Genomic DNA, 115,343 nt, shown 5'->3' on the forward strand with positions numbered 1-115,343 from the left:
CACCGTCACCGGCTCCGCCGAAGTCCCGTTCCCCGCCAGGTCCGTGGCCGTGACGATCAGCGACTGCTCCCCGTCCGTCAGGTCCCGGTTGGCGGTGCAGGTCCAGCTGCCGTCGAGCGCCGTCGTCGCCCCGCACAGCACCGTCCGCCGCCCCGAGTCGGAGCCGGATCCCGCGTCCGCCCGTACGGTGACCAGGACGTTCGTGCCCGGCTCCGCCCGGCCGGCGAGCTTGGGCCGGTTGACCCGCAGGGTCTCCCCCGCAGCCGGTGCGGTGAGCACCGGCCGGTCCGGCGGGGTGGTGTCGACCACCAGGGTCACCGTCTGCCCGGCTGTGCGGTTGCCCGCCGCGTCGACGGCGACCGGGGTGAGCAGGTGGTTTCCGTCCGTCAGGTTCTCGACGGGGAGGCAGGACCACCGGCCGTCCGCCCGCACCGCCGTGCTGCACAGTTCGCTCACGACGGCCCGGTCGGTGACCGAGACGGTGCTGCCCGCGTCGCCGGTGCCGGTGAGTTGCAGACCGGGGTCGTTGGTGTACGCGGGCAGAGTGAGCGTGGGGGCGGCCGGGGGTGCGGTCTTCACGGTGACCTTGACCGCCTCGCCGCGCAGCACGACGCCTCCGCTGGTGGTTTCCACGGGGGTGAGGCTGTGCGGGCCGGCCGGGAGCGGGGCGGCGGGTCGGCAGGACCAGGCGCCGCCGCCCGCGACCTTGGCCTTGCAGAGCGCGGTGTCGCCCTCCCGGATCTCCACCGTGGCGCCGGCCACCGCGCCCTCGCCGCTGATCTCGGGGCGGGCGTCGGCGAGGACGGTGCCGTCGACCGGCTCGGCGATCTCCGGCCGGGCGGCGCCGACGGCCAGCTTGATCCGCTGGTCGGAGACCTGCCCGGAGTCGGCGAAGCCGCCGGAGGAGACGAGTTGGCTGGTGTCGCGGCCGATCCGCAGCCGGGCCCAGGTCTCGCCCGAGGCGGCGCCGGAGGGGACGGTCCACTCCAGGGTCGCGGTGTCGGCGCCGGGCTGGACCTCGGTCTGCACGCGTCCCGCGGCGTCGAAGCGGCCGGTGTGGGCGAAGTCGATCCAGCCGGCCAGGGTGGCGGGCTGGTCGCCGACCGCGACCGGGACGGTGAGCCGGTAGTAGCGGCCGATCGCGGCGTCGGTGGGGTAGCTGATCGACGGGTCGGCGCCGTGGTACTCGCTGCGGCCGGGCTGGAGTCTGGGCGGCGGCGGGCCGGCGAAGGGGCTGCGCAGCGAGGCGCCGTGGTCGAGCCGGACCAGCGGCCCGTCGTTCGCGGTCGCGGCGGTGCCGTGGGGGGTCCGCCGCGAGGGGCCGGCGGCGTCGGCACCGAGGAAGAGGTCGGAGACCACGTGGGAGGCGTTGCCGTAGGCCTGCGGCGCGGTGCCGAGGGCCTCGTCGACGCTGACGGTGTAGGCCTGGCGCAGGACGGGCGGGGCGGTGGTGCTGCCGGCCCGGGCGGTGGAGCGCTGTTCGACCCGGAACACCGCGGTGCGGAAGGTTCCGGCGAGTTCCAGGGAGCCCTCGGCGGCGGAGCCCGGCGCGCCGTCGGAGGCGCCGTCCGGGCCCACGGGGGCCAGGGTGTTGCCGTCGACCGTCCAGCCGGGCCAGTCGGTGCGGTTGACGAGGGTGGGGGCGGCGGGCGAGCCGCCGGTGAGGGTGAGCCGGGCCGCGGTGCTGGTGGTGCCGGATTTCCCGGTGGCGACCGCGGCCAGGCCACTGAGGTGCAGCCGGGGATTGCGGACCGGCCGGGAGAAAGTCAGCCGGAGCGTCCCGGCGGTGCGCCACGAACCGTCCGTCTGCGGATGGTCGGGGGTGAGGGCGAAGGTCTGTGCCGGGTCTCCGGGGTGCATTCCGTCCGCATAGAGGGCCGCGGACCGCCCTCCTCCCGATCGGTCGGCCAGTTCGCCCGATTCGGCGGCGACCGCCGTTCCGGGAGAGGCGTCGAAATCGAACCGGACGGAAAGCCCGGAGGGCAGCACCGCCCGGTGCTCCGCCGACCAGGAGTCCGGGGACTGCTGGGCCACCGAGAGCGGGGCGTTCCAACCGGTCAGCAGCCCGGCCGTGAGGACGGCCAGGGCGGCAGCAGTACGGGGAAACTGTCGGCTCATCCGGCGCTCCTTCGCGGTCGGCTGCCGGGGCGGCGGGCAGTCCGGGCACAAGATCCGACAAAAAGGAATCACGATCCCGGGTCGGCCGTACGGCGACACCTGCGGTTTCGACCGCACCCCACCCGTTTGGCAGTCATTCGGGCGGCAGGACGGGAGGTATCCGAATGGACCGCATTCCATCAGTCGGGCGGTGACGGACCCCACCGGATGGACGCGGGAACGGGAATTCCCGGCCGATCCGGAAGACCCCGGCGCCCGGTGCCTGACCATCCATCGGGGCGTCCTGTTCGAACGACCCCGACCACCACGGCCTGCGGCGGCTCCGGAGGTGGTCACGCTCCTGAGGTGGTCACGGAGCCGGGAACGCGAGAAGCCCCCGGCCGGTGGCCGGGGGCTTCTCGATGGTGCGCTCAGCAGGATTCGAACCTGCAACCTCTTGATCCGTAGTCAAGTGCTCTATCCGTTGAGCTATGAGCGCAAGGAACGGGCGGACCCGATCTTGCGGTGGTTGGTGCGCTCAGCAGGATTCGAACCTGCAACCTCTTGATCCGTAGTCAAGTGCTCTATCCGTTGAGCTATGAGCGCTCGCCCTGCCGAACGTGCCAGCGGGGCGTTGCGGGGACAACATTACATGACCTGCGACGTGGGGCGAAATCGGTTTCCCGGGGGCCGTCGCGGGGCCGCCCGGGGCGCCCTCCGGCGGCGCTCCCGAGGGTGCCCCGGCCTGGCCCGTCCGGCCGCCGGGAACTCCGGGGCACGCCCGGGAACGCGAAGAGCCCCCGCCGACGGTCTCGTCGGCGGGGGCTCCCGGTTGGCGGAGGCTGAGGGATTTGAACCCTCGATGGGCTTTAAGACCCAAACCGCATTAGCAGTGCGGCGCCATAGACCGGACTAGGCGAAGCCTCCCCACAAGGACCATGCCCGCGCGAGCGGACCCGTTCCGTGTGTCAGTGATGATGCCACAACCGCGGGGCTCGGCACCAACCACCGCCCACGTTACTAGGCGGGTCGTCCCCGCCGCAAAGAAGAATGAGATACTGCCGTCTCCGGAGGAGCTGCCCCGAGCCGAGGAGACCTGTCGACGTGAGCAGCAGGCCGATCCGAGGCGCTGCTCGCCTCGCCGCCATACTCGACGCCCTGCCCGACGCATTGCTGCTGGTGAACAGCAACGGGACCGTCGTGGACGCCAACAGCGCCGCGGTCCAGGCCCTGCAGGCGCCGGGCACCTCACTGGTCGGCATGGGCGTCCTGGGCCTGCTCCCCGAGTTCGACCCCAGCCGGATCCCCGGCTCGATGCGCCCGGCCACCAGGGACGGGGACGCCCTCGAACGTCCGGTCCGGATGACCGCCCACCGCACCGACGGCACCACCTTCCCGGTCGAGGTCTCCGGCAACGACTTCGCCGACGACGGCGGCGGCGAAGGCCGCGGCTACGCGCTCTCACCGCTCGTCCCGTACGACCCGTACCGCGAGGGCTCCCGCTCGCCGTCCTCCTCCGACCTGCTCCTGCTGCTGGTCCGCGACCTCTCCGGCCGGCTCGGTGTCGAGGCCGAGCTGCGGCGCCAGCACAAGCAGACCGAGATGATCCTGCGGGCCGCCGCCGAGGGCGTGCTCGGGGTCGACCTCGAAGGCCGCTGCGTGCTGGTCAACCCGGCCGCCGCGCACATCCTGGAGTACCGGGCGAGCGAGCTCGGCGGGCGCGAGCTGCACCCGCTGATCCAGCACTCCCGGGCCGACGGCACCCCGCTGGCGCTGGAGGAGTCCGCGCTGCTGGACACCCTGACCTCCGGGCGCAAGCACCGGGTGCGCGGCACCGTGCTGTGGCGCAAGGACGGCCGGCCGGTCACCGTCGACCTCACCACTGCCCCGGTCCGGGACGGCGACCAGCTGGTCGGCGCGGTGATGACCTTCACCGACCGCAGCCGCGAACTCGCCCTGATCGCCCGCAACGAGCACCTCACCGCCGTGCTGGAGAGCGAACTGGGCGGCGCCCTGGACGCGCTGAACCAGCGGCTGGACGCGCTCGCCGCCGACCCTGCCGGGCAGTTGTGGCCGGAGGCCAACTGGACGCTGCGCCGGCTCGCCGCCGAGTGCCGCCGCTTCGGGAAGCTGATCGACGGCGTCCTCGACCATCAGCGCTCTGAGGCCGGCGAGGGCGCCGGGGCCGAGGTCCGGGACGGCAAGGAGGGCGCGGACGCCAAGGACGGCAAGGACGGCACGGACGGCAAGGGCCGCCGGAAGGCCGCACCGCGGGTGCCGGTCGCGCTGGACGACGTGGTCCGCCGGGCCGTCGAGGAGGCCGGCGAGCTGGTCGGCCCGGGCCGGGTGCGGTTCTCGGTGCACGCCGCCGCCGTCGAGGTGATCGCCGACGAACGGCGGCTCGCCCAGGCGCTGGCCCACCTGGTCGCCGACGTCAGCGGCATCGGACTGGCGCTGGACGCCCCCACCGCCCCCTCCCCCGGCCTGGCCGTCCCCGGACTGCCCGTCCCCGGTCTGACCGTCGGCGCCGCGCCCGCGGTGCCGCCCGCCCCCGAGCCGCCGACCGTCGTCCTGGCCGCCGCCCAGCGCGGCGAGGTCGCCCGGGTCGAGATCCGCGGCCCCGGCGTCGGCGGCAGCCCCGTCCACCTGCCGATAGCCCGCGCGGTGGTCGAGCGCCACGGTGGCGTGCTCCAGCCGCACGAGCTGCCCGGCAAGGCCGGCACCACGTACGTCGTCGAGCTGCCGCTGGACCCGGCCGCCGCGAAGGCCGCCGCCGAGCGCGCGTCCGCCGAGGGGCGCTCCGACCGGCCCAAGGAGAGCGACAGCGCCGTCCTGCCCGAGCTGCCGGGCATCCCGCAACTGCCCAGCAGCGGCGAGCCCGCCGAGGCCGCCCCCACCGCCGGGCAGCCGGTCCGGGAGGCCCCGGCCGAGGGCCGGGCGCCCGCCGAGGAGCCGCCCGCCGCCGCTGCCGAGCGGCGCGGCCGCCGAGGCCGGCCGGCCACCGAGACTCCCGCGCCCACCGCGCCCGACGCACCCGACGCCCCGGCCGACCAGTGGCCGAACGCCCCCGCCCGGGTCGAGCGGGCCGTCCCCGAGCAGTGGAACGGCACCGGCCACGACCCCGCGTACGGCCGTCAGGGGCTGGCCGGTCCGGACGGCGTCCAGAGCGACCCGTGGGGGAAGGACGACGGCCGTTCCGGGCCCGCCTACGCCGTGCCCGTCGAGGACGAGCGGGCGCAGCAGAACCGGACCGGCGGGCGCGAACCGCTCGCGCTCGGCCCGGCGCCCTCCGCTCCGGGCGCCCCGGGCGCCGACGGCACCCCGGCGGGCGGCACCCCGACCGCCGGGGCCGCACCGGAGGAGGGCGTGGGCGAGTCCAAGCCGCGTCGGCGTCGCGCCCTGCCCACCGCCGAGGACTCCTACGGCGGCTTCGCGCTGCCCGGAGTGCCCGACGCCCCGGTGTATCCCGGCCTGGAGCACGCCCTGCCGACCGGCCCCGCGCCCGTGCCGCCCGCCGAACCGGCCGCCCCGCCCACCGGGCGCCGCCGGCGGCTGGCCGTCCCGCCGGGCCCCGGACCGGACGCCTCGGCGAGCACCCCCGGTCCGGCCGGCCAGCCCGGACAGCCCGGGCCGGACGCGGGCGAGCCCGGCACCGCGCTGACGCCCGCGCGGGCCGCGCTGCCCGCCGGCGAGGAGCCGTCGGGGCCGCGCCCGGTCGGCACCGGCCTGGGTGAGCTCGCCCCGCCGCGCCCGCTCGGCGCCCCACCGGTGCCCCCCGTCGCGCCGCAGCCGCCCGCCCCGGCCGAGGCCCGGACGGCGCCGCGCCCCAGGGCCGAGCTCCCGGCCGCCGGGGAGCGGCCCGCCGCCGGGCAGCCCTTCGCCGAGCAGCCGTCGGCCACCGGCGGCGAACTGGCCAACACCCGTCGGCTGCTGGTCTGGCCGGAGCCCGACCCGGCCACCAAACAGGCCCTCCTGTCCCGCGGCTACCACCCGGTGATCGTCAGCTCGCGCGAGGAGGTCGACGCGCAGGTCCCCGGCTTCCCCGCCGCCCTCTTCGTCGACCCGCTGACCGGCCCGATCACCCGCACCGCGCTGCAGTCGCTGCGCACCGCGGCGCTCAACCGCCGCATCCCGGTGCTGGTCACCGCCGGCCTGGGCCAGGCCACCCGGGACGCCGCGTACGGCGCCGACCCGGCCGTCCTGCTGCGCGCCCTCGCGCCGCGCGACGGCGAGCACCACGCCCCGCGCGTGCTGCTGGTCGAGAGCGACCCGGACATCGCCGCCGCCATGATCAGCAGCCTGGAGCGGCGCGGCATGCACGTCGAGCACGCCGTGGACGAGAACGACGCCGTGGCCCGGGCCAGCAGCGTGCAGCCCAACCTGGTGGTGATGGACCTGCTGCAGATCCGCCGCCGCCGGGTCGGCCTGCTGGACTGGCTGCGCGCCAACGACCGGCTGCACCGCACCCCGCTGGTGGTCTACACCTCGGTGGACCTCGACCCGCGCGAACTGCCCCGGCTGCGCACCGGCGAGACGGTCCTGTTCCTGGCCGAGCGCTCGACCGGCGAGGACGTCCAGGGCCGGATCGTGGACCTGCTCGGGCGGATCGGCACGATGGGCGAGGCGGGCGTCGTCGCCGCGGGCTGATCCGCTGTGCCGTCTGTTCCGCCCCCGGGTCGCCCGCGCCCCCGGGAGAGCGAGCGGGCCGGCCGTCCCCGTCCGGTACGGGGACGGCCGGCCCGGTGCCGTCCCTGCGGCTACTCCTTGCCGAGCACCGTGACGTCCAGCTCGTCCGCCGCGTAGCTGGCCCGGATCACCTTCTTGTCGAACTTGCCGACCGAGGTCTTCGGCACCGACTCCACAACCGACCAGCGCTCGGGCAGCTGCCAGGAGGCGATCCGCCCGGCCAGGAAGTCCCGCAGCTCCCGCAGCCCGACGGTCGCACCCGGCCGCAGGACCACGGTGGCCAGCGGACGCTCGCCCCACTTCTCGTCCGGGACGGCGACCACGGCGGCCTCGGCCACCTCGGGGTGGGCCATCAGCTCGTTCTCCAGCTCGACCGACGAGATCCACTCGCCGCCGGACTTGATGACGTCCTTGGCCCGGTCGGTGAGGGTGAGGTAGCCGTCGGCGGTGATGGTGCCCACGTCGCCGGTGCGCAGCCAGCCGTCCTCGGAGAACTTGTCGTCCGGGCGGACCGGATCCTGCCCGGCGCCGCCGTAGTACGCCCCGGCGATCCACGGGCCGCGCACCTCCAACTCGCCCGCCGCGACGCCGTCGTGCGGCATCCGCTCGCCGCCCGGGCCGATCAGCCGGGCCTCGACGGAGGCCGGGAAGATGCCCTGGGTGATCCGGTACGGCCACTCCTCCTCGGGGGTGAGACCGCCCGGGGGCTGGGCGAAGGATCCGAGCGGGGAGGTCTCGGTCATGCCCCAGGCGTGGAGGACCCGGATGCCGTGGCGCTCCTCGAAGCCCTTCATCAGCGACGGCGGGCAGGCGCTGCCGCCGATGACCACCATGCGCAGGCTGGAGGTGTCGTAGTCGCCCGCGTCGAGCTCGTCCAGCAGGCCGCTCCAGATCGTGGGGACGGCCGCGCTCACGGTCGGGCGGACGGCGGCGATCATCTCGGCCATCGGCTTCGGCTGGAGGAAACGGTCCGGCATCAGCAGGCCGGCGCCGGACATGAAGGCGGCGTGCGGGATGCCCCAGGCGTTCACGTGGAACATCGGGACCACGGGCAGCGCGGTGTCGCGCGGGGTGAACGCGAAGTTGTCACCCGTATTGACCTGCAGGCAGTGCAGGTAGACCGAGCGGTGGCTGTAGAGCACGCCCTTCGGGTCGCCGGTGGTGCCGGAGGTGTAGCAGAGCACGGCGGCCTGGCGCTCGTCGACGTCGCTGCGCCACGGGTACGCGGTGGGCCGGCCCGCGATCAGCTCCTCGTAGTCGTGCACACCGCCCGCGAAGCCCGCCAGCAGCGAGCGGTCGCCGGGGCCGCTCACCACGATGTGCCTGAGCGTCGGCGCGAGGGCCGGCAGGACGGCGGCGAGGAGCGGGAGGACGGTGCCGTTGACGATGACCACGCGGTCGGCGGCGTGGTTGACGATGAACGACAGCTGTTGACCGGGCAGCCGCAGGTTGAGCGTGTGCAGCACGGCCCCCATCGCGGGGACGGCGAGGTACGCCTCCAGGTGCTCGGCGTTGTTCCACATCAGGGTGGCGACCCGGTCGTCCGCCGTCACCCCGAGCTCGTCGCGCAGGGCCCACGCGAGCTGCGCGGCCCGGGCGCCCACCTCGGCGTAGGTCCGGACGACCGGCCCGGTGCCGTCCCAGGTGGTGACGGTCGAGCGGCCGTGGATCGTGGACCCGTGCTCCAGGATCCGGGCGACGGTGAGCGGGACGTCCTGCATCGTGCTGAACACGGGTCCTCCTTGACCTGGCGGCACTGCCGGTGCGCCTGCGGCACCTACTGGGCGGTAGTGCGCGCGGACCTGCCCGATTTTGCCGCCCGGACCGCCCGCTGTCAGCATCCCGACCCCGTTGCACGGGTCACGGCGTCACCCGGTCCGCCCGGCGGGCGGGCGGGCGGTCAGCTCCGCTCGCGGCGGCAGAGGTGGAGGGAGTTGACGGGATCGGGGGTGTAGGTGGGGTCGAGGGCCCAGCCCTGTTCGGCGGCGATGCGCAGGGCCTGGTGGGCGCCGGCGCCGCGGTAGGTCGCGCGGTTGAGCCGGATGCGGCGCAGGTAGGTGCCGTCGGGGGCGGTGATCCGGCGGTAGCTCTCGGCGGTGCGGGCGAGTTCACGGGTGCCGTCGCGCTTGAGGATGCGGCGGACGTGGCGGTCCCAGGCGGCGGGACTGCCGGTGAACTCGGCCCGGAAGGCGCGCGGACCGACCGTCCAGCGGGCGCCCCAGCGCTCCCAGTGGTCCGGCTCGGGGCGGTTCACCCAGAACGTGAGCAGGAAGATCACCGGGACGTAGACGATCTGCAGCAGGAACACGAACGGGAGCAGCAGCGCGGAGCGGGACGGCTGCGGGCCCCACGGGGTGCCGGGAGCGGCGGGCGGGTCCTGCGGGGACGGGGCGCTCAGGCCGGTCGGGGCGGGGAAGCGGCGGGCGAGCTTGACGTGCTCGGCATCGGTGCCGCTGCCGGTGCCGACGCCGCTGCCGGTGCCCGGCAGCACCCCGTGCCAGCCCTGCCGCTCGGCGAGCCGGACCACGCCGTCCGCGCCGAGGCCCCGGTAGAGGCGCACGGCGAGCCGGACCGACACCTCCCGGCCCAGGTCGGCCTGCACCTCGCCGCCGCCGGCCGCGTGACCGGCCTCGGCCGCGGCGATGCGGCGCCGGAGGATCGGGGTGACGTAGCGCTCCCAGTCCTCCGGGCGGCCGGTCAGCTCGGCGCGCAGGCGGCGCGGCGGCATGAAGCTGCGGTTGACCCGCAGCCAGCCGTCGGAGGAGGGGCCGCTCCCGTTGTACTCGGCGAAGATCAGGACCACGAACAGGAACACCAGGCCGACGACCCAGAGCGGGGCGTAGATCCACTGCAGGAGGAACTGGATCAGCACGCCGACGGGGCTGCGGCGCGGCGCGGGGCCGGGGAAGCCGCCGGGCTGCGGTCGCGAGTCGAGCTGCGGCTGCGGCTGCGGCTGCGGCTGCGGCTGCGGCTGCGGCTGCGGCTGCGGCTGCGGCTGCGAGCCGAACTGCGCGGCAGCGTACGGCGGTTGGGCGGAGGCAGGCGGCTGCGGGGCGAGCGGCTGCGAGGGGTACGGCTGCGGCGGCACCGGCTGTGCGTACGGGTTCTGCCCGGGCGGCACCTGCCCGTACGGGCTCGGCGACGGCACCGCGCCGTAGCCGTCCGCGGCTCCCTGGCCGTACCCGCCGGTTCCGCCGTACTCCTGACCGTTCGGCATTCCGCCCCCTCCGCTGTGACCGGGGGCCACCCTACCGGCGGGCCCCTCGGGGCGGCCCTCCGCCGACGGACCCCGGGCGACGGGCTCCAGCCGACGGGCCTCAGCCGGCGGTGGGGCCGTCCACCTGGTTGCGGTCGATGGTGAGGGCGGCACCGCCGTACGTCTCCTCGACGTTGCCGTGGTACTGGTGGACGCGCTGGTGGAGGCCCCAGAGGTCGGGGGTCAGGGCGCCGGAGCCGGCGGTGTCGGCGTGGTCGTCCCAGCGGGCGTACCAGAGCGCGTCGGGCATCGGGGAGCTGCCGGCCCGGGCGGCGGCGGCGAGGTCGGTGATGCCGGAGTCGAGGCTGGAGTAGAAGCCGGAGCGGTAGCCGGCGGAGTGCAGGGCCTGGGTCCAGCCGAGGGTGAAGTCGACCACGGCCTGGCTGCAGGCCGGGTCGCGCAGTGGATAGGCCTCGATGTCCAGGTAGACCGGGCTGCCGACGCCGAACCCGAGCGGCTGCAGCGCGCGGACGGCCTCGCCGGCCTCGTCCCGGCCCTGCTGGACGGCGTTCGCCGGGTCGATCCGCCGGGGCTTGCTGCTCTGGTCGGCGCACGGCGCCTGCAGTCCCACGTGCACCGGCAGGAAGCGCCAGCCCAGGGCGCGGGCCTGGCGCACCCAGTCGGCGGTGAGCCGGGGCTGGCCGCAGCCGCGCTGGGAGCCGCTGGTGTAGATGCCGACCGCCCCGTACGGGGAGGTGCCGCGCCAGGCCCGCAGGGTGTCGAGCGGGGGTGCGGCGCAAGCGTCGAAGGCGGCGCCGCTCCAGGTCTCGCGGTACCGGGGTGGGGCGCCGCGGTCGGGGAGGGTGACGGCCCGGATGCGGGGGACGGCGGTGGTCCGGGCGGCGGCTCCGGCGCTCACGCCCGTCCCGTCGGTGGCCAGCAGGAGCACGAGGGAGGCGGCGAGGAGGGCCGCTGGGCGGAGATAGCGCATCCAGCCTTGCTACTGACGAACCGTCGGGCGAATCCGGCAACCACGCCGTGGGCCTCGCCGGGGTCCACCCTTTCGGACGCACCCGTCCACTTCCGTCCCGATATTTGTAACGAGCTTGCCGCTTCATCACTCCTTACGGCAAACTCGCCGCTATGCCCACGTCCCACACCAGCGAAACCTCCGCCGCCTCGTCATCGGCCGCCGCCGTCGCCGAGGCCCTTGCCGCGCCGACCGCCCCCACGGGCGGGCCGGCCGGCGAGCGGGGCGGCGGGCACGAGCGGGAGGGCGGGCACGAGCTCGGCGGCGGGCACGGGCGGGGCGGCTGGGAGAGGATTCCGGCGCCGCTTCTCTGCCTGACCGCGATGTTCCTGGTGCAGACCGGCATCGCTCTGTCCAAGCCGCTCTTCGGCCCGCTCGGCGTCAGCGGCACGACCTTCCTGCGGCTCGGCTTCGCCGCCGTCATCCTGCTCGCCGCCACGCGCCCGAAGCTGCGCGACAAGCGCCCCCGAGACCTCGCCGCGGCCGCGCTGCTCGGCGTGGCCTCGGCCGGGATGACCTTCCTGTTCGCCGGGGCGGTCGACCGGCTGCCGATGGGCACCGCCGCGACCATCGAGTTCCTCGGTCCGCTCGCGGTCGCCCTGGTCTTCGCCCGACGCGCCAGCCACCTGCTCTGGGCGCTGCTCGCGGCCGCCGGCGTGGCACTGCTCACCCTGCTCGGCGAGGGCGACGGCGGGGGCTCGCTCGACCCGGTCGGCCTGCTGTACGCCTTCGGGGCGGCCGCCTGCTACGCGCTGTACATCCTGTTCACCGACAAGGTCGGCGCGACCTTCCAGGGGTTCCAGGGCCTGGCCGTGTCGATGACGGTCGGCGCGCTGACGCTGGCCCCGTTCGGGCTCGGCGAGGCCTGGCACGGGCTGACGGCCCCCGACGCCTCACCGCTGGTGCTGCTCGCGGCGGTCGCCGGGGTGTCGCTGCTGCTGCCGGTGATCCCGTACGCGCTGGAGATGACCGCGCTGCGCCGGATGCCGCAGCGGGTGTTCAGCGTGCTGGTCAGCCTGGAGCCGGCGGTCAGCGCGCTGGTCGGACTGGTGGTGCTGGGCCAACTGCTGGGCGTGCCTCAGCTGGCCGGGATCGGTTGCGTGGTGGCGGCCAGCGTCGGCGCCACGCTGGCGGGGCGGCGGTAGGCCCCGCCCCGCGGCCAGCGCCTCACGGCCCGTGCCTCACGGCCAGAGCCCCGCGGCCCGCGCCTTACGGCCAGAGCAGGGTGCGCGACCACTCCGGCGAGCTGACGGGGCCGGTGCGGGTGTAGCGCAGGCGGACGTGCCGGCGCTGGGCGTCGCCCTGCCAGAACTCCACCTCGTGCGCCCACAGGGTGTAGACCGCGTGCCCCGGCGCCACGGCGTCCGGGTGCGTCTCCAGCCGTCGACGGGCGACCGCCACCGCCTCGTCGTAGTCGGCGAGCGAGGCCAGCGGCTCGCTCTGCCGCCCGACCAGCGCACCGACCCGGGCGGCGGGCGTACGGGTGGCGAACTCTGCGGCGGCGACCAGGTCGGCGGCCCGCTCGACGGTGCCGCGCACCCGGACCTGACGGCCCAGCTGCGGCCAGTAGACGGTCAGCGCGGCCGCCGGGTGATCGGCGAGCTGGCGGCCCTTGGGGCTGTCGGCGGCGGCGGAGAAGTTCCAGCCGGTGCCGCCGGCGTCGACGTCGCGCAGCACCAGCACCCGGGCGTCCGGCATGCCGTCCGCATCGACGGTGGAGAGGGTGAACGCCTGCGGATCCAGGACCCCGGCGGCCAGCGCGGTGGCGAGCCAGTCCACGAACAGCGGCCCGGGCTCCGCGGGGGCGCCGTCATGGTCGAAGGACGGCAGCGGGCGGGCCATCGGCGGGCGGCCGAGCAGCAGCTCGGGGACGGACCTTGGCTCGGGCCTGGGCTCGGGGTTCGACTCGGGGTTCGACTCGCCCCTCGACTCGGGCCGGCGCTCGCCGGCCGGCTCGGCTGCCGAGCCCGGGCGGGCGTCCGCCTGCGGCTCCGGTGCGGGACCGGCCTCGCCGGGGCCCGTCAGGCCCTCCTCCTCAGCCGCCATCACGCACCCTTCCTTCCGGTTGCCGCGGTCGCCACCCCGGCCGGGCCGCCCTTCCGGGCCCGGGCACGCGGTGCGCTGTCGGAGCGCAACCGTACCGCCGCGGGCCGACGGACCCGGGCGCGGGCCCTGGCTGGGCGGATCACGCCCGCTCGGCGGGGCGGCCGCGGACACACTCGTGGGCGGTGCCGATGGCGGCACCGCCCACGGGGCCGGTTTCGCGGTGACCCTTTCCGCTGGCCGGTCGATGCGCTGTTCCCTCTGTGATGCGCGGATCCCTCTGGTTGTCCGGTTGTTCCGGCGTTCGGTGCCGTTGCTGCCGTTCCGGTCCGCTGTTTCCAGGCCGGTCCGATCGGACCGGTTGCGAACCCGTCCGCGGTTGCTCAGCCCACCTGCGGCCACCCGTCTCCGGCGCCCCCGCCTTCGATGGTGCCCGGTGTGCTCACGCGGTCAGCCGGGGCAGGTCAGCTGAAGACCGGAGCGAAGATGACGTTGACGTTCTTGTTGCCCTGGCCGGCCAGGACGGCACCCGCGTTGTCCTTCACGGCGAGGGTGTTGTCCTGGTTCGAGGCACCGGAGCCGGTGGCCGTCTGCTGGGTGGACACGTAGTTGCCGTCGACCCCGCCGAAGACGTTGCCCGTGCCCACGTTGGACACCACGCCGGCGTTGGAGCCGGCCGCGGCACCCGCGCCGTTGTCGGCGGCCGCGGCACCGGCACCCGCCAGCAGCAGACCCGCCGCGAGCGGGCCGGCGAGTAGGAGTCCGACCGTTCGGGGTGTGTACCTGCGAGCCATGAAAGCCTCCAAGAAGCTGTTAATCGTCCAATAGTCGAGCACGGTGTGCAAGGTTCGCCGGCCAGACGAACACCTGCGGGCTGCGACGCCGGGAGAAAGACTTCCGCAACAAATCGACAAAGCACTAGTCAGCCCCGCAATTTTCGCCCGTTTGCGTGATATCCACCCAGGTCCCGCATGGCGGCATGAAAATCGGACAAGGCGCGGCAATATGCCTGTTGAGCTGTGGCTTTACTCGAATCGACGCGGAGCGCACGCTCACCGGAGAGGGCGCTCGGCGTCCAGCAAGCCACTGGTCGCACCACCCGGTCGCACACAAGTCGCGAATGCGCCCGGACAGGTCCAATCACTCTTCGATGTCGACTTTTCGGCCATTCACAGACCATCGGAAAGTCGTATCGATACCCGGCCGCACAGGCGGGCATGACGGAGCCGCCCGGGCCGGCTATCGGAAATCAGACCATCTTGCCCGGGTTCAGGATGCCCAACGGATCGAAGACCGCCTTCAACTGCCGCTGCAGGTCCAGCGCCACCGGGCCCAGCTCGCGGGCCAGCCAGTCCCGCTTGAGCAGCCCCACCCCGTGCTCCCCGGTGATCGTGCCGCCCAGCTCCAGTCCGAGCGCCATGATCTCGTCGAACGAACGCTGCGCCCGGACGACCTGCTCACCGTCCGCGGCGTCGAAGATCACGATCGGATGGGTGTTGCCGTCCCCGGCATGGCTGACCACCCCGATGGTCAGGCCGTGCCGCTCCGCGATCACCGCGACACCGTTCAGCATCTCGGCCAGCCGGGAACGCGGCACCGCCACGTCGTCGATCATCGTGGTGCCCAGCCGGTCCATCGCGGGCAGCGCCAGCCGCCGGGCGGCCAGCAGCAGGTCGGACTCCGCCTGGTCCTCGGCCGGCACCACCTCGGTCGCCCCGGCATCCCGGCACAGCTGCGCGGCCCGCGCCAGCTCCCCCTCCCGGTCCGGCCCGTCGAAGGCCACCAGCAGCAGCGCCTGGGTGGACTCCGGCAACCCCATCTGCCCCAGCTCGTTGACGGCCCGCACCGAGACCGTGTCCATCAGCTCCATCAACGACGGGGTCAGGCCGCGCGCCATCACCTCGCAGACCGCCGCGCCCGCCGCGTCCGCGCTCGGGAACTCGGCCGCCAGCGCCAGCTGCGGAGCCGGCGCGGGCCTCAGCGCCAGAACCGCCCGGACCACCACGCCGAGCGTCCCCTCCGAGCCGACGAACAGCCGGGTCAGGTCGTAGCCCGCCACCCCCTTGGCCGTCCGGCGGCCGGTGGACAGCAGCCGCCCGTCCGCCAGCACCACGTCCAGGCCGAGGACGTACTCGCTGGTGACGCCGTACTTCACGCAGCAGAGCCCACCCGCGCCGGTGCCGATGTTGCCGCCGATCGTGCACGACTCCCAACTGGACGGATCCGGCGGGTACGACAGGCCCGACTCCTCCGCCTTGCGCGAGAGTTCGGCGTTCACCACGCCGGGCTCGACGACCGCGATCCGGTTCACCGGATCGATCTCCAGGATCCGGTTCAACTTCACCAGGGACAGCACGATGCAGCCGTCCACCGCGTTCGCGGCCCCCGACAACCCCGTCCGGGCGCCCTGCGGCACCACCGGCACGCTCAGCTCCGTCGCGGTGCGCATCACGTGCTGAACCTGCTCGACCGTCTCCGGGAACACCACCGCGGCGGGCACACCGGCCGCACAGAACCCCGCCATGTCGCGGCTGTACGCGACGGTCACGTCGGGATCCACCACGACGGCCCCGGTCGGGAGGCCCTGCACCAGTCGGTCCGTCAGATCGCCCATCGCCGCCTCCGCTCACCGCCCGACCGCCGCCACCTCCGCACTCTGCCCGGACGGCGGGAGCCGGGCAAGTGGGCCCGGTCCGTCGCGGGCCGGGCCGTTGCCGGGGGCCGTCCAACGCGGGACGTCCGGCGGGGGCCGTCCTGGCCGGGGTGCCGCCGCCCGGCCGGATCAGGCGCGGCGCAGGGCCGGGGTGGCCAGGGCGGCGAGGCCGGCGGCGGCGGTGGCGAGGGCACAGAGGAGGGTGGGCAGGGCGGCGCCGGCGCGGTCGGCGAGCAGGCCCAGCAGGACGTTCGACAGCACCAGCGCCAGGCTCTGCACGAGCGTGAGCAGTGACTGGACACGGGAGAGGTGGGACGGCGGCGCGCCCGTCAGTACCAGCGGACCGAGGTGGCAGGCGAACAGCCCCGAGCCGACCCCCGCCACCGTGCTGCCGACCACCGCCGGCACCGGCCCGGCGGCCGGCGCCAGCAGGGCGATCCCCGCCGACGCCGTGCAGAGCCCGGCCGCCGCCCCCGCACCGGCCCGGGGCAGCCCGCCCCGCCAGGCGACCAGGGCCGCCACCGCGAGCACCCCGGCCGCCTGCCCGCCCGTCACCAGTCCGGCCGTGCCCGCCGTCCAGCCGTGCGCCCGGGCGAGCAGCGGACCGAGGAGCGACACCACCGGCAGCAGGGCGCCGGCGGCCGCCCCCGTGAGCAGCAGCGCGGCCCGCAGCAGCGGGTCGCCCATGGCGAGCCGGACGCCGGACGCGGCCTCGCGCAGCAGGCCGGCCGAGGCGGCACCGGGCACGGCACCGGGCACGGCAGGGGGCGTCTCCGGCGTCGGCCGGACCCGCAGCAGGACCAGCAGGACGACCCCGAAGCTCACCGCGTCCGCCGCCGCGGCACCGGACAGCCCGCCGACGGCGACCAGCAAACCGCCCAGCGGCGCGCCGATCAGGACAGCGCTCTGCCCGCCGGCCTGGCGCAGGGCGAGTGCCCGGGGCAGCCGGTCGGCGGGCACCAGGCGGGCCGGCATCGACCCGGCCGCGGGGAGGAGGAAGGCGTCGACCGTGCCGATCACGGCCGCCGACACCACCAACAGCCACAGCGGCGTCCCCGGTGCGCCCGGGCCGCCGGCACCGTCCGCGCCGCCCGCCACGCACGCCAGGGCGGCGGTCGCGGCGAGCATCACCGCGTCGGCGGCGACCATCACCCGTCGGGCGCCGAACCGGTCCGCGGCCGCGCCGCCCGGCAGGAGCAGCACGGTGCGCGGCACGGTGATCGCCGTCAGGACGAGGCCCGCTGCCCCGCCACCGTGTGCGGAGGCCGCCCAGCCGAGGGCGAAGTACAGCGCGGCGTCGCCGAGCAGCCCGGCCTGGGCCCCGGCCAGCCAGAGCAGGTACGGCCCGGGGAGCGCCGCCGGTGGCGGCTCGGAGGAGGCGGTGGTCATGCCCGGCGACGCTACGACCCTCGACCTGGTCGAGGGCAAGAGCGGGCCGGTCCTACCGGCGGACCACCGGTTCCTGGAGTTCGGTGACCCACTGGGCCTGGTCCTGCGGGCACTCCAGGTACAGCTCCCGGGCGTAGCCGGCCGAACGGTAGCCGTTCTCCTCGATGAAGCGGGCCAGTTCCTGGACGGTGCCCAGCACCCCGTCCATCGCTCCCCGGTGAACGATGGTCGCCGCCCGCTCGATCGGCGGCAGGTCGAGCACCTCGAAGTCGTGCCCGCCCGGCCGCACCGACGCCCCGACCGGTACGGCCGCCAGGACCAGTACCGAACCGTCGCCCTCCGGCGCGTCCTCGTACCGGGCGACGGACGGACCGGTCGCCTCGACCCCGGCCCCGGCCAGCCGCCGGCACAGCTCGGCGAACAGCGGACCGATCACCGGTGTGATGTCCTCGGGCTCGTAACTCCTTGCCACGCCGGACAGTTGGGCCACCCGGACGGACGGCACCGACTTCACCACGACATCGTGCTCGGACATGGTCCCCTCGCTCTCGATCGTCCGGAGCCTCGCCTCCACCCGGGCCAACCGCTGCTCGTCCGCCGCGATCGCCTCGGCGAGCTGGGCCCGCCGCAGCCGCAGCATGCCGCGCAGTTCGGCCGCGTCCACCTCCTCGTCGAGGACGGCCCGCACCTGCTGCAGCGTGAAGCCGAGCTCCTTGAGCGCGATCACGCGGTTGAGCCGGGCGAGTTGGGACGCCTCGTACGAGCGGTACCCGCTGACCGGGTCGACCCGGGCGGGCCGCAACAGGCCGATCGCGTCGTAGTGGCGCAGCATCCGCACCGACACCCGGCCGTGACTGGCGAAGTCTCCGATGTTCAACATGGTGCTTCCACTCCACGGCCTCCCACGGTGTCAGGGTCAACCCCGCCCGCCGACCCGCCGCCGCGAACGCAGAAGGCGGGTGCCGACTCGATGTCGGCACCCGCCTCGAGCAGGTGGTTCTCCTACCGGCGGAGAGCGTGGGATTCGAACCCACGGTGACGGGTCACGCCACGACAGTTTTCAAGACTGTTCCCTTAGGCCGCTCGGGCAGCTCTCCAGGCGGAGGTCAGCCTAACGGGTCCGGCGGGGTTCGGTGCACACCGTTTCGCGGCGGTGCCGGTCGGTGGGCGGAGGGACTACTGGTCGCCTTCCCGCTGGCCGAGCGTGACCTTGGTGGTGGCGGTCTGGCCGTTGCGGGTGTACTCGACGTCGACGGTCTCGCCGGGCTTGTGCGTCCAGATCCGGCTGACCAGGGCGGGGCCGTTCTCGATCGGGACGCCGCCGAGCTTGGTGATGACGTCGCCCGGCTTGAGGCCGGCCTTGTCGGCCGCGCCGCCGGGGGTGACGGCGGGCTGGCCCTGGATGTCCTTGGTCTGGATCTGCGCGCCGTCGCCCTTGTAGTCGTCGTTGCGGAGCACGTCGAGCTTGGCGTAGACCGGCTTGCCGGTCTTGATCAGGGTGTCCGCGACCCACTTGGCCTGGTTGATCGGGATGGCGAAGCCCAGGCCGATGCTGCCGGCCCGGCCGTTGGCGGAGGCGTTGGACTGGATCGCCGAGTTGATGCCGACCACCGCGCCGCCGGAGTCGAGCAGCGGGCCGCCGGAGTTGCCGGGGTTGATGGAGGCGTCGGTCTGCAGGGCGTTCATGTACGAGGCCTGCGAGCCGGTCTCGTCGCCGGAGGCCACCGGGCGGTCCTTGGCGCTGATGATGCCGCTGGTGACGGTGGACTCCAGGCCGTATGGCGCACCGATCGCGACGGTGGCGTCGCCGACGTTGACCTTGTCGGAGTCGGCCAGCGGCAGCGGGGCCAGCTTGCTCTTCGGCGGGTTGTCGATCTTGACCACGGCGACGTCGTAGCCCTCGGCGTGGCCCAGCACCGAGGCGTTGTACGAGGTGCCGTCGGCGAACTTCACGGTCAGCTTGCCGCCGTTGAGGGTCGGCGCGACGACGTGGTTGTTGGTGAGGATGTGGCCCTCGGTGTCGAAGACGAAGCCGGTGCCGGTGCCCGACTCGCCGTTGCCCTGCGCCTTGATGGTGACGACGCTGGGCAGCGCCTTCTGCGCGATGCCGGCGATCGAGCCGGGGGCGGGCTCGTTCTTCTGGGTGTCGCTGGCCTGAACGGTGGTGCTGCGGTGGTCGTCCGCGGAGCTGCTGCTGCCGTTGCGGTCGGCGACGGTCACGCCCAGCGCGCCGCCGGCCACGCCGGCGACCAGCGCGACGGCCGCGATCAGGGCCACCAGGCCGCCGCGCTTCTTGCGCGGGCCGCCGCCGTGGGGGCCGCCGGGGTACTCGGACGGGTAGCCGAGCGGGCCCGCCGGGCCCCCGGGGTAGCCCGCGCCGCCGGAGGCGGAGTCGTGGGTGGGGCCCCAGCCGCCGAGCGGCTGGCCGGCGCCGAACGGGTGGTGGCCGTGCGCGGCGGGTGCTCCGGGGGCGGGCGCGCCCGGGGTGCCGGGGGCGGCGCCGTACGCGTCGTGCGCGCCGGCGGCCGGGACGCCGTGGGTCGGGGTGGCGTACGGGTTGCCGGCCTGCGGCAGCGCCGGGGCGGCGGGCGCGACGGCCGGGGCGGCCGGGGTGTCGGCGGGGGAGGGCGGGGCGGGCGGCAGGAGGGGCGGCGGCGCGTCGATGTAGCCGGTGGCCGGGTCGACGGCGGGCTCCTCGGCGACGGGTGCCGCGGGCGCGACGGCCGGGGCCTCCGGGGCGGGGACCTTGGTGAAGGCGACGGTGGGCTTGTGCCCGCCCTCCGCCGGGGCGGCTGCGGCCTCGGCGGCCTCCGCGGCCTCGGCGCCCGGAGCCTGCGCGGCCGGAGCCTCGGGCTGGGGCACCCGGCTGAACGCCATCGTCGGCTTGTGTCCGCCGTCCGCCGGGGCCGCGTCGGCCGGGGCGGCCTCGACGGGGGCGGTTTCCGCCGGGCCGGCACCCGCGTCAACGGCCTCCGGCTCGGCGACCCGACGGAAGGCCATGGTCGGCTGGTGCCCGCCCTGAGCGGGGCCTTCGGAAGCGGACTCGGCCGCCCTCCGGCCGGCGGGCTGCTCCCCCTGCGGCCCGGTGGGCCCAACCTCGCGCTCGGTGCTCACGGACGACCTCCATAGCTGGCAGAACCAAGGACCATAGTTTTTCGCACTGTCGATTCGATTGCCGTAAGGACCCCTCTGAAGAACTCATAAGAATCCTTAGCCGGCGCCGACGGCTGCGGCTCCCCTCCCCCGCCGGGCGTTCCGCGATGCGGACCGCGCAGGCCGTGGCCTTGGGTGTTCGCCCCCGTGCCGGTTAGCCTGTCGCTCCAAACTGACACGCGGGAGCTTGGACCGACCAGGCTGAGAGTGCGCATGTCGACCGTACGCCACGCGATCGCGGCGGACGTTCGAGGGGCGCTGACCGCCGGAACCTGTCCGGGTAATGCCGGCGTAGGGAGTATCGGCCATGCCGTCTGCTTCGTCATCCTCTTCTTCGGGCGCGCACGCGTCCAAGGATTTCCCCGAGTCCGCCGTCCCCGATTCCACCGCCGCGACCACCGCGACCGCCGTCCTGGATCCCGCCGGCCGGGTCGAGGCCCCGCTGGTGCTGGACACCGAGCCGCCGCGCACGCTGCGCTTCCGGGACCACTTCGCGCTCTGGATGAACCTGGGCGTCAGCCTGATCGGCTTCTCCACCGCCGCCACCGTGCTCGGCGCCCCCGGCAGCGAGCTGTCGCTGGCCGCCTCGGTGACGGCGATCGCGGTCGGCACGGCCGTCGGCACCGCGATGCTCGGGGTGGCCGCGCTGATCGGCGCCCGGACCGGCGCCCCCGCGATGGCCAGCCTGCGCGGGCTGTTCGGCACCCGGCTGTCGTACCTGCCGACGGTGCTGAACATCGTGCAGTGCGTCGGCTGGGGCGTGTTCGAGCTGCTGACGATCTCGGCGGGCGCCCAGACCGTCGCCCACACCACCGGCTACCGCTGGCTGTTCGTGCTGCTCGCGGGCGCGCTGACCACCGCGCTGACCATCTGGCCGCTGGGCTCGATCGCGGTGCTGCGCCGCTTCGTGGCCGGGGCGGTCGCCGTCGCGATGGTGTACTTCACCGTCCAGCTGGGCCGCCAGGGCGTGCCGGACCCGGGCGCCGGCAACTGGCACGGCTTCCTGGGCGCGACCGACGCGATGGTCGCGGTGTCGATCTCCTTCGTTCCGCTGGCCGCCGACTACACCCGGCACTCGCGCACCGCGCGCTCGGCGTTCTGGGGGAGCTTCTCCGGCTACACGATCGCCCAGGTCTGGTGCTACGTGCTCGGCCTGATGGCGCTGCTGCAGTCCGGCGGCGACCCGAACAGGATCTTCGACTCCTTCCTCGGCGTCTGGGCCGGCTGGCTGTTCCTGCTGGTCCTGGTGGTGCGCGAGACGGACCAGTCCTTCGCCAACGTCTACTCGACGGCGATGTCGGTGCAGAACCTGCTGCCGAAGGTGGACCGCCGGCTGCTGACCGGCGGGATCGGCGTGCTGACCACCGTGCTGGCGCTGCGGATCGACAAGTTCACCGACACCTACACCAACTTCCTCGGCCTGATCGGCTCGGTGTTCGTGCCGCTGCTGGCGGTGCTGGCGGTCGACTTCTTCCTCGGCGCCGGCCGGCACGGCTGGAACCTCTCCGAGGACACGCCGTCGCGCTGGACGATGCTGCTGCCGTGGGTGCTGGGCTTCGCGGTCTACCAGTTCATCGCGCCGACGGCGGTGGCCGGCTGGTGGACGGACTTCTGGACGTCCGCCCAGGGCGCCCTGCACTTCACCCCGCAGGAGTGGACCTCCGCCTCCCTGTTCGCCTTCCTGGTGCCGGCCCTGGCCACCTGGGCGCTCACCCCGCTGGCCCGCCGCGCCGCGCGCTGACGCCCGTCCGCCGAAGACGGCCCCGCAGGTTGGGGCCGTCTTCTCCCCCGCGTCACCTCCGCCGCCTATCGTTGGCCCCGTGACCAGCCCAGACCTGTCCTCGGCGGCGGCGCGCACCGCGCCGCCCGTCCAGGTGATCGCCCACCGCGGTTCCTCCCACGCGCTGCCCGAACACACCCTCGCGGCCTACCGCCGCGCGCTCGACGAGGGCGCGGACGCGGTCGAGTGCGACGTCCGGGTGACGGCCGACGGCCGGCTGGTGTGCGTGCACGACCGGCGGATCGGCCGGGTCTCCAACGGCCGGGGCACCGTCTCGGCGATGACGCTCGCCGAGCTGGAGGCGTACGACTTCGGCGCCTGGAAGACCGGGCGCCCCAGCACCGACCCGGAGCTGCGCGGCGTGCTGCGGCTGGAGCGGCTGCTGGAGCTGGTGGTGGACTGCGGCCGCCCGGTGGACCTGGCGATCGAGACCAAGCACCCGGTGCGCTTCCGCGGGCGGGTGGAGGCCGAACTGCTGCGGATGCTGGAGCGGTACAAGATCGGCGCGGCCCAGGAGGGCGACCGGCCGTCCGCCCGGATCATGAGCTTCTCCTCGATCGCGCTGAACCGGGTGGCCACCGCCGCGCCGGACTACCGGCGGGTGTTCCTCTTCGAGCGGATGCTGCCGCTGCTCGGCCGACTGCGCGAGGGTGCGCCGCTGCCGGGCGGGGCGCGGATCGCCGGGCCGGGCATCGAGCTGGTGCGGGCCCGCCCGCAGCTGGTGACCAGGCTGCGCGAACTGGGGCACCAGGTGCACGTGTGGACGGTGGACGAACCGGCCGACGTCGAACTCTGCCTGGAACTCGGGGTGTCCGCGATCATCACCAACCGGCCCGCGGAAGTGCTGGCGCAACTCGGCCGGTGATCCGCCGACGCACCGACGGCCGTGGCCGTCCGGGCTGGTCACTCTGGTCGGCAGCCAAACCTTCAGCGCTCGGTATTGCCGAATTCCCGCCACCGGACGACAGAGGGTGAGCAGGGAATGACCTCGTGTCGACCCTCGGTCGCGATGCTCGAAATGGGCTCGCGGGATCGTCCGGTGCTCGTTTCCGACGCATTACGAAGGGGCATCTCTCCCTCGGCTGACGCTGAAGGAGGTCCGGGGGTGGCGTTGATGGTGGCGCGTGAAGTGCCGACTTCATCGACCATGGCAGTGCCGCACGGCCCAGCGAGTGTCGGGGTCGCGCGGCGCCGACTGCGTCGAGATCTGGGTGACCGGCAGATACCGGAACCGGTCATCGATGATGCCGTACTGATCCTTTCCGAACTGTTGAGCAACGCCTGTCGATACGCCCGCCCGCTCGGTCCGCTGCCCGCGCTCGGCCGCAGCGCCCGGGCCGAGGTGCTCGGGCAGGTACTGGTCGGCGTGCCGTCCGGCGCGCACCCCGCGCCGGACGACCGGGAGCACGGCGAGGGCGCGGTCGAGCCGGACGGCGGCGTGCTGATCCGCTGGCAGATGCACGCCGACGGCGTGCTCACCCTGGAGGTCACCGACGGCGGCGCGGCCACCCGGCCGCTGCCCGCCAGCCCGTCGCTGACCTCCCGCGGCGGCCGCGGCCTGAGCATCGTCGACCAACTGGCCAGCGACTGGGGCGTGCGGGACGCGCCCGGCGAGGTCACGGTCTGGGCGGCGCTGCCCGCCCGCGCCCGGCACGCCCGGCGCGACGGCGGCGCCCGGAGCGCCTGAGGAACGGGTAGCGCACCGGGCACCCGTGGCGCGCGGCGCGGCAGCCCCAGCGCGGGGAACTCCCGTGGCGCGCGGCGCGGCAGCCGCCCGCCCCGGCGTGGATGCGCGCGCCGGGGCACGCACGGGTGCCGCGCGAACGTCAGTAGGCTTCCGGGAACAAGACCACCGTTCCCGGGAGAGCCGCACCATGGGCAAGAAGGCCGCCAAGAAGGCGCCGCAGCGTCAGTCCACCCCCGCCGTCACGGGCGAGGTCCCCGTGGTCGGGGCCCGCGAGGACTGCCCCTGCGGCTCGGGCCGCCGGTACAAGGCCTGCCACGGCCGGGAGGCGTCGCACGCGGTGCAGGAGCTGGTGCACCGCCCGTTCGAGGGCCTGCCGGGCGAGGCCGACTGGGTCGCGCTGCGCGAGCTGGTGCCCGCCGCCACGGTGCCGCTGACGCTGGCCGCCGGCGTGGCCGAGGGCGCCGTCGGCGACGTCCCCTCGGTGACCCTGGCCACCGTGCTGCCGCTGGCCTGGCCGGCCCTGCGCCGCCAGGACGGCTCGATCCTGCTGGGCCTGCAGACCCAGTCCGCCTCCGGCGACCTCAGCCGCGACCTCGCGGACGCCCTGGAGCTGGCCCTGGCCACCGAGCCGGGCAACCCGGTGCCGGCCCGCCGGACCGTCCCGGGCGGCCGCCGCCTGCAGGACCTGCTGGACACCACGGCCGCGTTCACGCCCACCGTGCACACCGGCTTCGAGTTCTGGCTGGAGGACGCCGAGACCGCCACCGGCGAGGTCGCCGCCTCCCTGGAGCGTGCCAACGCCTCGGCCATCCCGACCGAGAAGCTGCCCGGCCTCGACGCCGCCTACTGGTGCGGCACCCCGGACAAGAACCACCTGCGCTGGGTGATGACCGTGCCGGAGGAGAAGCTGCTGGACGCGCTGGCCCGGCTGAACGCCGCCGACGAGGCCTCGCTCGGCCCGGACACCCGCCTGGTCGGCTCGTTCCGTGCGCACGGTCTGACCGTCCCGGTGTGGGACCTGCCGCTGTCGATGACCGCCGCGGACTGCGAGAAGCCGGCCGCCGAGTTCGGCGAGCGGCTCGCCACCGTGCTCGCCGACGCCACCCCGCTGACCGCCGAGGAGCGGCGCGCCCGCGCGAACCTGGTGAACCGTCAGGTCACCTTGAACTAAAGCCCGCAGGATCCGAGTGATACGCGTCACATTGTCGCCGTGAACGCGCAATTTCCGGGCGTGCAGGGCGTCTTGGAAATTGGCGCGAGCGCGGATCCTTGTTACTGTCTAAAGAGTCCGGCCGCTGGTGCATCCCCCGTCGCCAGCGGCCGGATCTTTTGTTTTTCCGGACGGCCCCCGGAACCACCGCGGATCACCGCGTGGATCCCGGCACCGATCGACACCCGGATCCGGCGCCGATCACCGCGCGGATCCCGGCCCGGACGCCCCGCACGGACACCCCACGGATCCGGCGCCGATCACCGCGCGGACCACCGCGGTTCAGTACGCCGAGCGCCCGCTGTCCAGCCGGACCGTCGCCTCCACCAACTCGCCCAGCAGCGGGCCGACCTGCGGCAGCCAGACCCCGCCGCCCTCGCCCGGCCGGGGAGCCAGCACCCAGCGCACCCGGCCGGCCGGCTCGCCGGGCGGCAGGGCCAGGAAGCCGCCCGGCCCGTGGTAGCGCAACGAGCCGGGAACCCAAGGGAGTTGGGCGAGCATCTCGCCCAGCACCTCCAGCGAGTACGGGGCCACCAACAGCGCGTAGCGGCCCGGCATCGCCAGCACCGGGCCGAGCGGCATCCGCAGCGCGCCCAGGTAGGCCAGCGCCCGCGCCCCGGCCGCCGCGGGCAGGCTGACCGCCGAGAGGGCGGTGCCGGTGGCGGCCAGCACCGGCGCGTCCGGGCTCTTCCGCTCCCACCACCAGCGCACCATCCGGGCGTCCGTGGTGGCGGCCAGCAGCGAGGGGTCGTACGGATGGGCGCCCGGGACGCTGCAGTCCTGGTCACCGCAGGAGCAGCGGCCGCCGTTCAGCACGGTTCCCGGCACCACGGGCCAGCGGTGGTCGACGGCGGCCGTCAGGGCCGCGGACAGCCGGGCGGCACGCTCCTCCGACCGGTCCTTCGGGTTCTCACGCATGGCGCTCGTTCCTTTCCCTGACCGCTCGGTTCGCTCCACCTCCGTCGGCGTCGCCGGGACTCCCGCACGGGCCGGCCGCGGCACGCCCCCGGGCGGAGCGGGGCGGGGCGGCAAGGCGGACGGCAAGGCGGACGGCGCGGCTACGACGTGGAGCACGGTGTGGAGCACGACATGAGAAGGGCCGCGCACTGGAACAGCCCTTGGAACGAGAATCCCGTATGCGACCGGATGGACGCCGCCCGGGCGCGCTTGGTTCCACCGTACGAGTGAGAGAGCCCCGGCCGACCCGGCTCGCGGGCGGCGCGGGCATACGATCCGGACGGCCGCCCGGTCCGTCCCCACGGTTCTGCCCGCCCGCGGCTCGCTCCATGCCTCCCGGCCCGACCGGCGCGCGCCCCAGCCGTGCGCGCCCCCGACCGGGTCGCGGTGGCCGTGGAACCGGCCACCGCGTCGTCCTCGATCTGGACATGCCCCGAATGGCCTGTGTAGAAGTGGTGGCATTGCTGTCGATCAATGACGAGTAGTAGCGAATCGAGGCGAAACACGCCCTTTGGCCGTGCTCGCTCCACATCCGCCGTACCTGGGGGTTTCGCATGGCACGTAGCACCGCGTCAGGAGTGGCGGCATGACCGAGTCCCACCAGTCGGCGGCCCACCCGTCGACGACGACCGCCGAACCCGGCCGCCCCGGCTGCTCGGGCGGGCTCACCGTCCTCGACCCGCCGGGCCTGCCCGGCCCCGCCGACGCACCGACCGGGACGGCGGACGGCCCGGCGGACGACCGCACGGCACCGTCCACCGCGGTGCAGGACCGTTTGGCCGGACGCCTGTCCGATATCACCAGCCTGCACGAGCACACCGAACGGCTCGCCCGGGCCCGCGGCCTGGCCGCCACCCTGGACACCGTCCTCGCCTCCGGCGCCGCCCTGCTCGGCGCCCGCCGCGGCGTCCTGGTCACCAGGCTCCCCGGCGGCGGCCCCGGCCAGCCGATCGGCTTCGGCCTCGACCGCTCCAGCCTCGGCGCCCTGGAGACCGTCCCGCCCGAGCAGAGCCTGCTCGGGCGACTGCTGGGCGAACGGGACCGGCCCGAGCAACTGCACTCCCCCGACCTCGCCACCGACCCGGGCGTCGGCGCCCGGCTGCGCGAACTCGCCGTCCACCTCGGCCTCGGCGGCGCCTACGGCCTGCCGCTCGCCACCACCGAGGACGGCCCGCTCGCCGCCGTCCTCTGGTTCTACGACGAGCCCGCCGAACCGACCGCCTGCCAGCGCGAACTGGCCCACCACTACTGCGAGATCGCCGCCCCGCTGCTCGCCAAGCAGCTGGAGGCGGACCGGATCCTGCGCACCACCGAGGCCCTGCGCCGCGGCCTGCTGCCCGACCGCCTCCCCCAGACCGCAGGACTGCGACTGGCCGCCCGGCTCGTGCCGGCCGGACTGGACCGCTCCTGCGGCAGCGACTGGTACGACGCCATCCCGCTGCCGGACGGCACCGTCGGCCTCACCGTCGGCTCGGTCTCCGGCGACGGCCCCGGCGCGGGCCCCGGCTCCGCCCCCGGCGCGGCCGCCGCGATGGGCCGGGTGCGGGCCGCGCTGCGGGCGTACGCGGTACTGGAGGGCGAGGACCCGGTCTCCGTCCTGGGCGACCTGGAGCTGCTGCTCAAGACCACCGAGCCGACCCGCAGCGCCACCGCCGTCTACGCCTGGATCGAGCCCGAAGAACGCCGGATCACCCTCGCCGGCGCCGGGCACTGCCCGCCCGTCCTGGTCGGCCGGCACGGCGCCGAGTTCGTGGAGACCTCGCTCTCCGCCCCGCTCGGCATGCTGGCCTGCTGGGAGGCGCCCGGGGTCGAGCTCACCGCCGAACGCGGCGACACCCTGCTGCTCTACACCGAGGGACTGGCCCGCCGCTGCGGCCCGACCCTGCACGCCGGGCAGGCCAACCTGCGCCGGGCCGCCGCCGACGCCCCGCGCGACGTGCGGATCGACCCGGACCGGCTCTGCGCCCACCTGCTGGCCGTCTGCCCCACCCCCGAGACCTCCTCGACGGACACCGACGACCTGATGCTGCTGGCAGCCCGCTTCGAGTGAGCGCCCGCGCCGGGGGCCGTGGAGGCCCCCGGCCGAAGGCTGGCGGAGGGTGCGCGGCCGTGCGTCCGTACCATGGGAAGCACGGCCGCCCGCGCGTGTCGCGATCCGACACTCCCCCGAGGGGCGGCGGTACCACCCCCAAGGAGGCGTTGCACGTGACCGAGGACCGGACCCCTGCGGTGGCCGAGAACCCCGAGGCCGAGGGCGGCGAGGAGCCGCAGCAGTTCAAGGGCCGCAAGAACGGCCTCTACGGCGAGATCTCCGACGAACTGGCCGCCTCGATGAAGTCCGGCTGGGCCGACACCGAGCTGCACGGCCTCACCCCCCTCGCCCAGGCCCCGTACGCGGCCGCGCGCCGCGCCGCGCTGTCCGCCGCCTACCCCGGCGAGCGCCTGGTGGTTCCGGCCGGCAACCTGCGGGTGCGCTCCAACGACACCGACTACGCCTTCCGCGCCTCCAGCGAGTACGTGCACCTCACCGGTGACCGGACCGAGGACGGGATCCTGGTCGGCGAGCCGACCGGCGAGGCCGGCCACGAGTTCGTCCTCTACCTGCTGCCCCGCTCCGACCGCGAGAACGGCGAGTTCTGGCTGGACGGCTACGGCGAGCTGTGGGTCGGCCGCCGGCACAGCCTGAGCGAGCAGGAGCAACTGCTCGGCCTGCCCGCCCGCGACGTCCGCAAGGCCGCCGAGGAACTGGCCGCGCGGGCCGGCGAGTCCGCCGTGCCGACCCGGATCGTCCGCGGCTACGACGCCGGACTCGAGGCCGCGCTCGCCGACGTCCTGGACGCCGACAAGGACGCCGAGTTCAAGGAGTTCCTGAGCGGCCTGCGGCTGGTCAAGGACGAGTGGGAGATCGGCGAGCTGCGCGCCGCCTGCGACGCCACCGTCAAGGGCTTCACCGACGTGGTCCGCGAGCTCGGCCAGGCCGTCGCCACCTCGGAGCGCTGGATCGAGGGCACCTTCTGGCGCCGCGCCCGGGTCGAGGGCAACGACGTCGGCTACGGCACCATCGCCGCCGCCGGCCCGCACGCCACCACCCTGCACTGGGTCCGCAACGACGGCGACGTCCGCCCCGGCGACCTGCTGCTGCTGGACGCGGGCGTCGAGACCCACACCCTCTACACCGCCGACGTCACCCGCAGCCTGCCGATCAACGGCCGCTTCACCGAACTGCAGCGCAAGATCTACGACGCCGTGTACGACGCCCAGGAGGCCGGCATCGCCGCGGTGAAGCCCGGCGCCCGCTTCCGCGACTTCCACGAGGCCTCGCAGCGGGTCCTCGCCGAGCGGCTGCTCGCCTGGGGCCTGCTGGACGCCTCGGTGTACGACGTCGAGAAGGTCCTGGAACTCGGCCTGCAGCGCCGCTGGACCCTGCACGGCACCGGCCACATGCTCGGCCTGGACGTCCACGACTGCGCGCACTCCCGCCGCGAGGAGCACGTCGACGCGCTGCTGGTGCCCGGCATGGTCCTCACCGTCGAGCCCGGCCTGTACTTCCAGCAGGACGACCTCACCGTGCCGGAGGAGTACCGCGGCATCGGCGTCCGGATCGAGGACGACATCCTCGTCACCGCCGACGGCAACGAGAACCTCTCGGCCGGCCTCCCCCGCCGCGCCGAGGACGTCGAGGCCTGGATGGCCTCGCTGGCCTGAGCCACGCACCACGTCGAAGGGCCCGGCCTCCCCAGCAGGGGGAGCCGGGCCCTTCGGCTTCGACCCGGGCCGGGGCGCCGCTCGCCCTGAACGGGACCGGGCACCTCGCCACGGACCGGAAGTGAGGGGCACCGACCGGTTCGAAGAGAATTCCGACGTGGCCGGGACGGCTACACTCACCGGCATTCCGCCACCCGTGAGCAGGGGGTTCGCATGACCGAGCAGAACGTCGAGGGCCCGGTCGGCACCGGGCAGGCGGCCGCCCCCCGGCCGCAGCCGGTGGACATCGCCGTCGGCCGGCGCCCGGAGCCCGTGCACGACGTCGCGGTGTACGCCTTCGACGGCATGGCGCCGTTCGAACTCGGCGTGGTGGTCGAGGTGTTCGGGCTGGCCCGACCCGAGCTCAGCGGGCTGCTGGCGGCGCCCTGGTACGGGCTGAAGGTGTGCGCCGACCGGCCGGGGACGGCCCTGGACACCGTCGGCGGCTTCGCCCTGACCGCCCGGCACGGGCTGGACGAACTGGCGGCGGCCGACACCGTGGTGGTGCCCGGCGTGCCGAACCCGTTCGGCGGCGAAGTCTCCCCCGCCCTGGTCGCGGCCCTGCGCACGGCGCACGAGCGCGGCGCGCGGATCGTGTCGATCTGCTCCGGCGCGTTCGCGCTCGCCGCCGCCGGACTGCTGGACGGCCGGCAGGCGACCACCCACTGGCGGTACGCCGAACTGCTCCAGCAGCGCCACCCGACGGTGCGGGTCGACCCGGACGTGCTGTACGTGGACAACGGGGACGTGCTCACGAGCGCGGGCAGCGCCGCCGGGATCGACCTGTGCCTGCACCTGGTCCGCCGGGACCACGGCGCCAGGGTGGCCAACAGCGTGGCCCGCCGCTTCGTCGTGTCGCCCCACCGGGACGGCGGGCAGGCCCAGTACATCGAGGCGGCGGTCCGCCCGGTCGAGGGGGAGGACGACGGGATCGCCCGCAGCATGCAGTGGGCGCTGGACCACCTGTCCTCCCCGCTGACCATCTCGGTGCTGGCCCGCGCCGCCCGGATGTCCGACCGCTCGTACCTGCGGCACTTCACCGCCCGCAACGGGACCAGCCCGATGCGCTGGATCGTCACCCAGCGCATCGCGGCCAGCCTGCCGCTGCTGGAGTCACCGGACGGGACGGTGGAGGAGATCGCCGCGGCGGTCGGCTTCGAGAGCTCCGCGACGTTCCGCCACCACTTCGGCCGGGTGATGCGCACCTCCCCGACCGCCTACCGGCGCTCCTTCGGGCGCGGGGTGGCGTGACCCACCGGCCCTACCGGCCCTACCGGCCCTGCTCGCGCCGGTCCGCGTTGGCGACGATGGCGTCGTGCAGCCACTGCGCCAGGCCCGGGGCGACGTCCTCGTACGTGCTCGTCCAGCGCGGGTCGGACACGTAGAGCCCGGCCAGGCCACGATGGATGGGGTACGTGCAGTCGTAGAAGTTCTGGCAGATGTGCTGCCGGTGCGCCTCGGCGAGGTCCGTGGCCACCGTGCCGTCTGCGGGCTCGCCGGCGGCGATCGCCGCGGCCAGGCGGGCGTTCAGCTCGGTCATCTCGGCCTGGATCCGCTGCCAGTCGGCCTTGGTGTAACTGCCGGTGCGGCGCTGGGACTCCGCCCAGGCCGCGGTGTCGCCCCAGCGCTGCTCGGCCTCCTGCTCCCACTCCTCCTGGTAGCCCTCGCCGAAGATCTCGAACTTCTCCTCCGGGGTCAGCTGAATGCCCATTCTCCGTGCCTCCATGGCGTGTTCGACGGCTGCGGCCAGCTCCTGGAGGTGACTGATCCGGTCGGTCAGCAACTGGTGCTGCCGCCGGAGGTGTTCACTCGGACTGACCGAGTCGTCGTCCAGGATCGCCGCGATCTCCTCCAGGGGGAACCCGAGTTCGCGGTAGAAGAGGATCTGCTGCAGCCGGTCGAGGTCGGCGTCCCCGTATCGGCGGTAACCGGACCGGGTACGGCCGACGGGGGACAGCAGGCCGATCTCGTCGTAGTGGTGCAGAGTGCGGACGGTCACCTTGGCGATCTTCGCCACGGCACCGACCGAATAGCCCTCACTGGTCATCGGGGTTCCTCCCTGGTGCTGCCCACCAGCCTCGGCTCTCACGTCGCGTGAGGGTCAAGTCCGAGGCGAGAGCCCGAGGCGAGAGCCCGAGGCGCGGGCTTGGGACGCGGGCTTGGGACGCGGGCTTGGGACGCGGGCTTGAGGCGCGGGCTTGAGGCGCGGGCCCCACGCGCGGTCCCGCCCCGCGGTCCCGCCGGTCGGCGCGCGGCCGTTCACGACCCGGCGCCGACCAGCACCCGCTCACGCCGCCGGGCCGCCCGGCGTCCGCCGTCGCCGTGCGCCCTGGGCCGCGGGCGGCGGGGCTGCTGGGTCGGCCAGAGCAGCACGTACGCGGCGGAGACCACCACGAAGGCCAGCCGGACGAAGCCGCGGGCCGAGTCCGACGGGATGACCAGCGTGCCGCCGTACAGCGCGACCAGCGCGATCCAGCTCCACCACGGGACGAGCCGCTTCTGCCCGACCGCGTCCCAGAGCAGCGTGCCGAGCAGGATCGACGCCGTGTAGTAGGTGTAGACGCTCGGGTCGAGCAGGATCCGGGCGTCCGCGCCGAGCAGCACCACCGCAGGCCAGCGGCCGCGCCACACTGCGATGCTGCCCAGGCCGAGGCCCAGCGCGAACTGGGTCGGGCGGTCCCACCACGGCGTGGCGGGGTCGGTCACCCCGAACCAGCGCAACGCGGAGGCCGGCTGGTTGGGGATGGTGAACTTGGCGGCCGCCATGGTGTCCAGGTTGCCCAGGTAGAACGGCAGCCAGGCGACCGCCACCAGGGCGGCGAACCAGAGCGCGGTGCGCAGCCAGGTGCGCCGGGGCAGCGCCAGGATCAGCGGCGCGAAGGCGATCGCCCAGGGTTTGGAATCCACCGCGAGTGCCAGGAAGAGGGCGACCTGGGTCGGCTTGCCACGGGCCAGGGCGTGCGCGGCGAGGGTGGTGAAGAACAGCGCGAGGACGTCGTCCAGGTGCGCGAAGCGGACCGACACCTCGACCCACATCGGGATGAACGCCAGCCCGGCGATCAGCAGGCGCTGCTGCAGTCGGCGGTGGTTGGTGCCGGTGCCCAGGTAGTAGAGGGCGGCGGTGCGCCCGACCACGACCAGCATCACCAGGCCGAGCGCGGCGCTCGCCGCCTCGGCGATCAGCTCGCCGGTGTGTGCCGAGAACGGGGCGGTGAGCCCGGCCGCGGCCAGGCTGACCGGGCCGATCTGCAGCTCCGGGTGGTGGGCGTAGAGGGACAGGCCACCGTCCGACTGGCCGCTGAAGAGCAGCTGCTCGCCCTGGCGCAGGTAGTGCCAGGAGAAGCCGCCGCTCGGTTCGACCAGGAAGAACCAGAGCACCGTCCAAGCGGCCAGCAGGACGTGGTGTCGGCGGAGCGGCAGCCCCGCGATGCGCCCGGTCGCCGCCTCGTAGTCGGTGCCGGTCCGTGCCGTGCGTGCTTCCCGCACCTGTCCTCTCCCCGCCGGTTCCGCCCCCCTCCGGCCGGACATCCTATGTGACGCGGGAGTACCGTCCGTGCCGCCCGCGGTCCCGTCCGGTGGACGGGCGCGGGCGGCGCGGGGCACTCGGGCGACGCGCCCCCGGACCGTGCTGCTCCGATGCCGCTCGGGTGCAGATCCGGTGGTGCGTCGGTGGTGCTTCAGCGGTGGTCCGGCGCCGGAGCGCCACCGTGCGTCAGCCCTGCGAGCCGGTCTTGCGGCGGCGCAGCACCACCAGGGTGCCGACACCGGCCACCAGGACGGCGGCACCGGCGGCCGCGATCGCGGTGGTGTCGTCGCCGCCACCGGTCTGGGCCAGGGTCTTGTCGCCGTTGTCCGCGGCGGCCTTGGCCTTGCTGACGCCCGCCGGGGTGAGCGGCGGCGGGGTGATGACCGGGGTCTCCACCGGGAAGTCGATCGGGCCCGGGGTGTCGCCGCTGCTCTCGCCCGGGGCCGGGGTGGCGGAGGACGAGCCGGGCGACGGCTCGTTGGTGGGCGGGGTGGTGGGCTTCTCGGTCGTCGGGCCGGTGGGAGACGCGGGGACGGTCGGGGAGGCGGTCGCGGGGACGGTCGGGGAGGCGCTCCCCGACGGCGAACCGCTCCCGCTCGGGCTCGGCGTGCCCGAGTGGCTCGAGGTGGGGCTGGGGCTCGGCTTGCCCGTGTGGGTCGGGGTGGGGGTCGGGCTCGGCTTCCCGCCGTGGGCCTTGATGACGAATCCCACGCCGCCGTCGCAGCTGAGGCGGCCGTTGTCGACCGGCTGGTGGCTGGTGTCGTCGAGCTGGGCGGAGAAGACCACCGGGATGACGCCGGCCCGGCCGAGCGGGGAGTCGTCGGCGAAGGAGGCCCGGACCTTGATCGCGTAGTTGGTGCCGCGGTTCACCACGTGCAGGTCATCGTCGACCGGGTTGCCGGCCGCGTCGAGGGTGCCGAGCATCAGCAGGACCGAGCTGTTCTTCTCACCGCTCTGGTCGGGCGCGACCACTGCGGTCTGCCACTGGCCGCCGGGCAGCTGGAACTGGACCTTGAGGTCCTTCGCCTGCAGCGAGCCCGCCTTGTTCCTGAACTTGAGCAGCGGGATGAAGACGAAGTCGTGCTTGGTGCTGTTGTCGATCCTGAAGGTGAACTCGCGGGCGTCGCCGCCGGCGATGAACGTGCCGGGCACGCCGTTCAGCGAGAGGTCGAGGCTCGCGTGCGACGCCTTGTCGGCCGACGGCGCGACGGCGGACGGGGAGCCGGTGGTGCCGACGGCCATGGCGCCCTGGGCGCCGGCCAGCACGAGCGAGGACGCGAGCGCGGCGGCGCCGGCAAGGGCAAGACTGCGACGTATGGACAAGGAGACCTCACGGAAGTTTCCGGGCGAGGCCCGGGCGCGAGAGGGCGGCCGCAGACGCCGCGAACCCCCCGCGAAGCTGAAAGTCCGACGGAGAGTACCGAACGATCGAGCCGGTCCGGAAGGCGGGTGCCGCACTGGGACGGGGCCTCGGAACCGGACCGTCCGAATAGTCCAACTCTGTGCAGTTGCAAGGCTTTTGTGCTTTGCCAAAAGATGACCCGCAGGTGACGGGTACACGCCCGCCGACGGCCGCGTCGCAGCAGGTGACGGGTACACGCCCGCCGGTGGCCGTGTCGCAGCAGGTGACGGGTACACGACCCCCGGCGGCGGACCCCGGCGACCGCCCCGCGCGGGACTCAGTCGGCGAAGAAGGACTTGGCCGCGATCAGCGCCCGCTCGTCGCGCAGGACGTCCCCCGGGCGGGTGCCGTTGCCCAGCAGCGCACCGCCCCAGCGCATCCCCATGTACTCGGCGGTCAGCCGGAGCGTGCCGATCAGCGGCTCGGCCTTGTCCTCGCCGTCGGCCAGGGCGGTGACACCCCAGAGCGTGCCGCCGCGCATCCCGGCGAGGAAGTCCACCCCGGGCGCCCGGAACCACCCGGACCAGTAGTCGAGGTAGAGCTTGGCGCTGGTCGGCAGCGAGTACCAGTAGAGCGGCGCGACGAACACCAGGTCCGTGGCGGCCAGGGTGGCGTCCAGCAGGGTCCGTTCGTGGCCGACCGGCTCGGGGGAGCGGCCGTCACCGGTGTGCCGCAGGTCCTGGAAGGGCGGCAGCGGGTGATCGTCCAGCCGCAGCCAGCGCTGCTCCGCCCCGGCCGGCAGGCTCGACTCGGCGGCCAGCCGGGCGAGCTGCACGGAGTTGCCGTCGACACGCGCGCTGGAGTCGAGGAACAGGAACCGACGTGGCGCCCCGGCACCGGACGGCTCCTGGGAGGGCCGGGCGGAGGGTCGGACGGAGGGCTCGGCGGACGGCTCAGCAGACGGCTGGTCGGACGGCTGATCGGACATCGGAACTCCCCCGGTCGGATGCTGCACGGTCGGACGTGCGAGCAGCCGCCGCGCGCCGGTTATTCCACGCCCGCGCCCCCGCCCGGGCTCACTCCGGCAGCCCGGCCCGACGACGGGCGACGGCAGCGACCGCCGCCCAGTCCTTGTCCTCGTCGCCGTGGGCCAGCGCGTCCAGGAAGGCGTCCCGCAGGACGCTGCCGAACGGCAGCGGGACGTGGCGCGCGGCCCCCGCCTCCAACGCGAGGCCGACGTCCTTGAGCCCGAGCGGCAGCCGGAACCCGGCCGGCTCGTAGCGGCGCTCGGCCACCATCGCGCCGTAACCCGAATAGACCGGCCCGGGGAAGAGCGTGCCGGTGAGCATCTCGATCAGATCGCTCGGCCGGACCCCGTTGGCATCGGCCAGGCTGCACGCCTCGGCCATCGACTCGATCGCGCACGCCAACAGGAAGTTGGCGCTGATCTTCGCGGTGTTGGCCTGCCGGGGGCTCTCGCCGAAGTGCCAGGTGCGCTCGCCCATCGCGGTGAACAGCGGCTCGGCCCTCACCAGCAGGTCCGCCGGGCCGGCGGCCAGGATGTTCAGCCGGCCCTCCGCCGCGACCGGCGGCCGGCCGAGGACGGGCGCGGCGACGTAGCCGATGCCGTACTCGGCGTGCAGCGCCTCGGCCCGCTCGGCGAGGCCGAGCGAGACGGTGGCCATGTTGACGTGCAGCGTCGCCTTGGCGCCGGCCAGCAGGGCGGGGTCGAGCAGCAGCCGTTCGACCGCCTCGTCGTTGGCGAGCATGGAGACCACCGTGTCGGCGGCGAACACCTCGGCGAGCGAATCGGCCGCCTCCGCGCCCTCGTCCGCCATGGCCGCCACCGGCCCGGACGACCGGTTCCAGACCCGTACGGCGTGACCGGCCCGCAGCAGGCTCCCCGCCATGCCCCGGCCCATCGCACCCAGCCCCACGAAGCCGACCGTCGTCCCGGTCATCCGCACACTCCCGTCGTCGTTGCCGCCCACCTGCGGGCGACTGTACGACAGGAGCCGGGCCGGGCGACGCCTCCTGGGGCTCCCCCTGCCCGGCTACCGTTCGCGCTGGTCGGCCCGGCGCTGGTCGGCCCGGCGCGCTGGTCGGCTCAGGCGCAGGCGCGCGCCGGCATCCGGGTGCGGTGCGCGGCGGCCCCGCGCTCCAGCTCGGCGACCACGCGGCTGCGCAACAGCTCGTACTGCGCCTGCAGCCGGCCGGGGCGGGCCGGGCGGGCGACCGGGCGGGCGGGGCCGATCAGCTCGTCGGGCCCGAACTGCTCACGGGTGAGATCGATCTCGAAGCCGGTGGCGAAGCGGTTCCACCAGTGGAGGTCCGTCCGGACCCCGTCGACGTGCACCTCGCCCATCATCAGGTCGCCGCCGAGCAGGTCGTGCACCACCATCGCGGTCACTCCGCACTGGCCGCGGGCGGGATTGTCGGGACGCCAGTGGGCCAGATCCTCGGGCGCACAGGTGTCGACACCCCAGGAGGAGCGGATCGCACGTTCGATGTCGTTGAGGGTCCACGCCGTCATATCGGGAAGCCTGCCACGCGGCACTGACAGCGGCACCGGCTTTTCGAAGGGTCATCCCGTGTTCTGCGACAGCCCTCCCGGCGTTCACCCGAACGAGTCAATGACCCGGCCGGTCGGCCCTCCCACCGCGGTGCCCCATCGGCGGGGTGGGCCGGCCCGTCCGGGCGACCGGGCAGGGGCGGCCGTCACTTGGACAGCGCGGCGACACCCGCCTGCGCGAACTGCTCGTCCAGGTCGCCGCTCGGCGCGCCCGCGACGCCGACGGCCGCGACCGGAGCGCCCTTGGACTGCACCGGGGCGCCCCCGGCCAGGAACAGCGTGCCCGGGATGTCCTTCAGGTTCGGGGCCTGGGCCAGCCGCTTGGCCAGCTCCGAGGTCGGCGCGTTCCAGGAGACCGCGGTGAACGCCTTGCGCTCGGCCGACTCCGGGGCCTGCGGGCCGGAGCCGTCGCCCTTCAGCAGCACCCGGGTGACGCCGTCGCGGTCGACGACCGCGACCGAGACGTGCTGGCCGGCCTTGTCCGCCGCGTCCAGGGCGGCCTGGGCGGCGCGGGTGGCGGCGTCGATGGTCAGGCCGCTGCTCTGGGCGAGGTTCTTGTTCTGGGTGTCGGCCTTCACCGCGGCCGGGGTGGCCGGGGCCGCGGCCGGGGCTGCGGCCGCGGTGGCCGGGGTCTCGGAGGTCTCGGCGCTCGCCGAGACGGCGCCCACGGTGGCGGCGGCGAGCGCGGCGACGGCGACGGTGCCGGTCAGCACCCGGGTGCGCACGGAGGTCTTCTTCATGGTCCAGCTCCTCAGCGGGTCTGCGGGGTGGTGCGGAGGGATCGGGGTCCGCCGGGTCGGGGACGCCCGGCGGCGTGCTTCGATCCTCCGGCCGGGGACGGGGCCGCCACATCGACGGTCCGGGGCGAGCGTCCGGGCATGATGGAGGACGGCGGCGTCAACCGATCGGCTGATGCGGCACCGGGACGGACGGGTCACCATCGAGGGATCGGTGCAGGCCAGCACGGATCACCGCGCATCCGCGCTGATCGGCCCGCATGGGCCTGCATCGGCGCTGACCAGCGCACATCGGCCCGCATCGACGCTGGTCGACGTGCATCGGGCTGCATCGCTGACCGGCCGCCACGCACCGCCGTTCGACCAGGAGCCACCCGTGCAGCAGTCCAGCCCCGCCGCAGGCCGTCCCGGCACCGCCGGCCGGGACGCCGGGAACCCGGACGCGGGCCGGCTCGCGCTCCTGCTGGACTCCGCCTTCGTGGTGCTGCTCGCCGCCGCGCTCAACCGCTACCTCACCCACCACTCCGGCAGTTCGCAGGCCCCCTGGGTGGTCGGCCTGAGCGCCGCCCTCGCCGTCACCCAGCCGGCCGCCTCCTGGCTCGACCACCGTCGCCCGCCCGCATCGGACCGGCGGCGCCGGTGGCCGTCCGCGCTGGTGGTCACGCTCTGGGTGGTCCTGGTGCTGCTCGCGCCGAGCTTCGCCTGGTGCGCCGTCCCGCTGATCTACACGGTGCTGCGGGCGCTGCCCGCGAGGGCGGCGATCCCGCTGGTGGCCGCCCTGACCCTGCTCGTGGTGATCGCGGAGATCCGGCTGCCCGGCGGGGCGGACGCCACGCTCGTGCTGCTGCCGCCCGCGGTGGCCGCGCTCGCCACCGGGGTCTTCCTCTTCATGACCCGGCAGGCCGCCCGGCAGCGCGAGCTGATCACCGACCTGGTCCGCACCCGCCGGGAACTCGCCGCCACCGAACGGCGGGAAGGCACCCTGGCCGAGCGCGAACGGCTGGCGATGGAGATCCACGACACCCTGGCGCAGGGCCTGTCCAGCCAGCAGATGCTGCTGCAGGCCGCCGAACGCACCTGGGACACCGATCCGGCGACCGCCCGCACCCACGTCCGGACCGCCGCCGGGGTGGCCGCCCGGAACCTGGCCGAGGCCCGCCGCTTCGTCCACGACCTCGCGCCCGCCGAACTCGCCGACGGCCGGGCGCTCGACCAGGCGCTGCGGGCGCTGGCCGGTCGGGAGTCCGCCGAGAGCGGGCTGCCGGTCCGCTTCCACCTCGACGGCACGCCCGTACCGCTGCCCGCCGCCGCACAGTCCGCGCTGCTGCGGATCGCGCAGGGCGCGCTGGCCAACGTCCGCGAGCACGCCGGAGCGACGACCGCGGCGATCACGCTGTCCTACCTCGGCGACCAGGCCGTCCTGGACGTCGCCGATGACGGGCAGGGCTTCGACCCGGGCGCCACGGGCACCGGGAACGGCCGTGGCGGTGACGGCGGGGGCGCCGCGGGCCCCGGAAACGGCGGTGGCGGCGGGGTCAGGGGCGACCGCGGGTACGGACTGCCCGCGATGCGCGCCCGGCTGCGGCAGTTGGGTGGCACGCTGACCGTGGAGAGCACCCCCGGCGAGGGCACCGTCGTCTCCGCCGCGATCCCCCTGGAGCACCGATGAACACGACGCCCGCCCGGACGACTTCCGCCCGGACGGCTCCCGTGCGGCTGCTGGTCTGCGACGACCACGCGGTGGTGCGGGCCGGCCTGCTGGCACTGCTCGCCAGCGCGGGCGACATCGAGGTGGTCGGCGAGGCCAGCACCGGCGACGAGGCCGTCGCCCTGGCCGCCCGGCTGGCGCCGCAGGTCGTCCTGATGGACCTCCAACTCGGCGAGGGCATCGACGGCGTGGAGGCCACCCGGCGGATCACCGCCGCCCCCGGCGGACCGCACGTCCTGGTGCTCACCACGTACGACACCGACGCCGACATCACCCGGGCGATCGCCGCGGGCGCCACCGGCTACCTGCTGAAGGCCGAGCGGCCGGAGGAGCTGTTCTCCGCCGTCCACGCGGCCGCGCAGGGCCGGACGGTGCTCTCGCCGCCGGTCGCCTCAAGGGTGATGGCGCAGATGCGGGCGCCCGCGCCGCAGCTCACCGAGCGCGAGCAGGACATCCTCGAACAACTGGCACAGGGGCTGGGCAACCGCGAGATCGCTCGGGCGCTGTTCATCAGCGAGGCGACGGTGAAGACCCATCTCGGGCGGATCTACGACAAGTTGGGCGTGGACACCCGGTCCGGCGCGGTCGCGGTGGCGAAGGAACGCCGACTGGTGCGCTGACTCCGGTCGGCCCCGGCCTGCCGGACGGCCCCCCCGACCACCCGCCTGCCCGCCTGCCCGCCTGCCCGCCTGCCCGCCTGGCCGACTGGCCGCCTGGCCGCCTGGCCGTCCGTCCGTCCGTCCGCCCACTTCAACTGCGCTGGGCGCTCGCACGGTGTCCCTGCGTGCTGCCATGATGTGGGGAATGTCGGATTCCGGGCGGTGTGGGCGCAGCCCGCACCCCTCCCGGAGCGCACCGTCCGGCCGCCGGACACCCCCAAGGACGCACAAGTGCCTGGTCCAGCGCCTGTCCGCGAGGCAGCGGCCCTCACCACATTGTGGATGTTTCGTGGATTTCACTATTGACAAACCAACCACGCGGTTTGTTAGCGTGAGGTCAACGACGCCCCCGGAGGTGGGGGCTCGCCGGGGCCTGTGCGGACCGCTCTCGCCGGAGGGTGTTGCCAGGGGGGAACGGCGGGATTGCCGGGGGGTCGGGGGGAGCGGCAGCGCCGAAGCCGCGTGACGAGGCGGCGTGGAGCGTGTCCGGGGGGACTCGCTCCACGCCGACCCGCCCCTTCGGCACGTCGCACGCCGCCGGTACGCCGCGTTCCGGCACCCCGCTCGCTACAGCAGCGCACTCCAGTACGGACAACACACGTACGGCAGAGGCGCCGAGCCGAACACGTCGCCCCCGGGCAGCACCGGGAGCCGCTCCGACCGGGCCACCCCGGGCGAGCCCGCGGTCAGCCCAGCCTCGCCCAACTCCCCGAAGCAGAGCTCCAGTCGGTAGCCGTCACGGGTGGTCGCACCGACTCCGGGGCGGTCCCGGCCGGCGTTCAGCGAAGTGATCGTCCAACCGCGCCGCCGCCAGTGCCGCTCCACCGCGCCCACCAGCGCGGGCCGCCGGGGCAGCGACACGACGGTCAGGAGATCCCGGCCCCGGGTGACGTACCAGAGCAGTTCCGACTCCCACCCCACCGAGCCGCGCCCCGGCTGCGACAGCCGCGCACCCGCCCGGGGCGCCGCCTCCTGCCAGGCCGGTGCCGGATCCAGGGCGTCCAGGGTGTCCTGGAGCAGCGTCTCGCAGCGCTCGGCGGCCCCGAGTTGGTCGACCGTCTCCCCGGTCGCAGGTCTCGGCCACCGGACGGACGCGACCGGCGCTCCGCCGGGGCGACCACCCGGGCATCCGACGTTCAGTTCGGCACCACCTGACTGCACAGGACCCTCCGCACTCCTCCCGGCGTTCAACCCGGGCAGGGATTCCGTCACTGCTTGGACGGCGGACGGATGCGGGCAGTTCCACCCGGCCACGCCGCGCCTCGACACCACGACCGGTCGCTCCACGACCGGAAACTACACCCGACGCACCGCCCACATGCGGCCAACTCTCGGACCCCCGAAGCCTCCTGCGACACCCCACCCCCGGACCTCCGCCTGCGCCTCGCCCCGCCGCTCCCGCCTTTCGGCCGCGAACCACGGTGATCGACCGCACCGATCGGCGCCGCCTCCCTGAGAAAAACACCCGCCACGCCGCTCATCGCCGCAGCGAAGAGCACACCACCGGCCGGGTGACAAGGCCCAGTTCAAAACGGCCGATTACCGCGCATGGTGATCCCAATCAAATTGACGAAACATCAACTCGCGGGATGAGACTGCCTGGTTGGTTTCATTGACCGGGAGTAGACGATGCGCATACTTTTCACCGGCCCCGCCGCGGCCGGACACCTCTTCCCCATGGTGCCGACGGCACAGGCGCTGCGCGCCGCCGGACACGAGATCCTGTTCGCCTGCGGACAGCCGCTGGACCAGCTCCGCAGCGCAGGCTTCCCCATCGTCGAGATCGGCGACGGTCGGGGCATCCGGGAAATGTTCGAGGAGCGCCTCGGCGGCAAGGTCGAGTACGTCGACCAGAACAGGTCGCAGGAAGAAATCTTCGATACGGCGGCCGCGATCTTCGCGCACGCCTCCCGCCCCGCCGTCGACGACCTGCTGGAGGCCGCCACCGCCTGGGGCGCCGACCTCCTCGTCTACGACTCCTTCCACGCGGCTCCCCCGCTGGTCGCCGCCCGCCTCAAGATCCCGGCGGTGGTCCACAACTTCGGGGTCAGCGCCGGCCTCCCGATGGCCGACCTGCTCGCCTCCCACTTCACCGACGTCTACGAGCAGCACGGCCTGGCCGGCCCGGCCCGCGCCACCGCGCTCAACGTCGGCCCGCTGGGCGGCGACCCGGAGGGCCTGCCGATGCGCTACGTCCCGTACAACGGCGGCGGCGTGGTCCCGAGCGAGTTCCTCCGCCCCGCCGACCGCCCGCGGATCGTCGTCACCCTGGGCACCGTCCTCGCCGAACTCGACGGCGTCCGCGCCGTGGTGCGCCTCGTCGAAGCGGCGGCCGAGGTCGACGCCGAATTCCTGCTCGCCGTCGGCGGCGCCGACCTCGCCCCGCTCGGCACCCTGCCCGCCAACGTCCGCGGCCTGCCCTGGGTGCCGCTCAACGAACTGCTCGGCCGCGCCGACGCGTTGGTCCACCACGGCGGCTCGGGCACCATGCTGACCGCCCTCCAGGCCGGCCTGCCCCAACTGCTCCTCCCCCAGGGCGCGGACCACTTCATCAACGCCGACGCCCTCACCGCCACCGGCGCCGCCCTGCGCTCCGCCTCCGACTCCGTCGACACCCGGCTCCTCGACCGGCTCGTCACCGACCCGGCCCTCCGCACCGCCGCCCACCGCCTCCGCGCCGACAACGCCGCCCTGCCCACCCCCGCCGCACTCGTCCCCACCCTCGAATCCCTCACCACCACCTCCTGACCCCACCGCCCGCTGGGCCGGGGCCACCCGCCCCCGGCCCAGCGCCTCACCGCAGCACCGCACCGCCTGGTTCGGGCTCCCAGCCGATCAAGTCGATCGCCTCGCCGAAGCACTCGGCACCGCCCACTCACGACAGCGATGTGCGGACGCCGCAGCCTCGCCCTTCGCGTACGGAGCCGACCAGGCAGGCCCGAACGCGCCACAGGCCCAGGTCGTCGACCTGGGCCTTTACCGCTGGAGCGAGCGCCTGGCCCCCGCCGACCGCCGATTTCCGCCCGCTCTCCCCCGAGGCGTCGCAGCCGGCGACAGACCGTTCAAGGGGTGGGGGCAGGCGATGCGGACGGCGGCATCAGGCACGGAGTCGTGACGCTCAGGACCATGCGGTCGTTGCCCGCGGTGCTGGCAACGTCGACGACGTACCGGCTGCTGGGGTGGCGTGCGCTGACGGAAGAGTCCGGTTCCGCGCCCTGCGTCTCCTGGTATTCGGTGATCTTGAGGCCTTCACTCGTGAGCCGTTCGCGGACCTTGCGGACGACATCGTTGTGCTGGGCATCGGGGACGTTGCTGTGGACGCCATACGTCAGGACGTAGCGGCCGTCCGGCGCGGTTTCACCGCTCCTGCCGATGCACGAGGTGAAGACGGGGTCGGCGGGTTCGTCGTTGATCCGGATCCCGGCGGTCTGGGCCAGGTGCTCGGTGAGCTGCTTCGCCCAGTCGAGTGCCTCCTGACGGGCCTTGACGGGCAGGGGGTCGTTCTTCCCTGTTCCGGGGCTGGACATGCAGGCTCCGAGAGTCGTGACCATCAGCGCCGTTGCCAGGAGCTGCTTCAGCCGGGCGCCGATGACAGGCAGGTGGGTGGTCGGGTTTCGCATGGGATTCTTTCCGGTCAGCGGTTCAGTGGGGTATCGAGCCCCAGAGCGGGTCCTCCTTCCATGTGGTGTGGGGTGGCTTCCCGGCGATGATCCTGCCCTGGTTCTTCAGGCTGTCCGAGTTCTCGTCCCAGTAGCCGCCGTGTCCGGACGTGTCGATGTTGATGTTGTTCCCACCGAATCCCGCGACGTGCGGGCTGGGACCGAGCGAGAAACCGCCGACCAGACGTGTGGGGTCGTCAGTGGCCTCGCCGATCCAGAGGTGATCGGGGTTGACATTCAACTGTCGGCAGTGAGCACACCCATCCCCGGGCCGCCGAGGGTGATGATGTCGTCTGTGTCCAGACCGTGGCTTCCTCCGGACCTCAAACCAGGCTGCCGAAGCCCAGCCCGACCGATCGCGCTGCGCGTAGCGCCTCCCTCGCGAGGACCGCCCCGCCGCGGCTGACCCTCTCGCCTCCCCGGACGGGACGATGGGCGCTCGCCGAGGCCCGCTCAGGGGCGGCAGATGCCTTGCGCTCAGCGCGGCATCGACCTCGCGTGCTCCTGGCGCAACTGGGCCCAGGCCGCGACCTGGTCTGCTTCACCGGACGGAAGCCGGCCGCCGGCCCGCTCGACCAGAACCGACACCGTGGCGATGAAGCCAACCGTGAGCGATCGGAGCATCGGGTGCGTCGCCTCGTGATACCGCCGCACGAGCCCGGCGACAAAGGCCTCCAGAACGGGGAGGTCGAGTTCGCACTCGTCCTCGATGATCTCGCCGATTCCCGATTCCAGACCGAAGGCAGACGCCACCGCCGCTGCCTCTCCGACGAACAACCGGGCCACCGTGTTCGACGGATCCCACACGATCTCGTCCCCCACCTGGAAAGTGCAACTCACTGCGCCCACCCAACTGTGACGTCCACGCCCGGACTGGCTGTTTTCCCATCCTCGACAGCTTGCTCAACCGCGGCCTTGAACTGGGGTGTTGCTCCCGGCTCCGTGAAGTCCATACCGAGTGGGGCATTCTCACCTCCAGCGCGCCGAGAGTCCGCACCCGCGACGCGCCCTGCCCAGCGGGCAGCGATTGGGAGGCGTACGGCTCCGAAGGCGGCTCGCCGGCCTTCTGGCGGGGGTCCGGCACGGCAGGGGCCGGATTGGCCCCGACAACGCGAAAGCCCCAGGTCGTTGACCTGGGGCTTTACTGCTGGAGCGGGCGACGAGAATCGAACTCGCGCTCTAAGCTTGGGAAGCTCATGTTCTACCATTAAACTACGCCCGCCTGATGAGCCGTCAGAGACCGCTCGATCCAGTGCCACTGTACCCCATGCGCGACTGTGGTTGCACAAGTGGTCGGGGGTGCGGCGGAGCGGGGTGGGGGCGGGTGTGGGGGCGTACTGTTTGGGCCGCGTGCGAGTGCTCCGGTGGGTGGGGCCGGGGCGGCGAGCCATTGTGAGGAATGTCCGGAACATCCCCTAATGTGACGCTGGCCCCGGGGCTCGGCCGCCGGGTGTGCGAGTGCGGGTGAGTACCGGGTTAGGGATGGGAAGGGGATCGATGGAGCAGCGCGCCGTCGTTCGTTGTGCCGAGGGGCACCTGTTCAGCACCACCACGTTCCCGATGCAGAACCTCGGTCCGGGGCGGCTCGGGCCCGGGCGGTTGATCCGCTGTCCGCAGTGTGGACGGCTCCGGAGTTCGGTGCTGGCCGACGTGCGGGAGCTGTCGGAGCCGCAACTGGCGCAGGCGATGCGGCTGGAGGCCGCGGAGTTCCTGGCCTGACGGTCGGCGGGAGGACGCGGGAGGACCAGGAGTATGTGGTGGGGCCCCGGGCGGATTCGTCCGGGGCCCTTTCTTGCACGTAACCTCGAAGCGTGCTGCTCTCTGACAAGGACATCCGGACCGAAATCGACCTGGGCCGGGTCTCGATCGACCCGTTCGACCCGGCGATGATCCAGCCGTCGAGTATCGACGTGCGCCTCGACCGCTTCTTCCGCGTGTTCGAGAACCACAAGTACCCGCACATCGACCCCTCCGAGGAGCAGCCGGACCTGACCCGGCTGGTGGAGCCGGAGGGCGACGAGGCGTTCATCCTGCACCCCGGCGAGTTCGTGCTGGCCTCGACGTACGAGGTCATCACGCTGCCCGAGGACGTGGCGTCCCGGCTGGAGGGCAAGTCGAGCCTGGGCCGGCTGGGCCTGCTCACGCACTCCACGGCCGGCTTCATCGACCCCGGCTTCAGCGGCCACGTGACGCTGGAGCTGTCGAACGTCGCGACGCTGCCGATCAAGCTGTACCCGGGCATGAAGATCGGGCAGCTCTGCCTGTTCCGCCTCTCCTCGCCGTCGGAGCACCCTTACGGCTCGGCGCGCTACGGTTCGCGCTACCAGGGCCAGCGCGGCCCGACGCCGTCCCGCTCGTACCTGAACTTCCACCGCACCGAGGTCTGAGCGCGGAGCGCGGACCCGGAAGAGCGCACGCAGACGGGCGGCCACCCCTCACCGCGAGGGGTGGCCGCCCGCGGCGTTCTCAGGCCCGCTTGGGGGTGGTGACGGCGACCAGTTCGGTGCCGTCCTCGGACAGCCGCAGCTCGGTGCGCAGTTCGGCCAGCTCGCCGAGGTGGTGCAGGTGAGTGCCGCCGCAGAAGATCTGCGCGCCGCCCTCGGGCAGCTCGCAGTGCCACTGGCGGCGGGCGGTGAGTTCGGGGCCGGGCACCTCGATGCGGACCGGGGCGTCGGCGGCGACCCAGGCGGCGAGGCGGGCGTTGACGGCCTCGGTGAGGGCGGGCAGGGCGTCGGCCAGGGCGGGGAGCTCGTCGGTGGCGTCCACCGTGAAGCCCTTCTTCTTCAGGGACTTGCCGAGCCGGTAGGTGTCGGTGCTGGCTTCGGTGTCCATCACCGAGCCGGCCATGGCGAGGCTGTCGAAGTCCGGGTTGCCGAAGGCGTCCGAGCGGCCCGGGTCCTTGCGCCAGCGCGGGGCGAGGGCGGCGTTGAGGGCGAGGGCGAGCAGGTGGCAGCCGCTGTGCGAGGCGCTGAGGGCGCCCCGGCGGTCGGCGTCGACGGCGAGGGCGGTGGTGCGGCCGACGATGTCGCCGGGGTCGGTGTCGAGGACGTGCAGGACGAGCCACGACCACTCCTCGTCGCCGCGCCGCACCGGGATGTCGGCGCCGACCAGCAGCGCGTCGTCCTCCGGGCCGACGGCGCCGGTCAGGCAGTCGGCCACGGCCAGCTCGGTGCCGTCCACGGTGAGGGTGCCGTGGTCGGCCGGCTGGTCGGGCCAGGTGTGGTCGAGCGGGTGGAACGGGGTCGTCTCGGTGACGACGGCGTACCGGCCGTCGGCCAGCGGGTGCACCGCGAGCACCGGGGACTCGCCGGTCACCGCCCCGGCCGGAAAGCTGACGTGGGTGGTGGGGAGGGTCATTCCTGGCTCCGGTGGACGTCGACGACGAGGGTGGGCGGGCCGCCGACGCTCGGCCGCGGCCCGCCCACCATTGTGCCCTTCGCCCGTCAGCCCAGGGTCGGCAGCTTGATCAGTACCAGCAGGGCGAGCAGTTGCAGCGCCGAGGCGGCGGCGGCCTTGCCCCAGGGCAGGTCGTGCAGCCGCCGGACCATGCTGGTCAGCAGGAACGCGCAGAGCATCCAGGTCGCCCAGCCGACGACCTGGACGACGGCGCTGCCGGAGGGCAGCACCAGGGCGAGCAGCAGCCGGGGCGCGTCGGTCAGCCAGCCGATCAGCGCGGCCAGGCCGACGGTGGACTTCCACGGGCCGTCGCCGCCGAGCTGGCGGGCCAGCGCGTACGTGACCCCGCCGAAGATCGCGCCGGTCACGGCGAAGCCGACGGCGGCGGCGGCGATGCCGGTCAGCGCGACGCTGAAGGTCGAGTTGACGATGTCGTCGTGGGTGAGCCCTATGCCGAGCACCGCGAGCGCGCCGTACAGCAGCGAGACGGTGAGGGCGGGCAGCCAGACCTGGTGGTCGCGGGTGCGGTCGAAGATCGCCGTCGGGTTGCGGACGAGGCCGACGAACAGCTCGCGCCAGCGCGGCCGGGGGCCGGCGACGTGCGGGGCGGACTGGCCGCCGGCGCGGTAGACCGCGACGTTGTCCTGGCCGTGCGGGGGCTGCTGGTCGTAGCCACCGTCGTCGTAGTAGCCGTCGGGGCCGGCGTGGCCGTAGGGCGGCTGCTGCCCGTACGGAGCGCCGTGCTCGTACGGAGCACCGCCCGCGTACGGAGCACCGCCCGCGTACGGGTCGCCGACCGGGAAGGCGCGGGTGCTGCCGGGCCGGTCGGCCGCGTACGGGTCGTACCCGTCGCCCACCGTGGCCCCTGGCCCGCCCGCCGGGTACCCGGGGCCGCCCGCCGGATACCCGGGGCCTCCTGCCGGGTGCGGGGCCGTGAAGTACTCCGGCCCGTCCGTCTGCCCGTGCCCCCCGGGCGCTCCCGCCGGCGGCGGAGGAGGGGCCGACCAGCCGCCGTGCGGACGGTCGGCACCCTGACCGCTGTCGTATCGATTACCAGCCACGCTCCGAAGGTACCCGTCCGGCCCAGTCCGCGTCCGGCCCGGACGAAGCCGGGGCCGGTTTGCAGCGAGCCTGAGACGAACGGGGCCGAAAGCAGCCGCAAGCCTCCGGAAAGGCCCTGCCTCCGGACCGGCCCTGGCTCCGGACAGGCCCTGGCTCCGGAAGGCGGGGCCCCGGGAAGGCGGGCCCCGGAGTGCCCGCCGGGAGGAGCGCCCCGCTACCGCTGGGCGCTGACCGACGGGCCGTGCACCGCGGCCGCCGCGCTGGTGCCGGCCGGGCAGCCGCCCGGGCCGGCGGAGGTGCGGACGGCGCCGACCGGCAGCAAGGTGCCGCAGGCGATCCGGACGCCGTTGGGCAGCTCGTTGTCGGACTCGACGATCGCGCCGTCGCCGATCACCGCGCCGTCCAGCGCCGAGCGGTCGCGGATGGTCGCGTAGGCGCCCACGATCGAGTCCTTGACCAGGCTGTCCGGGCCGATCACCGCGCCCGGCAGGATCACGCTGCCCTCGACGATCGCGCCGGCTTCGACCACCGCGTCCTCGGCGACGACGGTGCCGCCGCTGAGCACCGCGCCCGGGTGGACGGTGGCGCCGGGCAGCAGCAGGGCGTCGCCGGTCGGCCCGGGGACGGCCGGGGAGTCGACCTTGCCGAGGACGAGGTCGGCCGAGCCGCGGACGAAGGCGGCCGGGGTGCCGAGGTCCAGCCAGTACGAGGTGTCGACGACGCCGCGCAGCAGGGCGCCGGTGGCCAGCAGCTCGGGGAAGGTCTCGCGCTCGACGGACACCTCCCGGCCGGTGGGGATGCGGTCGATCACGGACCGGGTGAAGACGTAGCAGCCGGCGTTGATCTGGTCGGTGACGATCTGCTCCGGAGTCTCCGGCTTCTCCAGGAACTCCAGCACCCGCCCGTTCGCGTCCGTCGGGACGAGGCCGAAGGCGCGCGGGTCCTCGACCCGGGTGAGGTGGAGGGTGACGTCGGCCCGTGCGGCCACGTGGCCGTCGCGCAGGGCGGCGATGTCGACGCCGGAGAGGATGTCGCCGTTGAAGACCAGGACCGGCTCGTCGGGGCCGCAGGTCAGGCCGGAGGCGGCGTTGCGGATCGCCCCGCCGGTGCCCAGCGGCTCGCGCTCGGTCAGGTAGACCAGCTCGATGCCGTAGGGGGTGCCGTCCTGGAAGTGGTCCTCGAACACCTCGGCCAGGTAGGAGGTGGCCAGCACGACGCGGGTGACGCCGGCGGCGGCCGCCCGGGCCAGCTGGTGGGCGATGAACGGGACGCCTGCCACCGGCAGCATGGGCTTGGGGGTGTGGGTGGTCAGCGGACGCAGTCGCGTGCCCTTACCACCGACCAGCATGATCGCCTCGGTCATGGTCTGCGCTGTTCCCCTTGTGGTCTCTGCGGCCCGGCCCGGCGGGCCGATACCTCCGTCGGTGTTCTGGACCCGGCCGTGCGGCCGACGCGGGTCGGTCCCCGCCCGGTCCTCCGTCCGGAACGGGTCGACCGGCACGGAGCCGGTCCGGCGCCTACTGTATTTCCTTCCGACCGAATGCCCGTCCGGCGCCTGTGCGATCGGCGGCACCGGCCGTCCGCCCGCGGTGCGTCCGCAGGTCGGGGCCCGGCGCCAAAAGCCCGGCCGGGCGGGCGCCTTGGCGGCGTCCACCGGGCCGGGCAGTTGTAGCAGAACTGTCGAACATCGGTGCTGCGCGAACGGCGTCGCCGTCCGGGCTGCGGGGCTGTCCGGGCAGCGGACCGCTACGCGTCCACCGTCTCCGGCTGCTCCTCGGCCTCGGCCGGCGGGGTCGCCTTCACCGAGTCGAGCAGCAGCTGGGCCACGTCGACCACCTTCAGGTGCTCCTTGGCCGCGCCCTCGTTCTTCTTGCCGTTGACCGAGTCGGAGAGCATCACCAGGCAGAACGGGCAGGCGGTGGAGACGATGTCGGGGTCGAGCGACAGCGCCTCGTCCACGCGCTCGGTGTTGATCCGCTTGCCGATGCGCTCCTCCATCCACATCCGGGCGCCGCCGGCGCCGCAGCAGAACCCGCGCTCCTTGTGGCGGTGCATCTCCTGCTGGCGCAGGCCGGGGACCTTGTCCATGATCTCGCGCGGCGGCGTGTAGACCTTGTTGTGGCGGCCCAGGTAGCAGGGGTCGTGGTAGGTGATCAGGCCCTCGACCGGGTTGACCGGCAGCAGCTTGCCCTCGTCGATGAGGTGCTGCAGCAGCTGGGTGTGGTGGATGACCTCGAAGTGGCCGCCCAGCTGCGGGTACTCGTTGGCGAGGGTGTTGAAGCAGTGCGGGCAGGTGGCCACGATCCGCTTGGTCGGGGCGTCCTCCAGCGCGGCGTTCAGGGTCTCGACGTTCTGCGCGCCGAGCATCTGGAAGAGGAACTCGTTGCCCAGGCGGCGCGGGGAGTCACCACTGCAGGTCTCCTCCTTGCCGAGGATCGCGAACTTCACGCCCGCGGTGTGCAGCAGCTCGGCGAAGGCCTTGGTGGTCTTCTTGGCGCGGTCCTCCAGGGCGCCGGCGCAGCCGACCCAGTAGAGGTACTCGACCTCGGCGGGGTCGATGTCCTCGCCGATCACCGGCACCTCGATGCCGGTCTCCTTCTTGAGCTCCTTGACCCAGGCCAGGCGTGCCTTGGTGGCCAGGCCCCACGGGTTGCCCTTGTTCTCCAGGTTCTTGAGCATCGTCCCGGCCTCGGTCGGGAAGTTGCTCTCGATCATCACCTGGTAGCGGCGCATGTCGACGATGTGGTCGATGTGCTCGATGTCCACCGGGCACTGCTCGACGCAGGCGCCGCAGGTGGTGCAGGACCACAGCACGTCCGGGTCGATGACGCCGTTCTCCTCGGCGGTGCCGATGAGCGGGCGCTCGGCCTCGGCCAGGGCGGCCGCCGGGACGTCCTTGAGCTGTTCGGCCGTGGCCTGCTCCTCGCCCTCGGCGGACTTGCCGCCGCCGGCCAGCAGGTACGGCGCCTTGCCGTAGGCGTGCTCGCGCAGGCTCATGATCAGCAGCTTCGGCGAGAGCGGCTTGCCGGTGTTCCAGGCGGGGCACTGCGACTGGCAGCGGCCGCACTCGGTGCAGGTGGAGAAGTCGAGGATGCCCTTCCAGGAGAAGTGCTCGACCTGGGAGACGCCGAAGACGGCGTCCTCGGCCGGGTCCTCGAAGTCGATCGGCCGGCCGCCGCTGGTCATCGGGCGGAGTTCGCCGAGCGCGGTGGAGCCGTCCTCCTCGCGCTTGAAGTAGATGTTGAAGAAGCCGAGGAACCGGTGCCAGGCCACGCCCATCGAGGGGTTGAGGCCGATGGTGGTCGCCCACGCGAACGAGATGCAGATCTTCAGCATCGCGAACAGGTAGATCAGGTTCTCCAGCGTGCCGTGCGACAGCCCGCTGAAGGCGGAGACGAGCGGGTACGAGACCAGGTGCTCCGGGCCGTACGAGTCGACGCCGTTGAGGGCGCCCTCCAGGGCGCGCAGCATCAGGATGCAGAGGCCGATGCCGAGGATCGTGTACTCGACGTAGAAGGCCTGCCAGGCGATCGAGCCGGCGAAGCGGGACTTGCGGCCGGACCTCGACGGCAGGCTCATCAGCCGGATCACCATGAGGACCAGGATGCCCAGCGTGGTGAGGGTGCCGACGAGCTCGACGAAGAGCTGCCAGAGCATCCAGTGGCCGATGATCGGCAGCGCGAAGTCGGCGTCGAAGAGCTGGCCGAAGGCGTTGACGATGGTCAGCACCAGGCTGAAGAAGCCGACCGCGACGAACCAGTGGGCGATGCCGACGATCCCCCAGCGGTTCATCCTGGTGTGGCCGACGAACTCGACGGCGACGGTCTTCACGCGCTGGGCGGGTTGCCCGAAGCGGGTGGAGTCCGGCGCGCCGGTGCGGACCACCTTGTAGATGTACAGCGCCGCACGGGCGGCGAGCGCGGTGCCGATCACGAATGTGACCAGCGAGATGACGATCGCTGCTAGCTGCATCGGCTCTCCGTCTCCTGCGGCTTTGCGGTTGAGCAGTTCTCCGCGGTCCTGCGGTTGGGGTTCCGCGGTGCTTGACGTTCTGCGGTCCTGCGGGGTGTTGCGGTCCTGCGGAGTCCTGCGGTCCTGCGGGTCTTTCGGACCTGCGGGTCCGACGTTGTCGGAATCGATTGTACTGGTCGGTAACTTCCCGGGCCGACGGCCCGGACAATACCGGTCGTCAACACGTCTCCAGAAGGTTCCCAGGCTATGGCGGCAGTCACGTAACTCCACCCTCACCGCCGCTCCGCCCCGCCGCCGGGCTCAGCAAAGTTGAGCGACATGGACTCATGCCTGTTGACGCCGCCCGCCCGGTCATGCATCCTTGAGCCTGTAAAGCTCAACTCTTCCGTGGAGGTATTTACGATGGCACGCGCGGTCGGCATCGACCTCGGCACGACGAACTCGGTCGTCAGCGTTCTGGAGGGTGGCGAGCCCACCGTCATCACGAACGCCGAGGGCGCTCGGACCACGCCGTCCGTCGTCGCCTTCGCCAAGAACGGCGAGGTCCTGGTCGGCGAGGTGGCGAAGCGGCAGGCGGTCACCAACGTCGACCGCACCATCCGCTCGGTCAAGCGCCACATGGGCACCGGGTGGAAGATCAACCTGGACGGCAAGGACTTCAACCCCCAGCAGATCAGCGCCTTCATCCTGCAGAAGCTGAAGCGGGACGCCGAGGCGTACCTGGGCGAGACCGTCACCGACGCCGTCATCACCGTCCCGGCGTACTTCTCGGACTCCGAGCGCCAGGCCACCAAGGAGGCCGGTGAGATCGCGGGCCTCAACGTCCTGCGCATCGTCAACGAGCCGACCGCGGCCGCCCTGGCGTACGGCCTCGACAAGGACGACCAGACCATCCTGGTCTTCGACCTCGGCGGCGGCACCTTCGACGTCTCCCTGCTGGAGATCGGCGACGGGGTCGTCGAGGTGAAGGCCACCAACGGTGACAACCACCTCGGCGGTGACGACTGGGACCAGAAGGTCGTCGACCACCTGGTCAAGACCTTCCAGAGCGGCCACGGCGTCGACCTGTCCAAGGACAAGATGGCCCTGCAGCGTCTGCGCGAGGCCGCCGAGAAGGCCAAGATCGAGCTGTCCTCGTCCTCCGAGACCTCGATCAACCTGCCGTACATCACGGCCTCCGCCGAGGGCCCGCTGCACCTGGACGAGAAGCTCACCCGGGCCCAGTTCCAGCAGCTGACCGCCGACCTGCTGGAGCGCTGCAAGATCCCGTTCCACAACGTGATCAAGGACGCCGGCATCTCGCTCTCCGAGATCGACCACGTCGTCCTCGTCGGCGGCTCGACCCGCATGCCGGCCGTCGCCGAGCTCGTCCGCGAGCTGACCGGCGGCAAGGACGCCAACAAGGGCGTCAACCCGGACGAGGTCGTCGCCATCGGTGCCTCGCTCCAGGCCGGTGTCCTCAAGGGCGAGGTCAAGGACGTCCTGCTGCTCGACGTCACCCCGCTGTCCCTCGGCATCGAGACCAAGGGCGGCATCATGACCAAGCTGATCGAGCGCAACACCACGATCCCGACCAAGCGCTCCGAGATCTTCACCACGGCCGAGGACAACCAGCCGTCCGTGCAGATCCAGGTCTACCAGGGCGAGCGCGAGATCGCCGCGTACAACAAGAAGCTCGGGATGTTCGAGCTGACCGGCCTGCCGCCGGCGCCGCGCGGCCTGCCGCAGATCGAGGTCACCTTCGACATCAGAAGGTGTCCACCACCGCGCAGAAGCTCGGCCAGGCGCTGTACGCCGACGCCGCCGGCGGCGCCGCGGCCGGCGACTCCGCCCAGGCCAAGGCCGACGACGACGTCGTCGACGCCGAGATCGTGGACGACGAGAAGCCCAAGGGCGGTGCCGCATGACGGAGAAGCCGCAGGGCGGCAAGCCCGGCGACGACGCCGGCGCCGAGGAGGCCGTGATCAAGGCCGCCGAGGAGGCCGCGGCGGCCGGCGCCGAGGAGGGCTCCCCCGAGGAGCTCGCCACCGCCAAGCGCGAGCTGGCCGAGCGCACCGCCGACCTGCAGCGTCTGCAGGCCGAGTACCAGAACTACCGCAAGCGGGTCGAGCGCGACCGGCTGACCGTCCGCGAGATCGCGGTCTCCAACATCCTGGAGTCCCTGATCCCGGTCCTGGACGACATCGGCCGCGCCCGCGAGCACGGCGAGGTGACGGGCGGCTTCAAGTCCGTCGCCGAGTCCCTGGAGACGGTCGTCGCCAAGCTGGGCCTGCAGCAGTTCGGCAAGGAGGGCGAGCCCTTCGACCCGACCATGCACGAGGCGCTGATGCACAGCTACTCGTCGGACGTCACCGAGGACACCTGCGTGCAGGTCCTCCAGCCCGGCTACCGGATCGGCGAGCGGATCATCCGCCCGGCGATGGTCGCCGTCGCGGAGCCCCAGCCGGGCACCCAGACGGCCCCGGGCCCGGACTCCGACGCGAAGCCCGGCGACGCGGACAAGTCCGACGGTGGCTCGGACAGCTGACAACCTGTGACAGCTGACCACCAGTGCGCTGCGGAGTCGTACGCCGGCCAGTACGGCGGCCGGCTCCGCAGCGCGTTGTCAACAGCCGTGTTCCCAACCGGTGTTGACAGCTCTGTGACGATGGACATCGGGAGGTGGCGGGGAGCCGTGAGCGAGCGCAGCGAGCGAACCATTCAGGGGCGCGTGGACCGCTCAGCGGCTGCCGGGCGCAGCGAGGTGAACGCATGAGTGGCAAGGACTACGTGGAGAAGGACTACTACAAGGTCCTCGGCGTGCCCAAGGACGTCACCGCCGCCGAGATCAAGAAGACCTACCGCAAGCTGGCGCGCGAGTTCCACCCGGACGCCAACAAGGGCGACGCGAAGGCCGAGGAGCGGTTCAAGGACATCTCCGAGGCGTACGACGTCCTGTCCGACGAGAAGCGCCGCAAGGAGTACGACGAGGCCCGCAGCCTCTTCGCCAACGGCGGCTTCCGGGCCGGCGGCGGCCCCGGCGGCGCCGGCAGCTACAGCTTCGACTTCGGCGACCTCTTCAGCGGCACCCAGGGCGGCGCCGGCGGCAGCGGCGGGCTCGGTGACGTCTTCGGCGGCCTCTTCAACCGCGGTACCCGCCAGGCCCAGCCCCGGCGCGGCGCCGACGTCGAGACCGAGGTGACGCTCTCCTTCGAGGAGGCGGTGGACGGCGCGACCGTCCCGCTGCGGATGACCAGCCAGGCCCCCTGCCGCACCTGCAACGGCACCGGCGCCAAGGCCGGCACCACCCCGCGGGTCTGCCCGACCTGCGTCGGCGCGGGCACCGTCAGCCGCGGCCAGGGCGCCTTCGCGCTCTCCGAGCCGTGCAAGGACTGCCGCGGCCGGGGCATGATCGTCGACGACCCGTGCGTCGACTGCCACGGCAGCGGCCGGGCCAGCTCCGCCCGCACCATGCAGGTCCGCATCCCGGCCGGCGTCCAGGCCGACCAGCGCATCCGGCTCAAGGGCAAGGGCGCCCAGGGCGAACGCGGCGGCCAGCCCGGCGACCTGTACGTCACCGTGCACGTCGACCCGCACCCCGTCTTCGGACGCAAGGGCGACAACCTCACGGTCACCGTCCCGGTCACCTTCCCCGAGGCGGCACTCGGTGCCACCATCGAGGTGCCCACGCTCGGCGGTCCCGCCGTGAAGCTCAAGCTGCCCCCGGGCAGCGCCAACGGCCTCACCATGCGCGCCCGCGGCAAGGGCGCCACCCGCAAGGACGGCACCCGCGGCGACCTCCTGGTCACCGTCGAGGTCACCGTGCCCCAGCACGTCACCGGCGACGCGCTGGACGCCCTGGAGCAGTACCGCGAGGCCACCGCCTCCGACGATCCGCGAGCAGCCCTCTTCCGGGCGGCGAAGGGAGCGTGACGACCAGATGTCCCCGATGAATCCGATCAACCCCGACGGCCCGATCGGACCCGGCATCGGTGACGGCCTGCCCGGCGACGCCGGCCGCCGCACCCGCCGGACCCCCTCGGGCCCGCCGACGTACGTCCTCACCGAGGACACCCCGGTGTACGTCATCTCGGTGGCCGCCGAACTGTCCGGGCTGCACCCGCAGACCCTGCGCCAGTACGACCGCCTCGGCCTGGTCTGCCCCGACCGCACCGCCGGCCGCGGCCGCCGCTACTCCGCCCGCGACATCCAGCAGCTGCGGGACGTCCAGCGGCTCTCCCAGGACGAGGGCATCAACCTGGCGGGCATCAAGCGGATCATCGAGCTGGAGAACCAGGTCACCGCCCTCCAGGCCCGCATCGCGGAACTGGCCGACTCCCTCGAAGGCGCCGCCACCGCCCTCCAGCAGCGCGAGGCGGCCGTCCACGCCTCCTACCGCCGCGACCTCGTCCCGTACCAGCCCCCCACGCCGCAGTCCAGCGCCCTCGTCGTCTGGCGCCCGAAACGCTGACCGCAGCCGCACGGACACCGCCGCCGGCCCCCTCCTGTTCGGGGGGTGCCGGCGGTAGCGCGTTGGTGAGAGAGTGCGGTCACATTCCCTCTCCGGGGGGCACACCGGATCTGGCATGCTGACCTCGATTCAGCGTCAATGCTGACTGGGACGCAGGTATCACGGCAACGGCAAGGAGTCGCGGATGAGTGAACGAGAGCAGCCCCTTGCCGCCGGCTCTACCGTCGTCTCGAACGAAGCAAGAGAGCTGTATCTCGCCGTCATCCGAGGAGACGGCAAGCTGCCGTTGGGGTCCAATGCCGACCAGGACGTTCCTGCCCGGGACGAGCTGGTGCGGATTGGCCTTCTCGTGCCCGACAGCGACGATCCGACCATTTTCATAGCCGCCGACCCCACGCAGCTCTCGACCAGCCTCAGTCATTCGTGGCAGCGCCAGGCATTGGAGCTCCTGTCGCGCGCGGTGTCCCTGCCGTCGGAACTGCAGGAGCTCGCGCGGGAATTCCACACCCCGAAGCACCACGGCGGGTCGATCGAGTACGTGCAGGGGAAGGCGCTGATTCGTCAGCGGCTGGAGCAGTTCAGGGAATCCGGGCTGGAGGAGGCCTTGGCGCTCCAGCCCGGCGGCCCCCGGCAACCGGACCTTCTCGCCGGAATGATCGAGCAGGACCTGGAAACGCTGCGCAGCGGCACGAAGATGCGCACGATCTACCACGCCAGCACCCGGTACCACCAGCCGACCAGGGATTACGTGGCCACGCTCGCCCGGGCCGGCGGCCAGTACCGCACCCTTGACGAGCCCTACACGCGGCTCATAGTGATGAATCGACGCGTCGCCGTGATCCCGATCGCCGACGACATGAGCCTCGCCGCCTTCATCTACGATCCGGCGGTCGTCAACTACCTCGCCGAAGAGGTCTTCGAGCGGTGCTGGAGCCGGGCGCTGGAGTTCGAGGGTGCCCGTACGGTGCCGCAGCAGGTGGTCTCGCGCCTGCGCCAGACGATCATCGACCAGATGCTCGAGGGCACCAGCCACCGGGTCATCGCGCGGCGACTGGGGATCAGCGAACGGACGCTCGCGAGACACATAGCCGAGATGCGGGACGACTACAAGGTCGACTCGCTGTTCCAGCTCGGTTACGTGCTCGGCCGAAAGGCGCACGAATCCACCGACTGACCGGCCGGTCCGTTCCGGTCGGCGCGGTGGGCGGGATATTCGGAATTCCGGCGGCCGACATTCCGGCGGGCAGGTTTCCGGGCCGTCGGCATTCCGGCAGGCAGGATTCCGGCGGGCAGCATTCCGGCGGCCGGCCGGGCGCTCACACGGCCGGGATCACTGCCACGAGATATCGTCCGCAACGGTCACAGCAGCCCGGGTGGCGATCGCGCCGTGCGAGTCGGCAGCATCCGCGAGAGAACCGGCGCCGAGCACAGCGGCAGCAACGGCCAACGTAAGTACGACCTTGCGGACAAACCGGCGCATGTCAGTCATGCCCCCACTCTCTGTGTCGAGAATCGCCATCTAGAAGCGTCGAACAGGATAACGGCTCCCCCGTTAGTGCGCGAGAGGGATGCCGTCACCCCTCGGCCCACGGGCCGCGTCATCTCCCTGCCAGGCATCCAGATGACACCGGCCAACCCTGGACGCGATGCCGCCCCGCGATGGACGATCAGTTCGCTCCCGATGGTCCGGCAAGGCGCCACACCTTGCCAATGTACCGTCAAATACTAAGCCGTTCCCAGCGGCCTCACCACACGGAGCAGCTCACATCCAACGCATCGCCGACGCTCACTCCCCCGGTCGGCCTTTCCCCGGAGTCGACATGACCGAGCCCTACCTGCGTCACCACGACAGCCAGGCCCCTGAGGGTCGGCGTGCACGTGTGTTCCTGGCCGCGCCGCTGATGCGGCTGACCGGGCCGGCGGACAGTGTGGTGACGCTCGCCAGCCGGACGCGGCTGACCACCCTCCGCACCACCCTGCTCCGCAGCGGTGCCGCCGTGTACAGCGCGCACCACAGCGACGCCTGGACCATCTCCGGCCGCGCTCCGGAGCCCCGCGTTCCGTCCGACTTCCGCGCCCTGCAGTCCGCGGACCTCGTGTTCGCCTACGTGGGAGCGCCGCTCTCGGCCGGCGTCAGCCTGGAGCTGGGGTGGGCGTCGGCGCTGCGGAAGCCGATCGTCCTGCTCGTCGACGAGGCCATCACCCACAACCCGCTGATCGCCACCATCGAGCAGGTCGCCCCCGTCCTGCCGCTGGTCTTCGACGACACCTGGTCGCAGGAGGCCCTCAACCACACGGTGGAGACCGCACTCGACTGGGCCGGCATGGCGCTGTCCCTGCGCGAGGGCTTCTGGACCGCCCCCGGCGAGCAGTTCAACGTCCCCCGGCAGCAGCCCCCGGTCCCCGGCTACTGGCCGACCGGCGCCGCCACCGGCTGACCATCGCCCACCCGCCGGACTCCCCGTCCGCGCTCCCCGCATCCGCGGACCCGGTCGGAACGGCGCCTCGTCCTCCGGGGGCAGGCCGGCGATCCCGGTGAGCCCGCCCTCCCGTTCGGCGGGGCCGGGCTCACCGGTCATCGCGGGCGCCCCTCATCAGCCAGCCCAGCTGGAAGAGGGTCTGGGCGCCGTAGCGGTCGCGCAGGCGGGCGATGTGGGCGGCGACGGTGCGTTCGCTCAGGCCGAGGCGGGTGGCGACGGCGCGCTGGGTGAGGCCGCGGGCGAGGAGGCGGCCGACCCGGTCGGGGACGGTGCGGGCGGGGCCCTGGCCGAGGACGGCGGCTTCCGCGGTGTCGGCGCGTGCCCAGTCGCGTTCGAAGGTGCCGACCAGGAAGGCGATGGTGGCGGGGTCGCTGATGAAGGCGGCGGTGCCGTTGTCGTCGCTGGCGGAGATCACGGCGACGGAGCGGTCGAAGACGATCAGCCGTTGGAAGGGTTCGTCGAGGACGCGGATGAGGGAGCCGTGCCGGGTGACTTCCTCGGCGTAGGCGAGGGCCGGCGGGTCGGCGAGGGCGACCGGCTGGTAGATGGTCCGCAGGGAGCAGCCGCGCTGCAGGAGTTGGACGTCCTGGAGGAGGGCGACCTGCAGGGTGTCCGCGGGGCGGTGGCCGGGTTGGGCGGTGAGGACCTCGGAGCGGCAGTCGGAGACCAGTTGGGAGATCCGCTGGCGGATGTGGACGTGGCCTTCGACGTGGACGGCGCCGCCGGCCCGGCCGGAGGGGCGGGGCATCGCGTCGTAGGCGCGGGTGAGGCCGTCGAGGGCGCCGGGCAGGCTCTCGGCGCGGACCAGCAGCCGGGTGGCTTCGCTGCGCAGTTCGGCGCCGAGGCGGTCGCTGACCGAGCGGGGGCTGACGGCGGTGTAGCAGCGGTCCATCCGGTTGACCATCAACAGACCGAGGTCGACGAGTTGTCGGAGCGCGCCCTGGTCGATGTCCGTGCTGGTGGCGCAGGGGATGCGGCCGCCTTCGGCGATGATCGCCAGGTACAGCTGCCGGGCGGCCTCGTCGGGTTCCTCGCCCACGGGGCCCGCGTGCTGCGGCGCGACCGCCGGTTCCGCCGTCACGTCGCCATCTCCCCTACCGGACGCGTCTCCCCTGCTGCTGCCTGCCCCGCACTCCCCGCCGGGCGGCCTCACGGTACCGCGTGCCGTACGGCGTGGTCATGCGGATCGATCGGCGGTCAGGGCACCTGGTGGGACGGCGGCCCCGGGCCCGGGTGCCGTCGCACTCCGGGTGGTCCGGGGCCGCCGTCCGTACGCCAATGCCACGGCGCTTCCGTCGAGGCGGAGCAGCAACGCCTCGACGGCTCCGGATCCGGGGCCATCACCACACATGGTCCTCCGGCCGGTGCTCTTCCCCCCCGTTCCACAGCTGCGGGTTGACGCGGCCACGGTCAGTTGAAGAGCAAGTCGCCACCGTAGGGCTGCGGTTGCCCGGACGACTTGGCGTGTCTCCACCCTCACAGCGTGCACGGCCGGTGGACAAGTGCCGCCCGAGTGCAGGTTCGCGCAATTGCAGCAACCTGCAGGCGGGTCCGGACCGGCGGCGCGGGCGGCGGCCCGGGTTCCGGCAAAGGCCGAGGCAGGTGGTGGGTACTGGCGGCTTCCGGCGGTTCCGCCGATCGGCTGTGCACGGTCGGTCCGCCGGTGCGCGTTCCTGCAACGGCGGGCTCAGCGCGCCAGCAGCCGCCCGCGCGCCAGGCCGGCGGCCGTCCCGCCCGCCGCGAGCACCCAGGCGACCGCCAGCAGGACGAACAGCCCCGCGGCCAGCGCGGTGAAGCCCCCGAACCCCGTGTGCCGGGCGAGGGCGGACGCGCCGGTGACGCAGGTGCCGATCGGGAACGTGTACGCCCACCAGGTCATCGCGAACGGCATCCCGGCCCGCCGGGCGCGCAGGTTGGCGGCGAGCGCGACGGCCAGCCAGAGCACGGCGACGCCGATCACCGCGATGCCGTACAGCTCGGCGAGGTCGAGCATGGCCGGCGCCAGCGCGGGCAGCACCGGGCGGGCGGCGTCGGCGAGCTGGTGCACGGCGGTGACGGACTGGCCGAGCGGCCCGAGCACCAGGAACAGCGAAGGGGTGAGCGCCAGGGCGGGCAGCTTGCTGTGCAACAGCCCGGTGAACACCACCGGCAGCAGCACCAGGGTGGCCGGCAGGCCGATCCCGAACAGCCCGCAGCAGGCGTACAGCATGGCCTGCTGCGCCGCCCCGGCCGGCAGGTGCGGGACCAGCGCCGGGCCGCAGGCGGACGCGACCAGCGGGGCGACCACCGGCAGCAGCCAGGTCGGGTTGGCCTCCAGGGCGGACACCGGGTGCCGGGTGATCATCAGGTACGGGATGCCGCCGGCGACGGCCAGCGCGTACAGGGTGCCGACGCTCCACAGCACCGCGTCCACGGCGACCGCCGGGCCGGTGCCGATGACCCGCGAACCGAGCAGCAGGGTGCCGAGGCCGACCGCCAGCATCGCCATCGGCGGGCAGCCGTAGAACACCGCGGTCGCCGGGGTGTCCAGCAACTGGGCGCGGGCGGCCTCGCGGTGCCGGGTGAGGTGGACCAGCCGGGCCGCCCCCAGCACCAGCAGGGCGGCCAGGCCGAGCGCCCACATCACCTCGCCGAAGCCGATCAGCCCGGGCAGCCGTACGGGCAGGACCGCGGCGCCGTTGCCCAGGATCGCGGTGCCCATCACGGCGGCGTACCAGTTGGGGCCGAGCTGGGAGAGGTCGTACCGCGAACGGCGGGCGACGGCTGGGCGGGCGAGCGGGCGGAGGTCGGACACGAGGGACATGCTGCCCACCATCGGTCCGAAGGCCGGCCGCCGGTAGCGCCGTAGATCCTATGGGGGCATAGCCTGGATCTATGGCTCTCTCTCCGCGCGTCCCCGAACTCGGCGCCCTGGAACTGCTGCTCGCGGTGGCCCGGCTGGGCAGCGTCGGACGGGCGGCGGCCGAGCTCGGCGTCAGCCAGCCGACCGCCAGCGCCCGGATCAAGGGCATGGAACGCCAGATCGGCGTCCCGCTGCTGGACCGCTCCCCCCGGGGCAGCACGCCGACCGAAGCGGGGCGGCTGGTGGTCGAGTGGGCCCGGCAGGTGGTGGAGGCGGCCCAGGCGCTCGACGCCGGGATCGACGCGCTGCGCGGACGCCGGGACGCCAAACTGCGCGTGGTCGCCAGCCTGACCGTCGCCGAGTACCTGATGCCGGGCTGGCTGCTGGGGCTCTCCGCGGCCAGCCCGGGCACGGCGGTGACCCTGCGGACGGCGAACTCGGCGGAGGTCGCCGGCCACGTCCTGGCCGGCGACGCCGACCTCGGCTTCGTCGAGGGCCCGGCCACCCCGCCCGGGCTGGCCGGCGCGGTGGTGGCGGCGGACCGGCTGGTCGTCGTGGTCGCCCCCGGCCACCCGTGGGCACGCCGCCGCACCCCGCTGACCGGCCCCGAACTGGCGGCCACCCCCCTCGTCCTGCGCGAGCCCGGCTCGGGCACCCGGGAGGTGCTGGAGATGGCACTGCGCCCGCACGGGGGTGCGACCCGGCCCCGGCTCGAACTGGCCTCGTCCACCGCACTGAAGGCGGCGGCGATGACCGGGGCGGGGCCGGTCTGCCTGAGCGAGCTGGCGGTGATGGAGGAACTGGCGACCCGGCGGCTGGTCGAGGTGCCACTGGCGGACGGGCTGGACCTGCGGCGGCCGCTGCGCGCGGTGTGGCCGGCCGGGCAGCGACCGAGCGGACCGGCCCGGGAGCTGCTGGTGCTGACCCGGCGGACGGCCGCCCCGGCCCTGCGGCCCGCGCGAGGGGCGCGACCGGCGCAGTCGGCGTAGTCCGTGTAGTCGGCCGGTCGTCGCGGTCGGCGCGACCGTTGCGGCCGTTGCGGTCGGCGCGGCTGTCGCAGTCGGCGCGGCTGTCGCGGCCGTGGCAGACGGCAGCGGCTGCAGGGCCGGCCAAGCCCCCGACCGACGCGGTGGACCGGACCGGCGAAAAGAAGCCCGGAAAGGGTTGAGTCCCACGGGGTTGAGCGCAGTAGACTCAACTTAGTGCATGCTGTAGGCAGCAGCAGTGAAAAACGACGAGGGAGGACCCCCCAGCAGTGGACGCCAGCAAGTTCACCACCAAGACGCAGGACGCCCTGTCCGCCGCGATCCGGCAGGCGGGCACGGCCGGCAACCCGGACGTCAAGCCGGTGCACATCCTGATCGCCCTGCTGGAGCAGCCCGAGGGCATCGCCCGGCCCCTGCTGGAGGCGGTCGGGGCCGACGTCGCCCGGGTCGGGTCCGAGGCGCGCCGACAGCTCGCCGCGCTGCCCAGCGCGATGGGCTCGACGGTCGCCGCGCCGCAGCTCGCCCGGGACACCCTCGCGGTGCTCACCGAGGCCGGCAAGCGCGCGGACGACCTCGACGACCAGTACGTCTCCACCGAGCACCTGCTGGTCGGCCTGGCCGCCGAGGGCGGGTCCGTCGGCGAGCTGCTGGGGCAGCAGGGCGCGACACCGAAGGCGCTGCTCGCCGCGTTCAAGGACGTCCGCGGCACCGGCCGGGTCACCTCGCCGGACCCGGAGGGCACCTACAAGGCGCTGGAGAAGTACGGCACCGACCTCACCCAGGCCGCCCGGGACGGCAAGCTCGACCCGGTGATCGGCCGCGACCACGAGATCCGCCGGGTCGTCCAGGTGCTCTCCCGCCGCACCAAGAACAACCCGGTGCTGATCGGCGAGCCCGGCGTCGGCAAGACCGCCGTGGTCGAAGGCCTGGCCCAGCGCATCGTCGCCGGGGACGTGCCGGAGTCGCTGCGCGGCAAGCGGCTGGTCTCGCTCGACCTCAGCGCGATGGTCGCGGGCGCCAAGTTCCGCGGCGAGTTCGAGGAACGGCTGAAGGCCGTCCTCAACGACATCAAGGCCTCCGACGGCCAGGTCGTCACCTTCATCGACGAGCTGCACACCATGGTCGGCGCGGGCGCCGGCGGCGACTCCGCGATGGACGCGGGCAACATGCTCAAGCCGATGCTGGCCCGGGGCGAGCTGCGGATGGTCGGCGCCACCACGCTCGACGAGTACCGCGAGCGGATCGAGAAGGACCCGGCGCTGGAGCGCCGCTTCCAGCAGGTGCTGGTGGGCGAGCCCAGCGTCGAGGACTCGATCGCCATCCTGCGCGGCCTCAAGGGCCGGTACGAGGCCCACCACAAGGTGCAGATCTCGGACGCCGCCCTGGTCGCCGCCGCCACCCTGTCCAACCGCTACATCACCTCCCGCTTCCTCCCCGACAAGGCGATCGACCTGGTCGACGAGGCCGCCTCCAGGCTCCGGATGGAGATCGACTCCTCCCCGGTCGAGATCGACGAACTCCAGCGCGCCGTCGACCGGTTGCGGATGGAGGAGCTGGCCCTGGAGAAGGAGTCGGACCCGGCCTCGGTCGACCGGCTGGCCCGGCTGCGGCGCGACCTCGCCGACCGGAACGAGCAGTTGAGCGTGCTGACGGCCCGCTGGGAACAGGAGAAGAAGAGCCTCAACCGGGTCGGCGAACTCAAGGAGCGGCTGGACGACCTGCACGGCGCACTCGAACGCGCTCAGCGCGACGGCGACTTCGAACGGGCGTCCAAGCTGATGTACGCCGAGATCCCGGCCGCCGAGAAGGAGCTCGCCGACGCCCAGGAGCGCGCCGCGACCGCGGACGACGAGTCCGGCCCCGCCTCCCCGTCGATGGTCAAGGAGGAGGTCGGCCCGGATGACGTGGCCGACGTGGTGGCCTCCTGGACGGGCATCCCGGCCGGCCGGCTCCTGGAGGGCGAGAGCGCCAAACTCCTCCGCATGGAAGAGGAGTTGGGCACCCGCCTGATCGGCCAGACGGAGGCCGTGCAGGCCGTCTCCGACGCGGTGCGGCGCACCCGCTCCGGCATCGCCGACCCCGACCGCCCGACCGGATCCTTCCTCTTCCTCGGCCCGACCGGCGTCGGCAAGACCGAACTCGCCAAGGCCCTGGCCGACTTCCTCTTCGACGACGAGCGGGCGATGGTCCGCATCGACATGAGCGAGTATGGCGAGAAGCACTCGGTCTCCCGCCTGGTCGGGGCCCCGCCCGGATACGTCGGCTACGAGGAGGGCGGCCAGCTCACCGAGGCGGTCCGCCGCCGCCCGTACAGCGTGGTGCTGCTGGACGAGGTGGAGAAGGCCCACCCCGAGGTCTTCGACGTCCTGCTCCAGGTGCTGGACGACGGCCGGCTCACCGACGGCCAGGGCCGCACGGTCGACTTCCGCAACGCCATCCTGATCCTCACCTCCAACCTGGGCAGCCAGTTCCTGGTCGACCCGACCACCCCGGAGACGGAGAAGCGGGAGCTCGTGCTGGGCACCGTACGGGCCGCGTTCAAGCCGGAGTTCCTCAACCGGCTGGACGACATCGTGGTCTTCGAACCGCTGGGCACCGCCGAGCTGAGCCGGATCGTCGACCTTCAGGTGGCCCGCCTCGGCGAGCGGCTGAACGAGCGGCGGCTCACCCTGGAGGTCTCCGACGCCGCCCGCGACTGGCTGGCGCTCACCGGATACGACCCGGCGTACGGCGCCCGCCCGCTGCGCCGTCTGGTGCAGTCCGCGATCGGCGACCAGCTGGCCCGGGCGATCCTGTCCGGCGCGGTGCACGACGGGGACACCGTCCTGGTGGACCGGGACGAGCAGGGCGACCACCTCACCGTCCGCGGCCGGGGGCCGCTGGAGAAGTAGCACCGGGCGTCCGGCACCCGGGCCGCTCCCTTCCGCCGACGGAGGGGAGCGGCCCGCGGCGTCTCCGGGTCGCGCGGCGTCTCCGGGTCGCGCCGCGTCTCCGGGTCATGCGGCGTCTCCGGGTCATGCGGCGTCTTGGGGCTGGAGGCGTCGCCCGCTCACGCGGCGTCTCCGGGCTGGGCGGGGCCCCGTTCCGCCTCACGCCACTCGGCCGCGCCCCGCCGCTGCCGCCGCCGCGCCCGGTCCCGCCAGCTGCGCGCCAGCCGGTGCAGCTCGGCCACCTGGGCCTCCGGCAGGCTCCACGCCTGGGTCAGCAGGCGGAGCGTGGAGACCCGCGGGCAGGACACGCCCCGCTCCAGGTCCCGGATCGACCGCACGCTCAGCCCCGTCGCCTCGCCCAGCCGCTCCTGCGTCATCCCCCGGTCCAGCCGCATGCTCCGCAGCAGCGCACCGAGCGATGCGCCCTCCCCCGTCACCGTTGCGTCCACTCCTGTTCCCCCCTCGACTCAGAACAGCTCAACTCGCCCGCACTGGACGGGCTTTGTGTGAAGTGAGTTCCGTCGCACGCTAACCGCATCCGGCCCGCACGGCAGGCGAACCCGCGCGCCGGGCGCGTGACGTGGCTCACTCACGCCCGGTCGCACGGCCCGCACTCCAGCCCCGGACACACTCCGTGACCGCCGCCTACTCGCCCCCCATCGAGTGGACCGGCCGGCGTCTCCGGCCGGCCCCTGGACGGCCCCCGAACGAAGATCGACGCACCCCCGGGCTCCCCTGTGAGCGAAGCCCCGAATGAGGCAGGATGGGAGGTGGAAAGGGCGGCCTCTCATTGCCGGCCACCACGTGCACTGAGGAAGAGGACCCCCATGAGCATCGACCCGTCGTCCATCCCGTCGTTCGGCGTGCCCCAGGGCGGCCAGCCCGGTGGCCAGGGCGGGCAGCCGGCCGGCCCGCCGCCGATCATCGTCCCGGACCAGGGCCTGGTCGCCCAGCTGCTCGACCAGATGCAGCTCAAGCACGTCGTGGACGAGGAAGGCGACCTCACCGCCCCCTGGGAGGGCTTCCGCGTCTACTACATGTTCCGCGGCGAGCAGAAGGAGCTCTTCGCGGTGCGCGCCTTCTACGACCGCGCGTACCCGCTGGAGAAGAAGGGCGAGATCCTCGACCTGATCGACGAGTGGAACCGCGAGACCCTCTGGCCCAAGGTGTACACCCACACCCACGAGGACGGCGTGGTCCGCCTGATCGGCGAGGCCCAGATGATCGTCGGCACCGGCGTCAACCTGGACTACTTCGTGACCACCACCGCCAACTGGACCCAGGCCGCGGTCGGCTTCGAGCAGTGGATGGTCGAGCGCCTGGGCCTCCAGGACGAGATCGAGGGCGAGGACGGCGAAGGCGAGGCCCCCGAGGGCACCGACGAGGCCTGATCCGGCCGCCCCGGCTCCCCCGTGGCACCTCCCGGCACCGTCCGGTACGGCCCGCCCCGCGCTCACGCCGGTGGCGGGCCTTTTCTTGCCCCCGCGCCTGCCTCCGCCTCCGCCCGCCTCCCCCGCCTCCTCCCCGGGCTGCCGCAGGATCGGAGCCACGACGACGCACGGCGAGCCGCAACGGGGATCAGGCCGCTGCTGAACCACCGAGTGGCCGAAAAATGGGGACGCCGGTCGTCGCCGAGATGTCCGCCCCGGCCGGCGCCACCCAGCCTTGCTCACGCTGCGGACCCCGGACTTCCGCCCAGACCTCAGCGAGCTGCGCTGCCCGATCTACCGCGGGAAGCACGACAAGGGCGGCGACTCGCTCACCACCATCGGGAAGATCGTGAGCGGCCCCGGGAACACGATCACCAGGGAGGACCCGAGGTGAAGGCCACGGTATGGCGCACGGCCGTGCCAGGAGTACTGCTGGCGCTCCTGGTCGGCTGGTACGCCTGGCCGGAGCACAAGGAACCCACCGTGCCGGTCGACCAGGCGCAGCACCGGATCGAAGCCGAACTCGCCGATGTCGCAGGGGCCTTCCACCCGGGGCTCCAGTGGGCCGAGGCCAGGTACGAAAGCGACCCCGACCTGACCGGACTCTGCGGGACGTCCGGGTGCAAGAAGACGGGCCGGGCAGAGATGATCGCCAAACAGGTGGCCCGAGTCCGCATCGCCTCTCAGCGAGAGGCCGAGCAGCTCGACATCGTTCAGGCACTCTGGGCAGCGAAGGGGTACCCGGTCCGCCGTGAGGGGTGGTCGCTGGGGGTGAAGGGCTCGGGGTTCGAGCTCTGGTTCGTCTCGGACGGGAGCGGTTGCGCCGAGTTGCAGGTCTCCATGTTCAACGTCACCGACACCAGCGACGACAAGTTCCAGGGCGGGTTCGGCCAGGGACCGCTGAACTACGCCGCCCCGTGCGCGACGGTCGACGACCCTTACTGGTCGCACTGACAGCGCCGGGCACCTTCGGCCCTTGGTCGGCACCAGCCGGCCCCGGCGGCGGGCGGCGGGGGCGGCGCATCCTTGCCCATCGATCGCCGACCGTCAGAGGATGGCCCTCACGACGACGCGTGAGGAGCCGAAATGGGTACGAGGCCGCTGCTGAACCGGAGGCTGGCGGGCATGGGCACGACGGTCTTCGCCGAGATGTCCGCCCTGGCCGCCGCCACCGGCTCGATCAACCTCGGGCAGGGCTTCCCCGACACCGACGGGCCCGAAGAGGTCCGTGAGGCGGCCGTACGCGCCCTGCGCGAGGGCCACGGCAACCAGTACCCGCCCGGCCCCGGCATCCCCGAGCTGCGGGCCGCGATCGCCGAGCACCAGCAGCGCTTCTACGGTCTGGCCTACGATCCCGAGGCCGAGGTGCTGGTCACCGCCGGCGCCACCGAGGCCATCGCCGCCTCCCTGCTCGCCCTGCTGGAGCCCGGCGACGAGGTGATCGCCTTCGAGCCGTTCTACGACTCCTACGCCGCCTGCATCGCGATGGCCGGTGCCGTCCGGATCCCGCTCACCCTGCGGGCCCCGGGCTTCCGCCCCGACCTGGACGAGCTGCGCTCCCTGATCACCCCGCGCACCCGGCTGCTGCTGGTCAACACCCCGCACAACCCCACCGGCACCGTCCTCACCGCGGACGAACTCGCCGGCATCGCCCGACTCGCCGTCGAGCACGACCTCCTGGTCGTCACCGACGAGGTCTACGAACACGTGGTCTTCGGCGCCGCCCACCACCCCATCGCCGCCCTGCCCGGCATGCGCGAGCGCACCGTCACCATCTCCTCCGCCGGCAAGACCTTCTCCTTCACCGGCTGGAAGGTCGGCTGGGTCACCGCGAGCCCGGCCCTGGTGGCGGCCGTGCGCACGGCGAAGCAGTACCTGACCTACGTCAGCGCCGGCCCGTTCCAGTACGCCGTCGCCGAGGCGCTGCGCCTGCCCGACGACTACTTCGACACCTTCCGGGCCGATCTCCTGCGCAAGCGCGACCTGCTCGCCGACGGACTCTCCGCCGCCGGTTTCCGGGTCTTCGCCCCCGAGGGCACCTACTTCATCACCACCGACATCACCCCGTTGGGCGAGAAGGACGGCATCGAGTTCTGCCGTGCCCTGCCCGGGCGCTGCGGTGTCGTCGCGATCCCGAACGCCGTCTTCTACGACGACACGGAGGCCGGCCGCAGCCTGGTCCGCTTCACCTTCTGCAAGAAGGACGCAGTCCTCGCCGAGGCGGTGTCCCGGCTCGGGCGGCTCTGAGCGCCGCACGACCGCGGGCACCGGCAGTCGCCGACCCGGCCGGCACCGCAGCTCGGCCCGCACCGGTGGGCGGGTTCGTCCACGGCGCCGGACGGCCTGTGCCGGAACCGGGACGCGAGGCGCGACCCGCCGAGCTGCGCGAGTCGTAACCGGCGCGAAGTCAACCCGACTTCTACAGAAGCGAGTTGGTGACACGAGTGGAGGGGGGCGCGCCGAGTGCCATGCGGGGTTTCTCCCTTGTGAGGGCGACCAGTTGGTTCGAGGTTGGGTTCGGCCGCCCGCACCCGCGTCCCTCCGGGGAGCCGACCTCGGACCCCTACCGGTGCCCCGGGCCCGCGGCACCGGGCCGGGCCAGACCGGGCACACCGGGCCCGGCCAGACCGGGCCACACCGGGCCGGTCGGGGCGGGACAGCCGGCCGGGAGGTCTCCGCCGGTGGGGAATAGCAGGCGTCACGGCGCTCTTGGTCATCGAGTAGCGATCTTCGCTCGTTGGTTCGAGGGGGCCCAGCAGTGACTCAGGTGACCATCCAGTACGTCGGGGGGCCGACCGCGCTGATCGAGATCGGCGGGCTGCGCCTGCTGACCGATCCGACGTTCGACGGCCCCGGGGACTACCCGATCGGCTCCCGCGTCCTCACCAAGACCGCCGGCCCGGCGGTCGCCGCCGAGGACCTCGGCCCGGTGGACGCCATCCTGCTCTCGCACGACCAGCACCCGGACAACCTCGACGGTGCCGGCCGCGCGTACCTGGCCGGCGCACCGCTGGTGCTCTCGACCTCCGCCGCCCGGGACCGGCTCGGCGGAGCGGTCCGGGCCCTGGCCGACGGCGACCACGTCGACCTGCCGCGACCCGGCGGCGGCACGCTTCGGGTGACGGCCGTGCCCGCCCAGCACGGCCCGGACGGCAGCGAACACCTCGTCGGGGAGGTCACCGGTTTCGTCCTGACCGGCTCGGGGCTGCCCACGGTCTACGTCAGCGGGGACAACGCCTCGCTGGACGTGGTGCGGGCGATCGCCGAGAGGGTCGGCCCGGTCGACGTCGCGGTGCTGTTCGCCGGGGCCGCCAGCACACCGCTGATCCCCGGTGCCCATCTGACGCTGACCAGCGACCTGGCCGCGGAGGCCGCCCGCATCCTCGGGGCCCGCCACGTCGTACCGCTCCACTTCGAGCACTGGGGGCACTTCACCGAGGGCCCGGACACCCTGCCGGCGGCCTTCGAGCGGGTCGGCCTGCAGGAGGCGCTGCGACTGCCCTCGCCGGGGGAACGACTCACGCTCTGACGGCGCCCGGTCCGACGGCGCCCGGGCGACGGGTACCGGGCGACGGAGTACCGGACCGTCAGCGCCCGGCCCGGCGGCGCACCCGCTGACGGGCCCTGGGACCTGCCTTAGCCCGGTCCTCTTCGGTTTCTGCAAAAGGGAGGACGCCCGCCAGGAGGCCATGGCTCGGCTGTGGTGCCTCCGCGGGGCCGCGCGCCCCCTTTCCGCACCCTGGAAACCGCAGCATCCCTGACCCGGCAACAGTTCCCGGGCATCATCAACTCGCTTGACCGGTTTAGCCGTTTGCCGACCACACAGCCGGACCTACGGCCCGTCCGGCCCGTCCCGGCCGCCCTTCGCACCCCGTGTGCGGAGGGTGGCGGCGCGTGATGCATCCGGACGGCGCACTACCAGCGCGCACGGCGCGCGACCCGGTGATAGGAGCGCGCGCTGTGCAGAGTCGCACACCGGGTCGATCAGAGCCGGGGAGCAGGTGTGCTCGAAACGGTGAATGCTTGACAAAGTTGGGTAAATCACCGGCGGACCCGACGTAATCGTGCTTCTCTGCTGCTGAATCTCCAGCCGGAATCCTTCCTTCCACGGTCGGCCGCGCCCAGGGCCGCACAGCCACGAACAGCCTCGCCTTCGCAGGCCTACTCGCTGCTGCTCGGCGGGCGCGCACGGAGCTGAAACGCGGAGCCGAGCATGCTCACCACACTGCAGACCTCCTACACGGACACCCGCGCCGGTGACCTCGCCTGGTGCCTCGGCGGCGACCCGCTGCCCGCGCTGGCCGTCCGCGACCTGAGACTCGACGGAGGCGGTCGTCCGGGCACGCCCGGCACCCTCCAGCTGCGGCTGCTCGGCGCCTCGCACCAGGTGGTGATCGACGCCGGCCCCGGCCGGTGCCTGGAGACCGTCGCCTGTCTGCCCGGCCGCCGGACCCCGCTCCCGGCCCGGGTGGCCAAGCAGGTCTGCGGTTGGGAGTACGAGTTCGCCGCCCGGATCGAGGCGCTGCCGCCGCACGACTTCGCCGCCCGCGCCCAGGAGTTGCTGGCCCTGGTCGAAGGGCACCCCCGGGGCCTCGCCGGGGTGTTCCCGGGCGATCCGAGCGCCTTCACCGCGCTGGTCACCCAGGGCGGCGCGGACCGGCTGCTCTGGCGGACCTGGCACGCCTACCCGCAGGAGGGGCAGCTGGTGTGCACCCGTTCCTCGCTCGTGCTGCCGGGAGCATGACCGCCGCAACCCCGGGCGGCGCCGCCGATCCGGTCATACGCCACCAAGCGCAGCCCTACGAATCGCACGCAGGAACGATTCGTCAATCCGAGGTCGCCCGCTGTCCGTCGGATGGACGCAGCCATCCGTCCCGCACGTCCCCTAGCGTTTGTTCGTGATCAACCATCCGGCCGGTCCGCCCGTACGCCCACGCGTGGACCCAGACGACGGCGCCCCGCCCCGGCCCGGGCACAGCCTCGCCCCCCTGTTCGCCCGGCGTCGACCCCGGCTGCGCTCCCGTCCCCGGCTCGCCCGCCTGACCGTCCTGCTGGCCGCGTTCGTCTGCGCGGCCTGCGGACTGGTCTACGAGCTCGAACTGGTCGCGCTCGGCGACTACCTCCTCGGGGACACGGTCACCCAGACCTCCGTCGTGCTCTCCGTCATGGTGTTCGCGATGGGCCTCGGCTCCCTGCTCGCCAAACGGCTCACCCGCCGACCCGCCACCGCCTTCGCCCTCGTCGAATGCGCGCTCGCGCTCACCGGCGGACTCTCCGTCCTCACCGTCTACTCCTGCTGGGCGTGGCTCGGCCGCTACCAGGCCGCGATGGTCGGCCTCACCTGCCTGATCGGCACCCTGATCGGCGCCGAGATCCCCCTGCTGATGACCCTCATCCAGCGGATCCGCCGCGAGGACGCCGGACGCGCCGCAGCCGACCTGTTCGCCGCCGACTACATCGGCGCGCTGATCGGCGGCCTCGCCTTCCCGTTCCTGCTGCTGCCCGCGCTCGGCCCCGGCGACGGCGCACTCCTCACCGGCGCCGTCAACGCCGTCGCCGGAGCCGCCGTGGTCCTCTGGCTCTTCCGGGAGGAGCCCGCACCCCGGATACGACGGCTGCTCTGGGGCGCCTGCCTGCTCGTCCTCGCCGTGCTCGCGGCCGCCGCGGCCGGCTCCGACGCCGTCGAACGCGCCGCCCGGCACGCCCTCTACGGCGACCAGGTCCGCTACGCCACCCGCAGCCGGTACCAGGAGATCGTGCTCACCGGCCCCGCCGAAGGCCCCCTCCGGCTCTACCTGGACGGACGGCTCGCAGTCTGCGGACCGGACGAGTACCGGGGCAGCGAAGGCCTGGTCCACCCGGCCATGGCCGCCGGCCCGGACACCCGCGTCCTGCTGCTCGGCGGCGGCGACGGGCTCGCCCTCCGGGAGGTCCTGCGGCACCGGGGCGTGCGCACCGTCCGGCTGGTCGACGCCGACCCCGCCCTCCCCCGCCTCGCCCGCACCGACCCCGCGCTCGCCGCCCTCGCCGGCCACTCCCTCGACGACCCCCGGGTCCGCACCACCACCGCCGATCCGATGGCCTGGCTGCGCGGCGCGGACGCCGACTCGGGCACGGGCACGGGCACGGCAGCCGACCCGGACACCCGCTCGGGCCCCGGCCTGGGCACGGGAGCCTCCGACGGCGACGGTCCGTACGACGTGGTGCTCGCCGACCTCCCCGCGCCGGCCGACGGCGGACCGGTCAAGTACCACTCCCAGGAGTTCTACGGCCTCGCCGCCCGGCTGCTCTCCCCCGGCGGCCGGATCGCCGTCCGGGCCGGGAGCAGCCCGGACGGCCTCTGGCAGATCGAATCCGGCCTGCGGACAGCAGGACTGCAGACCACGCCGTACGCCGTCCCGGGCGGCGCCACCGCCTCCTGCCGCCCCGGCCCGCCGGACGCCGCCCAGAACTTCCTCCTCGCCGCCGCCGCCCGTCCCCCGCTCACCCTCGCCCCCGACGCCCCGCCGCCCCGCGCCCTCACCCCCGACTCCCTGCGCGCCTCCACCACCCGCCTCGACTCGGTCCGCCCCGCCCGCCCCCCGGCCGCGCTCACCCTCCTCGGCCCCCGCTGACCCCGCCGGGCGGACCCCGGGCGGACCACGGCCAGAGCGAGCCGCGGCACGCGGGAGCAGGGTGGGGCAGCGCTCGTGGCGTGCGGGGACGGGGTGCGGGTGGGGCGGGAAAGTCGGGTGGTGGTGGGTAGGGACCGGGCGGGGTCGGGTCGGTAGGCTCCGTGGCATGGAGCATGAGGTTGTCGTCCCGATGTCCGCCGAGCTGGTGCGGCAGGCCTTGCAGGATCCGGCGCTGCTGGCGCGGAGTGTGCCGGGGCTGAGCACGGAGCCGGCTGCGGTCGGAGGCGGGCCGGCCGAGGAGATCGGCGGGCGGCTGAAGCTGCGGATCGGCGGCTCCACGATCACGTACAAGGGCGTGCTGTCGCTGATCGAGGGGCGGGAGGGCGTGCTGACCGTGCTCGCCGAGGGCCAGGAGGTCCGGGGCAGCGGTGAGGCGACCGCCACCGTCCGGGTCCGGGTGGCGGACGGCGCGGAGGACGGCACCGCCGCCCTGCGCTTCACCGGTGACCTGAGCGCCACCGGTCGGCTGACCGAGTTCGACGGGGAGGCCCTCGACGCCACCGGGCGCCGTCTGCTGGACAGGTTCGTCGCGGCCCTGGTCGCCCCGGAGGGCGGGGAGGACCAGGACGACGAGGCCGAGGCCGAGGCCGCAGCCGACACCGGGCCGGAGGCGGAGACCGGCGCCGGTGCCGGGGTGTTCTTCATCGAGGACCGCCAGGACCAGCCCGGTGACGACCTGGACGACGACCTCTCCGACCTGATCGCCTTCTCGGACGCCGACGCCGAGCGCTTCGGCCTGCCCGTCGGTGCGGCCGACGACGAGGACGACAGCGAGGACGACGGCGCCGGGGAGGACCGGGACGTGGACGACGTGGACGACGTGGACGAGGCGGAGGCGAAGGCCGGGGGCCGGGACGCCGTCGCCGAGGAGATCTCCACCGAGTCGCTGTTCGGGTACGAGGAGGAGCCGGTGGTCACCGGCCCGGTGCGCCGCAGCATCGTCGGCCGGTCCGCCGAGGAGGTGGACCACGCCCCGCCGCGCGGCCCGTACGCCCCGGCGCTGCCCGCCCGCAGTGCGCGGGCCCGGGCGGCGTCCCGCTGGGGCGGCGAGGCGGGCGGGATCGTGGTGCCGGGCACCGGTGGCCGCAGCGCTGTGCCGTGGGTGATCGGCGGCTCGGTGGCCCTGCTGGGCGGCGCCGTGGTGCTGGTCAGGGCCCTGCGTCGGCGCTAGCCGGGGGCGCCGGGCGGGCGGTCAGGCCCTAGACTGAACGCTCATGAGCAACGACCGCGACGCCCTGCTGGCACAGATCAAGGACAAGGCCGTCGTGCACGGCAAGGTCACCCTCTCCTCCGGCAAGGAGGCCGACTACTACGTCGACCTGCGCCGGATCACGCTGGACGGCGAGGCCGCCCCGCTGGTCGGCCGGGTGATGCTGGACGCGACCTCGCACCTGGAGTACGACGCCGTCGGCGGTCTGACCCTGGGCGCCGACCCGGTGGCCGCCTCGATGCTGCACGCCGCCGCCGCGCGCGGGCAGAAGCTGGACGCCTTCGTGGTCCGCAAGACCGGCAAGGCGCACGGCCTGCAGCGCCGGATCGAGGGCCCGGAGGTGAAGGGCCGCCGGGTGCTGGCCGTCGAGGACACCTCCACGACCGGTGGCTCGGTGCTGACGGCCGTCGAGGCGCTGCGCGAGGCGGGCGCCGAGGTGGTCGGCGTCGCGGTGATCGTGGAGCGCGGCGGCGCGGGCGCCGTCGAGGCGCAGGGCCTGGAGTACGTGACCGCGTACACCCTGGACGACCTGGGCCTCTGACCCAAGGACGGACGCCGGTGGACGGGGCCGGACGCCGGGCACCAAACACCGGACACCGGACGCCGGTGGACGAGCCGGCCACCGGCCACCGCCGGACCACGACGAAACGAGAGGGGCCGGGTCCGTTTCACGTGAAACACGTGGAACGGACCCGGCCCCTCGCCGCGCTCGTGCTCAGCCGCGCCGGTGCCGGCCGCCGGCGGCCGGCGCCGGGGCCTCGTCGACGTTCTCGGCGCCGCCGGCCTTCCGCTTCTTCCGCTCGCGCACGACCTCGACCAGGATCGGCGAGATCGACAGCAGCACGATCAGCAGCACCGCCGGGATCAGGTACTTGTCGATCACCGGGGCGAGCGCGTCGCCGAAGAAGTAGCCGATCAGCAGCATGGACTCGGTCCAGAGCACGCCGCCGACGACGTTCCACAGGAAGAACGTCCGGGCGGGCATCTCCAGGGTGCCGGCGACCGGGTTCAGGAAGGTGCGGATGATCGGCATGAAGCGCGCCAGCACCACGGCCTTGCCGGAGCCGAACTTGTTGAAGTACTCCTCCGCCTTCACCACGTACTCGCGGCGGAAGATCTTCGAGTCGGGCTTGTCGAACATCTTCGGGCCGACCTTGGCGCCGATCAGGTGCCCCAGCTGGGCACCGGCGACGGCGGCGATCGGGCAGCCGACGAGCAGCACCGCGATCGGCAGCTTGGCGCCGTCGCCGAGCACCGACGAGGCGGCGTTCGAGGCGGCGACGCCCGCGAGGATCAGCAGCGAGTCACCCGGGAAGAAGAAGCCGACCAGCAGGCCGGTCTCCGCGAAGATGATCGCGATGAGCCCGATGGCGCCGAGGGACGAGATCAGGGATTTGGCGTCGAGCAGGTTGACGGCCAGCTGGTTGTAGTCCACGGGCGCAGGATAGCGGGCGTACCTTGCGGACAGCTTCGGCCCGGCCCCCGGCAGGGCCGTTCCGACTGGCGGGCTCCTGCTGACCCGCGGGCACGAGTCTGGGAAGATGACACCGGCGTCCGGTCCGCGGCGGCCCACCACCCTCATGGCCGTACCGCGGAGGTCGCCCCGAAGCTTGGTGCCGGAGAGCCACACCGCAACGCCGCGCGTCGGCGGCCGGCACGGAGTCGTCACGAAGGCGTACACAGCGTCGGACAGCACCGTCCGTACGCCGCAACCCGACAGGAGCGGATCGCATGCCCATCGCAACTCCCGAGGTCTACAACGAGATGCTGGACCGGGCCAAGGCGGGCAAGTTCGCCTACCCGGCCATCAACGTCACCTCGTCGCAGACCCTGCACGCCGCGCTGCGTGGTTTCGCCGAAGCCGAGAGCGACGGGATCATCCAGATCTCGACCGGCGGCGCGGAGTTCCTGGGCGGCCAGCACAACAAGGACATGGTGACCGGCGCGGTCGCGCTCGCCGAGTTCGCGCACATCGTCGCCGCCAAGTACGACGTCACCGTCGCCCTGCACACCGACCACTGCCCGAAGGACAAGCTGGACGGCTACGTCCGCCCGCTGCTGGCGGTCTCCGCCGAGCGCGTGGCCAAGGGCCTGAACCCGCTGTTCCAGTCGCACATGTGGGACGGCTCGGCCGAGACCCTCGCCGACAACCTGGCCATCGCCCAGGAGCTGCTGGCCCAGGCCGCCGCCGCCAAGATCATCCTTGAGGTCGAGATCACCCCGACCGGCGGCGAGGAGGACGGCGTCACCCACGAGATCAACGACGAGCTGTACACCACCGTCAACGACGCCGTGCGCACCGCCGAGGCGCTGGGCCTGGGCGAGAAGGGCCGCTACCTGCTGGCCGCCTCGTTCGGCAACGTGCACGGCGTGTACAAGCCGGGCAACGTCGTGCTGAAGCCGGAGCTGCTGCGCGAGCTGCAGGACGCGATCGGCAAGCAGTACGGCAAGACCGACCCGTTCGACTTCGTCTTCCACGGCGGCTCGGGCTCGACCGCCGAGGAGATCGCCACCGCGCTGGAGAACGGCGTCGTGAAGATGAACCTGGACACCGACACCCAGTACGCCTTCACCCGCCCGGTGGCCGGCCACATGTTCGCCAACTACGACGGCGTGCTGAAGGTCGACGGCGAGGTCGGCAAGAAGAACACCTACGACCCGCGCACCTGGGGCAAGCTCGCCGAGGCCGGCATGGCCGCGCGCGTGGTCGAGGCCGCCGAGCAGCTGCGCTCCGCGGGCAAGCGCCTGAAGTGAGCCCGGTGGCCGCGTGAGCGCGCGGCTCCCGCATGACGAACGGGTGCCCCCGGCGGTCCTCCGCCGGGGGCACCCGCACGTCCCGGGTTCCTACTGCTTGAGCTCCGCGTACGCCTCCACGCTGCTGTCCTTCAGGAACTGCCAGCAGCGGGCCTCCTCCTCGGTCTCCTTGATCGCGCCGGCCGCCCGGGCGAGCGCGGCCAGGCAGCGCAGGAAGCCGCGGTTGCCGCGGTGCTCCCACGGCACCGGTCCGTGGCCCTTCCAGCCGCTGCGGCGCAGGGCGTCGAGGCCCCGGTGGTAGCCGGTGCGGGCGTAGGCGTACGACTCGACGTACCGGCCGGCCGCGTAGGAGTCGTCGGCCAGCATGGCCCAGGCCAGGCAGAACGCCGGGAACTCGGCCGCCACCTGGGTCGGCGAGGCCGACTCCTCCGCCAGCATTCGGTAGGGCCGCTCCTCCTCGGGCAGGAGGGTGGGTTCGGGGCCGTCGAGAAGATTCCTGTGGATCGCCATGCCCTGAAGTCTGCCACCCGAGGCGCAGGGGTCAACCGCCGCACCGTGCTCGGCGGGCCGCCGGGCGCTCGTGCGGGACGGTCTCCGCGGTCTTCCCGGCCCGGCCGTCGGCTTCCGCCTGCCGGTGCGCGTCGGTATGCGTCGGTGATCTTCGCCCGGCGGACGGTGCGGCCGATCGGTGGTGCCACCGGCCGGCGGGCTTCCCGGCGCCGTGGTGTGCATACCCGGTACGTGGACATTCACCCGTTCGCCATGCCAAGGTGACGCCCGTGCCAGCAGTCCGACCCGCCCGTGGGCGGCCCACTCCGCAGCGGAGCGGCGGCCACAGACGCCGCCGGCCGCGTCGGAGGATCGGACCTGGCATGCTCACGGCATCGGTGGCGGCCGTCCTGGTGCTGGGCGCCACGGCCGTCGCGCTGGGCCTGCCCTCGGGCACCCCGGCCGCCGGTCCGACCACCCAGGGGCGGATCGCCCCTCCGGCCGAAGGGGCACCGACGACGACACCGCCGGCCCCGGCCCCGGTCGTCACCCCGACACCCACTCCGCCCCCGCCGCCGCCACCGGTGCCCACCCCCGCCGCCCCCGACGCCGGCCCCGCCGCGGGCGCGGGCACCTTCACCGTCGCCCCGGCCACCGCCAAGGCGGTCGGACGCGGCACCGTACGCCGCTACCGGGTGGAGGTCGAGGACGGCATCGGCATCGACGCCCCGGCCGCCGCCGCCCAGATCCACGGCATCCTCGGCGACCCGCGCGGCTGGACCAACGACCGCAGGAACGGCTTCCAGCTGGTCGCGACCGGCCCGTACGACTTCACCGTGAAGATCGCCTCGCCCGCCACCGTCGACAGGATCTGCGGCGCCTCCGGCCTGGACACCCACGGCGAGGTCAACTGCAACGTCGGCAACCAGGTGCTCGTCAACTCCAAGCGCTGGAACACCGGTTCACCCCAGTTCAGCGGGCCGGTCGAGGAGTACCGGGCACTCATCGTCAACCACGAGGTCGGCCACCGGATCGGCCACGGGCACGAGGGGTGCCCGGCCCCCGGCAAGCCCGCGCCCGCGATGATGCAGCAGATCTACGGACTCAAGGGCTGCACGCCCAACGCGTGGCCGTACGCGGCGGACGGCACCTACCTCAGCGGGCCCTCCGTCCCGTGAACCGGGCGGCTGCGGACCGGAGTCGGGATCCGGCCACCGGGCCGGGACGGTGCCCCCGTACCCTGCCGTCATGACAGCCGCCCAACGCCGAACGCTCACCGCGGTCCTCGTATCCGCCGGCACCCTGCTCGGCGCCGCCGCCTGCTCGTCCTCCGGCGGCCTGCCCGGCTCCGGAACCCTCTCCTACGACGACTTCCGGTCGACCGCCCGGAAGGCGGCCGCCGAGCCGACGGACACCTGCCCCTTCGGCCTCGACCTCGCCAAAGCCCTGCGGACGGCCGGGATCAGCGCGGACGTCAGCCCCGACGCCAAGGAAGGGCACGCCGTCGACGCCGGTGCCGCCGACGGCGACCCGGCGAAGCCGTGGCCGTCGAACGCCTCCCACCCGCCGTCCATGCCGTCGATCCCGGCCACCCCGCCGCGCGCCTTCGTCAGCTGCACCTACCGGGTCGGCCACGCCAGGATGGACCTGGAGCTGATGGCCGTCCCGCAGGCCGGCGCGGCGGTCAACCTGATGTTCCCGCTGATCCAGCACAACGCCAGGGTCGGGATCGGGCCGATTCAGCAGTTCGCCACCGAGCAGCCCGACGCCGGGCAGGCCAAGCTCGTGCCCGGCGGGAAGGACAGCGCCGCCGTCGCCCGGATCGCGCCGAAGGGCTCGGGTGACATCGCCCTGCTGCTCTCCCAGGTCCTCGACGACGACGCGGCGCCTGATCCCGCCCTCACCGGCGAGCAACTGCGCAAGGCCACCGAGGCGTTGGCCGCCCAGCTGCGCTAGCCCGGCCACCCCGAACCCGGCCACCCCAAGCCCTGCGGCCTCAAGCCCTGCGGCCTCAGCCGAGCACCGGCAGGTGGGCCCGCAGGTCGCTGCGCTCCCCGGAGGCGGACACCGCGGCCGCCTCCACCGCCGCCGCCCAGTCGAGCCGCCCGGTGGCCAGCCGGATCCAGGTCAGCGGGTCGGTCTCGACCACGTTGGGCGGGGTGCCGCGGGTGTGCCGGGGGCCCTCCACGGCCTGCACCACGGCGTACGGGGGGATCCGCAGCTCGACCGCGCCGCCGGGGGCGCGGTCGGCGAAGGCGTCGGCGAGCAGCCGGGTGACGGCGGCGACGGCCTGGCGGTCGTGCGGGAAGGCGTCCCGGCCGAGCGCGGCGGCCAGGTCGTCGGCGTGCACGACCGCCTCCACCAGCCTGGTCACCAGCATGTCGGAGAGCGCCATCGAGCCCAGCCGGATCTCGAACCGCCGGGTCGGGTCTGCGGCTTCGGGCTTCGCCAGGAGCCCGGTCAGCGCGTCGGCGGCCCGCCCGAAGGCCGTCGCCACCGATGCCGCGTCCCCGTCGAACTCCGTTCCGGCCCGCTCCCTGGCCTGCTCGTCCAGCAGCGGCGCGACGGTGCCCACCCCGGCCACCCAGCCCAGCAGGGCCAGCGGCGCCCGCCCTTCCGCCGGATCGTCCAAGTGCGCCGGGACGAAGTCGAGTTGGACGGCGAGGTGGGCGAGCAGCTCACGGACCCGCCACTGCCCCAGCCGGGTCGGCAGGTCCAGTTGCCCGGTGGTGAGGGCGTCCACGGCGGCGCGCAGCGCCGCGGTCTGGGCGGCCAGCGCGGCGCGGACCTTCTGCGGCTGGTAGGCACGGGGCTTGGCAGGCATGGGCCCCAACATACGCCGAGGGGCGGACGGTCCTCCCGGTTCGGGAGTGCCGTCCACCCCTCGGGTGGCGCGGGTCAGGCCAGCAGGGCCTCGATGACGCCGGTGTGGGCGTCCTTCAGCTCGGCCAGCGAGACGCTGAACTGGCCCTGGACGTCGAGGGATTCGCCGTCCACGACACCGATGCGGGTGGCCGGCAGGCCGCGCGCGGTGCACATGTCGTTGAACCGGAGCTCCTCGCTGCGCGGCACCGCCACGACGGCGCGGCCGGCCGACTCCGAGAACAGGAGGACGAACGGGTCCATGCCCTCGGGCACGATGATCCGTGCGCCGTGGCCGCCCTTGAGGCAGCTCTCCACGAGCGCCTGGCCGAGGCCGCCGTCGGAGAGGTCGTGCGCGGCGTCGATCATGCCGTCGCGCGAGGCGGCGATCAGGATCTCGCCGAGCAGCCGCTCGCGCTCCAGGTCCACCTTGGGCGGCAGGCCGCCGAGGTGGTCGTGGACGGCCTGGGACCAGGCCGAACCGCCGAGCTCGTCCGCCGTGTCGCCGAGCAGGTAGAGCAGCTGCCCCTCCTCGGCGAAGGCGGTGGGGGTGCGCCGGGTGACGTCGTCGATGACGCCGAGCACCGCGACCACCGGGGTCGGGTGGATGGCGACCTCGCCGGTCTGGTTGTACAGCGAGACGTTGCCGCCGGTGACCGGGGTGCCGAGCACCAGGCAGGCGTCGGCCAGGCCGCGGGTCGCCTCGGCGAACTGCCACATCACGTCCGGGTCCTCGGGGGAGCCGAAGTTCAGGCAGTCGGAGACGGCGAGCGGCTTGGCACCGCCGGCCGCGACGTTGCGGTACGCCTCGGCCAGGGCCAGCTGGGCGCCGGTGTACGGGTCGAGCTTGGCGAAGCGGCCGTTGCCGTCGGTGGCGACGGAGACGCCGAGGTTGGTCTCCTCGTCGATCCGGATCATGCCCGAGTCCTCGCCGACCGAGAGCACGGTGTTGCCGAGCACGTAGCGGTCGTACTGGTCGGTGATCCAGGACTTGGAGGCCTGGTTGGGGTGGCCGGCGACCTTCAGCAGGTCGGCCTTGAGGCCCTCGCCGGTGGTCGGGCGGGCCAGCCGCTCGGCGGTCGGGGCGTCGGCCTGCAGCGCGTCCTGCCAGCTCGGGCGGGCGTACGGGCGCTGGTAGGTCGGTCCCTCGTGGGCGACGGTGCGCGGCGGGACGTCCACGACGAGTTCGCCGTGCCAGTAGATCTCCAGGCGCTCGCCGTCGGTGACCTCACCGATGACGTTGGCGATGACGTCCCACTTCTCGCAGATCTCCAGGAAGCGGTCGACCTTGTCGGGTTCGACGATGGCGCACATGCGCTCCTGCGACTCGCTCATGAGGATCTCCTCCGGCGAGAGCGTGTGGTCGCGCAGATGCACGGTGTCGAGCTCGATCCGCATGCCGCCGGAGCCGGCCGAGGCCAGCTCGCTGGTGGCGCAGGACAGGCCGGCGCCGCCGAGGTCCTGGATGCCCTTGACGAGCTTCTCGCGGAAGATCTCCAGGGTGCACTCGATGAGGAGCTTCTCCTGGAACGGGTCGCCGACCTGGACGGCCGGGCGCTTGGCCGGCTTGGTGTCGTCGAAGGTCTCGGAGGCCAGCACCGAGACGCCGCCGATGCCGTCGCCGCCGGTGCGGGCGCCGTACAGGATGACCTTGTTGCCGGCGCCGGACGCCTGCGCGAGGTGGATGTCCTCGTGCTTCATGACGCCCACGCACAGCGCGTTGACCAGCGGGTTGCCCTGGTAGCAGGAGTCGAAGACGACCTCGCCGCCGATGTTCGGCAGGCCCAGGCAGTTGCCGTAGCCGCCGATGCCCGCGACGATCCCGGGCAGCACGCGCCGGGTGTCCGGGTGGTCGGCGGCACCGAAGCGCAGCGGGTCCATCACGGCGACCGGGCGGGCGCCCATCGCCAGGATGTCGCGCACGATGCCGCCGATGCCGGTGGCCGCGCCCTGGTAGGGCTCGATGTACGACGGGTGGTTGTGCGACTCGACCTTGAAGGTGACCGCGTAGCCCTGGCCGACGTCGACCACGCCGGCGTTCTCGCCGATGCCGACGAGCATCGCGTCCGAATCGGGCTTCTTCTCGCCGAACTGCTTCAGGTGGACCTTGCTGCTCTTGTACGAACAGTGCTCGGACCACATGACCGAGTACATCGCGAGTTCGGCGCCGGTCGGGCGGCGGCCGAGAATCTCCCGGATGCGCGCGTACTCGTCCTCCTTGAGGCCGAGTTCGGCCCAGGGCTGGGCCGCGTCCGGGGTCTGCTCGGCGTTCTTGACGGTGTCGAGGCTCATCAGGCGTTCACCAGCTGCTTCAGGACGGAAGTGAAGAAGCCCAGGCCCTCGGTGGTCGGACCGGTGAGCGTCTCCACGGCGTGCTCCGGGTGCGGCATCAGGCCGACGACATTGCCGGCGGCGTTGGTGATGCCGGCGATGTCGCGGTACGAACCGTTCGGGTTGCCGTACCCGTCGGCGGCGGCGCCGTCGACCAGGTAACGGGCCACGACCCGCCCCTCCGCCTCCAGCGCGTCCAGGACGTGCTCGTCCGCGACGAAGCGGCCCTCGCCGTTCTTCAGCGGGACGACGATTTCCTGGCCCGCCGAGTAATCCCGGGTCCAGGCGGTGTCGGTGTTCTCGATCCGCAGCTTCTGGTCGCGGCAGATGAAGTGCAGCGAGTCGTTGCGGGTGAGCGCGCCGGGCAGCAGGTGGGATTCGCACAGCACCTGGAAGCCGTTGCAGATACCGAGGACCGGCATTCCGAGCCTGGCCTGCTCGATGACGGTCTCCATCACCGGCGAGAAGCGGGAGATCGCACCGCAGCGCAGATAGTCGCCGTAACTGAATCCGCCCGGCAGGACGACGGCGTCGACCTGGTGGAGATCCTTGTCACGGTGCCAGAGGGCGACCGGCTCGGCGCCGGCGAGGCGGACCGCCCGCTGGGCGTCGCGGTCGTCGAGGGAGCCGGGGAAAGTGACGACGCCGACGCGGGTGGTCACTTCGCCGCCTCCTCGACCCGGACGGTGAAGTCCTCGATCACGGTGTTGGCGAGAAAGGTCTCGGCGGCTTCGCGGATACGGGCGAGCGCCGCGTCGTCGACCGGGCCCTCCACATCCAGCTCGAAACGCTTGCCCTGGCGGACGTCGGCGATCCCGGTGAATCCGAGACGGGGCAGTGCACGCTGCACCGCCTGGCCCTGGGGGTCGAGGATCTCCGGCTTGAGCATGACGTCGACTACGACGCGTGCCACTGGCACTCCCGGTGGTGTCTTCGGTGAGGCGGGGGAACTCCAGACTACCGGTGGTTTCGGGCAGGATTGCTGGCCGGGGATAGCGACGCGCGTAGACCCAGGCCCCTTACGCCGCAAGGGATCCGGGGCCGCCACGCCCGGCGGGGACGGCCCGTTTCCCGGGATTCGACGCCCGGAACGGCCGCCCCCGGAGAACACCCGAATACGGCACTTGGGGACAGAACGACCCGTCCCGCACATCGGTATCCCACGGTCCCGCGAAGAGACGTGAATATACGGAAAAGAATGCCGGACTCTTCGATTTCGACCCCCTTCGGGTGCAGAATAGGGCCACCTGTCGCGGCAAGTGCTGCGTATCAGGCGGACCACCCTGGCCGCCCGTATGCGCTTGCGCGAGTTGGTGCACATCAGGCCCCGGGCGTACCCCCGCGGACCGGTGGCCGAATTGCCGAGAGGATTGACACCCATGGCTCAGCGTGTAGTTGTCACGCTCTCCGACGACCTGGACGGCGGCTCCGCCGCGGAAACCGTCCACTTCGGCGTCGACGGGAAGTCGTACGAGATCGACCTGTCCGTGGACAACGCGGAAAAGCTGCGGGAGGCCCTCGCTCCGTTCGTCGCCGCCGGCCGCCGCCAGAGCCGCACCGGAAAGTCCTTCCGCCGCACCGCCCTCACCCCGGACCCGGCCGCCGTCCGCGCCTGGGCCCTGTCCCGCGGCATGGAACTGCCGGCCCGCGGCCGCATCCCCAAGCGCGTGTACGAGAGTTTCGCCGACGCGAACTGACCCCGGCCCCGGGTCACCGCTCCCCGGTCGCCCCGCCGCCCGGGCCGAAAGGCCTGGGCCGAAAGGGTGGGGCGACCACCCCGAACGATGCTGTAGAGTATTCCTCGTCGCCGCAACGGAGAGATCCGAAGAGGCGGCCGGTGCCCCACCAGGCACCGTGCGGACGTGGCTCAGTTGGTAGAGCATCACCTTGCCAAGGTGAGGGTCGCGAGTTCGAATCTCGTCGTCCGCTCGCAGTGCGCGAGCACAGCACAACTCAATAGTTTGACCTGCGGACGTGGCTCAGTTGGTAGAGCATCACCTTGCCAAGGTGAGGGTCGCGAGTTCGAATCTCGTCGTCCGCTCAGCTGCGAAGGGCCCCCTCGGATGAGGGGGCCCTTCGGCATTCCCGCCCGGCACCCGTGACATTTGTCATCGCCGACCCGTGGATCCGCACCGCCCTCCCGTGACGGCGCGCACTGCCCCCGCGGCCGGGGAGGCGGAAGGCTCGGGGCATGGAAAAGAGTCGGCCCTCCCGCCCCAGCGACAGCGTGATCGACGTCACCGACCTGCACCGCCACTACGGCACCGGCGCCACCCGCCACCACGCCGTGCGCGGCGTCGACCTGACCGTCCGGCGCGGCGAACTGTTCGCCCTGCTCGGCACCAACGGGGCCGGGAAGACCTCCACCATGGAGGTCATCGAGGGTCTGGCCGCCCCCAGCGACGGCACCGTCCGGGTGCTCGGCCACGACCCGTTCGAGGAGCGCGCCGCCGTCCGCCCCCGGATCGGGATCATGCTCCAGGAGGGCGGCTTCCCCGGCGAGCTCACCGCCGCCGAGACCGGCCGGGTCTGGGCCGGGATGACCAGCGGCGCCCGCCCGGTCGGGGAGGCGCTGGAACTGGTCGGCCTCGCCCACCGCCGCGACGTGCGCGTCAAGCAGCTCTCCGGCGGCGAACGGCGCCGGCTCGACCTCGCGATGGCCCTGCTCGGCCGCCCCGAGGTGCTGTTCCTGGACGAGCCCAGCACCGGCCTCGACCCGGAGGCGCGCGCCGCCGTCTGGCGGCTGGTCCGCGAACTGCGCGCCCAGGGCACCACCGTGCTGCTCACCACGCACTACCTGGAGGAGGCCGAGGAACTGGCCGACCGGCTGGCCATCATGCACGGCGGCCGGATCGTCACCGCCGGCACCGTCGCCGAGGTGATCGCCGGACGGCCGTCCCGGATCGCCTTCGAGCTGCCCGAGTACGCCGGGACGGCGCTCCCGCTCCTGGCCCCGGCCGAGGTCGCCGTCGACGGCCGCAAGGTCACCGTGCAGACCGCCGACCTCCAGCGGACCCTCCACGACCTGCTCGACTGGGCCCACCGGCACCGCATCGCGCTCGGCGCCCTGGACGCCCGCAGCGCCTCGCTGGAGGAAGCCTTCCTCGCCATCGCCTCCGAGGCCGCCCAGGCACCGCCGCAGCCGCCCGTCGGCCCCACCGCCCGCACCGCCCGCCGCCGCCTGATCGGATCCGCCCGATGACCACCGCCGCCAACGCCAACGCCAACGCCGCCGACGCCACCGACGCCGCCGCCGGACCGCGGAGCACCGCCGGCCCGCGAAGCACCACCACCCGCCGCCTGCTGGCCCTCGGCCGCGCCGAGGCCACCCTGCTGCGGCGCAACCGCACGGCGCTGTTCACCGCCCTGGCACTGCCGCTGTTCCTGGTCTTCACCCTGCGGGGGACGCTCGCCCAGCAGGCCGCGCACCACCCCGGGCTGGACGTCGACTCCCTGCTGATCTACGGCTCCGTCGGGATGATGCTGGCCTTCGTCGTCTACTACAACCTGACCGCCGCCTACGTCGCCCGGCGCGGCGAGCTGGTCCTCAAGCGGCTGCGCACCGGGGAGGCCCGGGACATCGAGATCCTGCTCGGCACGGCCGTCCCCTCGCTGGCGCTCGGCCTGCTGATGGCCGCGCTGCTCGGGATCGGCGGCAGCGTCGGACTGCACCTGTCCGTGCCGGTCAACCCGCTGCTGGTGCTCGCCGGCCTGGCACTGGTCCTGGCCACCATGATCGCCCTGGCCGCACTGTCGAGTTCCTTCACCAAGACCGTGGAGAGCGCCGGCATCACCACCCTGCCGGTCATGCTGGTCATCCAGCTCGGCTCCGGCCTGTTCGTCCCGCTGGAGGTCATGCCCGCCCGGCTGGCCGACGTCTGCCGCCTGCTGCCGACCACCCCGGCCTTCCAGCTGATCCGCGTCGGCTGGTTCGGCACCGACGGCTCGGCCGCCGCGACCGGCTTCGCGGGCAGCTGGGGCACCGCCGCCCCGCACCTGGTCACCGGGGTGGTCTGGCTGGGCCTGGCCATCTGGGGAGCGGTGCGCCACTTCCGCTGGGAGCCCCGTCGCTGACGCCCCGTCGCTGACCGCCCGACGGGCAGCCCGGCGCAATCCGAAGGACGGGCCGCCGTCCCCCTCTGATAAGAAGGCAGCGACACGCCGATGATCGAACGGGGACCGACTCGATGGACGTCCGGGGGCCGGTCCGCCGGTGGAAGGGCTACGGCAAGCCCAAGCGCGCCGAACTGTACTTCCGCTGGTCGCTCTACCTGATGGCCTGGATGATGCTGCCGGCGAACCTGCTGGTCAGCGCCTCCGCCGTGACCATCCCGCACTCGATCACCACCGTCCGGGTCGCCCTGGTCCTCTCGCTCGCCTCCACCCTGGTGACCCTCCGGGCGTACCGGACCTCGCTGGACCACCACCTGCAGCGCCCCGGCGAGTACCGGCGCTGGCTGATCGTCAACGCGACGCTGTCGGTGCTCGGCTCCTGGTTCCTCCTGCTGCTCGGCCCGTCCTCCGGCGGACCGTCACACCCCCAGGGGCCGCCGTTCACCGCGCTGATCACCGCCGCCCTGCTCGGCGCGGCCGTCGGCCCGATGAGCGTGGGCCTGCCCCTGCGCAGGGCCACGCTCATCGGACTCGGGCTGATGCTGCTGGTCGCCCCCGCGGTGCTGCTGGCCGGCGTCGACCACACCACCACGGTCGGGCTGCTGGCCGGGACGACGGTCGGCCTGGCCATCCTCGCCGGCAGCTGCCGCAGCTTCGCCTGGGTGACCGCCGTCGTCTGGGAGCTGGACTCCGCCCGCGAGGCGCAGTCCCGGCTCGCCGTCGCCGAGGAACGGCTGCGCTTCTCCCGCGACCTGCACGACGTGATGGGCCGCAACCTCACCACCATCGCGCTCAAGAGCGAGCTCGCCGTCCAACTCGCCCGCCGCGGCCGCCCGGAGGCCACCGACCAGATGGCCGAGGTGCAGAAGATCGCCCAGGACTCGCAGCGCGAGGTCCGCGACGTCATCCGCGGCTACCGCACCGCCGACCTGCACGCCGAGGCGATCGGCGCCCGTGCCGTCCTCCGCGCCGCCGACGTGGCCTGCGAGATCGACCTCGGCGAGGACGCCGACCGGCTGCCGCCCCCGGTCCAATCGGTGCTCGGCTGGGTCATCCGCGAGGCCACCACCAACGTCCTGCGGCACAGCGAGGCCGGCCACTGCCTGATCCGGCTGCACCGGGAGGACGGCCGGGCGGTCCTGGAGCTGGAGAACGACGGCGTGCCCGCCGTCCCGCTCCCCTCCCAGGGCGGTGGCACGGGACTGCGCGGGCTGCGCGAGCGGCTGGCCGCCCACGACGGCGAGCTGACCGTCCCCGAGGCCGCGCCCGGCACCTTCCGGATGCGCGCCGCGGTCCCGCTCTGAGGCCCGCTCCGAGGGCCGTGCCGGCCGGCCCCGAGGCCCGCCCTCGCCCGCTCCGAGTCCCGCCCTCGCCCGCTCCGAAGCCCACTCCGACCCCACGCCACGGAGGAAGACCGCCGATGACCGACACCGCGCCCGTCCGGGTCCTGCTCGCCGACGACGAGCACCTGATCCGGGGGGCACTGGCCGCGCTGCTCTCGCTGGAGGACGACATCGAGGTGGTCGCGCAGGCCGGCTCCGGCCCGGAGGCACTGGCGATGGCGCAGTCGCACCGGCCGGACGTCGCGGTGCTGGACCTCCAGATGCCGGGCAAGGACGGCATCGAGGTGGCCGCCGAGCTGCGCCGGCTGCTGCCGGACTGCCGCTGCATGATCGTCACCGGCCACGGCCGCCCCGGCTACCTGAAGCGGGCGCTGGAGGTCGGGGTGCGCGGCTTCCTGCCGAAGACCGTCTCGGCGGCGGACCTGGCCGGCATCATCCGCACCGTGCGGTCCGGCGGCCGGTACGTGGACCCGGAGCTGGCGGCGGACGCGATCAGCGCCGGGGAGACCCCGCTGACCCCGCGCGAGACGGACGTCCTGGAGCTGGCCGCCGACGGCACCCCGATCGCCGAGATCGCCGTGCGGGCCTCGCTCTCCCCGGGCACCGTCCGCAACTACCTGTCCTCGGCTGCCACCAAGCTGGGCGCGGAGAACCGGCACGCGGCGGTGCGGATCGCCCGCGAGCACGGCTGGATCTGAGTCGCAGCCGTACCCGCGGGCGGCGCGGCGGCGTCAGGCCCAGGAGGTCCCGGTCAGCCGCTCGTAGACCTCGATGTACTTGGCCCGGGTCTGCTCGACGACCTCGGCCGGCAGCGCCGGCGGCGGCTGCTCGCTGTGGCGGTCCCAGCCGGAGGCCGGCGAGACGAGCCAGTCGCGGATCAGCTGCTTGTCGAAGGACGCCTGCGAACGGCCCGGCTGCCACTCGTCGGCGGGCCAGTAGCGGGAGGAGTCCGGGGTGAGCACCTCGTCGCCGATCACCAGCTCGCCGTCCAGCAGGCCGAACTCGAACTTGGTGTCGGCCAGGATGATGCCGCGCTCCCGGGCGATGTCGCGGGCGCGGGCGTAGACGTCCAGGGTGGTGCGGCGCAGCAGGGCGGCCGTCTCGGCGCCGATCCGGCGGGCGGTCTCCTCGTAGGGGACGTTCTCGTCGTGCTCGCCGACCTCGGCCTTGAGCGCCGGGGTGTAGATCGGCGCGGGCAGCTCCGAGCTGTTCTCCAGGCCCTCCGGCAGGGCGATGCCGCAGACCGTGCGGCTCTCGTCGTACTCGGCCAGGCCGGAGCCGGCCAGGTAGCCGCGGGCGACCGCCTCGACCGGGATCATCTCCAGGCTGCGGCAGACCAGCGTGCGGCCCTTCCAGTCGGCGGGGGCGCCCGCCGGGACCTCGGTGGAGATCACGTGGTTGGGCACGATGTCGGCGATCCGCTCGAACCACCACAGCGACAGCTGGGTGAGGATGCGGCCCTTGTCGGGGATCTCGTTCGGCAGCACCCAGTCGTGGGCGGACGTCCGGTCGCTGGCCACCATGACCAGCTCGCCCGTCCCGGTGCGGTAGAGGTCGCGCACCTTGCCGGTGTGCAGGTGGACCAGGCCGGGCACCTGGACCGGCTCGGGCTTGGTGACAAATCCGCTCAAGGTGTTCAGTCCTCAGGGGTCGTTCGCGCGCGTGGGGCACCGCGAAAGGGGAGGTCACTGCCCCCGCAGTCTTTCACGCCCGCCGCTCCCGGTTCCGGTGGAGGCCCCGTCCGGTCAGTTCTTGCAGAGCCGGTCCAGCAGGTTGGCGGTGGCGCGCTGGATCCGCTCGTCGGTCAGGCCGGGGCGGCCCAGCGCCGGCGACCAGGCGAAGGTGCCGGCCGCGAAGACGTACGCGCCGCTGGGCGCCCGGTACAGCGAGGTCTCCTGGTAGCGGGTGCGGCCGGCCAGGTCCCGGTAGGGCGAGTGCGCCAGCAGCACCCGCTCGGTGTGCTCGGGCAGCGCCACCTTGGGGTAGTACCGGTCGGCCTCGCCGGCCACCAGCCCCGGCAGCTCGTCGCCCTCCTGCAGGCCGGTGCCGTCCCAGAGCCAGTGCGCGGTGTGCCGGGCGACCAGCGGGACGGGCGCGGCGACCCGCCCCGAGTACTGCACACCGAGCAGGTGCTGCTCGGGCTCCCCGGCGTCCCGCCACAGCGCGCTGGCCGCGCCGGCCGCGCCCGCGGCCGGGCTGCCGGGGCCGACCTTCTGGCGCTTGCGGCAGTTGAGCAGCCGGTTCGGCTCGCCGGAGGCGGCGGCGGTCAGCTCGACCCGCCAGTACATGGTGTTGGCGGACAGGAACACCAGCGAGGTGCCGCCGTCCCGGGCCCGCTCGGCGGCGCGGCGCATCGGCGCGGACCAGTACTCGTCGTGGCCGGGGAAGACCAGCGCCCGGTGCCGGGACGGGTCGACCAGCCCGGCGTGCAGATCGGTGGCGGTGGCGTAGGAGAGGTCGTAGCCGTAGCGCTCGGCCCAGCGGATGAAGTCGTACGCGTGGCCGACGTGCAGCGGCAGCCCGGCGGTGGCGTGCGGGCGGTCGAAGGAGACGGTGACGGCCGCCTCCGGCTCGCCGACCAGGCCGCCCTCGCCGTCCCAGGCGTGGTAGAGGCTGGCGCCGGTGCGCCCGTCCTCGGGGAACAGGTTGTACGCCTGCCAGGTCACGTCGGGGAGCACCAGGAGCAGCTCGGCGGCGTGCCCCTGGTCGTCGAAGTCCCGCACGGTGAAGGGGATGTGGCTGCGGTGCAGCATGTCGGCGGTGGTCAGCACGGCGACGTAGGAGCCGGGCTTCCAGTGCACCGGGACCTGCAGTCGCCAGGAGTGCCACCAGTGGTGGCAGGAGACGGTGCGGTCGGCCACCAGCGGGGCGGGCTGGGCGAGGCCGGCGATCAGCGGGCTGGACGTCATGTGGCGGGCGCCGTCGCCGCCGTAGTGGCCGATCCGGAAGACGTCCACGGTGAACTCGCGGGGCGGGTTGACGGTCACGCGGAAGTCGACCGAGCCGCCGGGGCGGATCACGCCGGCCGAGGCGAAGCCCTTGATCTGCTGGTCCACGTCGTTGGCGCCCTGCGGGGTGCCGACCGAGGGCTTGGGCCGGGCGCCGGCGGTCAGCGGCTGCTGGCCGGGCGCGTCCACCGAGACGTACCAGGGGACGGCGCCCTCCGCGCCGGCCAGGTACTGGTCCGGGCTGCGCAGCCAGGGCAGCGGGCCCTGGCCGAAGGGGTCGGAGACGCTGTAGGCGTGTGTTCCGGACTCCCAGCGGCGGTTGAGTTCGGTCCCCACGCGCCCCTCCAGGTGCACTTCCGCCCGGTTGGCACGTGCCCCCCGGATGTGCGTGCGGTCTAATACACCACAGAGTGCTGGCGCTCCGTCACCCTCCGGTGGCATTTGGTGCGGCGAATCTTGCGCGCCGCCCGGAGGGGGCCTCCAACCTGCGAAGACGACCGGCGGCCGATTCGTCCGGGGGCGCGTGCGGGGCCCCGAGCGCCCTCCCGGGACGCCCGGGACGCCCGGGGCGCGAGAGCCGCCAGGGCCGCCGGAGCCGCCGGAGCCGTCCCGGATGCCGGGAGGCACCGGCGAGGCGTCCCGGAGGGTTCCGGGCGGCCGGTCAGAGGCGGACGGGCTTCTCCAGGCGGACGTCGGCGGCGTCCAGCCAGGCCCGCAGCGGGCCGTCCTGGCCCTGCTCGACGGCCTGGGCCACCGGGCCGGCGAGGTCGGTCCGGCGGACGCCGCCGAGCAGCAGCACCGGGCCGTCCAGCCAGTCCAGGCCGGGGACGCCGCCCGCGGTGTCCACGGCCGCGCAGCAGACCATCGCGGTGACGTGGTCGACCAGCAGGTCGCGGCCGCTGCGGTCGGGTTCGAGCAGCGGGGCCGGGGCGGTGGTGCGGGCCAGCTGGGCGGCGAGCGCGGCGGCCAGCTGCTCGCCGTCGCCCTCGGCGAGCCGGACCAGCAGCCGGGTGAGGGTCGGCGAACCGGGGCGGGCCTGCGGGGCGAGCAGGTCGAGGGCGGCCTGCAGGGCGGCGGCGCCCGCCCGCCAGCCGGCGTCCACCGCGTCGGCCGGGTAGTCGGCCCACTCCAGCTCGTGCCAGGCTCCGGCCGCCGGACGGCCGAAGAACAGCTCGGCGGCGAGCCGGGAGACCGCCCGGTCGACGGTGCCGGGCTCCTCCAGCAGGTCGCAGGCGGGGCGGTCGGCGAGCCGGCTGCCGTAGCCGTCGGCCAGCCGGTCGCGGCGGGAGAGCTCGGTGAGGGCGGCGACCACGCCGGCGTTGAGGTGCGCGGGGTGGCGGCCGAGCCGCCAGGCGGGCAGCGCGACCCGGGTGAGCAGCCGGTCCCAGCCCGCGTAGGCGAGGCCGACCTGCTCCTGGGCGGCGATCCGCAGGCCGTAGTCGACCGCCCTGGCCTGCTCGGACGCCCAGCTCGCGACCGAGCGCTCCAGCTCGGCGGAGTGGCCGCGGCAGGCGCCGAGCAGCCGGCGGGTGATCCGCCGGGTGATCCGGTCGGCGAGCCCGGCCGGACCGCGCCGGGGCGGCCGCGGCGGGGCGGCCAGGGTGCCGCCGCCGAGGCCGGGGGCCGTGCCCTGGCCGGAGTCCAGGCAGGCGTCCAGGCTGCGCAGGAAGCGGCGGGCGGCGGCGATCTCCGGGTCGGCGGAGGCGGCGGTGCCGGCGACCACCGGGGCGAGCAGGGCGCGCAGCTCACCCGCCCGCATCCACCAGAGGAAGGGCGAGCCGATCACCAGCACCGGGGCCGGCGCGCCTGCGTGCGACCGCAGCGGGTGCGGCCGGTGCGGCGGCGGGACGTCCTCCAGCCAGCTGTCGCAGTCCGGGGTGAGGGCGATCGCGGAGGGCGCGGGGACGTCCAGCCGCTCGGCCAGGTCACCGATCAGCCGGTACAGCTCGGGGGCCTCGGCGCGGTCCAGCGGGACGGCGGGGGTGCGGGGCGGCTCGGCCCGGCGCAGGGCGCGGGCCGTCAGGGCGGCCACCAGCAGGGTCAGTGCGGCGGCCGCGCAGACCGCCCAGCGGGCGGCGTCCCAGCCGGCCGCGTCGGCGGCTCCGGGAGCGCCGATCCGGCCGGTGAACCGGCCCGCGAGCAGGACCACCGCCACGGCGGCGGGCAGGACGGCGGCGGCCCGGGCGAGGCCTCGGACCCGCAGGACCGCCTGGGCGTGAGCGCGCGCGGTGTCGACAGCAGCCATACGGTGCGGCACCCCCTTCGGAGCCCTCGGGTGCCCGGGTACGGGCCCTGAGCCGACTCGAAACGATCAGTTCCGACCGGGAAGCGGAGGAGTCCGATCCCGGTAGTGCATGCTGCGTGGCGCTACTGCCATTTTCGACGCCCCGGTCCGGGTGGTCGTTCCGGATCGCCCCGGTTTCCACTCGTCCCGGTGACGCCGCCCGGATTCCGGACGCCCGCGGCCGGTCCGGTGCGAAGCACCCGGGCGACCGCCCGGCCGGACGCCGTCCAGCATCCCCCCGCGGAAGCGCCGCTACCCGGCGGCGCCCCCGGCGCGAAAGCCCCGCACGCTGCGATCCAGCGCACCATAAGGCCGGGCGCCCGGTTACGTCAGCCGGATGCGGGTCCTGTCACCCGATGGGCTGGAATCCGTCCGCCGAACGGTACGTCCGCCCCCGGCACCGCTCCGGCCCCGAAACGCCGGGGGCGCTGCGCCCATGGGGTTGATTCCCACGGTCCGCAGCGCCCTCGTGGCGGCCGAACTGCCCTACGCGGTGGCCGCCTTCAGCGCGATGTCGGTCCGGTGCAGGCCGCCCTTGAGGCTGATCCGGTCGACGGCGGCGTACGCGCGCCCGCGGGCCTGCGCCAGGTCGGCGCCGGTCGCGGTGACCGACAGGACCCGGCCGCCGGCGCTCAGCACCTGCCCGTCCTCGCCGGCCTTCGTCCCGGCGTGCAGCACGAACGCGGTGCCGTCCGCCTCGGCCTCGGCCAGGCCCTCGATCGGGTCGCCGGTGCGCGGCGCGGCCGGGTAGCCCTCGGAGGCGACGACCACGGTGACGGCCGCGCCCTCGTCCCAGCGCAGCGGCTCCAGCTGGTCCAGGGTGCCGGTGGCGGCGGCCAGCAGCACGCCCGCGAGCGGGGTGCGCAGCCGGGCCAGGACGACCTGGGTCTCCGGGTCGCCGAAGCGGGCGTTGAACTCGATCACCCGGGTGCCGCGCGAGGTGAGCGCCAGGCCCGCGTACAGCAGGCCGGAGAACTCGGTGCCGCGGCGGCGAAGCTCGTCGACGGTCGGCTGCAGGACGGTCTCCAGGACCTCCTCGACCAGACCGGCGGGCGCCCACGGCAGCGGGGAGTAGGCCCCCATGCCGCCGGTGTTGGGGCCCTCGTCGCCGTCCAGCGCGCGCTTGAAGTCCTGTGCGGGCTGCAGCGGGACGACGGTGGTGCCGTCGGTGATCGCGAACAGCGAGACCTCGGGGCCGTCCAGGTACTCCTCGATGACCACCCGGTCGCAGGAGGCGGCGTGGGCCAGCGCGGCCTCGCGGTCGGAGGTGACCACGACGCCCTTGCCGGCCGCCAGGCCGTCGTCCTTGACCACGTACGGGGCGCCGAAGGCGTCCAGCGCCTCCGCCGCCTCGGCTGCGGTGGTGCAGACGTAGGAGCGCGCGGTGGGCACGCCGGCGCCGGCCATCACGTCCTTGGCGAAGGCCTTCGAGCCCTCCAGCTGCGCGGCCGCGCCGGACGGGCCGAACACCGGGATGCCGACCGCGCGCACGGCGTCGGCGACGCCGGCGACCAGCGGGGCCTCCGGGCCGACCACGACCAGACCGGCGCCGAGCCGCTCGGCCAGCGCGGCGACCTGGGCGCCGTCCATCTGGTCGACCGGGTGGACCGTCGCCACTTGTGCGATCCCGGCATTGCCCGGGGCGCAGTGCAACTCGGTCACGGAGGGATCTTGGGACAGGGAGCGGCACAGGGCGTGTTCGCGGGCGCCGCCGCCGATGACGAGGACCTTCACGCCTGGAAGCGTAGTCGGTGGCCCGTTCCGGCCGCTCTCCGGTCCCGTCGGATCCTCCAGGAGACGCGGTCCGTACGCCGACGATGTCGGATGATCCTCCAAACCCGGACGGGTCCGGTGGGCGACGGGCACCCGGGTCAGGACCGCGGATCGCCGGGCCCTCGCTCGGACGGGTGAAATCTCGCCGACCCCCGCAACCCGCTCACCTTGGGTTCCGGTGGCCGAAACCCGTAACGATCAACCGGGAAGCTCCCCCATGGTCAGCCATTTGGCGGTAAGAAGTGCTGTTGGACGAGCACCGGTGGACTTCGCGTCAGCCGATGCACCGCCAGACCCAGCCGCCCCGCCCGCCACAGGGAGCCCCACAGGTGAGCCAGCCGGAAATGCAGCCCGAGGAGAGTGCCTGGGGCAAGGAGGTCGGTGAGGAGGACCCTCCCGCCGCCGCCGTGGTCCGGCGGGACTCCGACCGCCACCAGAGCGACCTGAGCACCCGCCAGTTCCCCCTCGGGGACTGGGGTGAGCCTGCCGAGCGGCTGGAGGAGCTCTACCGCTGGTCCGAGGAGCGGGCGGTCGAGGCCATCGAGTGGTACCGCCGGGACCGCATCTGGAAGCGCCGCTGGGCGCGCCTGCTGCGGTTCGGCACGGCCGGCTTCGCCGTGGGCGGGGTGACCGCCCCGCTGGTCGGCCTGGCCGGCAGCTTCGCGCACGGCACCGGCTGGGGCTACGTCGGCCTCGCCCTCGCCGCCGCCTGCCACGGCGCCGACCGGGCCTTCGGCCTCACCTCCGGCTGGATGCGGGACGTCTCCACCGGCCAGGCGCTGCAACGCCGCCTGGAGGCCTTCCAGTTCGACTGGGCGTCGGAGTGCGTGCGCGAGGTGCTCGGCCCGACCGAGGGCACCGCGGGCGAGGCCGCCGAGCGCTGCCTGGGCGTGCTGCGCCGGTTCTGCGAGGACGTCTCCGACATGGTCCGCACCGAGACCGCGGAGTGGATGCTGGAGTTCCGCGCCTCGATGACCCAGCTGCCCACCCAGGCCCCCGGGAGCTGGGGCGGCCGCTCCGAGCCGGGGGTGGGCGCCCAGGTGCGGGTGCTGCCGCCGCCGGGCACCCGGCCCACGATGCCGCGCCAGCGGCCGCCGGAGGGGCCGCTGCGGTGAGCCCGGGCGGCCGGTGAGCCGGGGCCCGGCGATCCCCCCGAGCCGGTGAGCCCGGGCGGCCGGTGAGCCGGGGCCCGGCGATCCCCCCGAGCCGGTGAGCCCGGGAACCTGGGCCCCGGTGGGCCCGTGCGGTCGCGGGCCGCCCGGCCGGGCTCAGGCGAAGACGATCATCGAGCCCTGGGCGACGCTGCGGGTCGCCGCCGCGTACAGGCCCGACCAGGCGTGCCGCTCTCGGGCGAAGGGGTGCACGTCGTCGATCGGCGGCCCGAAGGGCTGCTCCAGGCCGGTCGGCCCGAGCGGCCGGGTCGGGTCCGGCGGGTTGAGCGGGTCGATGCCCAGCGAGGGCGCCACGGCCTGCAGTTCGCGCAGCAGCCCGTGGCTGGAGCCGAGCGGACCGCCGGAGGCGAGCAGCGTGTCGTCCACCAGGGGCACCTGGAACTCGATCGGCACGTACGCCCCCGCGTGGTCGAAGTGCCAGACCAGGTGCGACTGTTCGGCGCTGCTCTCGAACATCTCCAGCAGCTGCTCGTAGTCGCCGCCGAGCGCGTCGACCGGGGTGATGTCCAGGCCGGTGAGGCCCAGCAGGTAGGCGCGGCGCAGGAAGTGCAGCGAGTCGTAGTCGAAGGCGGCTATCGGCTCGACCGCGCCGCTGATGCCCGGAACGTACTCGTAGACCGGCACCTCGGGCAGCCCGCGTGAGGCCAACACCGCGTTGTAGAGGGCTAGATCGTCCCGGAAGGGGTTGTCGGGGCTGTGGCTCAGCACGTCCACCAGCGGGACGAGCCAGAGGTCGCAGGCCATGGCCGGCAGTTCCTCTCCGGGCGGCGGGGATCGCCCGCCGGGGGCGGGGCGACGACGGGGGCGGAGTCGGTACCCGGACGGCCCTTTCCCGGGGGCCCGGTCCGACGCCCGCCCACCCTACCGGCCCGGGGCGGCGTGCGGGTCGGACCGTCCCCGCGGAGCCTCGGGGGGCGGTTCGGGCAGCCGGCGGCCGAACCGGCCGTACGACAGCGAGCGGGGCTGCGGCACCAGACCGAGGCCCAGGCCCAGCTCGCGGCCGAGCTCCCGGCCGAGCTCGTCGCTCCGCCGGGCGCGCTCGCCGCGGGCCGCCCCCGGCCCGGGGGCGGGCTCCGGCAGGTGCCGGGGCGACGGCTCGGGCCAGTGCTCGGGCGACGGCTGCGGAGACGGCGGCTCGACCGGGACGGGCGGCTGCTCCGCACCGGTGATCTCGGTGAGCAGGCCCAGGACGGCCACCGACTCCAGCGGCTGCCCGGCGAGGCCGGCCAGCAACCGGGCGGTGTCCAGGTCGTACTCGCAGACGATCCGGTGCGCGCCGGCCAGGTCGTGCGCCTCGATCGCCCCGACCAGGTCCAGGTGGCGGTCCCAGCAGACCCCGGCCAGGCTGGGCAGCTCCCGCAGGTAGGGGGCGGCGAACATCCAGGACTGCACCCGCAGCCAGTCCAGGTAGTCGGCGATCCGGCGGTTGCCGAGCAGTCCGGCGACCTCCTGCCAGAACCGGCGGTCACAGCCCACCATCACGTCCAGGTTCCCGGCCCGGGCGGCGCGGACGGCCGCGTCGGCCCGGCGGTGCAGCGAGGGCAGCCGGCTGAGGTCGGGCAGGGCCCGGCCGGTGGAGAACTGGCGGTAGAAGCTGTCGGTGAGCAGCACCCGGGACTCGAAGATCTCCAGGAAGTCGTCCCAGCACAGTTCGGGCACCGTGAAGCCGCGGTGGTGCTCGGTGCGCAGCAGTCCCTGCGCACCGAGGTCGACCAGGGCCTCGCGGGCCGGGGTCGCGGAGACGCCGTACAGCTCGGCGACCTCCTTGACGGTGAAGTTGCGGCCGGCCGCCAGCCGGCCGGCCATCATCTCCTCGCGCAGCGCGCCGGCGATCTGTTCGCGCAGGCTGTTGCGGTGGATGACGGGGCGGGGGGTGTCGCCTGCACCGTCGCCAGGCATGGGCGCGACCTCCTCGGGCGGGCCGACCGGACCGGCCCTCGACGGACCGGTGGGAACACGACGAGTGCTCATCTTCTCAAACCCACCCGGGCCAGGTACGAACCAACCCTCCGGAACCCCCGCACACCCCGCCGGGTCAGCGCTGGACCGGCGCCGGGATCCCCAGCAGGCGGTCCCGCAGCACCGGGAACTCCTCCCGCGCCCTGGCCACCTCGGCCGGATCGAACTCCACGGTCAGCACCTGCTCGTCCTCCCCCGCCTCGGCCAGCACCCGGCCCCACGGGTCCACCACGATGCTGTGCCCGGCCTGCTCCACCCCGGCGTGCGTCCCGGCGGTGTTGCAGGCCAGCACGAAGGCCTGTTCCTCCACCGCCCGCGCCCGGGCCAGCAGCGTCCAGTGCTCCCGCCGCCTGGCCGGCCAGGCTGCCGGAACCACCAGCAACTGCGCGCCGGCGTCCAGCAGCGCCCGGAACAGCTCCGGGAAGCGCAGGTCGTAGCAGGTGGCCAGGCCCAGCGTGGCGAAGTCGGTGGACGCGGTGACGATCTCCTGACCGGCGCCCATCACCACCGCCTCACCGCTGTCGAAGCCGAAGCGGTGGATCTTCCGGTAGGTGTGCACCAGCTCGCCGTCCGGGGCGAACAGCATCGAGGTGTTGTAGATCGGACCGTCGGGATCCCGTTCGACGATCGACCCGGCGTGCAGCCAGACTCCGGCGGCCCGGGCGGCGGCGGCCATCGTGTCCGCCGTGGGCCCGTCCAACGCCTCCGCACCGTCCGACCAGAGGTCGTACGCGAAACCGCCGAGCGGCCACAGCTCCGGCAGCACCACCAGGTCCGCGCCCTGCTGCGCCCGCACCAGGGCTGCCGCCCTGGCCCGCCGCTCGGCGGGCGGCTCGGGGTCGGAGACCGCGAGTTGGATCAATGAAGCGCGCACAGTACCACCGTCCACGGCAAGAGACCTACGATCGTCACCCGAAAGCGCTGCCCAGCTGTCTCCCGGCAGCGTAACGTGCGGTTAGCGCGTGCGCCCGGAAGCCGGACCATCCCGACCGGCCGGCACGGCGGGGCGCGGACGGCAAGGAAGCTGACGGAGGGCCGGAGATTCCCGTGACGGACAACCAGACCGTGCAGGCTTACACCGAGGCGTGGACCCAGAGCATCGAGTCCATATCGGAGCTGGTCGCCCCCCTCCCCGAAGGCTCCTGGAACCGGGCCACCGAATGCCCCGGCTGGTCCGTCCGGGACGTCGTCTCGCACGTCATCGCGGTCGAGTCCGAACTCCTCGGCGACCCGCGCCCGATCCACGCCCTGCCGCGTGATCTTCGCCACGTGGACACCGAGTTCGCCCGCTACGTCGAACTGCCGGTCGACAAGCGCCGCTGCCACACCGCGCTGGAGATGACCAGCGAGCTGGAGTACACGATCATCCGCCGCTCCCGCGCGCTGCGGAACGCCAAGCAGACACCCGAGGAGCCGGTGCGCTGGCCGGCCGGCCCGCTCGCCCGGGACGTCCCGTACCACGAGCTGCTGCGGATGCGGGCCTTCGACGTCTGGGTGCACGAACAGGACCTGCGCCGGGCCCTGGACACCCCCGGCAACCTGGACTCCCCGGGCGCCCTGATCACCCGGGACCTCCTGCTGGAGCTGCTGCCCAAGGCAGTCGCCAACAAGGCCGGCGTCCCCGCCGGGACGGCCCTGGTGCTGGACGTCACCGGGCCGGTGGAGTTCCTGCGCACCGCCCGGGTGGACGCCACCGGCCACTGCACCGTGGACGAGTCGATCAGCCTGGCCCCCGACGTCCAGCTCACCATGGACTGGGAGACCTACGTCCGGCTCGCCTGCGGCCGCGGCCGGCCCGGCCCAGTGGCCGTCGAGGGGGACAAGGAGCTGGCCGAGCGGGTGCTGGCCAACTTCTCGGTCACCATCTGACGGCCCGGCACTCCCCTGCACCCCCTCCCCCTACGCTCCCCTGCGCGCACCACCCGGCGTGCACGAACGACTGCGCGCCGGGGCGGCACCACTCGTGCATCCATGCGTCAACACGGCACCAGCCACCTCACCTGTTCGGCCTCGTTGTTCCGGTCAGTCCTGCCATCACCCGGAAGAAGGAGGGGCGTCCCGATGGACGACGAACAGGAACAGCAGGAACAGCAGGAACAGCAGGAACGGATGGTCCTGGTGCGGTCCAGCTTCCCGGTCACGGGGCAGCCGATCAGGGTCGTGATGATCGACGGGGAACCGTGGTTCGTCACCAAGGACGTCTGTGCCGTACTCGACCGCGGCAGCCCGACCTGGGCCAGCAGGATGGTCGACCCCAACGACACCCGCACCATCGACATGCGCTCGGTATGCCTGAGTCCAACTCAGGCATACCGCGTTTCCGCAGGTGGGAATGGACTCGTACGCGGAAACCCACGCCTGAACCTCGTCAACGAGGCGGGGGCTCTACCGCCTCGTCATGAGGTCGGACAAGCCCAATGCCCGGCCCTTCCAGCAGTGGGTCACGGGCAGCCTCCTCCCCTCTGTCCGCCGGGGGGACACCGACATCCCGGCCCAGCAGCGGCGGATGGCGGAGACCCTGTCCGAGGCGATCGGGCAGCAGGTGCAGATCGTCGCGGAGATCGACCACGAGGACTGGCCCGGCCTGACCGTCCACTCGGACGGGACGGTCCACTGCCGACACGGGGAGATGGTGCTCCACCTGCCGAACAGGGAGGAGGACAGCGGGCCGCCGTTCGGTGCGTACTTCGCCTGCCCTGGCGTGGAACGGGTCGGTATCCGGGGCAGCCGGATCGTCCCGGGCTGCCCGAAGCTGAAGCTGGTGGACCTGATCCGCCTGAGGAGCGAGGCACAGTCCGAGCCCGCCACCGAACCCGCCACGGACCACGGGCTCATGTACGCGCAGGTGAACGCCGGCCTCATCGGCCGCATCTACGGCACCGCCCCGCAGTTCGCCGAACTGCTGCGCGCGTACGGGCCCCGACCCGGCCGGTAGCCGGTGCCCCTGTCCGACCCTGGTTGACCTGGTTGACCTGGTTGACCCTGGCCGAAGGGCGGTCGATCACGTTTCCGCAGGTCGGAGACGCTGCACATGGACCTTCCGCCGCAGCCGGAGGATCATCAGCGTCCCGATCGCCAGCGGGACGTACTGCCAGCAGAACGCCCAGCGGAAGGCATCGGCCGGGTAACCGTCGGTGCCTTCCGGGGTGAGTGCGTCCAGCAGCACGCCGATGCCGAACAGCGTGATCATCGTGCCGATGAAGCCGCCCATGTTGACGATCCCGGAGGCGGTGCCGAGGCGTTGCGCCGGGTTGTGGGAGCGCGCGTAGTCCAGGCCGACCAGCGAGGCCGGGCCGTTGCTGCCCATCACCAGGATGATCCCGACCAGCAGCCAGGTGGGCGGGTGCCCGCCGGGCCACGCCAGCACCAGCGCCCAGCCGAGCGCGGTGGCCGCGATGGCGGTGAGCACGATCGGCATCCGGGCCCGGGCGGTGCGGGAGAGCAGCCGGCCGAACAGGAACCCGAAGCTCATGTTGCTGAGCACCAGCAAGGTCAGCAGGCCGCCCGCACCGGCCCGGGACATGCCCTGCGCCTCGACCAGGTAGGGCAGGCCCCAGAGCAGGCCGAAGGCGTTGCCGGGGAACTGGGTCGTGAAGTGCACCCACAGGCCCAGTCGGGTGCCCGGCTCCTGCCAGCAGGCGAGCACCTGCCGGCTCACCTTCGGCCTGGGCACCGGCGGGTGCTCCACCGGTCGTACGGCCGCGACCGGGCCCTCCTTCAGGAACAGGGCGACCAGCGCGAACACCGCCACGCCGAGCAGCGCGATCGCGGCGAAGGTGGGCGTCCAGCCCTCGTTGTGCAGCGCCTGGGCCAGCACCACGGTGGTGACCAGGTTGCCGCCCATCCCGGCGAGGCCGGTCAGCTGGGCCACGAAGGGGTTCCGGGCGGCCGGAAACCAGCGGGCGGCGATCCGCAGCACGCTGATGAAGGTCATCGCGTCACCGCAGCCGAGCACCGCCCGGGAGGCCAGCGCGGGGGCGAAGGAGGAACTGAAGGCGAAGGCCAGCTGGCCGGCGCTGAGCAGCACCACGCCGAGCAGCAGGACCCGGCGCGGCCCGAAGCGGTCGACCAGCAGGCCGACCGGTATCTGCATGGCCGCGTAGACCAGCACCTGGAGGATCGAGAAGGTGGAGAGCGCCGAGGCGCCGATGCCGAAGCGGTCCGCGGCGTCCAGTCCGGCCACGCCGAGGCTGGTGCGGTGGACGACGGCCAGGACGTAGACGCTGACGCCGACGGACCAGGCCAGCCAGGCCGCGCGGCCACCGGGCGGCGCGGGCGCGAGGGCGGGGACGGGGACGGGGACGGGCGCGAGAACGGCCGCGGGGACGCCCGCGGGGACGCCCGCCGCGACTGCCTCGGGGACGGCCTGGGCCCCGGCGGCGGGGCGGGGAGCGGAAGCGGACGGGGGCGCGGCTGAACGGGCGGGCTCCACGGTCATAGTGCGACCAGATTAGTCATCCCATGATGGGACGCCCAGGTGGGGTTCGGTCCTCCGGGCGCGAACGCGCGCCCCGGCGGCCCCGCGGATCCGCCGGTGCGCTCCCCTCCGCCTTCCCGACCTCCCCCGCCTTCCCCGCGTCAGCCGGTCAGCGTCCAGGACACCGACCGGGTCATCCAGCGGTCCCGGAACGCCTCGTCCCGCACCCAGTCGGTGGTGTCCCGGACGGTCGCCGTCACGGTGGCCGTCCGGCCCGGGGCCAGGTTCAGCCCCGCAGTGTCCAGCCAGGAGCCGTCGGCGGACTGCGGCGTCACCGGGACGCCGTCCACCTTCCACTCCACCTTCAGCTGTCGCGGGCCGTTCAGCGGCAGCGGGCGGACGTCGAGCCGGGGCCGTCCGGTCACCTCACCGGGCGCGGGCAGCGGGGCGTCGGTGGGGCGGACCTTGCGGTACAGCTCCTTGACGATCGCCTCGCGCGAGGGGAGGTTGTACGCGCTGCCCAGGGTGCGCATGACGGAGTCCTGGGTGGGCCGGTAGAGGCCGTTGGCGCTGCGGTACGCGCCGACCGTCCCGGCGCCGTCCGGGGACTCGGCGCCCAGCCAGCGCCACCACTTGGTCTGCTTCTTGCGCATGTCGTCGGCGTTGAGGGTGGAGAGGTTGGGGTAGTCGGCGTCGTCCGGGGCGCTGTCGTACTCGTCGCCGAGGTCGCCCACGGTGTGCCCGATCTCGTGCTGGATGATCCGCCCGGCGTCGGGGCTGCCGCCCGCCAGGGTGGTCACCCCGGTGCCGCCGGCGCCGCCGTACTCCGTGGAGTTGGCCAGCGCGATCAGGTACTGCGGCCCGGCGCCGTCCCCCGCGTAGCGGGCGGTGGCGGCTTCGTCGGCGCAGAGCAGCCGGGCGGTGCCCTCGCACCAGAAGTGCATGCCGAGCGGGGTGGCCGGGTTGCGGCCGCGGCTCTCGGTCTCGGCTATCCCGGAGACCGGGGAGACCACTTCGACCCGCCTTATGTTGAAGAAGCCCTGGTAGGTGCGGAAGGGCTCGATGTCCATCAGCGCGTGCCAGGCCTTGTCGGCCTGCTTGCGGAACTGCTCCTGCTCGCCGGCCGTGTAGCCGTCGCCGAGCAGGACCAGGGTGATCCGGTTGGCCGGGTCCCCGGTGCGACGTATGTCGACGGTGGGGGCGGCCACGGGTATCCGCTGGTCGGCGCGGATCGCGGTGTGCGGCGGCACCGCACGGTCGGCCGGGGCCCCCGGCCCGATCACGCCGAACGGCGAGGGGCCGATCAGCTCCAGGGTGGCGGGGAGTACGGCGGTGGACACCAGCACGAGCGCGGCCAGACTCCGAACGAGACGGCCAGGGTTGCCAGGCGGCATACGGGTGCGTCCTCGGGGTTCCGGTCACCCGGCGTCGCCCGGGTGGTGGAGCGGAGACGTACCCGGACCGGCGTGTCGCCCCCACCGGCGGACGCAAATGTCACCGACCTGGCCGAACGATCCAAACCCTCCCTGTCATACGGGTCATACCAACCACTCGCTTCCACACCGCTGCCCCACCACCTCCCCCGCCACCCCGCTCACCGCTTCTCGCCACCCCACTCACCGCTTCCGGAAGTCCAGCACGAGATGGGTGCCCAGCCCGAAGAGCAGGCCCCAGAAGGCCGAGCCGATGCCGAACAGGCTCATCCCCGAGGCGCTCGCCAGGAAGGTCACCACCGCCGCGTCCCGCCCGCGCTCCTCGGCGACCGCCGCCGCCAGGCTGCCCTGCAGCGAGGCGAGCAGCGCGACCCCGGCGATCACCGCGATCAGCGCCTTCGGCAGCCCGGTGAACAGGCTCACGAGCACCCCGCCGAAGCTGCCCACCACCACGTAGAGCACGCCCGAGGACATCCCCGCGACGTACCGGCGGCGCGGGTCGGGGTGGGCCTCCGGGCCCGAGCAGATCGCCGCCGTGATCGCCGCCAGGTTCACCCCGGGTGAGCCGAACGGCGCCATCAGCATCGACACCGCACCGGTCGTGCCGATCAGCAGCCGGTCGTCCGCCCGGTAGCCGAAGGCCCGCATCACCCCGAGGCCCGGCGCGTTCTGCGAGGCCAGCACGACGATCGTGAGCGGCAGCGCCAGCCCCACCAGGGCCGACCAGGAGAACGACGGCACCGTCGGCACCGGCACGGTCGGCCCGCCCGAGCCCAGGGTCAGCGGGAGTCCGACGGTGAGCGCGGCCAGGACCCCGCCGACCGCCAGGGCGACCGGTACGGCGTACCGCGGCGCGAGGCGCTTGGCCAGCAGGAAGGCGGCGAAGCTGCCCACCACCAGCACCGGTGCGCCGTGCACGGCGCCGAAGATCCCGGCGCCGAAGGAGAACAGGATGCCCGCCAGCATCGCGTTCACGATGCCCGCCGGCACCGCCGCGATCAGCCGGCCGAACCAGCCGGTCACCCCGAACAGCGTCACCACCGCCCCGCTGACCAGGAACGCGCCGATCGCGTCCCGGTACGGGTAGTCGCCCAGGCTGGTGACCAGGAGCGCGGCTCCCGGGGTGGACCACGCGGTGATCACCGGCGTCCTGGTCCACCAGCTCAGCGCGAAGCCGCTCACCCCGCTGCCGACGGCCACCGCCCAGATCCAGGAGGCGGTGTGCGCCGCGTCCAGCCGTCCGGCCGCGGCCGCCGCGAGCACCACCACCAGCGGTCCCGAGAACGACACCGCGACGCACACCAGCCCGGCCAGCAGCGCCGGCCCCGAGGCGTCCCGCCGCAGCGACCGGCGTTCCCCGGCCTCGACCGCCGCCTTCTGCGGTCGGACTGTCAGCTCATCCGTCATCCCGGCAGTATCCCGGAGCCCGGCCGAAGACTCCCGGGAGAATTCCTCGACCCGTCCGCAGCCCCGGCGGAGTCGACGAAGGGGCCCTGCTCCGCACGGTGGTGCGGAGCAGGGCCCCTTCCGTCGACTCCGGTGAGCCGTCAGCCCCAGGTGATCAGGCGCTTCGGGCGCTCCAGCAGGGCGGCCACGTCGGCCAGCACCTTGGAGCCCAACTCCCCGTCCACCAGGCGGTGGTCGAAGGAGAGCGCCAGCGTGGTCACCTGGCGCGGGACCACCTTGCCCTTGTGCACCCACGGCATGTCCCGGACCGCGCCGAAGGCCAGGATGGCGGCCTCGCCCGGGTTGAGGATCGGGGTGCCGGTGTCGACGCCGAAGACGCCGACGTTGGTGATGGTGACCGTCCCGCCCTGCATGTCGGCCGGCGAGGTCTTGCCCTGACGGGCGGTCTCGACCAGCTCGCCGAGCGAAGTGGCCAGACCCGTCAGGGTCTTGGACCCGGCGTCCTTGATGTTCGGGACGATCAGGCCGCGCGGGGTGGCCGCGGCGATGCCGAGGTTCACCTGGCCCTTGACGACGATCTCCTGGGCCGCCTCGTCCCACTGCGCGTTGATCTCGGGGTGCCGCTTGATCGCGGTGAGCAGCGCCTTGGCGACGATCAGCAGCGGGCTGACCCGGACGTCCCGGCCCAGTTCGCCGCTCTCCTTGAGCCGGCGGACGAACTTCATCGTGCGGGTCACGTCGACCTGGACGAACTCGGTGACGTGCGGAGCGGTGAAGGCCGAGGCCACCATCGCCTGCGCGGTCGCCTTCCGGACGCCCTTGATCGGCACCCGGACGTCGCCCGCGGTGGAGACGGGCGCCGGCACCGCGACGGCCTCGACAGCCGCGGAGGCCGCGACGGTCGGAGCGGCCTCGGCCGCCGGAGCAGCCTGGGCGGCGGCATGCCCGTGCACGTCCTCGCGGGTGATCACACCGTCCAGGCCGGTCGGGGTCACCTCGCGCAGGTCGACGCCCAGGTCCTTGGCCAGCTTGCGCACCGGCGGCTTGGCCAACGGCCGCTCGCCGGCGGGCGCTTCGGCCACCGGCGCGGCAGCGGCCGGAGCCGCCGGGGCGGGCGCGGCCGGAGCCGGCTTGGTCGCGGCGACCGTGGTGGTGGTCCGGCGCGCCCGGCGCTGGGTGCCGCCGGTGCGCGGGCCGTACCCGACCAGCACCGCGCGGCGCTCCGGCTCGGGTTCCTCCGCCGGAGCCGACGCCGAGGCCGGCGCCGGTGCCGGGGCCGCGACGGGGGCGGCCGGAGCCGCGGCCCCCGCCTCCCCGGCGACCGCGATGGAGATGATCACGGTGCCGACGTCGACCGTCGCGCCCTCGGGGAAGTGCAGCTGCTCGACCACCCCGTTGAACGGGATGGGCAGCTCCACCGCCGCCTTGGCGGTCTCCACCTCGCAGACGACCTGCCCGTCGGTGACGGTGTCACCGGGCTTGACGTACCAGCTGAGGATCTCGGCCTCGGTGAGGCCCTCGCCCACATCGGGCATCTTGAACTCGCGGAGCGAGCGAACTTCGGTGGTCATCTTCGCTCCCGGAGATCAGTACGCGAGCGCGCGGTCGACGGCGTCGAGCACGCGGTCCAGGTCGGGCAGGAATGCTTCCTCGACCCGGGACGGCGGGTACGGCGCGTGGTAGCCGCCGACCCGCAGGACGGGCGCCTCCAGGTGGTAGAAGCACTTCTCGGTGAGCCGGGCGGCCAGCTCGGCGCCCATGCCCAGGAAGACCGGTGCCTCGTGGACCACGACGGCCCGCCCGGTGCGCTTGACCGACTCCTCCAGGGTGGCGAAGTCCACCGGGGAGAGCGAGCGCAGGTCGATGACCTCCAGCCGGCGGCCGTCCTCCTCGGCGGCCGCGGCGGCCTCCAGGCAGACCTTGACCATCGGGCCGTATGCGATCAGCGTCGCGTCGGTGCCCGGCCGGACGATCCGGGCGTCGTACAGGCCGAGGTCGGCGGCGTCGCCGACCTCGCCCTTGTCCCAGTAACGGCGCTTGGGCTCCAGGAAGATGACCGGGTCGTCGGACTCGATCGCCTGCCGCAGCATCCAGTGCGCGTCGTGCGCGCTGGACGGGCTGACCACGCGCAGGCCGGCGGTGTGCGCGAAGTACGCCTCGTGCGACTCGCTGTGGTGCTCGACCGCCCCGATGCCGCCCGCGTACGGGATGCGGATGGTGACCGGCATCTTCACGTGCCCCAGCGCACGGGCGTGCATCTTCGCCAGCTGGGAGACGATCTGGTCGAAGGCCGGGTAGACGAAGCCGTCGAACTGGATCTCCACCACCGGGCGGTAGCCGCGCAGCGCCAGGCCGATCGCGGTGCCGACGATGCCGGACTCGGCGAGCGGGGAGTCGATCACCCGGCCCTCGCCGAAGTCCTTCTGCAGGCCGTCGGTGATCCGGAAGACGCCGCCGAGCTTGCCGATGTCCTCACCCATCAGGAGGGTCTTCGGGTCGTTCTCCAGCGACTTGCGCAGCGCCCCGTTCAGCGCCTTGGCGATGCTCAGCTGACCGGTCATCAGTGGTTCTCCCCCGCCTCGAAGGAGGCCGCGTACTCGACGTACTCGGCCCGTTCCTCATCGACCAGTGCGTGCGGCTCGCTGTACACGTGGTCGAAGATCAGGGTCGGGTCCGGGTCCGGCATGCCGCGCACGCCCTCGCGCACCCGCAGCCCCAGCTTCTCGCTCTCGGCCTCGACGGCGGCGAAGAACTCCTCGTCGGCCAGGCCCTCCTTCTCCAGGTGGGCGCGGAGCCGGGTGATCGGGTCCTTGGCCTTCCAGGCCTCGGTCTCCTCGGCGTGCCGGTAGCGGGTGGGGTCGTCGGAGGTGGTGTGGGCGCCCATCCGGTAGGTGAACGCCTCGATCAGCACCGGGCCGTTGCCGCTGCGGGCGTGGTCGAGCGCCCAGCGGGTGACCGCGAGGCAGGCCAGCACGTCGTTGCCGTCGACCCGTACGCCGGGGAAGCCGAAGCCGGAGGCGCGGCGGTACAGCGGGATCTTGGTCTGGGTGGTGGTGGGCTCGGAGATCGCCCACTGGTTGTTCTGGCAGAAGAACACGACCGGCGCGTTGTAGACCGAGGCGAAGGTGAAGGCCTCGTTGACGTCGCCCTGGCTGGAGGCGCCGTCACCGAAGTACGCGATGACCGCGTCGTCGGCGCCGTCCTTGCTGATGCCCATCGCGTAGCCGGTGGCGTGCAGGGTCTGCGCGCCGATCACGATGGTGTACAGGTGGAAGTTCTTCTCGTTCGGGTCCCAACCGCCGTGGTTCACGCCGCGGAACATGCCGAGCAGGTTCAGCGGGTCGACGTCGCGGCACCAGGCCACGCCGTGCTCGCGGTAGGTGGGGAAGGCGTAGTCGCCGGTGCGCATGGCGCGGCCGGAGCCGACCTGCGCGGCCTCCTGGCCGAGCAGCGAGGCCCACAGTCCCAGCTCGCCCTGGCGCTGCAGCGCGGTGGCCTCGCCGTCGAACCGGCGCACCAGCACCAGGTCGCGGTAGAGGGAGCGCAGCTCCTCCGGAGTGGTGGTGAGGGGGTAGTCCGGGTGCTCGACCCGCTCGCCTTCCGGCGTGAGCAGTTGGACGAGCTCCGGCTGGGCGTCCGTACCCGTGGCGCGGAGGGTGTCAGGGACAGCGGGGGCCGCCTTCTTGCGAGCCCTCGCCGTGCTTTTGACGGTCACGTTCACTCCTCGGTCTGTCCGGCCGCCCGGGGTCGCCGGTGACCGGTCCGGTCACCGCCTCGCGGGGCGCGCGTGGGTGTGCGCACCCACTGCGGGGCAGGTGGTGATCCTGTTCCGACGGCGTCCCTCACGAGAACGTTACCCAGCGTCCGCCCTTGGCGCGCTTGCGCTAGGACGTCCTACTTGTTCAGGGCCTACAACCCCGAGGGTGCCGCGTCCGGCTCGCCGTCGGAAGGGTGGGGGTGACGGGCGACGTGACGCAGCTCTCAATTCGAGCGCCTTCAGGACACCAGCGCACGTTATCCGGGCGGACGCCCGTACGTAAGGGGGTTCCCGGTATCGGTTTAGGCGTGCTCCGGCCGGATAGCGCCTTTACGGCGATGCGGGCGATAGGTCTTTCCTGCGGTGGTATGGGAGGCTTTGGTCGTGGCTGACAACGGACGAATCAGGGTGTTCCTGCTCGATGACCACGAGGTCGTCCGGCGGGGCGTGCACGACCTGCTCTCGGTCGAGGACGACATCGAGGTGGTCGGCGAGGCCGGCACGGCCACCGACGCGCTCACCCGGATCCCGGCGGTCCATCCGGACGTGGCGGTGCTCGACGTCCGGCTGCCGGACGGCAACGGCGTGGAGGTCTGCCGCGAGATCCGCTCCCGGCTGCCGGAGGTCAAGTGCCTGATGCTGACCTCCTTCTCGGACGACGAGGCGCTGTTCGACTCGATCATGGCGGGCGCCTCCGGCTACGTCCTGAAGGCGATCCGCGGCACCGACCTGATCACCGCCGTCCGGGACGTCGCGGCCGGCCGCTCGCTGCTCGATCCGGTCGCCACCAGCCGGGTGCTCGCCCGGCTGCGCGACGGCGGCGAGAAGGAGGACGAACGGCTGGCCCAACTCACCAAGCAGGAGCGGCGGATCCTCGACCTGATCGGCGAGGGGATGACGAACCGCCAGATCGGCAACGAGTTGCACCTGGCCGAGAAGACGGTGAAGAACTACGTCTCCAGTCTGCTCGCGAAGATGGGCATGGAGCGCCGCACCCAGGCGGCCGCCTTCGTGGCGCGGCACCAGGCCGACCACCACTACTGACCGGCTTCTTGCACACACCTGACTGTTTGTCAAGGGCCCCCGCGGGGTGGCCATACCCTCGGGCTGTGACTTTCAGCCAGACCCTCGCCTGCGCCCCGGCCCGCCCCGACCTCTCCGCACCACCGATGGGGACACTCAGTCCACCCGTCCCGCTGGGCGCGCTCGCCGAGGTCCTGGCCCGCTACCGGGTGGGGCGCCTGCTGGCCGCCGAACCGGTCGCCGAAGGCCTGCTCAACCGGGGGTACCGGGTCACCACCGAGGCCGGCCGGTACTTCCTGAAGTGCTACGTCGACACCGCCACCGCCAGCCGTCCGAAGATCCTCGCCCACCACCGCGCCATGTCCGCGCTGAACACCCTCGGACTGCCCGTCGCGCCCCCGCTGGCCTGCGCCGAACGCTCCGGCACGGTGGCCTCCCGGGGCGGGCGGATGTTCGCGCTGTTCCCCTGGACCGACGGCCGGCACCGGCACGGCACCGAGCTCGACCCGGCGCAGTGCGACGCGCTGGGCACGCTGCTCGGCCGCCTGCACGGCGCGCTCGACGACGTCTGCGCCCCCTTCGAGCAGCCCGCCGGCTACCGCAGCGCCGACCCCGTCGACAGCGCCGTGCTCGCCCGCGACCTGCGGAGCAGCGCCCGCAGGCACCGCCCGTACGGCGAGTTCGACGCGCTGGTCGAGCAACGGCTCACGGAACGGCTGGAACTGCTCGCCGAACACGCCCACCGCCGCCCCGCCCCGCAGGCCGCCCCGCCCACCGGCTGGACCCACGGCGACTTCCACGGCCTCAACCTGCTGTACGGGCAGGGGCCCGCGGGCGGCCGGGTCGCGGCCGTCCTGGACTGGGACAAGCTCGCCCCGCAGCCGCGCGCCGAGGAGGCCGTCCGGGCCGCCACCCTGCTCTTCAACGACCGGGTGTCCGGCGTCCTCGACCTGGTCCGGGTGCGCCGCTACTCACAGGCCTACCGGGCGTGCGGAGCCGGCACCGCCGAGCACCTGGCCGCCGCCGCCCACCGGGTCTGGTGGGAGCGGCTGAACGACTTCTGGATGCTGCAGTGGCGCTACCAGCGGGGCGACCACCGGGCCGACCCGCTCTTCCCCGCCTCGGCGGGCCAGTTGGCGTGGTGGTGCCAGGAGTACGAGCAGGTCCTGGACGCCTTCGCCAACTGACCGGCGTCAGTTGACCGCCGGCGGCGGTGGCGTGATCGGCGCCTTCGAGCCGGTGGGCACCTGGTTGGTGGGCGTGCTGCCACCCGCGGTCTGCGACGGCTGCGTGGTCGGCCCACCGGTCGCGGTCCCCGACGACGTGGGCGTCGGCGTGTGGGTGGGGCTCGTCGTCGGCGTCGGCGTCGGCGTGTGCCTGCCCGGACTGGGCGACGGCGACGTGTTGTTGCCGTTGTTCCAGGTGTTGTTCCCGTTGTTGCCGGTGTCGGTCGGCTGCTGGGGCTTCCTGGTGCCGGTCACCGTCGACGGCGGGCTGGGCAGGCCGCTCTGGGCCGGCGGAGTCGTCTCGTTCGTACTGACCACCGGGGCGGGAGTCGGGGGCAGGACGTGGTCCTTGTCGCCGCCACCGCCACCGCCGCCGCTCAGCGCGAAGGCGATCCCGGCCCCGGCCGCGACCAGCACCGCGATCCCGCCGGCCACCCAGGCCCACGGCCCGCGCCGCCGACCGTCGTCGTCCCCGTCCCCGCCGTGGCCCTCGCCGCCGTACGGGCCGCCGGGCGCCCCGTGGGACGTGCTGGGGGTGTACGGGCCGCCCGTCTGGTAGGGCAGGACGGAGGTCTGGTCGCCCGGGCGGACCGCGCCGAAGGCGGCGGTGGCCGCCGCCTGGTCCGGCCGGAGCACCTGGGTCGCGCCGGTGTCGCCCGGGACGCCGACGGCACCGGTCCAGACCGCCCCGGTGGCGCCGTGCATCTCGCGCAGCGCGTGCTGCAGGTGGGCGCGGAACTCGTCGGCGTCCTGGAAGCGGTCGTCCGGGTTCTTGGCGAGCGAGCGCAGCACCAGCGGGTCGAGGCCGACCGGCACCCGGGGGTTGGCCTGCGAGGGCGGCACCGGCGGGTCCTGGACGTGCTGGTAGACCACCGAGAGCGGGGTGTCGCCGGTGAAGGGCGGGCGCAGCGTGAGCAGTTCGTACAGCATGCAGCCGGCCGCGTACAGGTCGGAGCGGTGGTCGACCGGCTTGCCGAGGGCCTGCTCGGGCGAGAGGTACTGCGGGGTGCCCATGACCATGCCGGTCTGGGTCATCGTGGTGGCCCCGCCGGTCAGCGCCCGGGCGATGCCGAAGTCCATCACCTTGACCGCGCCGGTGTTCGTGATGATCACGTTGGCGGGCTTGATGTCCCGGTGGACGATGCCGTGCCGGTGGCTGTAGGCGAGCGCCTCCAGCACGCCGGCGATGATGATCAGCGCCTGGTCGACCGGCGGCGCCTCCTCGTCCGCCAACAGCTCGCGGACGGTCCGGCCCTCGACCAGCTCCATCACGATGTACGGCGTGGACTCGTCCCCGACGTACTCCTCGCCGGTGTCGTAGACCGAGACGATCGAGTGGTGGTTGAGGGCCGCGACGGCGTGTGCCTCGCGGGTGAAGCGCAGCCGGGCGACGTCGTCCTGGGCCAGTTCCCCGCGCAGCAGCTTGACCGCGACGGTGCGGCCCAGCCGCACGTCCTCGGCCGCGAGCACCTCGGCCATGCCACCGCGGCCGAGGCGGTGGGTCAGCCGGTAGCGGCCGTCGCCGACGGTGCCCAGCGGTGCGGCGGTGCCCCGGCCCGGGGTCTGCGGGCCGCCGGCCCCGAGGAACGGCGGCAGCGCCGAGGTCGCGGCCTCACTGCCGGGCTCCGGGATCCTCGGCGTCCCGCCGGTCCGTCCGGCCGCTCGGGCACCCGCGTCGTCGTCCGGCTGCTGCGTCTGTGCCATCGCTCCTCGCCCCGGGCGTTCGCTCGGATCGCGGTGCCCTGTCGCTTACGTATCCCCGAACGCTACCGCTTCCGGGGCGCACCCGTGATACGCCCGGGGTGCGCCCGGACCGGCCGGACCGCCTCAGAACAGGCCGTTCCGGTCCGCCGGGATGTCGAGGACCAGCACGTTGGCGGGACGCTCGCTGCCGGTGTGGCCGACCTTGCCCTTGGTCTTCTCGTTCGCCTTGTTCACCACGATCGCGATGATGATGCCGGCCAGCACGAGCACGCCGACGATGATCCCGACCACGACCACGGCCGTCGAGCAGCCGCCGCCGGACGCCTTCGGCTGCTGGTACGGCGGTGCCGGCCGCGGCGGCGGGGTGTGCGCCTGCTGGGGCCCCCCTTGCTGGAGGTACTGCGGGTGCGGCGTGTGCGGGCCCTGCGGGCGCGGGGGCTGGAAGGCGGGCGGCGGGGTCTGGTACTGCGGCTGCCCGCCCTGCTGCAGGTACTGCGGGTGCGGCGTGTGCGGGGCCTGCGGACCCGGCGTCGGGTAGGCCGGCGGCGGGGTCCGGTACTGCGGCTGCCCGCCCTGCTGGAGGTACTGGGGCTGCGGGGTCTGCGGCGCCGGCGGGGAGGCGTGCACCGCGCGCGGTCCCTCGTTGATCACCAGCGGCGTGCTGGCCTGGAGCTTGTGACCGCTGCCGCCGCCCTTGGCCGCCTCGATCAGTCGCTCCGCCTCGTCCCGCATCGCCGCCGCGCTCTGGAACCGGTGCGCCGGGTCCTTGCGCAGCGCCTGGGCGACGAAGGCGTCCACCTCGGGGGTGACCGAGCGGTTCAGGGTGGAGGGCGCCGGCGGCTCCTCCTGGACGTGCTTGTAGGCGATCGAGAACGCCGAGTCGCCGTCGAAGACGAGCTGGCCGGTGATCATCTCGAAGAGCATCACGCCGACCGAGTAGAGGTCGGAGCGGGCGTCCACGGGCTTGCCGAGCGCCTGCTCGGGCGAGAGGTACTGCGGGGTGCCGACCACCATGCCGGTCTGGGTCATCGACGTGACGCCGGATTCCAGCGCCCGGGCGATGCCGAAGTCCATGACCTTGACGTTGC

92 protein-coding genes, 7 tRNA genes, 3 pseudogenes and 1 riboswitch (2 of these 103 running past the window's edge) are annotated in these 115,343 nt (G+C 73.6%); of the genes and pseudogenes, 46 read left to right on the forward strand and 56 right to left on the reverse strand.

Annotated elements, in window-relative coordinates:
* From IF30_RS0105650 to IF30_RS0105665, 4 genes are all read right to left on the reverse strand, one after another.
* Positions 1–2,118: the 5' portion of an Ig-like domain-containing protein gene (locus tag IF30_RS0105650; protein WP_030232802.1), read on the reverse strand. It extends 690 nt beyond the left edge of the window; only the first 2,118 of its 2,808 coding nucleotides appear in the window; the start codon lies at positions 2,116–2,118; the stop codon falls past the left edge of the window.
* 402 nt (positions 2,119–2,520) lie between these two features.
* Positions 2,521–2,596: transfer RNA gene (locus IF30_RS0105655), tRNA-Arg, on the reverse strand.
* A 31-nt stretch (positions 2,597–2,627) separates the two neighbouring features.
* A tRNA-Arg gene (locus IF30_RS0105660) sits at positions 2,628–2,703 on the reverse strand.
* A gap of 227 nt (positions 2,704–2,930) precedes the next feature.
* Positions 2,931–3,024: transfer RNA gene (locus IF30_RS0105665), tRNA-Ser, on the reverse strand.
* 177 nt (positions 3,025–3,201) lie between these two features.
* On the opposite strand from IF30_RS0105665, the gene IF30_RS0105670 reads away from it, so the two are divergent.
* Entirely contained in the window at positions 3,202–6,744 is a 3,543-nt protein-coding gene (locus IF30_RS0105670; RefSeq protein WP_030232805.1) for a PAS domain-containing protein, read from the forward strand.
* A 110-nt stretch (positions 6,745–6,854) separates the two neighbouring features.
* On the opposite strand, the gene IF30_RS0105675 is transcribed toward IF30_RS0105670, so the two are convergent.
* The 3 genes from IF30_RS0105675 to IF30_RS0105685 all read right to left on the reverse strand — a co-directional run bounded on the left by IF30_RS0105675 (position 6,855) and on the right by IF30_RS0105685 (position 10,970).
* Positions 6,855–8,516, reverse strand: a complete 1,662-nt coding sequence (locus IF30_RS0105675; protein WP_030232807.1) for a long-chain fatty acid--CoA ligase — start codon at positions 8,514–8,516, stop codon at positions 6,855–6,857.
* 167 nt (positions 8,517–8,683) lie between these two features.
* The gene (locus IF30_RS46365) at positions 8,684–10,000 is read right to left on the reverse strand and encodes a hypothetical protein (protein ID WP_030232810.1); all 1,317 of its coding nucleotides are present in this window, start codon (positions 9,998–10,000) and stop codon (positions 8,684–8,686) included.
* Positions 10,001–10,100: 100 nt separating this feature from the next.
* Entirely contained in the window at positions 10,101–10,970 is an 870-nt protein-coding gene (locus IF30_RS0105685; RefSeq protein WP_030232813.1) for a glycoside hydrolase domain-containing protein, read from the reverse strand.
* Between the two features lie 152 nt (positions 10,971–11,122).
* Here IF30_RS0105685 and IF30_RS0105690 point away from each other — a divergent pair, with 152 nt between their 5' ends.
* A complete protein-coding gene (locus IF30_RS0105690) occupies positions 11,123–12,154 on the forward strand; it encodes an EamA family transporter (protein WP_078891151.1) in 1,032 nt (343 codons plus the stop codon).
* Between the two features lie 64 nt (positions 12,155–12,218).
* Here IF30_RS0105690 and IF30_RS0105695 read toward each other — a convergent pair whose 3' ends face one another.
* The 7 genes from IF30_RS0105695 to IF30_RS0105725 all read right to left on the reverse strand — a co-directional run bounded on the left by IF30_RS0105695 (position 12,219) and on the right by IF30_RS0105725 (position 20,208).
* Positions 12,219–13,055, reverse strand: coding sequence for a pyridoxal 5'-phosphate synthase (locus tag IF30_RS0105695; protein WP_234322596.1), 837 nt, complete (start codon positions 13,053–13,055; stop codon positions 12,219–12,221).
* Positions 13,056–13,516: 461 nt separating this feature from the next.
* Complete coding sequence (locus tag IF30_RS0105700) at positions 13,517–13,846, reverse strand: hypothetical protein (RefSeq protein WP_030232820.1); 330 nt, start codon at positions 13,844–13,846, stop codon at positions 13,517–13,519.
* A gap of 455 nt (positions 13,847–14,301) precedes the next feature.
* Positions 14,302–15,666 carry an FAD-binding oxidoreductase gene (locus IF30_RS0105705; protein ID WP_030232823.1) on the reverse strand — a complete coding sequence of 455 codons (1,365 nt, stop codon included), beginning with the start codon at positions 15,664–15,666 and terminating at the stop codon, positions 14,302–14,304.
* Positions 15,667–15,834: 168 nt separating this feature from the next.
* The gene (locus tag IF30_RS0105710) at positions 15,835–17,094 is read right to left on the reverse strand and encodes an MFS transporter (RefSeq protein WP_037899088.1); all 1,260 of its coding nucleotides are present in this window, start codon (positions 17,092–17,094) and stop codon (positions 15,835–15,837) included.
* A 52-nt stretch (positions 17,095–17,146) separates the two neighbouring features.
* On the reverse strand, positions 17,147–17,974 hold the full coding sequence (locus IF30_RS0105715; RefSeq protein ID WP_030232827.1) for a MerR family transcriptional regulator: 828 nt from the start codon (positions 17,972–17,974) through the stop codon (positions 17,147–17,149).
* Positions 17,975–18,103: 129 nt separating this feature from the next.
* A tRNA-Ser gene (locus tag IF30_RS0105720) sits at positions 18,104–18,191 on the reverse strand.
* A 79-nt stretch (positions 18,192–18,270) separates the two neighbouring features.
* On the reverse strand, positions 18,271–20,208 hold the full coding sequence (locus IF30_RS0105725) for a S1C family serine protease (protein ID WP_234322597.1): 1,938 nt from the start codon (positions 20,206–20,208) through the stop codon (positions 18,271–18,273).
* A gap of 208 nt (positions 20,209–20,416) precedes the next feature.
* A riboswitch (TPP riboswitch) is annotated at positions 20,417–20,562 on the forward strand.
* On the opposite strand from IF30_RS0105725, the gene IF30_RS0105730 reads away from it, so the two are divergent.
* The 4 genes from IF30_RS0105730 to IF30_RS0105745 all read left to right on the forward strand — a co-directional run bounded on the left by IF30_RS0105730 (position 20,555) and on the right by IF30_RS0105745 (position 24,885).
* Complete coding sequence (locus tag IF30_RS0105730; RefSeq protein WP_078891152.1) at positions 20,555–21,988, forward strand: purine-cytosine permease family protein; 1,434 nt, start codon at positions 20,555–20,557, stop codon at positions 21,986–21,988. (Overlaps the previous riboswitch by 8 nt.)
* Positions 21,989–22,067: 79 nt before the next feature.
* Entirely contained in the window at positions 22,068–22,892 is an 825-nt protein-coding gene (locus IF30_RS0105735) for a glycerophosphodiester phosphodiesterase (protein WP_078891153.1), read from the forward strand.
* A 405-nt stretch (positions 22,893–23,297) separates the two neighbouring features.
* A complete protein-coding gene (locus IF30_RS0105740) occupies positions 23,298–23,714 on the forward strand; it encodes an ATP-binding protein (protein ID WP_420791121.1) in 417 nt (138 codons plus the stop codon).
* A gap of 187 nt (positions 23,715–23,901) precedes the next feature.
* Positions 23,902–24,885 (forward strand): DUF5926 family protein, encoded by a 984-nt coding sequence (locus IF30_RS0105745; protein ID WP_030232841.1) that lies wholly within the window; start codon positions 23,902–23,904, stop codon positions 24,883–24,885.
* A 321-nt stretch (positions 24,886–25,206) separates the two neighbouring features.
* Here IF30_RS0105745 and IF30_RS0105750 read toward each other — a convergent pair whose 3' ends face one another.
* Positions 25,207–25,842, reverse strand: a complete 636-nt coding sequence (locus IF30_RS0105750; RefSeq protein WP_030232844.1) for a bifunctional DNA primase/polymerase — start codon at positions 25,840–25,842, stop codon at positions 25,207–25,209.
* A gap of 625 nt (positions 25,843–26,467) precedes the next feature.
* On the opposite strand from IF30_RS0105750, the gene IF30_RS0105755 reads away from it, so the two are divergent.
* The 3 genes from IF30_RS0105755 (at position 26,468) to IF30_RS0105765 (ending at position 30,876) form a co-directional block, all read left to right on the forward strand.
* Positions 26,468–27,931: a PP2C family protein-serine/threonine phosphatase gene (locus tag IF30_RS0105755; RefSeq protein ID WP_078891154.1), complete on the forward strand. Its 1,464-nt coding sequence runs from the start codon at positions 26,468–26,470 to the stop codon at positions 27,929–27,931.
* A gap of 155 nt (positions 27,932–28,086) precedes the next feature.
* Positions 28,087–29,586, forward strand: a complete 1,500-nt coding sequence (locus tag IF30_RS0105760; RefSeq protein ID WP_030232849.1) for an aminopeptidase P family protein — start codon at positions 28,087–28,089, stop codon at positions 29,584–29,586.
* A gap of 312 nt (positions 29,587–29,898) precedes the next feature.
* Positions 29,899–30,876: a helix-turn-helix domain-containing protein gene (locus IF30_RS0105765; protein ID WP_037899136.1), complete on the forward strand. Its 978-nt coding sequence runs from the start codon at positions 29,899–29,901 to the stop codon at positions 30,874–30,876.
* A 19-nt stretch (positions 30,877–30,895) separates the two neighbouring features.
* On the opposite strand, the gene IF30_RS0105770 is transcribed toward IF30_RS0105765, so the two are convergent.
* The 7 genes from IF30_RS0105770 to IF30_RS0105800 all read right to left on the reverse strand — a co-directional run bounded on the left by IF30_RS0105770 (position 30,896) and on the right by IF30_RS0105800 (position 37,805).
* Complete coding sequence (locus tag IF30_RS0105770) at positions 30,896–31,672, reverse strand: MerR family transcriptional regulator (protein ID WP_030232854.1); 777 nt, start codon at positions 31,670–31,672, stop codon at positions 30,896–30,898.
* 212 nt (positions 31,673–31,884) lie between these two features.
* A complete protein-coding gene (locus IF30_RS0105775; RefSeq protein ID WP_420791122.1) occupies positions 31,885–33,111 on the reverse strand; it encodes a hypothetical protein in 1,227 nt (408 codons plus the stop codon).
* A gap of 226 nt (positions 33,112–33,337) precedes the next feature.
* Complete coding sequence (locus IF30_RS0105780) at positions 33,338–34,474, reverse strand: LPXTG cell wall anchor domain-containing protein (protein WP_158834772.1); 1,137 nt, start codon at positions 34,472–34,474, stop codon at positions 33,338–33,340.
* Positions 34,475–34,830: 356 nt separating this feature from the next.
* Complete coding sequence (locus IF30_RS0105785) at positions 34,831–35,481, reverse strand: NAD(P)H-dependent oxidoreductase (RefSeq protein WP_078891157.1); 651 nt, start codon at positions 35,479–35,481, stop codon at positions 34,831–34,833.
* An 88-nt stretch (positions 35,482–35,569) separates the two neighbouring features.
* Positions 35,570–36,454: an NAD(P)-dependent oxidoreductase gene (locus IF30_RS0105790; protein WP_030232865.1), complete on the reverse strand. Its 885-nt coding sequence runs from the start codon at positions 36,452–36,454 to the stop codon at positions 35,570–35,572.
* Positions 36,455–36,600: 146 nt separating this feature from the next.
* A complete protein-coding gene (locus IF30_RS0105795) occupies positions 36,601–37,026 on the reverse strand; it encodes a YunG family protein (protein WP_051709305.1) in 426 nt (141 codons plus the stop codon).
* A gap of 185 nt (positions 37,027–37,211) precedes the next feature.
* Complete coding sequence (locus tag IF30_RS0105800; protein ID WP_030232870.1) at positions 37,212–37,805, reverse strand: GlcG/HbpS family heme-binding protein; 594 nt, start codon at positions 37,803–37,805, stop codon at positions 37,212–37,214.
* Between the two features lie 373 nt (positions 37,806–38,178).
* Between IF30_RS0105800 and IF30_RS0105805 the strand changes: the two genes are divergently transcribed.
* Both IF30_RS0105805 and IF30_RS0105810 read left to right on the forward strand, forming a co-directional pair.
* A complete protein-coding gene (locus IF30_RS0105805) occupies positions 38,179–39,471 on the forward strand; it encodes a sensor histidine kinase (RefSeq protein WP_051709306.1) in 1,293 nt (430 codons plus the stop codon).
* A complete protein-coding gene (locus IF30_RS0105810; protein WP_030232876.1) occupies positions 39,468–40,130 on the forward strand; it encodes a response regulator in 663 nt (220 codons plus the stop codon). The genes IF30_RS0105805 and IF30_RS0105810 overlap by 4 nt, the downstream gene beginning before the upstream one ends.
* A gap of 606 nt (positions 40,131–40,736) precedes the next feature.
* Here the strand turns inward: IF30_RS0105810 and IF30_RS0105815 are convergent.
* Positions 40,737–41,330: a hypothetical protein gene (locus IF30_RS0105815; RefSeq protein ID WP_030232879.1), complete on the reverse strand. Its 594-nt coding sequence runs from the start codon at positions 41,328–41,330 to the stop codon at positions 40,737–40,739.
* 468 nt (positions 41,331–41,798) lie between these two features.
* Here IF30_RS0105815 and IF30_RS0105820 point away from each other — a divergent pair, with 468 nt between their 5' ends.
* Positions 41,799–42,917, forward strand: coding sequence for a nucleotide disphospho-sugar-binding domain-containing protein (locus tag IF30_RS0105820; RefSeq protein WP_030232882.1), 1,119 nt, complete (start codon positions 41,799–41,801; stop codon positions 42,915–42,917).
* Between the two features lie 314 nt (positions 42,918–43,231).
* Here IF30_RS0105820 and IF30_RS0105830 read toward each other — a convergent pair whose 3' ends face one another.
* From IF30_RS0105830 to IF30_RS0105845, 4 genes are all read right to left on the reverse strand, one after another.
* A complete protein-coding gene (locus tag IF30_RS0105830) occupies positions 43,232–43,789 on the reverse strand; it encodes a hypothetical protein (RefSeq protein ID WP_030232885.1) in 558 nt (185 codons plus the stop codon).
* A gap of 22 nt (positions 43,790–43,811) precedes the next feature.
* Positions 43,812–44,069, reverse strand: coding sequence for a hypothetical protein (locus IF30_RS0105835; protein WP_030232888.1), 258 nt, complete (start codon positions 44,067–44,069; stop codon positions 43,812–43,814).
* Between the two features lie 236 nt (positions 44,070–44,305).
* Complete coding sequence (locus IF30_RS0105840; protein WP_051709307.1) at positions 44,306–44,677, reverse strand: DUF6086 family protein; 372 nt, start codon at positions 44,675–44,677, stop codon at positions 44,306–44,308.
* A gap of 299 nt (positions 44,678–44,976) precedes the next feature.
* A tRNA-Gly gene (locus IF30_RS0105845) sits at positions 44,977–45,050 on the reverse strand.
* A gap of 275 nt (positions 45,051–45,325) precedes the next feature.
* On the opposite strand from IF30_RS0105845, the gene IF30_RS41005 reads away from it, so the two are divergent.
* Both IF30_RS41005 and dcd read left to right on the forward strand, forming a co-directional pair.
* The gene (locus tag IF30_RS41005; RefSeq protein WP_030056617.1) at positions 45,326–45,547 is read left to right on the forward strand and encodes a hypothetical protein; all 222 of its coding nucleotides are present in this window, start codon (positions 45,326–45,328) and stop codon (positions 45,545–45,547) included.
* 92 nt (positions 45,548–45,639) lie between these two features.
* Positions 45,640–46,215, forward strand: coding sequence for a dCTP deaminase (gene dcd, locus IF30_RS0105855; protein WP_030232893.1), 576 nt, complete (start codon positions 45,640–45,642; stop codon positions 46,213–46,215).
* A gap of 79 nt (positions 46,216–46,294) precedes the next feature.
* Here dcd and IF30_RS0105860 read toward each other — a convergent pair whose 3' ends face one another.
* From IF30_RS0105860 to IF30_RS0105875, 4 genes and pseudogenes are all read right to left on the reverse strand, one after another.
* Complete coding sequence (locus IF30_RS0105860; RefSeq protein WP_030232897.1) at positions 46,295–47,185, reverse strand: metal-dependent hydrolase; 891 nt, start codon at positions 47,183–47,185, stop codon at positions 46,295–46,297.
* A gap of 86 nt (positions 47,186–47,271) precedes the next feature.
* Positions 47,272–48,081 carry a Yip1 family protein gene (locus tag IF30_RS0105865; RefSeq protein ID WP_051709308.1) on the reverse strand — a complete coding sequence of 270 codons (810 nt, stop codon included), beginning with the start codon at positions 48,079–48,081 and terminating at the stop codon, positions 47,272–47,274.
* A gap of 494 nt (positions 48,082–48,575) precedes the next feature.
* Positions 48,576–49,649: pseudogene (locus tag IF30_RS0105870) on the reverse strand (sugar phosphate nucleotidyltransferase); the annotation flags it as partial.
* Positions 49,650–50,032: 383 nt separating this feature from the next.
* Positions 50,033–52,258, reverse strand: coding sequence for a (Fe-S)-binding protein (locus IF30_RS0105875; RefSeq protein WP_030232908.1), 2,226 nt, complete (start codon positions 52,256–52,258; stop codon positions 50,033–50,035).
* A 402-nt stretch (positions 52,259–52,660) separates the two neighbouring features.
* Between IF30_RS0105875 and dnaK the strand changes: the two are divergent.
* From dnaK to IF30_RS0105900, 5 genes and pseudogenes are all read left to right on the forward strand, one after another.
* Positions 52,661–54,165, forward strand: a pseudogene (gene dnaK, locus IF30_RS41010) (molecular chaperone DnaK).
* On the forward strand, positions 54,162–54,785 hold the full coding sequence (grpE, locus tag IF30_RS0105885) for a nucleotide exchange factor GrpE (protein ID WP_030232911.1): 624 nt from the start codon (positions 54,162–54,164) through the stop codon (positions 54,783–54,785). The pseudogene dnaK and the gene grpE overlap by 4 nt, the downstream one beginning before the upstream one ends.
* Before the next feature lie 224 nt (positions 54,786–55,009).
* Entirely contained in the window at positions 55,010–56,170 is a 1,161-nt protein-coding gene (gene dnaJ / locus IF30_RS0105890) for a molecular chaperone DnaJ (RefSeq protein ID WP_030232914.1), read from the forward strand.
* A gap of 7 nt (positions 56,171–56,177) precedes the next feature.
* On the forward strand, positions 56,178–56,708 hold the full coding sequence (locus IF30_RS0105895) for a heat shock protein transcriptional repressor HspR (protein WP_324605612.1): 531 nt from the start codon (positions 56,178–56,180) through the stop codon (positions 56,706–56,708).
* Positions 56,709–56,892: 184 nt separating this feature from the next.
* The gene (locus IF30_RS0105900) at positions 56,893–57,882 is read left to right on the forward strand and encodes a helix-turn-helix domain-containing protein (RefSeq protein ID WP_030232920.1); all 990 of its coding nucleotides are present in this window, start codon (positions 56,893–56,895) and stop codon (positions 57,880–57,882) included.
* A 156-nt stretch (positions 57,883–58,038) separates the two neighbouring features.
* Here IF30_RS0105900 and IF30_RS0105905 read toward each other — a convergent pair whose 3' ends face one another.
* A complete protein-coding gene (locus IF30_RS0105905) occupies positions 58,039–58,197 on the reverse strand; it encodes a hypothetical protein (RefSeq protein ID WP_158834778.1) in 159 nt (52 codons plus the stop codon).
* Between the two features lie 331 nt (positions 58,198–58,528).
* On the opposite strand from IF30_RS0105905, the gene IF30_RS43240 reads away from it, so the two are divergent.
* Complete coding sequence (locus IF30_RS43240) at positions 58,529–59,146, forward strand: hypothetical protein (RefSeq protein WP_051709310.1); 618 nt, start codon at positions 58,529–58,531, stop codon at positions 59,144–59,146.
* A gap of 130 nt (positions 59,147–59,276) precedes the next feature.
* Here IF30_RS43240 and IF30_RS50530 read toward each other — a convergent pair whose 3' ends face one another.
* The gene (locus IF30_RS50530; RefSeq protein WP_030232928.1) at positions 59,277–60,269 is read right to left on the reverse strand and encodes a LuxR C-terminal-related transcriptional regulator; all 993 of its coding nucleotides are present in this window, start codon (positions 60,267–60,269) and stop codon (positions 59,277–59,279) included.
* A 606-nt stretch (positions 60,270–60,875) separates the two neighbouring features.
* Positions 60,876–61,991: a TDT family transporter gene (locus tag IF30_RS0105920; RefSeq protein WP_030232931.1), complete on the reverse strand. Its 1,116-nt coding sequence runs from the start codon at positions 61,989–61,991 to the stop codon at positions 60,876–60,878.
* Between the two features lie 71 nt (positions 61,992–62,062).
* Between IF30_RS0105920 and IF30_RS0105925 the strand changes: the two genes are divergently transcribed.
* Positions 62,063–63,019: a LysR family transcriptional regulator gene (locus tag IF30_RS0105925; RefSeq protein WP_051709312.1), complete on the forward strand. Its 957-nt coding sequence runs from the start codon at positions 62,063–62,065 to the stop codon at positions 63,017–63,019.
* Positions 63,020–63,285: 266 nt separating this feature from the next.
* Positions 63,286–65,907 (forward strand): ATP-dependent chaperone ClpB, encoded by a 2,622-nt coding sequence (gene clpB / locus IF30_RS0105930; RefSeq protein ID WP_030232937.1) that lies wholly within the window; start codon positions 63,286–63,288, stop codon positions 65,905–65,907.
* A gap of 158 nt (positions 65,908–66,065) precedes the next feature.
* Here the strand turns inward: clpB and IF30_RS0105935 are convergent, their stop codons facing one another.
* On the reverse strand, positions 66,066–66,395 hold the full coding sequence (locus IF30_RS0105935; RefSeq protein WP_158834781.1) for a helix-turn-helix domain-containing protein: 330 nt from the start codon (positions 66,393–66,395) through the stop codon (positions 66,066–66,068).
* Between the two features lie 378 nt (positions 66,396–66,773).
* Between IF30_RS0105935 and IF30_RS0105940 the strand changes: the two genes are divergently transcribed.
* The 9 genes from IF30_RS0105940 to pyrE all read left to right on the forward strand — a co-directional run bounded on the left by IF30_RS0105940 (position 66,774) and on the right by pyrE (position 75,801).
* Positions 66,774–67,337, forward strand: a complete 564-nt coding sequence (locus tag IF30_RS0105940) for a YbjN domain-containing protein (protein WP_030232943.1) — start codon at positions 66,774–66,776, stop codon at positions 67,335–67,337.
* Between the two features lie 274 nt (positions 67,338–67,611).
* Positions 67,612–67,770, forward strand: a complete 159-nt coding sequence (locus IF30_RS47530) for a hypothetical protein (RefSeq protein ID WP_158834784.1) — start codon at positions 67,612–67,614, stop codon at positions 67,768–67,770.
* The gene (locus IF30_RS0105950; RefSeq protein WP_030232946.1) at positions 67,767–68,330 is read left to right on the forward strand and encodes a hypothetical protein; all 564 of its coding nucleotides are present in this window, start codon (positions 67,767–67,769) and stop codon (positions 68,328–68,330) included. Before IF30_RS47530 ends, IF30_RS0105950 begins: the two co-directional genes overlap by 4 nt.
* A 132-nt stretch (positions 68,331–68,462) precedes the next feature.
* Positions 68,463–69,623 carry a pyridoxal phosphate-dependent aminotransferase gene (locus IF30_RS0105955; RefSeq protein WP_030232948.1) on the forward strand — a complete coding sequence of 387 codons (1,161 nt, stop codon included), beginning with the start codon at positions 68,463–68,465 and terminating at the stop codon, positions 69,621–69,623.
* Positions 69,624–70,134: 511 nt separating this feature from the next.
* A complete protein-coding gene (locus IF30_RS0105960) occupies positions 70,135–70,905 on the forward strand; it encodes an MBL fold metallo-hydrolase (protein WP_030232951.1) in 771 nt (256 codons plus the stop codon).
* Between the two features lie 684 nt (positions 70,906–71,589).
* Positions 71,590–72,120, forward strand: coding sequence for a DUF2617 family protein (locus IF30_RS0105965; protein ID WP_030232953.1), 531 nt, complete (start codon positions 71,590–71,592; stop codon positions 72,118–72,120).
* Between the two features lie 244 nt (positions 72,121–72,364).
* On the forward strand, positions 72,365–73,990 hold the full coding sequence (locus IF30_RS0105970) for a polyamine aminopropyltransferase (protein ID WP_030232954.1): 1,626 nt from the start codon (positions 72,365–72,367) through the stop codon (positions 73,988–73,990).
* A 166-nt stretch (positions 73,991–74,156) separates the two neighbouring features.
* Positions 74,157–75,221, forward strand: coding sequence for a hypothetical protein (locus IF30_RS47535; protein WP_158834787.1), 1,065 nt, complete (start codon positions 74,157–74,159; stop codon positions 75,219–75,221).
* A gap of 43 nt (positions 75,222–75,264) precedes the next feature.
* Positions 75,265–75,801, forward strand: coding sequence for an orotate phosphoribosyltransferase (gene pyrE / locus IF30_RS0105980; protein WP_030232960.1), 537 nt, complete (start codon positions 75,265–75,267; stop codon positions 75,799–75,801).
* Positions 75,802–75,975: 174 nt separating this feature from the next.
* On the opposite strand, the gene IF30_RS0105985 is transcribed toward pyrE, so the two are convergent.
* A complete protein-coding gene (locus IF30_RS0105985) occupies positions 75,976–76,695 on the reverse strand; it encodes a DedA family protein (protein WP_030232963.1) in 720 nt (239 codons plus the stop codon).
* Positions 76,696–76,991: 296 nt separating this feature from the next.
* On the opposite strand from IF30_RS0105985, the gene fbaA reads away from it, so the two are divergent.
* Positions 76,992–78,014, forward strand: a complete 1,023-nt coding sequence (gene fbaA, locus IF30_RS0105990; protein ID WP_030232964.1) for a class II fructose-bisphosphate aldolase — start codon at positions 76,992–76,994, stop codon at positions 78,012–78,014.
* Between the two features lie 90 nt (positions 78,015–78,104).
* On the opposite strand, the gene IF30_RS0105995 is transcribed toward fbaA, so the two are convergent.
* The gene (locus tag IF30_RS0105995; RefSeq protein WP_030232968.1) at positions 78,105–78,524 is read right to left on the reverse strand and encodes a DUF3151 domain-containing protein; all 420 of its coding nucleotides are present in this window, start codon (positions 78,522–78,524) and stop codon (positions 78,105–78,107) included.
* Positions 78,525–78,886: 362 nt separating this feature from the next.
* Here IF30_RS0105995 and IF30_RS0106000 point away from each other — a divergent pair, with 362 nt between their 5' ends.
* Both IF30_RS0106000 and IF30_RS0106005 read left to right on the forward strand, forming a co-directional pair.
* Complete coding sequence (locus IF30_RS0106000; RefSeq protein WP_078891160.1) at positions 78,887–79,681, forward strand: DUF3152 domain-containing protein; 795 nt, start codon at positions 78,887–78,889, stop codon at positions 79,679–79,681.
* 70 nt (positions 79,682–79,751) lie between these two features.
* Positions 79,752–80,459, forward strand: coding sequence for a hypothetical protein (locus tag IF30_RS0106005; RefSeq protein ID WP_030232974.1), 708 nt, complete (start codon positions 79,752–79,754; stop codon positions 80,457–80,459).
* A 55-nt stretch (positions 80,460–80,514) separates the two neighbouring features.
* Here IF30_RS0106005 and IF30_RS0106010 read toward each other — a convergent pair whose 3' ends face one another.
* The 4 genes from IF30_RS0106010 to purS form a co-directional block, all read right to left on the reverse strand.
* Positions 80,515–81,327 (reverse strand): sterol carrier family protein, encoded by an 813-nt coding sequence (locus IF30_RS0106010; RefSeq protein ID WP_030232976.1) that lies wholly within the window; start codon positions 81,325–81,327, stop codon positions 80,515–80,517.
* A 74-nt stretch (positions 81,328–81,401) separates the two neighbouring features.
* Positions 81,402–83,657 (reverse strand): phosphoribosylformylglycinamidine synthase subunit PurL, encoded by a 2,256-nt coding sequence (gene purL, locus IF30_RS41020; RefSeq protein WP_037899094.1) that lies wholly within the window; start codon positions 83,655–83,657, stop codon positions 81,402–81,404.
* Positions 83,657–84,358, reverse strand: a complete 702-nt coding sequence (gene purQ, locus IF30_RS0106020) for a phosphoribosylformylglycinamidine synthase subunit PurQ (protein ID WP_030232979.1) — start codon at positions 84,356–84,358, stop codon at positions 83,657–83,659. The genes purL and purQ overlap by 1 nt, the downstream gene beginning before the upstream one ends.
* Complete coding sequence (gene purS / locus IF30_RS0106025) at positions 84,355–84,609, reverse strand: phosphoribosylformylglycinamidine synthase subunit PurS (RefSeq protein ID WP_030232982.1); 255 nt, start codon at positions 84,607–84,609, stop codon at positions 84,355–84,357. Before purS ends, purQ begins: the two co-directional genes overlap by 4 nt.
* 466 nt (positions 84,610–85,075) lie before the next feature.
* On the opposite strand from purS, the gene IF30_RS0106030 reads away from it, so the two are divergent.
* The 7 genes from IF30_RS0106030 to IF30_RS0106060 all read left to right on the forward strand — a co-directional run bounded on the left by IF30_RS0106030 (position 85,076) and on the right by IF30_RS0106060 (position 89,850).
* Positions 85,076–85,393 (forward strand): histone-like nucleoid-structuring protein Lsr2, encoded by a 318-nt coding sequence (locus IF30_RS0106030; RefSeq protein ID WP_030232986.1) that lies wholly within the window; start codon positions 85,076–85,078, stop codon positions 85,391–85,393.
* A gap of 159 nt (positions 85,394–85,552) precedes the next feature.
* Positions 85,553–85,625: transfer RNA gene (locus tag IF30_RS0106035), tRNA-Gly, on the forward strand.
* A 39-nt stretch (positions 85,626–85,664) separates the two neighbouring features.
* Positions 85,665–85,737 (forward strand) — tRNA-Gly (locus IF30_RS0106040).
* A gap of 150 nt (positions 85,738–85,887) precedes the next feature.
* The gene (locus tag IF30_RS0106045) at positions 85,888–86,898 is read left to right on the forward strand and encodes an ABC transporter ATP-binding protein (RefSeq protein ID WP_078891161.1); all 1,011 of its coding nucleotides are present in this window, start codon (positions 85,888–85,890) and stop codon (positions 86,896–86,898) included.
* The gene (locus IF30_RS0106050; RefSeq protein WP_078891162.1) at positions 86,895–87,770 is read left to right on the forward strand and encodes an ABC transporter permease; all 876 of its coding nucleotides are present in this window, start codon (positions 86,895–86,897) and stop codon (positions 87,768–87,770) included. The genes IF30_RS0106045 and IF30_RS0106050 overlap by 4 nt, the downstream gene beginning before the upstream one ends.
* A gap of 113 nt (positions 87,771–87,883) precedes the next feature.
* Positions 87,884–89,113: a sensor histidine kinase gene (locus IF30_RS0106055; protein WP_030232992.1), complete on the forward strand. Its 1,230-nt coding sequence runs from the start codon at positions 87,884–87,886 to the stop codon at positions 89,111–89,113.
* Positions 89,114–89,229: 116 nt separating this feature from the next.
* The gene (locus IF30_RS0106060) at positions 89,230–89,850 is read left to right on the forward strand and encodes a response regulator transcription factor (protein ID WP_030232995.1); all 621 of its coding nucleotides are present in this window, start codon (positions 89,230–89,232) and stop codon (positions 89,848–89,850) included.
* 33 nt (positions 89,851–89,883) lie between these two features.
* Here the strand turns inward: IF30_RS0106060 and IF30_RS0106065 are convergent, their stop codons facing one another.
* From IF30_RS0106065 to purD, 4 genes are all read right to left on the reverse strand, one after another.
* Positions 89,884–90,783, reverse strand: coding sequence for a phosphoribosylaminoimidazolesuccinocarboxamide synthase (locus tag IF30_RS0106065; RefSeq protein WP_030232997.1), 900 nt, complete (start codon positions 90,781–90,783; stop codon positions 89,884–89,886).
* Positions 90,784–90,897: 114 nt separating this feature from the next.
* Positions 90,898–92,436, reverse strand: coding sequence for a N,N-dimethylformamidase beta subunit family domain-containing protein (locus IF30_RS0106070; RefSeq protein WP_030233000.1), 1,539 nt, complete (start codon positions 92,434–92,436; stop codon positions 90,898–90,900).
* A gap of 325 nt (positions 92,437–92,761) precedes the next feature.
* Positions 92,762–94,345, reverse strand: coding sequence for a hypothetical protein (locus tag IF30_RS0106075; protein ID WP_030233003.1), 1,584 nt, complete (start codon positions 94,343–94,345; stop codon positions 92,762–92,764).
* Between the two features lie 525 nt (positions 94,346–94,870).
* Positions 94,871–96,118 (reverse strand): phosphoribosylamine--glycine ligase, encoded by a 1,248-nt coding sequence (gene purD / locus IF30_RS0106080; RefSeq protein ID WP_030233005.1) that lies wholly within the window; start codon positions 96,116–96,118, stop codon positions 94,871–94,873.
* 368 nt (positions 96,119–96,486) lie between these two features.
* On the opposite strand from purD, the gene IF30_RS0106085 reads away from it, so the two are divergent.
* On the forward strand, positions 96,487–97,272 hold the full coding sequence (locus IF30_RS0106085; RefSeq protein WP_078891163.1) for an SLATT domain-containing protein: 786 nt from the start codon (positions 96,487–96,489) through the stop codon (positions 97,270–97,272).
* A 153-nt stretch (positions 97,273–97,425) separates the two neighbouring features.
* On the opposite strand, the gene IF30_RS0106090 is transcribed toward IF30_RS0106085, so the two are convergent.
* From IF30_RS0106090 to IF30_RS0106100, 3 genes are all read right to left on the reverse strand, one after another.
* Positions 97,426–98,073 (reverse strand): hypothetical protein, encoded by a 648-nt coding sequence (locus IF30_RS0106090; protein WP_030233011.1) that lies wholly within the window; start codon positions 98,071–98,073, stop codon positions 97,426–97,428.
* 117 nt (positions 98,074–98,190) lie between these two features.
* Positions 98,191–99,228 (reverse strand): GntR family transcriptional regulator, encoded by a 1,038-nt coding sequence (locus tag IF30_RS0106095; protein WP_063752501.1) that lies wholly within the window; start codon positions 99,226–99,228, stop codon positions 98,191–98,193.
* A gap of 136 nt (positions 99,229–99,364) precedes the next feature.
* The gene (locus IF30_RS0106100; protein WP_030233015.1) at positions 99,365–100,162 is read right to left on the reverse strand and encodes a carbon-nitrogen family hydrolase; all 798 of its coding nucleotides are present in this window, start codon (positions 100,160–100,162) and stop codon (positions 99,365–99,367) included.
* Positions 100,163–100,335: 173 nt separating this feature from the next.
* On the opposite strand from IF30_RS0106100, the gene IF30_RS0106105 reads away from it, so the two are divergent.
* Both IF30_RS0106105 and IF30_RS0106115 read left to right on the forward strand, forming a co-directional pair.
* Positions 100,336–101,157 carry a maleylpyruvate isomerase family mycothiol-dependent enzyme gene (locus IF30_RS0106105; RefSeq protein ID WP_030233018.1) on the forward strand — a complete coding sequence of 274 codons (822 nt, stop codon included), beginning with the start codon at positions 100,336–100,338 and terminating at the stop codon, positions 101,155–101,157.
* Between the two features lie 514 nt (positions 101,158–101,671).
* Positions 101,672–102,223, forward strand: a pseudogene (locus tag IF30_RS0106115) (BRO family protein); the annotation flags it as partial.
* Positions 102,224–102,289: 66 nt separating this feature from the next.
* Here the strand turns inward: IF30_RS0106115 and IF30_RS0106120 are convergent.
* The 6 genes from IF30_RS0106120 to pdhA all read right to left on the reverse strand — a co-directional run bounded on the left by IF30_RS0106120 (position 102,290) and on the right by pdhA (position 110,260).
* Positions 102,290–103,726 carry an MFS transporter gene (locus tag IF30_RS0106120; RefSeq protein ID WP_030233026.1) on the reverse strand — a complete coding sequence of 479 codons (1,437 nt, stop codon included), beginning with the start codon at positions 103,724–103,726 and terminating at the stop codon, positions 102,290–102,292.
* A gap of 140 nt (positions 103,727–103,866) precedes the next feature.
* Entirely contained in the window at positions 103,867–105,045 is a 1,179-nt protein-coding gene (locus IF30_RS0106125) for a M64 family metallopeptidase (protein ID WP_158834790.1), read from the reverse strand.
* A 276-nt stretch (positions 105,046–105,321) separates the two neighbouring features.
* On the reverse strand, positions 105,322–106,545 hold the full coding sequence (locus IF30_RS0106130; protein ID WP_030233029.1) for a benzoate/H(+) symporter BenE family transporter: 1,224 nt from the start codon (positions 106,543–106,545) through the stop codon (positions 105,322–105,324).
* A 140-nt stretch (positions 106,546–106,685) separates the two neighbouring features.
* Entirely contained in the window at positions 106,686–108,116 is a 1,431-nt protein-coding gene (locus tag IF30_RS0106135; RefSeq protein ID WP_030233031.1) for a dihydrolipoamide acetyltransferase family protein, read from the reverse strand.
* Positions 108,117–108,131: 15 nt separating this feature from the next.
* Positions 108,132–109,106: an alpha-ketoacid dehydrogenase subunit beta gene (locus IF30_RS0106140; RefSeq protein ID WP_030233033.1), complete on the reverse strand. Its 975-nt coding sequence runs from the start codon at positions 109,104–109,106 to the stop codon at positions 108,132–108,134.
* The gene (gene pdhA, locus IF30_RS0106145; protein WP_030233035.1) at positions 109,106–110,260 is read right to left on the reverse strand and encodes a pyruvate dehydrogenase (acetyl-transferring) E1 component subunit alpha; all 1,155 of its coding nucleotides are present in this window, start codon (positions 110,258–110,260) and stop codon (positions 109,106–109,108) included. The genes IF30_RS0106140 and pdhA overlap by 1 nt, the downstream gene beginning before the upstream one ends.
* 426 nt (positions 110,261–110,686) lie before the next feature.
* Here pdhA and IF30_RS0106150 point away from each other — a divergent pair, with 426 nt between their 5' ends.
* Both IF30_RS0106150 and IF30_RS0106155 read left to right on the forward strand, forming a co-directional pair.
* Entirely contained in the window at positions 110,687–111,346 is a 660-nt protein-coding gene (locus IF30_RS0106150) for a response regulator (RefSeq protein ID WP_030233037.1), read from the forward strand.
* 65 nt (positions 111,347–111,411) lie between these two features.
* The gene (locus tag IF30_RS0106155; RefSeq protein WP_234322600.1) at positions 111,412–112,512 is read left to right on the forward strand and encodes a phosphotransferase; all 1,101 of its coding nucleotides are present in this window, start codon (positions 111,412–111,414) and stop codon (positions 112,510–112,512) included.
* Between the two features lie 6 nt (positions 112,513–112,518).
* Here the strand turns inward: IF30_RS0106155 and IF30_RS0106160 are convergent, their stop codons facing one another.
* Together IF30_RS0106160 and IF30_RS0106165 are read right to left on the reverse strand one after the other, a co-directional pair.
* A complete protein-coding gene (locus IF30_RS0106160) occupies positions 112,519–114,255 on the reverse strand; it encodes a protein kinase domain-containing protein (protein ID WP_063752503.1) in 1,737 nt (578 codons plus the stop codon).
* 123 nt (positions 114,256–114,378) lie between these two features.
* On the reverse strand, positions 114,379–115,343 hold the 3' portion of the coding sequence (locus IF30_RS0106165; RefSeq protein WP_063752505.1) for a protein kinase domain-containing protein. It continues 487 nt past the right edge of the window; the window shows 965 of its 1,452 coding nt (coding positions 488–1,452); its start codon lies off the right edge, out of view; the stop codon is at positions 114,379–114,381.

The sequence above is a fragment of the Streptomyces sp. NRRL S-350 genome, assembly GCF_000719705.1.
In the GTDB taxonomy this organism is placed as follows: domain Bacteria; phylum Actinomycetota; class Actinomycetes; order Streptomycetales; family Streptomycetaceae; genus Kitasatospora.

Excerpts from the sequence above, each read along its gene's own strand:
- IF30_RS0105940 (WP_030232943.1), top strand. The coding sequence starts at position 66,774 with ATGAGCATCGACCCGTCGTCCATCCCGTCGTTCGGCGTGCCCCAGGGC.
- IF30_RS0105705 (WP_030232823.1), bottom strand. The coding sequence starts at position 15,666 with ATGGGCGATCTGACGGACCGACTGGTGCAGGGCCTCCCGACCGGGGCC.
- IF30_RS0105875 (WP_030232908.1), bottom strand. The coding sequence starts at position 52,258 with ATGCAGCTAGCAGCGATCGTCATCTCGCTGGTCACATTCGTGATCGGC.
- IF30_RS0106090 (WP_030233011.1), bottom strand. The coding sequence starts at position 98,073 with ATGGCCTGCGACCTCTGGCTCGTCCCGCTGGTGGACGTGCTGAGCCAC.
- IF30_RS0106095 (WP_063752501.1), bottom strand. The coding sequence starts at position 99,228 with ATGCCTGGCGACGGTGCAGGCGACACCCCCCGCCCCGTCATCCACCGC.
- IF30_RS0105770 (WP_030232854.1), bottom strand. The coding sequence starts at position 31,672 with ATGACCAGTGAGGGCTATTCGGTCGGTGCCGTGGCGAAGATCGCCAAG.
- IF30_RS46365 (WP_030232810.1), bottom strand. The coding sequence starts at position 10,000 with ATGCCGAACGGTCAGGAGTACGGCGGAACCGGCGGGTACGGCCAGGGA.
- IF30_RS47535 (WP_158834787.1), top strand. The coding sequence starts at position 74,157 with ATGGAGCATGAGGTTGTCGTCCCGATGTCCGCCGAGCTGGTGCGGCAG.
- IF30_RS0105860 (WP_030232897.1), bottom strand. The coding sequence starts at position 47,185 with ATGACCCTCCCCACCACCCACGTCAGCTTTCCGGCCGGGGCGGTGACC.
- IF30_RS0106010 (WP_030232976.1), bottom strand. The coding sequence starts at position 81,327 with ATGCCTGCCAAGCCCCGTGCCTACCAGCCGCAGAAGGTCCGCGCCGCG.
- IF30_RS0105795 (WP_051709305.1), bottom strand. The coding sequence starts at position 37,026 with ATGACGGCGTGGACCCTCAACGACATCGAACGTGCGATCCGCTCCTCC.
- IF30_RS0106000 (WP_078891160.1), top strand. The coding sequence starts at position 78,887 with ATGCTCACGGCATCGGTGGCGGCCGTCCTGGTGCTGGGCGCCACGGCC.
- IF30_RS0106130 (WP_030233029.1), bottom strand. The coding sequence starts at position 106,545 with ATGACGGATGAGCTGACAGTCCGACCGCAGAAGGCGGCGGTCGAGGCC.
- purL (WP_037899094.1), bottom strand. The coding sequence starts at position 83,657 with ATGAGCCTCGACACCGTCAAGAACGCCGAGCAGACCCCGGACGCGGCC.
- IF30_RS0106045 (WP_078891161.1), top strand. The coding sequence starts at position 85,888 with ATGGAAAAGAGTCGGCCCTCCCGCCCCAGCGACAGCGTGATCGACGTC.
- pyrE (WP_030232960.1), top strand. The coding sequence starts at position 75,265 with ATGAGCAACGACCGCGACGCCCTGCTGGCACAGATCAAGGACAAGGCC.
- IF30_RS0105695 (WP_234322596.1), bottom strand. The coding sequence starts at position 13,055 with ATGGCGGCTGAGGAGGAGGGCCTGACGGGCCCCGGCGAGGCCGGTCCC.
- IF30_RS43240 (WP_051709310.1), top strand. The coding sequence starts at position 58,529 with ATGACCGAGCCCTACCTGCGTCACCACGACAGCCAGGCCCCTGAGGGT.
- grpE (WP_030232911.1), top strand. The coding sequence starts at position 54,162 with ATGACGGAGAAGCCGCAGGGCGGCAAGCCCGGCGACGACGCCGGCGCC.
- IF30_RS0105755 (WP_078891154.1), top strand. The coding sequence starts at position 26,468 with ATGACCGAGTCCCACCAGTCGGCGGCCCACCCGTCGACGACGACCGCC.
- IF30_RS0106050 (WP_078891162.1), top strand. The coding sequence starts at position 86,895 with ATGACCACCGCCGCCAACGCCAACGCCAACGCCGCCGACGCCACCGAC.
- fbaA (WP_030232964.1), top strand. The coding sequence starts at position 76,992 with ATGCCCATCGCAACTCCCGAGGTCTACAACGAGATGCTGGACCGGGCC.
- IF30_RS0105800 (WP_030232870.1), bottom strand. The coding sequence starts at position 37,805 with ATGAAGAAGACCTCCGTGCGCACCCGGGTGCTGACCGGCACCGTCGCC.
- IF30_RS0105810 (WP_030232876.1), top strand. The coding sequence starts at position 39,468 with ATGAACACGACGCCCGCCCGGACGACTTCCGCCCGGACGGCTCCCGTG.
- IF30_RS0105710 (WP_037899088.1), bottom strand. The coding sequence starts at position 17,094 with ATGACCACCGCCTCCTCCGAGCCGCCACCGGCGGCGCTCCCCGGGCCG.
- IF30_RS0105790 (WP_030232865.1), bottom strand. The coding sequence starts at position 36,454 with ATGACCGGGACGACGGTCGGCTTCGTGGGGCTGGGTGCGATGGGCCGG.
- IF30_RS0105830 (WP_030232885.1), bottom strand. The coding sequence starts at position 43,789 with ATGCGAAACCCGACCACCCACCTGCCTGTCATCGGCGCCCGGCTGAAG.
- IF30_RS0105745 (WP_030232841.1), top strand. The coding sequence starts at position 23,902 with ATGGGCAAGAAGGCCGCCAAGAAGGCGCCGCAGCGTCAGTCCACCCCC.
- IF30_RS41005 (WP_030056617.1), top strand. The coding sequence starts at position 45,326 with ATGGAGCAGCGCGCCGTCGTTCGTTGTGCCGAGGGGCACCTGTTCAGC.
- IF30_RS0105715 (WP_030232827.1), bottom strand. The coding sequence starts at position 17,974 with ATGTTGAACATCGGAGACTTCGCCAGTCACGGCCGGGTGTCGGTGCGG.
- IF30_RS0106135 (WP_030233031.1), bottom strand. The coding sequence starts at position 108,116 with ATGACCACCGAAGTTCGCTCGCTCCGCGAGTTCAAGATGCCCGATGTG.
- IF30_RS0106055 (WP_030232992.1), top strand. The coding sequence starts at position 87,884 with ATGGACGTCCGGGGGCCGGTCCGCCGGTGGAAGGGCTACGGCAAGCCC.
- IF30_RS0106060 (WP_030232995.1), top strand. The coding sequence starts at position 89,230 with ATGACCGACACCGCGCCCGTCCGGGTCCTGCTCGCCGACGACGAGCAC.
- IF30_RS0105785 (WP_078891157.1), bottom strand. The coding sequence starts at position 35,481 with ATGTCCGATCAGCCGTCCGACCAGCCGTCTGCTGAGCCGTCCGCCGAG.
- IF30_RS0105700 (WP_030232820.1), bottom strand. The coding sequence starts at position 13,846 with ATGGCTCGCAGGTACACACCCCGAACGGTCGGACTCCTACTCGCCGGC.
- IF30_RS0106075 (WP_030233003.1), bottom strand. The coding sequence starts at position 94,345 with ATGGCTGCTGTCGACACCGCGCGCGCTCACGCCCAGGCGGTCCTGCGG.
- IF30_RS0105730 (WP_078891152.1), top strand. The coding sequence starts at position 20,555 with ATGCCGTCTGCTTCGTCATCCTCTTCTTCGGGCGCGCACGCGTCCAAG.
- IF30_RS0105995 (WP_030232968.1), bottom strand. The coding sequence starts at position 78,524 with ATGGCGATCCACAGGAATCTTCTCGACGGCCCCGAACCCACCCTCCTG.
- IF30_RS0106140 (WP_030233033.1), bottom strand. The coding sequence starts at position 109,106 with ATGACCGGTCAGCTGAGCATCGCCAAGGCGCTGAACGGGGCGCTGCGC.
- dnaJ (WP_030232914.1), top strand. The coding sequence starts at position 55,010 with ATGAGTGGCAAGGACTACGTGGAGAAGGACTACTACAAGGTCCTCGGC.
- IF30_RS0106160 (WP_063752503.1), bottom strand. The coding sequence starts at position 114,255 with ATGGCACAGACGCAGCAGCCGGACGACGACGCGGGTGCCCGAGCGGCC.
- IF30_RS0105820 (WP_030232882.1), top strand. The coding sequence starts at position 41,799 with ATGCGCATACTTTTCACCGGCCCCGCCGCGGCCGGACACCTCTTCCCC.
- IF30_RS0106030 (WP_030232986.1), top strand. The coding sequence starts at position 85,076 with ATGGCTCAGCGTGTAGTTGTCACGCTCTCCGACGACCTGGACGGCGGC.
- IF30_RS0105690 (WP_078891151.1), top strand. The coding sequence starts at position 11,123 with ATGCCCACGTCCCACACCAGCGAAACCTCCGCCGCCTCGTCATCGGCC.
- IF30_RS0105905 (WP_158834778.1), bottom strand. The coding sequence starts at position 58,197 with ATGACTGACATGCGCCGGTTTGTCCGCAAGGTCGTACTTACGTTGGCC.
- IF30_RS0106005 (WP_030232974.1), top strand. The coding sequence starts at position 79,752 with ATGACAGCCGCCCAACGCCGAACGCTCACCGCGGTCCTCGTATCCGCC.
- IF30_RS0105895 (WP_324605612.1), top strand. The coding sequence starts at position 56,178 with ATGTCCCCGATGAATCCGATCAACCCCGACGGCCCGATCGGACCCGGC.
- IF30_RS0105955 (WP_030232948.1), top strand. The coding sequence starts at position 68,463 with ATGGGTACGAGGCCGCTGCTGAACCGGAGGCTGGCGGGCATGGGCACG.
- IF30_RS0105900 (WP_030232920.1), top strand. The coding sequence starts at position 56,893 with ATGAGTGAACGAGAGCAGCCCCTTGCCGCCGGCTCTACCGTCGTCTCG.
- IF30_RS0105750 (WP_030232844.1), bottom strand. The coding sequence starts at position 25,842 with ATGCGTGAGAACCCGAAGGACCGGTCGGAGGAGCGTGCCGCCCGGCTG.
- IF30_RS0105965 (WP_030232953.1), top strand. The coding sequence starts at position 71,590 with ATGCTCACCACACTGCAGACCTCCTACACGGACACCCGCGCCGGTGAC.
- IF30_RS0106120 (WP_030233026.1), bottom strand. The coding sequence starts at position 103,726 with ATGACCGTGGAGCCCGCCCGTTCAGCCGCGCCCCCGTCCGCTTCCGCT.
- IF30_RS0105925 (WP_051709312.1), top strand. The coding sequence starts at position 62,063 with ATGGCTCTCTCTCCGCGCGTCCCCGAACTCGGCGCCCTGGAACTGCTG.
- IF30_RS0105920 (WP_030232931.1), bottom strand. The coding sequence starts at position 61,991 with ATGTCCCTCGTGTCCGACCTCCGCCCGCTCGCCCGCCCAGCCGTCGCC.
- IF30_RS0105685 (WP_030232813.1), bottom strand. The coding sequence starts at position 10,970 with ATGCGCTATCTCCGCCCAGCGGCCCTCCTCGCCGCCTCCCTCGTGCTC.